This is a genomic window from Vibrio lamellibrachiae (assembly GCF_050337265.1).
Taxonomy (GTDB): Bacteria; Pseudomonadota; Gammaproteobacteria; order Enterobacterales; family Vibrionaceae; genus Vibrio; species Vibrio kyushuensis.
This window is the reverse complement of record NZ_JAKJSU010000005.1, coordinates 1-115,343: the sequence shown is the minus strand read 5'-3', so window position 1 is coordinate 115,343 and position 115,343 is coordinate 1. Positions and strand designations below refer to the sequence as shown.

At 41.7% G+C, this 115,343-nt stretch carries 94 protein-coding genes, 7 tRNA genes and 3 pseudogenes (1 of these 104 running past the window's edge); 58 read left to right on the top strand and 46 right to left on the bottom strand.

From position 1 onward, the window contains the following. The 7 genes and pseudogenes from L4C54_RS06130 to L4C54_RS06100 form a co-directional block, all read left to right on the top strand. Positions 1 to 1,052: the 3' portion of a CoA-acylating methylmalonate-semialdehyde dehydrogenase gene (locus L4C54_RS06130; RefSeq protein WP_428807477.1), read on the top strand. 442 nt of this gene lie to the left of the window's left edge; the window shows 1,052 of its 1,494 coding nt (coding positions 443-1,494); its start codon lies beyond the left edge, outside the window; it ends in the stop codon at positions 1,050 to 1,052. A 71-nt stretch (positions 1,053 to 1,123) separates the two neighbouring features. Further along, positions 1,124 to 2,278 carry an acyl-CoA dehydrogenase family protein gene (locus L4C54_RS06125; RefSeq protein WP_428807476.1) on the top strand — a complete coding sequence of 385 codons (1,155 nt, stop codon included), beginning with the start codon at positions 1,124 to 1,126 and terminating at the stop codon, positions 2,276 to 2,278. Between the two features lie 60 nt (positions 2,279 to 2,338). Beyond that, positions 2,339 to 3,148 (top strand): enoyl-CoA hydratase, encoded by an 810-nt coding sequence (locus L4C54_RS06120; RefSeq protein ID WP_428807475.1) that lies wholly within the window; start codon positions 2,339 to 2,341, stop codon positions 3,146 to 3,148. Positions 3,149 to 3,215: 67 nt separating this feature from the next. After that, complete coding sequence (locus tag L4C54_RS06115) at positions 3,216 to 4,403, top strand: enoyl-CoA hydratase/isomerase family protein (RefSeq protein WP_428807474.1); 1,188 nt, start codon at positions 3,216 to 3,218, stop codon at positions 4,401 to 4,403. Positions 4,404 to 4,473: 70 nt separating this feature from the next. Then, on the top strand, positions 4,474 to 5,379 hold the full coding sequence (mmsB, locus tag L4C54_RS06110; protein WP_428807473.1) for a 3-hydroxyisobutyrate dehydrogenase: 906 nt from the start codon (positions 4,474 to 4,476) through the stop codon (positions 5,377 to 5,379). A gap of 23 nt (positions 5,380 to 5,402) precedes the next feature. Continuing rightward, entirely contained in the window at positions 5,403 to 6,161 is a 759-nt protein-coding gene (locus L4C54_RS06105) for an SDR family oxidoreductase (RefSeq protein ID WP_428807472.1), read from the top strand. 90 nt (positions 6,162 to 6,251) lie between these two features. After that, positions 6,252 to 6,849 (top strand): annotated as a pseudogene (locus tag L4C54_RS06100) (cupin domain-containing protein). A gap of 27 nt (positions 6,850 to 6,876) precedes the next feature. Here the strand turns inward: L4C54_RS06100 and L4C54_RS06095 are convergent. From L4C54_RS06095 to L4C54_RS06065, 7 genes are all read right to left on the bottom strand, one after another. Further along, a complete protein-coding gene (locus L4C54_RS06095; RefSeq protein WP_428807471.1) occupies positions 6,877 to 7,218 on the bottom strand; it encodes a Fis family transcriptional regulator in 342 nt (113 codons plus the stop codon). Positions 7,219 to 7,341: 123 nt separating this feature from the next. Further along, the gene (locus L4C54_RS06090; protein ID WP_428807470.1) at positions 7,342 to 7,878 is read right to left on the bottom strand and encodes a nucleotidyltransferase family protein; all 537 of its coding nucleotides are present in this window, start codon (positions 7,876 to 7,878) and stop codon (positions 7,342 to 7,344) included. A 142-nt stretch (positions 7,879 to 8,020) separates the two neighbouring features. Beyond that, positions 8,021 to 8,410, bottom strand: a complete 390-nt coding sequence (locus tag L4C54_RS06085; protein ID WP_428807938.1) for an MAPEG family protein — start codon at positions 8,408 to 8,410, stop codon at positions 8,021 to 8,023. A gap of 57 nt (positions 8,411 to 8,467) precedes the next feature. Next, positions 8,468 to 9,007, bottom strand: a complete 540-nt coding sequence (locus L4C54_RS06080; protein ID WP_428807469.1) for a GNAT family N-acetyltransferase — start codon at positions 9,005 to 9,007, stop codon at positions 8,468 to 8,470. 200 nt (positions 9,008 to 9,207) lie between these two features. Further along, on the bottom strand, positions 9,208 to 9,552 hold the full coding sequence (locus tag L4C54_RS06075; RefSeq protein WP_428807468.1) for a YajD family HNH nuclease: 345 nt from the start codon (positions 9,550 to 9,552) through the stop codon (positions 9,208 to 9,210). 189 nt (positions 9,553 to 9,741) lie between these two features. Next, a complete protein-coding gene (locus tag L4C54_RS06070; RefSeq protein WP_428807467.1) occupies positions 9,742 to 10,554 on the bottom strand; it encodes a family 16 glycosylhydrolase in 813 nt (270 codons plus the stop codon). 250 nt (positions 10,555 to 10,804) lie between these two features. Further along, a complete protein-coding gene (locus L4C54_RS06065; protein WP_428807466.1) occupies positions 10,805 to 12,526 on the bottom strand; it encodes an electron transfer flavoprotein-ubiquinone oxidoreductase in 1,722 nt (573 codons plus the stop codon). 125 nt (positions 12,527 to 12,651) lie between these two features. On the opposite strand from L4C54_RS06065, the gene L4C54_RS06060 reads away from it, so the two are divergent. Together L4C54_RS06060 and L4C54_RS06055 are read left to right on the top strand one after the other, a co-directional pair. Further along, the gene (locus L4C54_RS06060; protein ID WP_428807465.1) at positions 12,652 to 13,431 is read left to right on the top strand and encodes an electron transfer flavoprotein subunit beta/FixA family protein; all 780 of its coding nucleotides are present in this window, start codon (positions 12,652 to 12,654) and stop codon (positions 13,429 to 13,431) included. Positions 13,432 to 13,464: 33 nt separating this feature from the next. Further along, positions 13,465 to 14,454 carry an electron transfer flavoprotein subunit alpha/FixB family protein gene (locus L4C54_RS06055; protein ID WP_428807464.1) on the top strand — a complete coding sequence of 330 codons (990 nt, stop codon included), beginning with the start codon at positions 13,465 to 13,467 and terminating at the stop codon, positions 14,452 to 14,454. Here the strand turns inward: L4C54_RS06055 and L4C54_RS06050 are convergent. The 4 genes from L4C54_RS06050 to pdhA all read right to left on the bottom strand — a co-directional run bounded on the left by L4C54_RS06050 (position 14,437) and on the right by pdhA (position 19,044). Next, positions 14,437 to 15,510 carry a GGDEF domain-containing protein gene (locus L4C54_RS06050; RefSeq protein ID WP_428807463.1) on the bottom strand — a complete coding sequence of 358 codons (1,074 nt, stop codon included), beginning with the start codon at positions 15,508 to 15,510 and terminating at the stop codon, positions 14,437 to 14,439. The two genes, L4C54_RS06055 and L4C54_RS06050, sit on opposite strands and share 18 nt — an antisense overlap. Before the next feature lie 273 nt (positions 15,511 to 15,783). Further along, on the bottom strand, positions 15,784 to 16,941 hold the full coding sequence (locus L4C54_RS06045; RefSeq protein ID WP_428807462.1) for a dihydrolipoamide acetyltransferase family protein: 1,158 nt from the start codon (positions 16,939 to 16,941) through the stop codon (positions 15,784 to 15,786). Then, positions 16,938 to 17,921 carry an alpha-ketoacid dehydrogenase subunit beta gene (locus tag L4C54_RS06040; protein ID WP_428807461.1) on the bottom strand — a complete coding sequence of 328 codons (984 nt, stop codon included), beginning with the start codon at positions 17,919 to 17,921 and terminating at the stop codon, positions 16,938 to 16,940. Before L4C54_RS06040 ends, L4C54_RS06045 begins: the two co-directional genes overlap by 4 nt. Further along, positions 17,914 to 19,044 (bottom strand): pyruvate dehydrogenase (acetyl-transferring) E1 component subunit alpha, encoded by a 1,131-nt coding sequence (gene pdhA / locus L4C54_RS06035; protein ID WP_428807460.1) that lies wholly within the window; start codon positions 19,042 to 19,044, stop codon positions 17,914 to 17,916. The genes L4C54_RS06040 and pdhA overlap by 8 nt, the downstream gene beginning before the upstream one ends. A 485-nt stretch (positions 19,045 to 19,529) precedes the next feature. Here pdhA and L4C54_RS06030 point away from each other — a divergent pair, with 485 nt between their 5' ends. The 5 genes and pseudogenes from L4C54_RS06030 to L4C54_RS06010 all read left to right on the top strand — a co-directional run. Further along, complete coding sequence (locus L4C54_RS06030; protein WP_428807459.1) at positions 19,530 to 21,413, top strand: HD domain-containing phosphohydrolase; 1,884 nt, start codon at positions 19,530 to 19,532, stop codon at positions 21,411 to 21,413. Between the two features lie 180 nt (positions 21,414 to 21,593). After that, positions 21,594 to 22,856: a GGDEF domain-containing protein gene (locus tag L4C54_RS06025; RefSeq protein WP_428807458.1), complete on the top strand. Its 1,263-nt coding sequence runs from the start codon at positions 21,594 to 21,596 to the stop codon at positions 22,854 to 22,856. A 197-nt stretch (positions 22,857 to 23,053) separates the two neighbouring features. Continuing rightward, the gene (locus L4C54_RS06020) at positions 23,054 to 24,352 is read left to right on the top strand and encodes an ADP-ribosylglycohydrolase family protein (RefSeq protein WP_428807457.1); all 1,299 of its coding nucleotides are present in this window, start codon (positions 23,054 to 23,056) and stop codon (positions 24,350 to 24,352) included. Positions 24,353 to 24,459: 107 nt separating this feature from the next. Next, positions 24,460 to 25,080 (top strand): hypothetical protein, encoded by a 621-nt coding sequence (locus tag L4C54_RS06015; protein WP_428807456.1) that lies wholly within the window; start codon positions 24,460 to 24,462, stop codon positions 25,078 to 25,080. Positions 25,081 to 25,219: 139 nt separating this feature from the next. Then, a pseudogene (locus L4C54_RS06010) lies at positions 25,220 to 26,188 on the top strand (glycosyl transferase family protein); the annotation flags it as partial. A gap of 119 nt (positions 26,189 to 26,307) precedes the next feature. Here L4C54_RS06010 and L4C54_RS06005 read toward each other — a convergent pair. Next, entirely contained in the window at positions 26,308 to 27,471 is a 1,164-nt protein-coding gene (locus L4C54_RS06005; protein ID WP_428807455.1) for an acyl-CoA desaturase, read from the bottom strand. Positions 27,472 to 27,639: 168 nt separating this feature from the next. On the opposite strand from L4C54_RS06005, the gene L4C54_RS06000 reads away from it, so the two are divergent. The 4 genes from L4C54_RS06000 to L4C54_RS05985 all read left to right on the top strand — a co-directional run bounded on the left by L4C54_RS06000 (position 27,640) and on the right by L4C54_RS05985 (position 33,773). After that, complete coding sequence (locus L4C54_RS06000; protein ID WP_428800093.1) at positions 27,640 to 28,200, top strand: GNAT family N-acetyltransferase; 561 nt, start codon at positions 27,640 to 27,642, stop codon at positions 28,198 to 28,200. A 101-nt stretch (positions 28,201 to 28,301) separates the two neighbouring features. Next, a complete protein-coding gene (locus L4C54_RS05995) occupies positions 28,302 to 29,441 on the top strand; it encodes an efflux RND transporter periplasmic adaptor subunit (RefSeq protein ID WP_428800094.1) in 1,140 nt (379 codons plus the stop codon). Between the two features lie 11 nt (positions 29,442 to 29,452). Then, entirely contained in the window at positions 29,453 to 32,605 is a 3,153-nt protein-coding gene (locus L4C54_RS05990) for an efflux RND transporter permease subunit (protein WP_428800095.1), read from the top strand. 142 nt (positions 32,606 to 32,747) lie between these two features. Beyond that, positions 32,748 to 33,773: a GGDEF domain-containing protein gene (locus tag L4C54_RS05985; RefSeq protein WP_428807454.1), complete on the top strand. Its 1,026-nt coding sequence runs from the start codon at positions 32,748 to 32,750 to the stop codon at positions 33,771 to 33,773. A 57-nt stretch (positions 33,774 to 33,830) separates the two neighbouring features. On the opposite strand, the gene L4C54_RS05980 is transcribed toward L4C54_RS05985, so the two are convergent. Continuing rightward, positions 33,831 to 34,082 carry a YgjV family protein gene (locus L4C54_RS05980; RefSeq protein WP_428800097.1) on the bottom strand — a complete coding sequence of 84 codons (252 nt, stop codon included), beginning with the start codon at positions 34,080 to 34,082 and terminating at the stop codon, positions 33,831 to 33,833. A gap of 264 nt (positions 34,083 to 34,346) precedes the next feature. Here L4C54_RS05980 and L4C54_RS05975 point away from each other — a divergent pair, with 264 nt between their 5' ends. Beyond that, the gene (locus L4C54_RS05975) at positions 34,347 to 35,039 is read left to right on the top strand and encodes an aspartate/glutamate racemase family protein (protein WP_428807453.1); all 693 of its coding nucleotides are present in this window, start codon (positions 34,347 to 34,349) and stop codon (positions 35,037 to 35,039) included. A 38-nt stretch (positions 35,040 to 35,077) separates the two neighbouring features. Here the strand turns inward: L4C54_RS05975 and L4C54_RS05970 are convergent, their stop codons facing one another. From L4C54_RS05970 to L4C54_RS05960, 3 genes are all read right to left on the bottom strand, one after another. Further along, positions 35,078 to 35,407: a c-type cytochrome gene (locus tag L4C54_RS05970; RefSeq protein WP_428800099.1), complete on the bottom strand. Its 330-nt coding sequence runs from the start codon at positions 35,405 to 35,407 to the stop codon at positions 35,078 to 35,080. Positions 35,408 to 35,484: 77 nt separating this feature from the next. Then, positions 35,485 to 36,489 carry a low-specificity L-threonine aldolase gene (ltaE, locus tag L4C54_RS05965; protein WP_428800100.1) on the bottom strand — a complete coding sequence of 335 codons (1,005 nt, stop codon included), beginning with the start codon at positions 36,487 to 36,489 and terminating at the stop codon, positions 35,485 to 35,487. A 9-nt stretch (positions 36,490 to 36,498) separates the two neighbouring features. Further along, positions 36,499 to 37,014, bottom strand: coding sequence for an NUDIX hydrolase (locus L4C54_RS05960; protein ID WP_428800101.1), 516 nt, complete (start codon positions 37,012 to 37,014; stop codon positions 36,499 to 36,501). A 267-nt stretch (positions 37,015 to 37,281) separates the two neighbouring features. On the opposite strand from L4C54_RS05960, the gene L4C54_RS05955 reads away from it, so the two are divergent. The 7 genes from L4C54_RS05955 (at position 37,282) to L4C54_RS05925 (ending at position 41,379) form a co-directional block, all read left to right on the top strand. After that, on the top strand, positions 37,282 to 38,955 hold the full coding sequence (locus L4C54_RS05955) for an ATPase RavA domain-containing protein (protein WP_428800102.1): 1,674 nt from the start codon (positions 37,282 to 37,284) through the stop codon (positions 38,953 to 38,955). A 9-nt stretch (positions 38,956 to 38,964) separates the two neighbouring features. Then, positions 38,965 to 40,410: an ATPase RavA stimulator ViaA gene (gene viaA / locus L4C54_RS05950; protein WP_428800103.1), complete on the top strand. Its 1,446-nt coding sequence runs from the start codon at positions 38,965 to 38,967 to the stop codon at positions 40,408 to 40,410. Positions 40,411 to 40,603: 193 nt separating this feature from the next. Beyond that, positions 40,604 to 40,677: transfer RNA gene (locus L4C54_RS05945), tRNA-Cys, on the top strand. 121 nt (positions 40,678 to 40,798) lie between these two features. Continuing rightward, a tRNA-Leu gene (locus L4C54_RS05940) sits at positions 40,799 to 40,885 on the top strand. A gap of 52 nt (positions 40,886 to 40,937) precedes the next feature. Continuing rightward, positions 40,938 to 41,011: transfer RNA gene (locus L4C54_RS05935), tRNA-Cys, on the top strand. 167 nt (positions 41,012 to 41,178) lie between these two features. Then, positions 41,179 to 41,265 (top strand) — tRNA-Leu (locus tag L4C54_RS05930). A 38-nt stretch (positions 41,266 to 41,303) separates the two neighbouring features. Further along, a tRNA-Gly gene (locus L4C54_RS05925) sits at positions 41,304 to 41,379 on the top strand. A 56-nt stretch (positions 41,380 to 41,435) separates the two neighbouring features. Here L4C54_RS05925 and L4C54_RS05920 read toward each other — a convergent pair. Continuing rightward, positions 41,436 to 42,434 (bottom strand): GGDEF domain-containing protein, encoded by a 999-nt coding sequence (locus tag L4C54_RS05920; RefSeq protein ID WP_428807452.1) that lies wholly within the window; start codon positions 42,432 to 42,434, stop codon positions 41,436 to 41,438. Positions 42,435 to 42,828: 394 nt separating this feature from the next. Here L4C54_RS05920 and L4C54_RS05915 point away from each other — a divergent pair, with 394 nt between their 5' ends. Then, the gene (locus tag L4C54_RS05915; RefSeq protein WP_428800105.1) at positions 42,829 to 43,302 is read left to right on the top strand and encodes a LabA-like NYN domain-containing protein; all 474 of its coding nucleotides are present in this window, start codon (positions 42,829 to 42,831) and stop codon (positions 43,300 to 43,302) included. Here L4C54_RS05915 and L4C54_RS05910 read toward each other — a convergent pair. After that, positions 43,291 to 43,473 carry a DUF2986 domain-containing protein gene (locus L4C54_RS05910; RefSeq protein WP_428800106.1) on the bottom strand — a complete coding sequence of 61 codons (183 nt, stop codon included), beginning with the start codon at positions 43,471 to 43,473 and terminating at the stop codon, positions 43,291 to 43,293. The genes L4C54_RS05915 and L4C54_RS05910 overlap by 12 nt on opposite strands. An 89-nt stretch (positions 43,474 to 43,562) precedes the next feature. Here L4C54_RS05910 and L4C54_RS05905 point away from each other — a divergent pair, with 89 nt between their 5' ends. Together L4C54_RS05905 and L4C54_RS05900 are read left to right on the top strand one after the other, a co-directional pair. After that, a complete protein-coding gene (locus L4C54_RS05905; protein WP_428807451.1) occupies positions 43,563 to 43,952 on the top strand; it encodes a nitrous oxide-stimulated promoter family protein in 390 nt (129 codons plus the stop codon). Between the two features lie 55 nt (positions 43,953 to 44,007). Then, positions 44,008 to 45,105, top strand: a complete 1,098-nt coding sequence (locus L4C54_RS05900) for a ketoacyl-ACP synthase III (RefSeq protein ID WP_428800108.1) — start codon at positions 44,008 to 44,010, stop codon at positions 45,103 to 45,105. A gap of 44 nt (positions 45,106 to 45,149) precedes the next feature. On the opposite strand, the gene L4C54_RS05895 is transcribed toward L4C54_RS05900, so the two are convergent. The 6 genes from L4C54_RS05895 to arfB (L4C54_RS05870) all read right to left on the bottom strand — a co-directional run bounded on the left by L4C54_RS05895 (position 45,150) and on the right by arfB (L4C54_RS05870) (position 54,198). After that, positions 45,150 to 46,100, bottom strand: a complete 951-nt coding sequence (locus L4C54_RS05895; protein ID WP_428800109.1) for an endonuclease/exonuclease/phosphatase family protein — start codon at positions 46,098 to 46,100, stop codon at positions 45,150 to 45,152. 122 nt (positions 46,101 to 46,222) lie between these two features. Further along, entirely contained in the window at positions 46,223 to 47,995 is a 1,773-nt protein-coding gene (locus L4C54_RS05890; RefSeq protein ID WP_428807450.1) for a methyl-accepting chemotaxis protein, read from the bottom strand. A 199-nt stretch (positions 47,996 to 48,194) separates the two neighbouring features. After that, entirely contained in the window at positions 48,195 to 50,390 is a 2,196-nt protein-coding gene (locus tag L4C54_RS05885; RefSeq protein WP_428807449.1) for a hypothetical protein, read from the bottom strand. Positions 50,391 to 50,472: 82 nt separating this feature from the next. Further along, the gene (locus L4C54_RS05880; protein WP_428807448.1) at positions 50,473 to 51,780 is read right to left on the bottom strand and encodes an HlyD family type I secretion periplasmic adaptor subunit; all 1,308 of its coding nucleotides are present in this window, start codon (positions 51,778 to 51,780) and stop codon (positions 50,473 to 50,475) included. Then, complete coding sequence (locus tag L4C54_RS05875) at positions 51,780 to 53,489, bottom strand: type I secretion system permease/ATPase (protein WP_428807447.1); 1,710 nt, start codon at positions 53,487 to 53,489, stop codon at positions 51,780 to 51,782. Before L4C54_RS05875 ends, L4C54_RS05880 begins: the two co-directional genes overlap by 1 nt. Positions 53,490 to 53,853: 364 nt before the next feature. After that, complete coding sequence (gene arfB / locus L4C54_RS05870; protein WP_428807937.1) at positions 53,854 to 54,198, bottom strand: alternative ribosome rescue aminoacyl-tRNA hydrolase ArfB; 345 nt, start codon at positions 54,196 to 54,198, stop codon at positions 53,854 to 53,856. Between the two features lie 272 nt (positions 54,199 to 54,470). On the opposite strand from arfB (L4C54_RS05870), the gene L4C54_RS05865 reads away from it, so the two are divergent. Continuing rightward, complete coding sequence (locus L4C54_RS05865) at positions 54,471 to 55,082, top strand: outer membrane beta-barrel protein (RefSeq protein ID WP_428807446.1); 612 nt, start codon at positions 54,471 to 54,473, stop codon at positions 55,080 to 55,082. A 165-nt stretch (positions 55,083 to 55,247) separates the two neighbouring features. After that, positions 55,248 to 56,015 (top strand): hypothetical protein, encoded by a 768-nt coding sequence (locus L4C54_RS05860; protein ID WP_428807445.1) that lies wholly within the window; start codon positions 55,248 to 55,250, stop codon positions 56,013 to 56,015. A gap of 225 nt (positions 56,016 to 56,240) precedes the next feature. Here the strand turns inward: L4C54_RS05860 and arfB (L4C54_RS05855) are convergent, their stop codons facing one another. Beyond that, positions 56,241 to 56,654, bottom strand: a complete 414-nt coding sequence (gene arfB / locus L4C54_RS05855; RefSeq protein WP_428807444.1) for an alternative ribosome rescue aminoacyl-tRNA hydrolase ArfB — start codon at positions 56,652 to 56,654, stop codon at positions 56,241 to 56,243. A 54-nt stretch (positions 56,655 to 56,708) separates the two neighbouring features. Between arfB (L4C54_RS05855) and L4C54_RS05850 the strand changes: the two genes are divergently transcribed. Further along, positions 56,709 to 57,311 carry a beta-phosphoglucomutase family hydrolase gene (locus L4C54_RS05850; RefSeq protein ID WP_428807443.1) on the top strand — a complete coding sequence of 201 codons (603 nt, stop codon included), beginning with the start codon at positions 56,709 to 56,711 and terminating at the stop codon, positions 57,309 to 57,311. Positions 57,312 to 57,420: 109 nt separating this feature from the next. On the opposite strand, the gene bamJ is transcribed toward L4C54_RS05850, so the two are convergent. Then, positions 57,421 to 57,894 carry a BamJ family beta-barrel-assembly machinery protein gene (gene bamJ / locus L4C54_RS05845; RefSeq protein ID WP_428800116.1) on the bottom strand — a complete coding sequence of 158 codons (474 nt, stop codon included), beginning with the start codon at positions 57,892 to 57,894 and terminating at the stop codon, positions 57,421 to 57,423. 93 nt (positions 57,895 to 57,987) lie between these two features. Then, positions 57,988 to 58,611 (bottom strand): thioredoxin domain-containing protein, encoded by a 624-nt coding sequence (locus L4C54_RS05840; protein WP_428800117.1) that lies wholly within the window; start codon positions 58,609 to 58,611, stop codon positions 57,988 to 57,990. Between the two features lie 233 nt (positions 58,612 to 58,844). Here L4C54_RS05840 and L4C54_RS05835 point away from each other — a divergent pair, with 233 nt between their 5' ends. From L4C54_RS05835 to L4C54_RS05825, 3 genes are all read left to right on the top strand, one after another. Further along, positions 58,845 to 59,462: an OmpA family protein gene (locus L4C54_RS05835; RefSeq protein ID WP_428800118.1), complete on the top strand. Its 618-nt coding sequence runs from the start codon at positions 58,845 to 58,847 to the stop codon at positions 59,460 to 59,462. A 111-nt stretch (positions 59,463 to 59,573) separates the two neighbouring features. Then, a complete protein-coding gene (locus L4C54_RS05830; protein ID WP_428800119.1) occupies positions 59,574 to 60,221 on the top strand; it encodes a hypothetical protein in 648 nt (215 codons plus the stop codon). Between the two features lie 172 nt (positions 60,222 to 60,393). Next, positions 60,394 to 61,566: an MFS transporter gene (locus L4C54_RS05825; RefSeq protein WP_428807442.1), complete on the top strand. Its 1,173-nt coding sequence runs from the start codon at positions 60,394 to 60,396 to the stop codon at positions 61,564 to 61,566. Positions 61,567 to 61,597: 31 nt separating this feature from the next. On the opposite strand, the gene L4C54_RS05820 is transcribed toward L4C54_RS05825, so the two are convergent. The 3 genes from L4C54_RS05820 to tal form a co-directional block, all read right to left on the bottom strand. Next, positions 61,598 to 63,598 (bottom strand): phosphoethanolamine transferase, encoded by a 2,001-nt coding sequence (locus L4C54_RS05820; RefSeq protein WP_428807441.1) that lies wholly within the window; start codon positions 63,596 to 63,598, stop codon positions 61,598 to 61,600. 705 nt (positions 63,599 to 64,303) lie between these two features. Beyond that, positions 64,304 to 66,301 (bottom strand): transketolase, encoded by a 1,998-nt coding sequence (gene tkt, locus L4C54_RS05815; protein ID WP_428807440.1) that lies wholly within the window; start codon positions 66,299 to 66,301, stop codon positions 64,304 to 64,306. Between the two features lie 81 nt (positions 66,302 to 66,382). Next, a complete protein-coding gene (gene tal, locus L4C54_RS05810) occupies positions 66,383 to 67,333 on the bottom strand; it encodes a transaldolase (protein WP_428800123.1) in 951 nt (316 codons plus the stop codon). 385 nt (positions 67,334 to 67,718) lie between these two features. Here tal and L4C54_RS05805 point away from each other — a divergent pair, with 385 nt between their 5' ends. Beyond that, the gene (locus L4C54_RS05805; protein WP_428800124.1) at positions 67,719 to 68,735 is read left to right on the top strand and encodes a sugar-binding transcriptional regulator; all 1,017 of its coding nucleotides are present in this window, start codon (positions 67,719 to 67,721) and stop codon (positions 68,733 to 68,735) included. 179 nt (positions 68,736 to 68,914) lie between these two features. Further along, positions 68,915 to 70,225, top strand: coding sequence for a glycoside hydrolase family 18 protein (locus L4C54_RS05800; protein WP_428807439.1), 1,311 nt, complete (start codon positions 68,915 to 68,917; stop codon positions 70,223 to 70,225). 136 nt (positions 70,226 to 70,361) lie between these two features. On the opposite strand, the gene L4C54_RS05795 is transcribed toward L4C54_RS05800, so the two are convergent. The 4 genes from L4C54_RS05795 to L4C54_RS05780 form a co-directional block, all read right to left on the bottom strand. Beyond that, a complete protein-coding gene (locus tag L4C54_RS05795) occupies positions 70,362 to 70,544 on the bottom strand; it encodes a hypothetical protein (RefSeq protein WP_428800126.1) in 183 nt (60 codons plus the stop codon). 33 nt (positions 70,545 to 70,577) lie between these two features. Continuing rightward, on the bottom strand, positions 70,578 to 72,950 hold the full coding sequence (locus L4C54_RS05790; RefSeq protein ID WP_428807438.1) for a fatty acid cis/trans isomerase: 2,373 nt from the start codon (positions 72,948 to 72,950) through the stop codon (positions 70,578 to 70,580). A gap of 167 nt (positions 72,951 to 73,117) precedes the next feature. After that, entirely contained in the window at positions 73,118 to 74,806 is a 1,689-nt protein-coding gene (locus tag L4C54_RS05785; RefSeq protein ID WP_428807437.1) for an alkaline phosphatase family protein, read from the bottom strand. Positions 74,807 to 75,118: 312 nt separating this feature from the next. After that, a complete protein-coding gene (locus tag L4C54_RS05780; protein WP_428807436.1) occupies positions 75,119 to 76,357 on the bottom strand; it encodes an L-lactate MFS transporter in 1,239 nt (412 codons plus the stop codon). 417 nt (positions 76,358 to 76,774) lie between these two features. On the opposite strand from L4C54_RS05780, the gene L4C54_RS05775 reads away from it, so the two are divergent. From L4C54_RS05775 to L4C54_RS05740, 8 genes are all read left to right on the top strand, one after another. Continuing rightward, the gene (locus L4C54_RS05775; protein WP_428807435.1) at positions 76,775 to 77,317 is read left to right on the top strand and encodes a DUF3332 domain-containing protein; all 543 of its coding nucleotides are present in this window, start codon (positions 76,775 to 76,777) and stop codon (positions 77,315 to 77,317) included. 224 nt (positions 77,318 to 77,541) lie between these two features. Then, positions 77,542 to 78,318, top strand: coding sequence for an outer membrane lipoprotein-sorting protein (locus L4C54_RS05770; protein ID WP_428807434.1), 777 nt, complete (start codon positions 77,542 to 77,544; stop codon positions 78,316 to 78,318). A 4-nt stretch (positions 78,319 to 78,322) separates the two neighbouring features. Further along, entirely contained in the window at positions 78,323 to 79,552 is a 1,230-nt protein-coding gene (locus L4C54_RS05765) for an ABC transporter permease (protein WP_428807433.1), read from the top strand. Further along, positions 79,542 to 80,759 carry an ABC transporter permease gene (locus tag L4C54_RS05760; protein ID WP_428807432.1) on the top strand — a complete coding sequence of 406 codons (1,218 nt, stop codon included), beginning with the start codon at positions 79,542 to 79,544 and terminating at the stop codon, positions 80,757 to 80,759. The genes L4C54_RS05765 and L4C54_RS05760 overlap by 11 nt, the downstream gene beginning before the upstream one ends. Next, entirely contained in the window at positions 80,759 to 81,493 is a 735-nt protein-coding gene (locus L4C54_RS05755) for an ABC transporter ATP-binding protein (RefSeq protein ID WP_428807431.1), read from the top strand. Before L4C54_RS05760 ends, L4C54_RS05755 begins: the two co-directional genes overlap by 1 nt. Beyond that, a complete protein-coding gene (locus tag L4C54_RS05750) occupies positions 81,486 to 82,688 on the top strand; it encodes a hypothetical protein (RefSeq protein WP_428807430.1) in 1,203 nt (400 codons plus the stop codon). The genes L4C54_RS05755 and L4C54_RS05750 overlap by 8 nt, the downstream gene beginning before the upstream one ends. Continuing rightward, positions 82,688 to 83,803, top strand: coding sequence for a patatin-like phospholipase family protein (locus L4C54_RS05745; RefSeq protein WP_428807429.1), 1,116 nt, complete (start codon positions 82,688 to 82,690; stop codon positions 83,801 to 83,803). Before L4C54_RS05750 ends, L4C54_RS05745 begins: the two co-directional genes overlap by 1 nt. Positions 83,804 to 84,039: 236 nt before the next feature. Then, a complete protein-coding gene (locus L4C54_RS05740) occupies positions 84,040 to 86,040 on the top strand; it encodes a HAMP domain-containing methyl-accepting chemotaxis protein (RefSeq protein WP_428807428.1) in 2,001 nt (666 codons plus the stop codon). A 98-nt stretch (positions 86,041 to 86,138) separates the two neighbouring features. Here the strand turns inward: L4C54_RS05740 and L4C54_RS05735 are convergent, their stop codons facing one another. Then, positions 86,139 to 87,704, bottom strand: coding sequence for a methyl-accepting chemotaxis protein (locus L4C54_RS05735; RefSeq protein WP_428807427.1), 1,566 nt, complete (start codon positions 87,702 to 87,704; stop codon positions 86,139 to 86,141). A 10-nt stretch (positions 87,705 to 87,714) separates the two neighbouring features. After that, positions 87,715 to 88,245, bottom strand: coding sequence for an SCO family protein (locus L4C54_RS05730; RefSeq protein ID WP_428807426.1), 531 nt, complete (start codon positions 88,243 to 88,245; stop codon positions 87,715 to 87,717). 326 nt (positions 88,246 to 88,571) lie between these two features. Here L4C54_RS05730 and L4C54_RS05725 point away from each other — a divergent pair. After that, positions 88,572 to 88,646 (top strand) — tRNA-Gly (locus L4C54_RS05725). 18 nt (positions 88,647 to 88,664) lie between these two features. Next, positions 88,665 to 88,739 (top strand) — tRNA-Gly (locus L4C54_RS05720). A 343-nt stretch (positions 88,740 to 89,082) separates the two neighbouring features. On the opposite strand, the gene L4C54_RS05715 is transcribed toward L4C54_RS05720, so the two are convergent. Together L4C54_RS05715 and L4C54_RS05710 are read right to left on the bottom strand one after the other, a co-directional pair. Then, a complete protein-coding gene (locus L4C54_RS05715) occupies positions 89,083 to 89,334 on the bottom strand; it encodes an HPr family phosphocarrier protein (protein ID WP_428800223.1) in 252 nt (83 codons plus the stop codon). 389 nt (positions 89,335 to 89,723) lie between these two features. Then, the gene (locus L4C54_RS05710) at positions 89,724 to 90,626 is read right to left on the bottom strand and encodes a class I SAM-dependent methyltransferase (protein WP_428807425.1); all 903 of its coding nucleotides are present in this window, start codon (positions 90,624 to 90,626) and stop codon (positions 89,724 to 89,726) included. Between the two features lie 491 nt (positions 90,627 to 91,117). On the opposite strand from L4C54_RS05710, the gene L4C54_RS05705 reads away from it, so the two are divergent. Continuing rightward, entirely contained in the window at positions 91,118 to 91,813 is a 696-nt protein-coding gene (locus L4C54_RS05705) for a tetratricopeptide repeat protein (protein ID WP_428807424.1), read from the top strand. Between the two features lie 73 nt (positions 91,814 to 91,886). Here the strand turns inward: L4C54_RS05705 and L4C54_RS05700 are convergent, their stop codons facing one another. Together L4C54_RS05700 and L4C54_RS05695 are read right to left on the bottom strand one after the other, a co-directional pair. Then, on the bottom strand, positions 91,887 to 92,363 hold the full coding sequence (locus L4C54_RS05700; protein WP_428807423.1) for a hypothetical protein: 477 nt from the start codon (positions 92,361 to 92,363) through the stop codon (positions 91,887 to 91,889). An 89-nt stretch (positions 92,364 to 92,452) separates the two neighbouring features. Then, positions 92,453 to 93,427 (bottom strand): helix-turn-helix domain-containing protein, encoded by a 975-nt coding sequence (locus L4C54_RS05695; protein WP_428807936.1) that lies wholly within the window; start codon positions 93,425 to 93,427, stop codon positions 92,453 to 92,455. 292 nt (positions 93,428 to 93,719) lie between these two features. Between L4C54_RS05695 and L4C54_RS05690 the strand changes: the two genes are divergently transcribed. Genes L4C54_RS05690 through L4C54_RS05670 form a run of 5 tightly spaced genes read left to right on the top strand, consistent with a single transcriptional unit; the run spans position 93,720 to position 99,384 of the window. Then, the gene (locus L4C54_RS05690) at positions 93,720 to 94,847 is read left to right on the top strand and encodes an HlyD family secretion protein (RefSeq protein ID WP_428807422.1); all 1,128 of its coding nucleotides are present in this window, start codon (positions 93,720 to 93,722) and stop codon (positions 94,845 to 94,847) included. After that, positions 94,837 to 95,856, top strand: coding sequence for a DUF2955 domain-containing protein (locus tag L4C54_RS05685; protein WP_428807421.1), 1,020 nt, complete (start codon positions 94,837 to 94,839; stop codon positions 95,854 to 95,856). Before L4C54_RS05690 ends, L4C54_RS05685 begins: the two co-directional genes overlap by 11 nt. 26 nt (positions 95,857 to 95,882) lie before the next feature. Further along, complete coding sequence (locus L4C54_RS05680; protein WP_428807420.1) at positions 95,883 to 96,944, top strand: AI-2E family transporter; 1,062 nt, start codon at positions 95,883 to 95,885, stop codon at positions 96,942 to 96,944. Between the two features lie 2 nt (positions 96,945 to 96,946). Further along, the gene (locus tag L4C54_RS05675) at positions 96,947 to 97,606 is read left to right on the top strand and encodes a potassium channel family protein (protein WP_428800230.1); all 660 of its coding nucleotides are present in this window, start codon (positions 96,947 to 96,949) and stop codon (positions 97,604 to 97,606) included. A gap of 20 nt (positions 97,607 to 97,626) precedes the next feature. Further along, the gene (locus L4C54_RS05670) at positions 97,627 to 99,384 is read left to right on the top strand and encodes a phospholipase D-like domain-containing protein (RefSeq protein ID WP_428807419.1); all 1,758 of its coding nucleotides are present in this window, start codon (positions 97,627 to 97,629) and stop codon (positions 99,382 to 99,384) included. 84 nt (positions 99,385 to 99,468) lie between these two features. On the opposite strand, the gene L4C54_RS05665 is transcribed toward L4C54_RS05670, so the two are convergent. From L4C54_RS05665 to L4C54_RS05640, 6 genes are all read right to left on the bottom strand, one after another. Next, entirely contained in the window at positions 99,469 to 100,008 is a 540-nt protein-coding gene (locus L4C54_RS05665; protein WP_428807418.1) for a DUF3332 family protein, read from the bottom strand. A 225-nt stretch (positions 100,009 to 100,233) separates the two neighbouring features. Beyond that, positions 100,234 to 101,088 (bottom strand): transporter, encoded by an 855-nt coding sequence (locus L4C54_RS05660; protein ID WP_428807417.1) that lies wholly within the window; start codon positions 101,086 to 101,088, stop codon positions 100,234 to 100,236. Between the two features lie 395 nt (positions 101,089 to 101,483). Further along, entirely contained in the window at positions 101,484 to 102,749 is a 1,266-nt protein-coding gene (locus L4C54_RS05655; protein ID WP_428807416.1) for a carbohydrate porin, read from the bottom strand. 25 nt (positions 102,750 to 102,774) lie between these two features. Further along, positions 102,775 to 103,404: a DUF3299 domain-containing protein gene (locus L4C54_RS05650; protein WP_428807415.1), complete on the bottom strand. Its 630-nt coding sequence runs from the start codon at positions 103,402 to 103,404 to the stop codon at positions 102,775 to 102,777. 64 nt (positions 103,405 to 103,468) lie between these two features. Continuing rightward, complete coding sequence (locus L4C54_RS05645; protein WP_428807414.1) at positions 103,469 to 104,848, bottom strand: metal-dependent hydrolase family protein; 1,380 nt, start codon at positions 104,846 to 104,848, stop codon at positions 103,469 to 103,471. A gap of 214 nt (positions 104,849 to 105,062) precedes the next feature. After that, positions 105,063 to 106,091, bottom strand: coding sequence for a helix-turn-helix domain-containing protein (locus L4C54_RS05640; protein ID WP_428807413.1), 1,029 nt, complete (start codon positions 106,089 to 106,091; stop codon positions 105,063 to 105,065). Between the two features lie 165 nt (positions 106,092 to 106,256). Between L4C54_RS05640 and L4C54_RS05635 the strand changes: the two genes are divergently transcribed. The 5 genes and pseudogenes from L4C54_RS05635 to L4C54_RS05615 all read left to right on the top strand — a co-directional run. Then, a complete protein-coding gene (locus L4C54_RS05635) occupies positions 106,257 to 107,279 on the top strand; it encodes an HD domain-containing phosphohydrolase (protein ID WP_428807412.1) in 1,023 nt (340 codons plus the stop codon). A 3-nt stretch (positions 107,280 to 107,282) separates the two neighbouring features. Then, the gene (locus tag L4C54_RS05630) at positions 107,283 to 112,217 is read left to right on the top strand and encodes an ATP-binding protein (protein WP_428807411.1); all 4,935 of its coding nucleotides are present in this window, start codon (positions 107,283 to 107,285) and stop codon (positions 112,215 to 112,217) included. 316 nt (positions 112,218 to 112,533) lie between these two features. Then, a complete protein-coding gene (locus L4C54_RS05625) occupies positions 112,534 to 113,634 on the top strand; it encodes an HlyD family secretion protein (protein ID WP_428807410.1) in 1,101 nt (366 codons plus the stop codon). Beyond that, complete coding sequence (locus L4C54_RS05620; protein ID WP_428807409.1) at positions 113,624 to 114,628, top strand: DUF2955 domain-containing protein; 1,005 nt, start codon at positions 113,624 to 113,626, stop codon at positions 114,626 to 114,628. The genes L4C54_RS05625 and L4C54_RS05620 overlap by 11 nt, the downstream gene beginning before the upstream one ends. A 45-nt stretch (positions 114,629 to 114,673) precedes the next feature. Further along, positions 114,674 to 115,343: pseudogene (locus tag L4C54_RS05615) on the top strand (FUSC family protein); the annotation flags it as partial.

The window sequence follows — 115,343 nt, the reverse complement described above, 5'->3', positions numbered from 1 at the left end:
CGCCTTTTAATTTCCCTGCAATGATCCCACTTTGGATGTTTCCCATCGCGATTGCTTGCGGTAACTCTTTTATATTGAAGCCTTCCGAACAAGTCCCGCTGACTTCAATTCGTCTTGCTGAGCTCTTTGAAGAGGCTGGCGCACCTGCAGGGATTTTACAGATCGTTCATGGAACCAAACATCAAGTTGATTTTCTTCTTTCTCATCCTGATATTCGTACCATCTCTTTTGTCGGTTCAGTGCCAGTAGCGCAGTATATCTATCAACAAGGTACCCAGAACTTCAAGCGAGTTCAGGCCTTTGCTGGGGCTAAGAACCACATGGTTATTATGCCTGATGCTAATAAAGCCCAAGTTGTTAGCAATTTAGTTGGAGCCTCTGTTGGAGCGGCAGGTCAACGGTGTATGGCTATTTCGGTAGCGGTATTTGTCGGGAGTGCAAAAGAGTGGATAGCGGACTTGAAGCAGGAATTGTCAAAGATTCAACCAGGCATGTGGGATGATCCCGATGCGGGTTACGGGCCACTGATTAGCGCTCAAGCGAAGCAACGAGTTATAGGGTTGATTGAAGAGGGAAAAGCTCAAGGCGCGACGTGTGAATTAGATGGAAGTCAGTGTGTTGTGGAAAGTAGCCCGAATGGAAACTGGTTAGGTCCAACGTTGTTTAGTGGTGTTAGCACCGACATGTCGGTTTATCAGCAGGAGATCTTTGGCCCTGTGTTGTTGTGCGTCGAAGTCGATACGTTACAAGAGGCGATAGCGCTTGTGAATAATAACCCGTATGGCAACGGCACCTCTATATTTACTGCCAATGGCGGCGCTGCTCGACAATATCAACATGAAGTTGAAGTCGGTCAGGTGGGGATCAATGTTCCTATCCCCGTGCCATTGCCTTTCTTTTCTTTTACAGGTTGGAAAGGAAGCTTCTATGGTGATTTACACGCCTACGGAAAACAAGCGGTTCGATTTTATACTGAGACAAAAACCGTTACAGCTCGTTGGTTCGATGATGATATCCCAACAGGCCCCAACTTCACTATTCAACTGAAATGATATGTGTGTCTTGCAGGTTCAAAGGTCGACACCAAAGATAGACATCAAGGAGAGGTTTCAAGGAGTTGGTTATGGATTTTGAGTTAAATGAAGATCAGAGAATGTTTGCCGATACCGCTCGTCAATTTGCAAATGAAAAGTTGGCACCCATGGCTTCTGAATGGGATGAGAAGTGTTTCTTTCCAAAAGAGATATTGAGGGAGGCGGGTGAATTGGGTTTTTTGAGCCTTTATACACCGGAACAACAAGGTGGCTTAGCGCTTAGCCGATTAGATTCATCGATAATATTTGAACAGCTCTCTATGGGGTGTACGTCAACCACTGCTTTTATGACTATACACAATATGGTGACTTGGATGATCGCCAGCTTCGCGACGAAGCAGGCGAAAGACGAATTTTGTCCAAAACTGGTCACCGGAGAATGGCTGGGATCTTATTGTTTGACAGAGCCAAACGCGGGCTCAGACGCAGCTTCTCTTTCAACTAGCGCAAAAAGAGTCGGCGATAAATACCTATTGAACGGTGGCAAAGCGTTTATATCAGGAGCCGGTGAAACGGATGTGCTTGTCGTGATGGCAAGAACGGGGGACAGTGGTGCAAAAGGCGTTTCGGCCTTTGTTATTCCTGCCAATGCGACAGGGGTGAGTTATGGACGAAAAGAGCCAAAGATGGGGTGGAACAGCCAACCAACACGTTCTGTTTCCTTTGATAACGTAGAACTACCTTTGTCGTCATTACTAGGTGAAGAAGGGCAAGGTTTTCACTTTGCTATGAAAGGCCTTGATGGTGGGCGGATTAACATTGCTACTTGTTCAATTGGCACGGCTCAACAAGCGCTCAATCAAGCCACACAATATATGCAAGAGCGTAAGCAGTTTGGGAAGAGCCTTTCACAGTTTCAAGGGCTTCAATTTAAATTGGCCGATATGGCAACAGAGCTTGTTGCTGCACGTCAGTTGGTTCGTTATGCCGCCAGTAAGCTTGATAGTCAAGACCCTGAAGCAACCGCTTATTGTGCTATGGCAAAACGCTTTGCAACCGATGTTGGATTTAAAGTCTGCGATCAGGCGCTTCAATTGTATGGTGGCTATGGCTACATCAAAGAATACCCATTAGAGCGTTACTTCCGTGATGTTCGAGTACACCAAATCTTAGAAGGGACCAACGAGATCATGCGGTTGATTATCGCCAGACGGTTGTTAGCTGAAGGGGCGGAGATACTGTAATGAAAAATCTCGATGAGTTGATGAACGTTCGTAACTTTAAGGAATTAAAGGGTGTTAGTTATGTCTGATAAATTGAATGGTATTCCTTTGTCGTCACAGAGCCTTCTTGTCTCTGATGTTGAAAATAACGTTGTTGTTATCACCATGAACAACCCGCCCGCCAATACGTGGACAGCCGAAAGTTTGCGTCAGTTGAAACGACTAATCGAACGACTTAATCACAATAAAGAGGTTTATGCCCTGGTTATTACAGGCCAAGGTGAAAAATTTTTTTCTGCTGGTGCCGATTTAAAACTGTTCGCTGATGGCGACAAAAAGGTTGCTCTAGAAATGGCGGTTGTCTTTGGCGAAGCTTTTGAAGCGTTATCTGGATTCAGGGGAGTATCAATAGCGGCAATTAATGGTTATGCAATGGGTGGTGGTCTTGAAGTCGCGTTAGCCTGTGATATCCGTATTGCTGAAGTTCAAGCGGTAATGGCGCTGCCAGAAGCCCGAGTCGGTCTGCTTCCCTGTGCTGGAGGTACCCAAAATTTAACCGCTTTGGTTGGAGAAGGCTGGGCAAAACGCATGATTCTTTGTGGAGAACAGGTAAGTGCAGAACGTGGTTTAGGTATACGTTTGGTTGAAGAAGTTGTCGAGAAAGGAGTCGCATTAGAGAGTGCGATATCGTTGGCACAATCGGTTGGAAATCAATCTCCGTGTTCTGTAAATGCGTGTAAACAGCTGATTCAAAATGGTCGCACATCACCACTGTCGCATGGCTTGATCAAAGAACGTGAGCTGTTCTTAAAGTTGTTTGATACCGAAGACCAAACTGAAGGTGTACAGGCGTTTTTAGAGAAACGTCAACCTGATTGGAAGAATCAATGATTCAGTAATAAATGAGTAAAACTGTTTAACTTTAATGATTTAATTTAAGGCGCATTGAGGGTGTTGTATGTCAGATAATGTGAAGTTTGAGCAACGAATGTGCGCAGATGGTAATCATCAGATTGGGATAGTGACGCTCGATAATCCGTCATCACTAAATGCTCTAACCTTTGATATGTTGTCCCAGCTTTATGATCTCCTACTGCTTTGGCGCGATGATCCCAGTATCGCTTGCGTACTATTAGAGGGCGAAGGAAGTAAAGCATTCTGTGCCGGTGGCGATGTTAGGGCGATGCATGATGTGATGAGTAATAAGACAAAAGCACTAGCCCAGGAATTTTGCACCTCCTATTTCACTTTAGAGTATCAATGTGACTTTCTCATTCACACCTACCCAAAGCCAGTAATTGGTTGGGGAGAAGGGATTGTAATGGGCGGTGGTATGGGCTTATTCATGGGGGCTAGTCATAAAGTTGTTACACCTAATTCGCGCCTCGCAATGCCAGAGGTCACTATAGGGCTTTATCCTGATGTGGGCGGCACTTGGTTTCTTAATCGGTTGGATGAGGGGATTGGGCTGTTTCTAGGGCTGACGGGCGTCATGGTTAATGCAAGTGACGCTGTGGACATTCGCTTAGCTGACTGCATGTTATTAGCTGAGAGTAGAACTCGGTTGATTGAAACGCTACAAATTCAATATTGGCCGAAACAACACTTGTCTGACGGAGTGGATGAAACCCTTGAAGAGTCGCATAACATTGTCTGTGACGTTCTAAGTTTGTTGTCTGAGCATGCAGCAGCCGATATAGAAGAACAAAGCCCTACAAAACAGCTGATGCCTTTCTACGCAAAAATCAAAGCGGCTTGCCAAGTTGGTGATATTACGAATATCTGTGAAAAGATTAGCCAAATCGACATTGAAGGTCACACCGAACAAGAAGCTAAATGGATGGCAAGGGCGCAGCAATCTCTTCGCTCGGGCAGCCCGATCACAGCTCATTTATGCTATCGACAAATTATGCAGTATCACTCGTTATCACTGGCTGACTGTTTCCGCCTTGAACTTGGCCTGTCGGTTAGCTGTGCATTACTGGGTGAATTTCAAGAGGGTGTACGCGCTAGATTAATCGATAAAGACGGAGAACCTCGCTGGTTATATACCACTATTGAAGAGGTTGATACGGGTGTTATCGATGATCTTTTCATGTCGCTATGGGAGCCAGAATCTCACCCGCTCGCTTTGTTAGGTAAGTAACCCGTTTACGTTAGTGAGTTTCAACGTCGCCAATGGGGCGTCAATTATCAAGTGAAGAAGGAGTTTTATCATGACAACAATTGCTTTTATTGGGCTTGGTAATATGGGCGGTCCAATGGCGGAGAATTTACTCGCAGCAGGGTTATCTGTTCAAGTCTTTGATTTGAACCAAGCGGCTGGCCAACGGTTATCAGGGTTTGGCGCAAAGGTCGCAAGCTCTGTTGAGCAGGTAATTCAAGGTGCTGACACTGTGATTACGATGCTGCCTGCCGGAGAGCATGTACGAGCAGTCTATTTAGGTGATCATGACGGTGGAAAAGGGCTATTAAACTTGGTGGCCGATGGCACGTTCTTAATCGATTCATCAACCATCGATCCTGAATCAGCACGACTGGTGGGTAATGAAGCCCATAAAAAAGGGTTAGAGTTCGTCGATGCACCGGTTTCAGGCGGCGTTGCGGGTGCGAAAGCCGCAACGTTAACCTTTATCGTTGGTGGTTCGGATGTTGGATTTTCAAAAGCGCAAACGGTCTTGAAGCATGTGGGAAAAAATATTTTTCATGCGGGTCAGGCTGGCGATGGGCAGATGGCCAAAATCTGTAACAACCTGATGTTGGGGATTCTAATGTCGGGGACGTGTGAAGCTCTCAATCTTGGTATTGATAATGGACTCGACCCCAAAGTGCTATCTGACATTATGCTACAAAGCTCTGGGCGGAATTGGGCACTGGAGCTATATAATCCATGTCCTGGCGTTATGGAAAATGCCCCTGCAAGTAACGAGTTTCAGCCTGGGTTTATGAGTAAGCTGATGCTAAAGGATTTAGGGTTAGGGGCGGAAGCTGCACTGAAGAGTCAGTCATCCATACCAATGGGATCACTCGCTAGAAGTTTGTACGCATTTCATAATGCAAATGGGAATGAAGCACTTGATTTTTCGAGTCTCTTTGAGTTTTATCAGCGAGAGAAGAAGTAGAGCACGGATGACGGAGTAAATGTATGGATCTAAAACAGAGTGTTGTAGCTATTACGGGGGCAGGGCAAGGTCTAGGGCAGATGATGGCTATAACGTTAGCTCAAGCAGGGGCTCAGTTAGCGCTTATTGACATGAATGAAGACGGCCTTAAATCGACTCAAGATCAGTGCCATATGTTAGGTGTGAAAGCGATGACCTATCGTGTGAATGTGACCAATGAAGCAGAGGTTGAACAGGTATTTTCAGATGTTGTTGAGGATTTTGGGCAGCTTGATGGCTTGATTAACAATGCGGGTATATTACGAGATGGTCTGCTGGTTAAGGTAAAAGATGGAGAGATGACTAAGATGTCACTTGAGCAGTTCAATTCAGTGATGGATGTTAATGTCACTGGTACTTTTTTATGTGCTCGTGAAGCGGCGGCTAAAATGATTGAAACGGAGAGAAAGGGCGTAATCATTAATATCTCAAGTGTCGCTAGAGCTGGGAATATGGGGCAAACGAATTATGCAGCCTCCAAAGCGGCAGTGGCGACAATGGCGACAACGTGGGCCAAAGAGTTAGCGCGTTATGGAATACGGGCAGCGGCTATTGCACCGGGTATTGTGAAAACCGCGATGGCTGAGCAGCTTAAACCAGAAGCGATTGAACGGCTCAACAGCATGGTACCTGTCGGGCGCATGGGACAGCCAAGTGAAATAGCGCAAGCGGCTAAGTATATTTTGGAAAATGACTATTTTTCCGGTCGAGTATTAGAAGTCGATGGTGGTATGAGAATGTAGACAAGTGGTTGGCCTATCGATATTAGGACTCTCACTTATTCATTGTTATCATTCCGTTGATTACCATCACTCACTGTTTCATGAGGCTCTATGTCTACTCATATAAACGCAGACTTTACACAGCGTATCGTTATTCGGCCTGAAGATTATCAGTGGGTCGATTCTCCAATGCCCGGAGTGGAGCGAATGATGCTTGATAGAATCGGGGATGAAGTAGCACGAGCCACAACCATTGTTCGGTTTGCACCGTATAGCCAGTTTTCTCCACATCTGCATTCTGGCGGCGAAGAGTTTGTCGTACTAGAAGGTACCTTTTCAGATGAGCATCAAGACTATTTTTGTAAAATTGCATCAGTTTGATCCTAATGACACAGAACAGAAAGCTATCGATACTCAGATTGAGCCTTGGCACCAAGGTCTAGTGGAAGGGCTCAAGGTCATGCCATTGCACGAATTTGAAGGTGAGCACGTCGCGCTAGTCAAATGGGCACCCAATACGGAATTCAGTAGTCACCAACATTGGGGGGGAGAGGAGATCTTGGTATTAGAAGGCACGTTTTATGATGAACATGGTGCTTACCCAGCCGGTTCTTGGCTACGCAGCCCTCACTTGAGTCAACATAACCCCTTTACGAAAGAAGACGGTGCCTTAATCTATGTAAAAACAGGGCACTTGGCGAGCCTGTAGAGAACTCTTGATAATGCCTATTGAATCCTAACCTAACCGTTTAGCCCAATTGCCATTATGATCACTTGTGCAGTTTTCTTCTGTATCGTACGAGATATGTTCAGCGGTATTTTTAAATGAAACCCCAATGCTAGCCAACTTCTGGTGGATTAAAGCGGTAAGTACTTTTTCGTCTCCTTTAATGGTAAAGGTCGACAGCTGTTCATTGGTGTCGAAAATACAAATAATCTTTAGACTTTTTGGAAAGCTTGCATAATTTACGGTGTGGGTAAGCCACTGAAGCCCTGGATGTTCTTCTATAGCGGTGTCACACACATCAGTTAATATTACCCTAAGCTGATTATCGATTTTCTTATCTGTCTTTCGCATATACTTGGTGGCTCTAGTCGTTTGCTATCAATTTTGGACGTTGGGCTAGTCTCTTGATTTACTCCGGTGATGTCAAGATTTGGGTGCTCGTGCTCATGGCAATAACAGTAGCCCTACGAAGTGCTATTTAACCACATTCAAATTTGGCCACTGTACTAACCAGTTTTTAGATTTTATACGATGTTCAAAGATATCGAGTTTACGCTTGGGGTTATGCGTGATTTTCAGATCAAATAAAGAATCGAACCCGAATGCCGAAATGCACTCGTATTGTGAGCTTGTGAGTAGACGTATACCAACGGCGGTTTCTTTTTCCGGCCAATAGCTCATTGCGTCAATGGAACTAAGATAAGGTTCGTCGTTATTGCGTTTATGCATGAATGCTTGATTTCGAACTTGCCAATTTACGTGAGGCATCATCATTTTAAGTCTTTGCTCATACAGAATGTGAGTATTTGTGTCTAATTCTCTAGGGTTAAAATAGATAACATCTATGTCATTTAAGGGAGTCGCTAGTGGCGTTTGGTGTAAATGATCCCAAACCAAGTTTCGAACGAACCCTGCAGCAATGTAACATTCGGGCAGATTAAGTTGGAATACACACTTTAGCGCTTCAATTCTCAACTTATCTTGTTTGACTAGCTCTACGACCGTTTCCATTTACGTTCCATGTCATTGTTTTCATTCACCTCTCATTATAAATGATGGTTGCTAGCTATTTAGCAAATAAAATGAGTTTCAAGAGACCTTCTAGTTGGCAACCATATCTAAATATAGTACCTAGTCAGAGGGGAAATAGAGGCTATGCGTTCTGCAAAAGCAATTCAATCCATAACCCAATGACACAGAGGAAGGACAACCAAAATGAGATCATTCGATGGACGATTTTATTGTAAGTTAAATGAACATAGGAATGGATGTATCTAAGAAGAACGAATAGCCAAGCAAGAAAGAGAGCTAACATACTTTCGAAGCCTAAGCTTATGTATAGGGTACCAGCGACGTAAAATAGTATGGGTATCTCAAATTGATTATTAAAGTTACGAGTCGATTTTGTAATTGAAGCGGGAACCTCGTAGCCTTCCATCAACCTAAAGTACCGAGCATTAACAACCCCATTTTTGACATTACCAAACCTTGTTTTTAGAGCTGTTAAACCAACAATGAAGGTAAGTAAAACCATTAAAGCCATTGGATAAAGCAAGGTTGCCTCCTTATAGAAGAATGAGATTGATAAAAATCTCTATTTTTATGTCGTGATACTGTTAAACGTAGCATAGTTAATCCAATACCTAGCCAACGGGACATTAAATACTTTACCTTTAACGATGTTCTCGAACTCTCCCCCATTGGCTTCGATTACTTTTCTAGAGGCAATATTATCTTCGTCTGCGGTAATCAGTATTTTAGGAATACCTAGGGCTGTAGCTTTGGAAATAGCGAGTTTAAGCATCGTCTTTCCGTAACCTTTCCCTCTAAAAGATGGTGCTATATCGTACCCAATATGACCTGCTTCGATAGTAAGAAATTCATTTTCAATGTTATGACGAACCCGAATCGCTCCAAGGATTGTATCTTCTCCATTCACCAACCAGAAATGGCTACAAGGGACGTAGTCTTCTCGCAAATTGATGCCGTTAGATTCATCTGCCAGTCGTTTAACATAACGGATAAAGTCTGTTTTTCCTTCTGCGTAATATTCTGAATTTTCGACATCATTTGACGAAAAATCTTCAACAAAAGTTTTGAATGACGATTCAAGTGAAAGAGTGGGTGCAACTAACTCCATGTTGTTGGCCTTATTTTAAATCTATTCCATTGTGAATAGAGATACATTACACGCGCTGAGAAACATTGGTCAAATAATGCGTAATTTATTGAGTTAACTTAGTTATATAGGTAGTTAAGGGGGAGGGGATAAACTAAAAAGCCTGTCAGTACCGAGGTAAAAACAGGCTTTAACAAACTAGCGATAGGTAATGAACAACCCTATTTTTTCATTAACTTAGCTAGATCAGCGAATGGGTTGTGCGTTGCACTTTCATGATCATCTAGCTTTGCTTGTGCATCAACACCGTAGCGGTCGTGGTCAGTGTATTTAGAGTGTTCGTGATCATGGCAATAAAGGCATAACAATTCCCAGTTACTACCATCTTCAGGGTTGTTGGTATGGTCATGATCTTTATGGTGAACGGTTAGTTCGCGAAGGTTAGAGTAAACGAATTCACGTGCGCAGTTACCACATACCCAAGGGTAAAGTTTTAATGCTTTATCGCGGTAGCCACTTTCTTTGCTTTTATAGGCGGCGCTAGCGCCAGTGTAATCTGAAGACATTTCTCATCCTGCCGTATTTATCTTAACTTAATGTATAATCTTGCTTAGTGTTTTAGCGATATCTTGTCTCTGATATCTTTCACTAAAGTGTACCATAACAGTTGAAAAACGATCGGTTCCTAATTCGGATTGTTATCAAAAGCAATAAATCCGTTTGCTTGGGGGCTAATGGTTGGTTAAATAGTGCGATTACTCGTTGTTATTGAGCTTTATCCCTGTGACTTCAGAGGTTAACGCCAATATTAGCTTACCGTCGATGACATCCGCATTATCATGAGAGAACGTCACAAGGTTGCTTTCAAAGCCCCAATCACCTTTTCCCCATCTTGAGTAATCGAAATCATCAAAATCATCACGCCAAGCAAGAGTGAAGTCACCCTTGTCGTAGCTATAGTATTCAATCCAATCGACTACTTGATAAAGAGGTAACGATTCTACTTCGAACTTTCCAACCCAACCGATGGCCTCTGAGATCCAAACGTTCATTCGATAACTTTGTGGACTGTCACGCATATCGATGACTTGTTGGGAGTGAGAGCCAAGCTCTTTATGAATGGTATCGCTATTTACTTGCCACTCAATCTTGTCTGGAGTCCAAATCAAGGTGTATTGATTGAAATCGTTAAGGTTGGCGACAGAGTGTGTATTTTCAGAGTGAAGCCGATTTGATGCTAATCCTGTGATCAAATTCGTTTGTAGTTGGTTAGGGTGCTTACCGATTGCTTCAATATCGATTTCACGCCATGGGATCCCACCTTGCCATGATTCATTATCGTAAGTGAAAAATGACGATACAACGCCGGGGCTAGACACCATTTTCATACGAACAACAAATTTACCAAATTGAACTTTTTCGTGGCTATAAACCTCTGCGCCATATAAGGAAACGTCGGATTTATTGAGTTGCCCACTGTTTGCATGGCTGTCTTGGTTTGGGCTTTGGTGTTCGGTGGAACAGCCTGTAATAGCGAGAGCAGCGGAAAGGAAAATAAGCTTTTTCATATTACTTCTCTAGTGTGATTAAAAAGAATCGATTTCCATCTATGATTAAATCGGCTACTAGTTGACGTTGAAGTAATTTGGAATAGTGTTCAATCTACATTAAGCACTATATTTGGTTAATGTGCTTAGCGTAGAACTGAGTGGCTAGGACGTGAAACATTTGACATGTATTTGTGCTGCCCGAACTCAGACAATGTGATACTAACCAATTGAAACTCCGTAAAGGAATTGTACTCAGATCAGCTAAATATCACATATTTTTATAATTAGGGCCTCCACCCCCTTCAGGTGATTGCCATGTGATGTTTTGACAAGGATCTTTTATGTCGCAAGTTTTACAGTGAACGCAATTAGCAGCGTTGATCTGGAGTTTTTTCTGACCTTCTATTTCGATAACTTCATATACTCCAGCAGGGCAATACCTTTGAGCTGGTTCATCGTAATCCGGTAAGTTTTTAGCAATAGGTAGTTCAGGGTTTGCAAGAATCAGATGGCAAGGCTGGTTTTCTTCATGTTGGGTTCCGGACAGATAGACGGATGACGGTTTATCAAAGCTGAGCTTACCATCCGGTTTTGGGTAGTGGATAGGCTGAGAGTTAGTACTCATTTTTAGTCGGCTATGATCGTTCTCAAAATCTTTTATGTTCCAAGGGATTTTGTGTGTAAGAACTCGAGCACAAACATTGTGTTCGAATGACGCTAGAGCGCCTCCTAAAATATCACCGTATTTATGTATGCCCGCTGAAAAATTTCGTGCTTGGTTTAGCTCTCTATACAACCATGACGACTCAAATAAAACCTGATAGTCAGGCTCAATGTTGGCGCTGTCATTTGCGAGTTCGTAAGCGATGGCTTGTGCTGCCAACATTCCCGATTTCATAGCACTATGACAGCCTTTAATTTTAGAAGCGTTCAACGTACCAGCATCACAACCGATTAAGACACCACCGGGAAACTGCTGTTTTGGCAGCGAGTGAAGGCCGCCTTTAGCAATGGCTCTCGCTCCATAGGAAATTCGCTCAGCTCCCTTTAAATAGCGGCTAAAACTAGGGTGGTGCTTTAATCTCTGAAATTCATCAAAAGGACTTAGGTAGGGATTGTCATAGTTAAGGTCAACGATTAAACCAACCGCAATTTGATTGTCTGCTAAATGATAAAGAAAACCGCCGCCGGAACTTTTCGATTCGGATAGAGGCCAGCCTGTACTGTGTACCACGTTACCTGCGCAATATTCATCCGCGTCGCTTGGCAACTGCCAGATTTCTTTTAGCCCCAATGCGTAATGCTGGGGTTGTTTATTGACGTCCAGATTAAAGCGCTCAATCAGCTGTTTTCCTAAATGGCCTCTCGCACCTTCTGCGAACAGAGTATATTTTCCTTTAAGTTCAATTCCGGCTTCAAAGTTGTTTTTATGTTCCCCGTTTCTATCTAGCCCCATATCAGATGTGTTGATCCCGGTAACTGAGCCGTTATCGTCATAGTTAATACTCGCAGCTGCAAAACCGGGGAATATTTCCACACCAAGTTCTTCGGCTTGTACTGCAAGCCATTGGCAAAGCTTAGATAAACTGATGACATAGTTTAAGGGTTCGTCCCTATTGTCACTTCCACCATGGTCACTTCTACTATTGTCGCTTCCACCATTGTGCATTGGCCTTGGTGTTAAAGCATGGGGGATGGTGACATGATTGTATTGAGTAGTTAGGTAGACTAAGTCTTCACTCTTTACTGGCGTTGAAATTGGAGTGTCCATTTCTCGCCAATTTGGAAAGAGCTCATTGAGCGCGGTTGTTTCAAACAGAGCACCTGAAAGAATATGGGCACCAACCTCTGCCCCTTTTTCAACGACGCAAATTGTACGTTCTTGTCCAGCGTTTGATTGGTTTAACTTAGCGAGCTGACAGGCTGCGGAAAGGCCTGCAGGGCCAGCACCTACTATAACAACGTCGAACTCCATGCATTCTCTGTCCATGATGTAAACCTGCCTCTACACATAGGTATTACCGTTAAATATAGTCCAGTTGACGTAAACGTAAACTCAACTAAGCTCAAAATTAAGGCTTGCACGAACCGCATTCATTGAAAAAGGAACGCATTGTGAAGGTATTAGTAGCGATAAAGCGCGTTGTTGACCCTTACGTAAAGGTTAGGGTGAAGCAAGATGGTTCCGGTGTTGAAACGAACAATGTAAAGATGACAATGAACCCGTTTTGCGAAATTGCCGTAGAAGAGGCTGTTAGGCTAAAAGAGTCGGATGCCGCGGACGAAGTTATTGTTGTGTCCATAGGGGATAATACCTGCCAAGAACAGCTACGTACTGCTCTTGCGTTAGGTGCTGATAGAGCGATACATGTTGATACTACGGATGTGTATACGCCTGGTATTGATAACCAAAAACCAATTGAGCCATTGACGGTTGCAAAAGTACTTCATGCCATAGTGACCAAGAATTTGTGTGAGCTTGTTCTATTAGGTAAGCAATCCATCGATAGCGATAATAATCAAGTCGCGCAAATGCTGGCGGCGCTAATGGACAGCCCTCAAGCAACCTTCGCATCTAAGCTGGAAATAGAATCCGATAATGCCGTGGTTACCAGAGAGATTGATGGTGGGTTAGAAATACTGAAAGTGAAGCTCCCTGCTGTAATAAGTACTGATTTACGCCTTAACGAACCCAGATATGCGTCTCTTCCTAATATTATGAAAGCCAAACGTAAGCCACTCGATATCTTAACACTCAACGATCTTTGTATTGAGGCGGTATCGCATCAAGAAATCTTAGAGGTATTTAAGCCTACTGTTCGTGAAGCCGGTGTCATGGTTGAAAGTGTTTCTGAGTTGGTGGATAAACTTAAAAATGTGGCAAAGGTTATCTAGTTTTAGGGTACTTTTAGTTAAAGGAGCGGTTCAATGATTGACGATAATATAAACGCACTTGTTATTGCTGAACATGATAATCAAACCATTTCGATTGATACGTTAAAAACGATCAGCGCGGCAAAGACTCTAGTTAAACTCAACGCATCGACACCCACATCAATATCGGTTTTAGTTATTGGTAACGACTGCCAATCTGTAGCGGGTTCGGCTTCCGGAATAGAGGGTGTGACTAATGTTATCGTTGCAGATGCTCAATGTTATCAGATTTCGTTAACGGAAAACCTGTCGAAGCTAATAGTGAAATACATTCAAAGTGGTGTTGAGGATGAAGCTCCTGTCACGCATGTATTTACTTCAGCGACGACGTTTGGCAAGGATTTAATGCCTCGTGTTGCTGCGTTACTCGGTGTTGGTCAGTTATCTGATGTTATAGCGATTGAAGCGCCGGATGTGGTTGTTCGACCAATATATGCTGGTAATGCGTTAGCTAGAGTTAAATCAAACGATCCGATTAAAGTCATGACGATTCGCAGCTCTGCCTATGATGCGGCTGAAATGAATTCTGATAACCAATGTAAAATAACGGAATTCAATGAAGAAATTTCTGCGTCTGATACGGAATTTGTGTCTCAGCAAAAAGTGAAAACGTTACGTCCTGAATTACCGGCTGCAAGAGTCGTCATTGCAGGAGGAAGAGGGCTTGGAAGCAAAGAGAACTTTGCGTTGGTTGAGCAATTAGCCGATAAATTGGATGGAGCGATTGGAGCATCTCGTGCTGCCGTTGATGCGGGGTTTGTTGCCAATGATTTGCAAGTTGGGCAAACCGGTAAAATAGTTGCGCCTGAGTTGTACATCGCCATTGGTATTTCCGGCGCTATTCAGCACTTAGCAGGGATGAAAGATTCTAAAGTGATTGTTGCTATTAACAGCGACCCAGAAGCTCCAATATTTGAAATAGCGGATTACGGGCTAGTGGGTGATCTATTTGAGCTGATGCCTGAGCTAATCGATTCCGTTTAAATTACTTTTACTGTCCACTTCCTTTTTATTTTTCTTGTTTTGATACATCAGTTCATCGGCGGCTAGTAGCAGTAATTTTGAATCTAATGGATGAGTTGATGTTGAAACCGCGACACCGGTACTGCACGTTTGATCTGGACCACACATGGAGTATTCATATTCAATTCTTCGTGCCATTTTAATTGCATCGGGGTGATTACAATCTGGAAGAATAATGCAAAATTCATCGCCACCGCATCGACATGGAATATCAGTCTCGCGTATTAAACTTCTAATCAATGAGCCAAAGTTTCTTAACGCTTCATCCCCTTTAGCATGCCCTTGTTCGTCATTGATGCGTTTTAAATTATCAATATCAATGTAAATGACTGCTAAATCATACTGACGTCTTAAGGCGAGTTTCAGTTCTTTCCTTAACGACTCATCCATCATACGGCGGTTGTATAGGCAGGTCAGTTCATCCACTCTCACCTGAAGTTCTAAATATTGGGTTCTTTTTGCTACTTCTTCGTTTAGGTCGTTTGTGTAGTGGCTTTTAAGATCGTTAATAAGGCTATTAATATAAGTGTCCAAGACCAGTGTAGTATCGAAATAGAAGAGTTTATCTAGGGTGGTGAGAATTGCGTCAACTTCTATATTGCTGCCATTGTCGTCTTTTATCGTCGAAAAAATGATGCCTTTTAACTGCCTCATAGCAGTAAGGTATAGCTTGGGTTCAACCCCAATTCTTTTATGTACCGCTCCAATAATTAGTCGTCCATTGGCATACTCTTCGTCATACACACCATTAAATAGTTCAATGATGTATTGAGACTGGGCATCTTTTACGTGTTGTAGTACATCTGGGTCTTGTAGCAGTGCGACGACTTCTGCATTTTGAAGCTGTTTGTCGTAAAACTGTTCAACAATAGATTCAATGTTTTTATGAATTAGAGGCTGGTACTTTAAAAGTTTGGTTAATTCCGCAAGGTCTAAACCTAACATATCAAAGCGACAGTCTATCTCTTGTTGTGAAATGGTAAGTTGAGATTGTTTACACTGCTCATTAATTGTCATGTGTTTAACTCCAAAGCCTGAAATTTAAAGAGTTAGATACCGTTGTGTGGTGAAATTTTGAGATGATTTCTGAAAGGATAACTATGCTGTTGATCGATAAAAATAGGTCACGGAAGTGGACGAGAGAAAGTACGGGCAGGGAAGAAAATAAATCAAGCCAACGCATAAGCACTCCCTAAATGATGGTGTGCTTTAAATTATAGGCGTTATATGTTTATTTGCGCAGTTAAGTCATATAACGCCTCATGTTTTTTGATATGAAGCAGTTTACTTCTATGCTGTTGGCTTTTGAATATGCTCAACGAGTGCTTTTATGAATCTAGCAGCTTCGCCCCCAGTACAGGCTCTATGGTCAAAGGTCATTGAGATAGGTAAGGCTTTGACGCCCACAGGCTTGTCATTTTTCATTATGACTTTTTCAATAATTCGACCCGCGCCAACAATAGCGACTTGCGGAGGAGAAACGACTGGTGTTGCATAGATACCCGCAATGGCTCCAAAATTCGATAGAGTGATGGTAGCGTGCTGTAGCTGCTCTCTTCCAATTTTACGCTCTCGAATTCCTTGTACGGTCGTATCAAGCCATTGACGAATCCCTTTGGGGTTGTAGTCATCAGCATGCAGAAGCACGGGCACATACAGTCCATGTACGCTATCAACGGCTATACCGACATTAACTGTACTATGAACGCAGCGCGTCATTGTTTCCGCGTCGAACCAAGCGTTAAGAGCGGGCTCTTGTTGACAGGCATGGATCACGGCTTGAATTAAACGAATGGATATATCTTCTTTAGGAAGCCAGTTACCTAGCAAAGCTTCTTCGGTAATTGTCACATCAGCCACATTATGGTGTGACTCGGTCATAGTGTTGACCATGGTGCGCCTAGCACCTTTTAACACTTCTGTACCCGGAAGCTGTTTATCACATTCGTTGTAAATATCTGCATCGACAATCATGCCGTTGCCACCACTGCCGTGAACGCGAGTAAGGTCAACCCCAAGGCGTTGAGCAAGTAACCGTGCAGATGGCATTGCGGTAATTGCTTTTTCTGAAGGCGTGTTATGGTCACCACCAATCCAAAAGTCGTCGACATCAACTTGGTGGTTTTGGTGGGAGACATTACCCACAACGGTTGCGGCATCCTGCTTGGATTTAGAGGCTTCTTTTTTGGATTTAGCATTACTCGTAGTAGCCCCAACTTCTTCAATTTCGACTAAAAGGCTGCCGATATTGATCACATCACCTTCGTTCCCGTGACGACTGGTAATTTTTCCACTATAAGGCGCGGGTACTTCAACCACAGCTTTGGCGGTTTCTACGGTTAGGATAACTTGGTCTAACTCTACGGTATCTCCAACGTTTACGTGCCATTCAATGATTTCTGATTCGGCTAACCCTTCACCAAGGTCTGGTAGTGTAAATGACTTCATTTCCAACCCTCCACTAACTCTTTACTTGCAAGTACGATGTCTTCTTCTTTGATAAGGAAATAATCTTCATTTCGATAATAGGGCATGATGGTGTCTAGCCCTGTGACTCTTTTGGGTGGTGCTTTAAGCAAACACATGGCGTGCTCTGCTGTTCTCGCAATGATCTCAGCACCGACACCACACGTTTTACTCGCTTCGTGAACAACGAGTAATCGCCCTGTTTTTTCCAATGAACGAAAGATAGTCGCCATATCGATCGGTTTAATACTGGCAAGGTCGATAACCTCTACTTCAATACCCTGAAGAGATAATGTTTTGGCCGCTTGAAGTGTTTCAACCACACATGCGCCCCATGTCACTACTGTAAGGTCGCGCCCTTTGCGTAGCGTGAAACAAGTATCAAGCGGTAGAGCCTTTCCGTCATCTTTAACATCGGAGCGAACGGTACGATAAATACGTTTAGGTTCGAAAAACATAACGGGATCATTGCTACGGATAGAGGCAAGAAGCAATCCATAAGCTCGTTGTGGCGAAGATGGGATGACGACCCTAAAGCCAGGTATATGTGCAAATAGTGCCTCAACACTTTCTGAATGGTGCTCTGGTGCGTGTATGCCTCCACCAAATGGGGCTCTAAATACAGCGGGGCAGGTTAGCCTTCCTCTGGTTCGATTTCTCATGCGCGCTGCATGGCACATTAAGTGCTCCATGGCGGGAAATACAAAACCTTGAAACTGAAATTCCGCAACAGGCCTTAGCCCTTGCGATGCCATGCCAACGGTGACACCCGCTATAAGTGCTTCTGCTAAAGGAGAATCGATGACGCGTTTAAGGCCAAATTTCTCTTTTAAGCCAACTGTGGCGCGAAATACACCCCCATTATCACCGACATCTTCACCAAGAACGACGACATGATCATCTTGAGCCATTTCATGGTGAAGAGCGAGGTTGACCGCTTCAAGTAAGGTCATATCAGCCATGATTACCTCCTTGCATTCGCAATGCTTTATTAATTAATTCATCTCGCTGTTGATGGAGGTCGGGGGTTACTGACTCATAGAGATAATCAAATGCGCTTTCTGGCGCTTGTGTGGAGAGATTTAGATAGTTCTTGACCACTTGCTCTATAGTTTCTTTGCAATTACGTAGTAGTTTCTCTTCTTCTACGTCGCTCCATAGACCTTGATTTATTAGATGTTTATTTAGCCGAATAATGGGCTCAAACTCCCATGCTTGATGGAGTTCATCTTCACTTCTATAGCGGCTAGCATCATCTGCGGTTGTATGGTCACTTAAACGATAACTAATCGCTTCGATTAGCGTTGGTCCTTTGCCTTTTCGTGCGGAATCTAAAGCATGAGTGATGGCGTCAAAGACAGCGATGATGTCATTTCCATCCACAGTTATCCCTGCAATACCAGCACCTTTTGCTTTTTCAGAAAGAAACTCTGCAGCACATTGAAGGCGTCGAGGAACTGAGATGGCCCACTGATTATTGTTAACGACGAAAACCAAAGGGAGATTCCACGCTCCTGCACAATTAATGGACTCTAAAAAGTCGCCTTTCGAAGTGGCCCCATCACCACATGTCACTAGTGCGGCATTATGATTACCTTCAATTTTGAGTGCTGATGCAACGCCGACTGCATGTGTGCATTGGGTGGCAATAGGAACGCAAAAAGGTAAATCTCGGCATTGTGGTGAGGATGACGTTGATTCTAGCTCAGAAGGTGTAGATGATTCTTTGATTGGATAAAAGTCGCTCCCCCGTTCATCCCCACCCCAATATTGAAGATTTTTTTCCATTGGGATTCCACGGGCCCACATGGCGGGTAAGTCACGATAGTAAGGAATAAACACATCATCAGGTTTCAGTGCTCGACCAATGGCAATGCCGATAGCCTCAGCGCCAAGGTGAGAGGGATATGTGCCCAGCTTTCCCGTTCTTTGTAGTGCAACAGCTTTATTATCATAGGTACGGGTCAGTACCATGTCGCAGTAGAACTTTTTAAGCAGGTCTTGTTCTGCCCAGTCTGGAAGGGTGGTTACGAGTTGACCATGGTGGTCGATGAATCGATGCATGGGTAACGATTGAACGTTCATCTCAAGCTCCTTATGAGTGCACAGCGAGACTTTTTTTCCCTAAAACCTTCTACAGTACGTGTGGCAAAATGCTGTCCTGAATAACGCCTTTAGACTGCTCCATTTCGCTGAAAACATTAGTGGTTATAGTGATAAATCTCGATATGACCAGATAGCTTAAGTGTAACCAAGTTGTTAAATCTTGCATGTGTTTATCAGCTAGTCGAGAGTAAACTTAGGCTTACACATTGAGAAATGCAGATGAAAATAGGGGGTTTTCATGATCAAATTGTTAACAAATGAAAAGATCCTCTAAGAAATGAGGAAAATTCGCATGATTATTACACAGTAGGAAAGCTAGGGATCGGTCTATTACGATTTGATCTAGGTCAGGCGAGGGTGATAAACCACAAATTTGAAATATATTTGTAGGGGAATACTCCATCGCACGCATATACTAAAGGTGGCATATTAAATTATAAATAAGTAGTTGCTAGGAAGGCTTTATGGGAAAAACTGCAAGTGAATTAAATGCTATCGATAAACGTGCAATGCGTAAAAGGTTTTTAACGCTGGTATCTGTTTTGTTTTTGGTAAACCTCGCTATTTTGATTGCGATAAACACACTGTTTTTTAAACTGGACCGAGAAAAAAATCAATCAGATATAGATACAGCAATTAAGTTAGCAAGTCGTTTTATTCAACATGACTTTGAAGCTAACTTAGCAAATATAAATTTCCTTTCGGACAGTCAACCGATACGTAATTACATGGTTTATGGTATTGAACCCACTCGTAACGAAATTGAAAACCTATTTATTAATCTAGCTATCCACTCCACTCAGTATGCTCAAATACGCCTACTTGATAATAATGGTCAGGAGCTTGTTAGGGTTGATTATCGAGATGGCCACGCATTCTCAACGCCACATTTTGAACTGCAAGACAAAGCAAGTCGTTATTACGTGAAAGAGAGTTTGGCTCTAGACAAAGGGCGCATTTATATTTCTCAACTTGACCTGAATATGGAGCAAGATCGCATAGAGGAACCCTACATGCCAATGATGCGATATGGCACCGCTTTGTATGATTCTCATGGTCGACTTCAAGGCACAATAATTCTTAATTATTTTGGTGATCTTGTTTTGAACACCTTTAAGGAGCAGATGAAATCGATTTCAAGTGATGCGATGTTGATAAATCAACAAGGTTACTGGCTGTCAAATAACGATAAGTCACTTGAGTGGGGTTTTATGTTGGGGAATAACCACTCCTTGAAGAACCAAAATCCGCCCTTATGGGATGAGATGTCGGAACTGAAAGAAGGATCATTTATTGATATTGGCAAGCGTTATAGTTGGATAGAAGTTCCTAACAAAGAAACTGAACAAATCAGTATGGAAGACTCCTGGAAAATAGTCGTTGTTGAAAGTACTGAAATGTTTACCTTGGCAAAAATGTTCTCGCACCTTAACTTTTTATACCCTGCACTTTGTATATATATCATTGGGTTGCTACTGGTTTGGCTGATGGTTAAAAATGAGGTATTAAAGAAAAAAGCCCAACGTGATTTGATTGAACTTAATCATTCTTTACAGCAGAAAGTCGCAGATCGTACTAAAGAGCTAATGGTGACTAAAGATGTCACTATTATGAGTATGGCAACGCTTGCTGAAACTCGTGATAACGAAACTGGTCAGCATTTAAGGCGAACTCAAAATTATGTACGAGCCTTGGGTAATGCCTTGAAAGTTCATCCAAATTATAAAGATCAACTTAATGATGATTTAATAACGTTGATGTATAAATCGGCTCCGCTGCACGATATTGGCAAGATCGCAATTCCCGATAGAATTTTATTGAAACCGGGTAAGCTAACGCCTCAAGAATTTCACATCATGAAAGAGCATGCGACTTTAGGAGCCAATGCAATTTCGTCATCTATACAAGCGTTGCAAGATGAACTACAGCAGGCACAAGCAAATTCATTTTTAAATGTTGCGCGTGATATTGCTCATTACCACCATGAGCGTTGGGATGGTAGTGGGTATCCCCTTGGTCTCAAAGGTGAACATATCCCTCTGCCAGCAAGAATTATGGCAATCGCTGATGTATTCGATGCATTGTCTTGTAAACGTGTCTACAAAGCGTCATTTAGTAAGGAGAAAACGATGTCAATCATGCGTGAAGGGAGAGGGAATCACTTTGACCCTACCATTTACGATGTGTTTATCAGTATTCTCGATGAATTTTGGGATATACGAGATCGTTATCTAGATATGCCTCAACAAAATGATGAATCAGTCATAAATAAAGGAAGTCGTGAATTTAAATTAGATGAAGCCGAAGTTGCTGGAAAAACGGAGAATGAGGTCAGTTATTCGATATAAAGTGGCACGTCAGTTTCATGGCTTTCATAACTCACTCCAGTAATTTTGAACTTAAATCTCTCTGATTTATAACGAAAATGTATAATCTACCGATGTAGTATCTCACTCTTGATCTAGGGCTTACTTCAGCCCATTAAGTGGGGGAATAAGCCAATGTATAATCGGCATTAATGGTAGTAAATGATGAAACAGGCACAAACCCACATATTGGTGTTAATTCTTCTCTCGATAACCCTAATTTTTGTGCAGTTCTCATCCCACCGTACGATTTCAATACTCGATTATTCAGGTATTACATTTAATGATGGCTCACTTCATAGTGGCTTTTCAACATCGAATATTCTCAAGAATGACGAACAGAAGTTGCTTTTTGAGTGCCAGTTAGTGCAAGTATATCAATGGCCATTTTGTGAATACCAATTTAATACCAATGAAGAAGATATTGGGTTGAACCTTACTAATATGGCGACATTGAAGATAAAAATGAGCGTTCTTTTTAACGGTAGGCCAACCGTCGACACGCCCGTTCGTATCTATTTAAAACACTATGAGCCTAATATTGTCGAATTAGCTGGTTTAAAAAGTAACCAAATTGAGTTTGACGTTAGTGAGCATCCAAATGGAATTGAGATTCCTTTAACATCATTACAGGTCGCAGATTGGTGGCGTCGTGAGAATAATATTGGAGTTGAGCATGGTTATGCCGATATTAGTAATATTCACTACATAAGTATCGCAAGCGCATCGGAAGCACCTGTAGGTCATTATCTATTTAACATCGAGTCGATGGAAATAACTGGGAAATGGTTGTCTGATGGTGTGTTCTATCGAGTTCTTTTAGGTATCTGGCTCCTATCCGCGTCTCTTTATGTCATTAGCGGTTTTACTCGCACTCACGTGCATAACCGTGCCCTAATAAATGAGAATGAACAACTTCGAGAGTCCAATAGGGAATATATAGTAAAAGCAAGTTACGACAGCTTAACGGGAGCGTTAAATCGAGGAGGTAGTGAGGTGATGATCGATGATCTTTTGGCATCATGCAACCGCATTGTTATCCTCTATTTTGACCTTGACCACTTTAAGTCAATTAATGATAAATACGGACACCAATGTGGTGATTCGGTATTACAAGACTTTAGCCGCCAAGTTCATCACATTAAAGAGGAAGGTCAGCATTTTATTCGCTGGGGGGGAGAGGAGTTTCTATTGATCTGTGAAAATATCCGAGCAAAAGAAGGACGTCAGATTGCTATAGATATCCAACACAAAATGGCGACACATAAGTGGCCTTATAATGAAAAAATAACATGTTCGATGGGGATAGCCGAACTTGATAAAGCAGAGTCATTCAATCAAGCGATAGAAAGAGCGGATAGAGCACTATATAGCGCAAAAAGACTGGGTAGAAATAGGGTTGAACTGGCTAAAGAAATGAATTGATCAAAGGAATATCGGTAGGTACTTCTGAGCAAATACTACTGTCGATTAAGTCAATATGTCTATGGAATAAAGGATATTCCAACAAAAGTTTTAATTTAATTAGAATGAGTAAACATTAGGTGAGAATGACTATCATCACCAATTCTAATTTGCATTGCGCGAAAGATGAATATTAGCTTTTGTTTGGGGACACCATATTGACAAGTTTTAACTGTAGAAGTGACGCTAAGTACGTTTCGAGTGCAAAAGGCGCCATATTTGGGTTAGCACTCGGAGAAGCACTTAAAACCAAACCAGATCTATCTAAAGTGAATCGACCAATAGAGAAAAACACGGATACATTTTTTAAAGACAGCTCTGGGAGGTACCTTGACTTAGTTTTAGCGGTTAATTTATCAGATAGCCTTCTTGCTCACGGTGAGGTTAATGTTCAAGATCAGATCAATCGATACAGCCAATGGCGACGAGACAAATGCGCAGCATCGACACTGGAGCATTTTAAAATTGGTGAGAATTTAAACCGAGCAATTGAGCGAAACGAGCATTTTGAGCGTAGTAACCAACTCGAATATCACGCTGTTTCTGATTATCAAACCATTCCCGACTATGACGCATGCCTAGCTCGAATCGCGCCCATAAGTGTTTTTTTTGCTCCTGCGAAAGGAATGTCATTAGAAGCCGTACTTAATAAAATAAAGGCATCGTGTGAAGTGACTCATGACACACAAAGTGCTGCCATCGCCAGTCAAATTCTAGGAGGACTCATACATGAATGTCTAGGCTCCTCAACGTTGACTAAACAAGAGCTTATGAATACGTTACAGAAAGTAGAATTCGAACAGGTATGTATGCGTGGTTGTGAAGAAGTGCGAAGTATTATTACTGGAAGCTTTATATCGAAAGATAGACATGAGCTCACCAATGCGACTGTTGTTGGATCGCTAGAGTCTGCGCTTTGGTGTTTTTATCATAGTTCTAGTTTTGAGCAGGGAGCGTTGTGGTCAGCCAATGTTGGCAGTAATTATTGCAGTACGTCTACGGTTTATGGTCAGTTGGCTGGGAGTTTTTATGGTTTTGATAACCTACCTAAAGAGTGGTTAGAAATGCTTGCTTGGCAAGATAGTATTGACCGAATTTCTTACCTACTACTTGAGACACCGGTAGCGTCAAGGTTAACGCGCTTTGCAGCTAAATGTGATGCGCTGATATCAAATAATTGCACAGAATTGGTCGCCGAGTTGTATCACGATTTTCATCAGGAAAACCTTGTATTAAAACATGAGAACTTAAGTGACATTGACTACATGCTTGAAGGGGATAGCGCAAAGCAAGTTTCTGGGATATCGAACTTCAATTATACGCAGTTGGTACAGTACTTAACGGTCACCGTACGAAATGATCAGTGTTGTAATGGCCTTTTAAATAGTGTGAATGGCTCGGGTATTATTAAGGAATGGTGCCAGCATCTTATGAAGTTTGTGACGCCTTTAAGATAAGTATGGATGTTCATGTATTTGCGTGGTCAATAATTGTTAGCTAGATCTAATTGACTGCTTTATCGATATGCTATCTTTAAGGAAAATAAACACATAGGGATGGTGTAATGGATTTTGATTGGGTGGAGTGGTTTGGTTATTTAGCCTCACTAGTGGTGCTGGTGTCTCTGACGATGACATCGATTGTTAAACTTAGAGTAATTAATTTCATCGGTTGTCTGTTGTTTGCTGCCTTTGCGTATTTTATCGACTCGTACCCCACAATGTTAATGAACCTTGGGATAGCGTGCATTAACGTTTATTACCTCTATCAATTGGCTGGTTCAAAAGATAAGTTCAAGCTGGTTTCTGCAACGATTGATTCTGAGTATTTTGACCATTTTGTTGCTACTAATATCAAAGATATTGAGCGTCAAACTACGGCTAGTCATCTTCGAACTGAAAACTCTGCATTTTATATGCTAAGAAATAATGCCATCGCTGGGCTTTTAGTTGGAACAAAGCATGAGGATGGCAGCTTTGTGGTTTCTCTCGACTACGTAACCCCGGAGTATAGAGACTTAAAGTTAGCTCAATATTTTTATCAAATGAATCCTGAATTAATAAAAAGCCGTGGGATTAACCTATTAAAAGCGAAGGCTACGACGCCTGAACATCGAGAATATTTAGTTCAAGTTGGGTTTGAAAAATCAAACGAGAGTGAAGACGACTATCAAAAGACGTTATAACTAACGAACTGAATATTAGTTGAGGTACCACCGGCTATACGGGCAATATTTGGGCACTTAAATCTTTAAAAGACAGTGTGATTGAAAATATGATATTAAAACGTCACACTGTGCTGATATCGGTATTCATTAAGCATTTAAAGAAAGGGATTCAATGAGCAGTATACTGGAATGTATTCGCACAGTAGGACGAGGAGAGCGGGGGAGGAAACCTCTTACGTTAGAACAAGCTTATCAGGTGATGGACGAGTATCTAGATGAAAAGATAGATGATGACCAAATGGCTATGCTGCTGATGTTGATCCGTGTTCAAAATGAAACAAAGCAAGAGATCGCTGGCTTTGTTAAAGCCTTCAAATCACGGGTTCCAAATCTTGGTGCGGATATTGATTGGCCGTGCTACGCAGGTAAGCGAAAAACAGCTGGTAAACCTTGGCATATTCTTGCAGCAAAAATTCTAGCGGATAACGGCTATAAAGTACTGGTACACGGTTACACAGATAAAGTGACCGATAGAGAGCACGCCCAAGATTACATTGAGCCTTTAGGCATATCACGAGCAACTGATGCAGATCATGCACAGGCTTTGCTTCAATCAGACTCTATTTGCTATTTACCTCTGCAAAACTTCGCCCCCAAAGTTGAGGAAATGCTCGACTGGCGTAAACGTTATGGATTGAGAACGCCAATTAACACCGTGGTTCGAGCGTTGAATCCTGGCGGTGGTAAAATTGGAATTCGAGGAAGTTTTCACCCAGGTTTTCCGCAGTTACACGCAGACATTGAACATGAGGTTGATGAGCCCAATCATTGTGTTATCTCATTTAAAGGGCAATCCGGTGAATCTGAATACAACCCTAAAGTGAGTCAGGATGTTTGGCTAAGTACGCCAGAAGGTGTTCAATCGCATTACTGGGAGGCTGATTTATTAGATACTCTTACTCAGCCTAAAGTTTGTATCTTCGATACACCAGAGCAATACAAAGAGATGATGGCGAACACAGTTGTGACAACGATTTCTGCTGTATTGTTTGCGGAACACCCTGATCGTACTCAGGCACTACAAAAAGCCATTCAATACTGGCAGGCGTATTGTGAAGTCAATTAACGATATTTCGTAATCGAAAATTAATTTAATCGTGAATGTAAAATAGCCCAGTTACTTTTAAGAGTAACCGGGCTATTATAATTTTGTGTGTATGTAACTGTTATATTAAGTATGGCGATTTAAAGTGTACTGGCCTTTTTAGTGACGCTCAAAATCATCCCATTCCAAGCTTCAGTCTGTTGCGCTAGGTTCTTCTTGATGTCTTTATAACGAAGCGTTAATACCGAATATTCGTACTTCTTCACCATGTCATCTTTCTTAGTTTCTAGCAGCTGCTTTTTCAATTCATAGTAGTCGTTCATACTGGCGGTAAGCTGTTCGAACTCATGTTGAAGCTTGCTGTTAATAGCTTGTCTGTTTGGCCATGTCTCGATTGCTTTTTGCGCGTTGAGTAAAGACATCGCTGCTTTAGCTTTTTCTATCTTTAACTGTGGTGCTTTACGCAATTTCCCTGCGAGCCCAACCAAAGAGCATGCTTTTATTAGCCATTTCGTTGGGTCGTAGTGCCACCACTCAATACCATTTCGATAGTCATTTTCAAAGATATGATGGTAGTTATGATACCCCTCGCCGAACGTGAAGAATGCTAATGTCGCGCTATCTCTCGCTGTATTTTTGTCGGTGTAGGGTTGCGTACCCCAAATATGGGCCAACGAATTAATAAAGAACGTTGTGTGGTGATTGAGTACAAGTCGAACTGCACCAACCATTAAAAACATACCAACGACATCACCATAAATAACCCCCAATAATATAGGGAAGCCAACGTTCATTAATAGCGCAAGCGCGCCGTAGTATTTGTGCTGCCACATGACAATTTTGTCTTTTTGTAAGTCGCGGCAATTATTGTAATCGTAGTATTTATCACCGTGGTAATCTCTGATCATCCAGCCGATATGAGAAAACCAAAACCCTCTTTTGGCTGAGTAGGGATCTTTATCGTTATTATCAACATGCTTATGGTGAACTCGATGATCAGAACTCCAGTGTAGGATACTGTTTTGCAGAGCAAACGCACCACCGATAGCGAAGATAAATCGAAGCGACCAATGCGCTTGATAGGCTTTGTGCGACCATAAGCGATGATAGCCGGCTGTGACAGACAGGCTACAAAAGCTAAAGCAGATCAACAGCCAGACAAAATGTTCGGTGCCTAATCCATAATTATACGCGTACCAAGGTGTTGCGACCACGGCTAAGAGAAGGCTTGATACAAAGATAAAAATATTCAGCCAAATCAGTGGTGGCCTTTCTTTGCTTGGACTCGCGGAGGGCAGAGACATAGTGATAAATTCCTTTGGGCTAACAACTGTACGCTAGAATATCAGCGCACACCTGTAAGTCAAACCAATCATTGTAAAAATTGTGAACAGAATGTTTGGCTTTTTAATGGGGAAATGAATAGTATGAACAAAGCTAATATCCTTACAGGAAGTAATAAGGAACTAAAAATGGATTTAAAAATAGCGGAATATAGCGACTACGAGCGCATCGCAACACTACACGCCCAAAGCTGGCGTCGTTTCTACCACGGAATTCTAGGTGAAGATTACCTTCAGCATGATGTTCTCGATGAACGTTTAGCCATTTGGCAAGCTCGTTTGATTAACCCTCCGTTCAACCAACATGTTCTATTATTGGAAGAAGGTGGTTTACTGTGTGGTTTTGTCTGTGCTTTCGGAAATCATGACTTCGAAAAAGGGACAATGATTGACTCTCTTCATGTTGATGAAAACTATCGTCATCGTGGGTTAGGGCTAAAATTGTTAAATGAAGTTTCTAAGTGGTGCGAACAACACTTTGGTGAAAGTGCTATTTATCTTGAGGTAATGAGAGATAATCAACAGGCGATCGATTTTTATGAATCATTAGAAGGATTGAAAATTGACGAACGCCTTTGGAATGCCCCGTGCGGTCACAAAGTTCCAGAGCAAGTGTACAGTTGGTCATCTGCAAAACAGCTGAAACAATGCACAAGTAAATTATCTAAGGGAAGCGTTGTTACAGAATGACATATTTGAGTCGCTTCTCCTGACATTACTCGGACATAGTCGTCATTCCTGATGGTTATGTTCGTCATAACTAAATTTCATTGGTAATGGCGAATAAAATTATGAACAAAAAGCTCGTGTTAACCACGCTGTTAACATCCTCTATTCTTGCCGGGTGTAATAAAGACACATCCAACAATTCACAAGCGCCTCTTCCTTTAGTTATTACGCAAACGACTGAAACGATTGAACACAGAGGAAGTATCACTTTCATCGGGCGAGCTGAAGCTGTTGATGATACGAATATTACCGCCCAGGTGACGGGTTATTTGCAATCAAGACACTTTGAAGAAGGGCAAATGGTAGAAGAAGGTGACCTTCTATTCACTATTGAACCCTCTCAATTTGAAGCTAAGCTAGCAACCTCGAAAGCAGAATTTGCACGTGCTAATTCATCCCTAAAGAAAGCCGTGTTAGATCATGAGCGCGGTAAACGTTTATTACCAAAAGGCAGTATTTCAAAAGCTGACTTTGATGCACTGACAGCAAATTTACACGGCGCTGAAGCCATGGTAGAAGCAGCTAAAGCCCAAATAAGGCTTGCTGAAGTTAATCTTTCCTATACACAAATTAGTGCTCCTTTCTCAGGAAGAATTAGCGATAGTAAAGTAAGCCGAGGGGACCTGATTTCCCCATCGTCGGGCGTGCTAACAACCTTGGTGAGTCTAGACCCAATTCATGCATCGTTTAATGTGAGTGAAAGAGATCGTCTTGGTATCGCACTTGAGACGGCAAAAGGTAATGTTAGCGCTAATGATAAACAAATTGATGTATCAGTTACTTTAGAAAATGGCGTTCGTTATGAACATACGGGAGGACTCGATTTCCTTGGTAACCGTATTAATGTAAACACAGGCACAATAGATATGCGTGCCATCGTTCCCAACCCTGAACATAAATTGCTTCCCGGTCAGCATCTACGTGTAGAGCTTTATGCAGAAAACACCGTTCCAGTCATAGCGATTCCTAGAAAGGCTGTTCAGTCTGATTTGGAAGGGGATTTTGTGATGTTAGTGACGGAAGGAAATATTATAGAACGTCGAAACATTGAACTAGGTAGCCAAACGCCTGAAGGCGTTATTGTCCCATTTGGTCTTAGTGCGAATGAAAAGATTGTCGTGCAGGGCTTACAGCGTGTTCGTAATGGTATGCCTGTACAAGTTCAAGACCAACAAACAGATTCAATGACTCCCGCTGAATAGGAAACCTTATTATGTTAAGTCGGTTTTTCATCCAGCGTCCTAAGTTTGCGTTGGTTATCTCCATTATATTGTCACTCGCAGGTGCGATGGCGTTAATGGTACTACCCGTTGCGGAATATCCAAAAATTAGTCCTCCTTCAGTGAGTGTCACTGCGTATTATACCGGTGCAAGTGCTGAAGTTGTTGAGCAAGCCATTGCCGATCCAATAGAGACCTCAGTCAATGGCGTAGAAAACATGTTGTACATGTCTTCTAAGAGCGCGAATGATGGTTCTTACAGCTTAAACGTGACGTTTGAAGTAGGCACAGACCCTGACATGGCGCAAGTCAATGTCCAAAACCGTGTGTCACAAATTGAAGCGAAACTGCCTCAACAAGTTCGTATGACTGGCGTAACAGTTAAGAAGCGTTCACCAGATATTCTAATGGTTCTTAACTTCTACTCTCCAGACGGTCGATACGATGATCAGTTTTTGATTAACTACATTAATTTAAATGTAAAAGATCAACTAACTCGTGTTACCGGAATCAGTGATGTTGGCGTTATTGGTGGTGGTGAATATGCCATGCGTGTTTGGGTTGACCCAGAGAAGCTGGCTAACCTAAATTTGACCACGCCAGATATTCAGTCTGCACTTGCAGAGCAGAACGTTCAGGTTGCTGCTGGGCGAGTAGGGGCTGCACCATACAGCCAATCTCAAGAAGTTCAATTCAACCTTGTTACGAAGGGCCGTCTTGAAACTGTTGAGGAGTTTGAAAACGTTGTTCTTCGAGCAAATAATGATGGCTCAACTGTTTACCTCAAAGACGTTGCGCGTGTTGAACTAGGTAAAAAGTTCTACGACGGTACTGGTAAGTTCCGCGGACAAGATGCGTCTATCGTAACCCTGTCGCTGCAATCAGACGCTAACGCGTTAGAAAGTGGCCAAGCGGTCATGGATCTTCTTGAGAACCTAAGTGTTAACTTCCCTGAAGGATTGGAGTACGAAACCAGCTACGACACAACGTTGTTCGTTTCAGAGTCAATTAAAGGCGTGGTTAAAACGTTAGTAGAAGCGATACTGTTGGTTATTGCGGTGACTTACCTGTTCCTAGGAAGTGCGCGAGCAACACTTATTCCAGTTGTAGCTATTCCTGTATCTTTGATTGGTACATTTGCTGTTATGCAAATGACCGGCTTTACCATTAATACCGTGACTCTATTCGGTTTGATTCTAGCAATTGGTATCGTGGTTGATGATGCTATTTTGGTTATCGAAAACGTTGATACGACAATGGCGAAAGATCCTAGCGTGACGCCTCGACAAGCAACACTGATTGCTATGAAGGAAGTAACGGGGCCAATACTTACATCGACATTAGTACTTCTTGCCGTGTTTATTCCGGTAGCAATGCTGCCTGGTATAACCGGAATTATGTATCGTCAGTTTGCGCTTACGATCTGTATTTCTGTTGTTATCTCTTCTATCAATGCATTGACGCTATCTCCTGCTCTTTGTTCACTGGTACTAAAGCAAGGTGGTGGTAACACATCAAGTTGGTTTAAGGCATTTAACCGTGGGCTAGACAAGGTTACCGAAGGATACGGTAAAGTTGCAGGGTTCTTAGTAAAACGTGCGTTAATTGTTGTGGCAATTTTCTTAGTTGCGATTACGTCGTTAACTTATTTGTCTAAAACGACCTCAACGGCTTTTGTTCCCCAAGAAGATAAAGGTATTTTGTTGGTCAACGTTCAGTTACCAGACTCAGCGTCTCTTTCGAGAACAGAGGAAGTAACAGATAGTTTGATTAAAATTGTTGAAAGTGAGCCTGGGATTGATGGCGTGACCGTCGCCAATGGTTATGCCTTTATGACAGGGGCTGCGGCATCTAACGGCGCCTCTATGTTTATTAAGCTGCATGACTGGGATACGCGTAATAATTTAGATGGTGACCACTCAGCAACGGCTATCTCAAATCGAATCAATGGTGCCGCTGCAATGCAGCTACCTCATGCTTCTGTTTTTGCTATGGGCCCTCCTGCGGTTCCTGGTATGGGCGCGGCGTCAGGCTTTGAATTTGTACTCGAAGATGCATTAGGTCGAAGCCGTACTGATCTTGCAACCCTAATGGGAGAAGTGATTCAAGAAGCGAATAAGCAGCCAGAAATTGCATTTACGTTTAGCACCTTTAGAGCAAATGTACCTCACTACAGTATTGAAGTTGACAGAGAAAAGGTTCAACAACTTGGTATTCCATTAAGTTCGGTATTCCAAACGTTGCAAGGAAATCTTGGCTCAATTTACGTAAATGACTTTACGATGTTTGGTAAGAACTACCAAGTGACGATGCAAGCTGATGGTGAATACAGAAAGGGGATTGATGATCTTAGTCGTTTCCATGTTCGCTCTGCGCAAGGAGACATGATCCCACTAAGTACGTTAGTCACCGCGACCCAAGTATTTGAGCCAGATGTTGCTTGGCGTTATAACATGTACCGAAGTGCTGTAATTCAAGGTCAGCCTGCTCCTGGTTATTCTAGTGGTGATGCTATCGCTGCAATGGAACGTGTTGCGGCAGAGATGCTCCCTCAAGGCTATCAGTATGAGTGGACAGGTATGGCGTACCAAGAGAAGCTAGCGGGAAATCAAGCCATCTATGCGTTTGCTCTAGCATTGATCTTCATCTATCTGTTTATGGTGGCACAGTATGAGAGTTGGAGTATTCCTCTTGCTATCATTCTTGTAGTTCCTGTCGCTACGCTTGGATCATTTATCGCTTTAACCATTACCGGAATTCCGCTCAATCTATACGCACAAATTGGGTTGGTGTTGTTAATAGCACTTGCCGCTAAGAATGCGATATTAATTGTGGAGTTTGCAAAACAAGAAAGGGAAGATAAAGAGCTATCAATCGATGATGCATCAGTCAAAGGTGGTAAGTTACGTTTCCGAGCGGTAAATATGACGTCTTGGTCGTTTATACTGGGGATCTTCCCACTGATCTTTGCTTCAGGAGCCGGTAACGTAAGTCAAAACTCGTTGGGCGTTTCGCTCATTGGTGGCCTGTTATGTGTGTTATTGGCAGGCACATTATTAATTCCAGCATTTTACTCAATGGTCCAAAGAAAACGTGAAAAATATCATGGTGGAAGTACTAAACTAATTCCACTTGATGATGATTAATTGATTAACCTGTTACTAATGATTAGAAAGAAGCTGAATTGACGGCTTCTTTTTTTTTGTTCCTTTACTTAATTGAAATTAGGGAATGCTGTTCTATTGTTAAGGTACTTGTTTCATACGTTGCGATTTAAAGGTATCCAGAATGAACCGGTCGAAATTAAAAACAGAGATAGATGCATTCCTAAAGAGTGACGCCCATTTTTTAGAGTATTTTCAACATTATTGTTTAGATGGTATGTGGTATTGGAATCTAGAAGAACGCAATCAAGAATGGGTAAATGCTGGTTTCTGGAAGGCCCTAGGTTACGAAATAAATGAAATTTCGGAACGTGCTTTAAGGTGGCAAGATCATATCGTTCTAGAGGACAAAGAAAGATCACTGAAAGATATAAATCAGCATTGTTTAGATAGTAATCAACCATATAGCCGGATTGTTCGCTATAGACATAAAGATGGACATATTATTTGGATGAAATCTCGTGGCTTTGCTATTAGGAATGATAAAGGTCGGGCGATTAGAATGATTGGTACATGCATTAATATTACAGAGCAGAAAAAAAACGAAGAAGAGTTGTTGAATCAAAATCAGGCTCTTTCAGATATTTCGAAGAAAGATTACTTAACTGGTATCTATAATCGTTATGGCTTTGATGAGATAAAGGCAAAACAATTAGCGCTAGCTATAAGGGAGAAACGCCCAGTTTCATTAATTATGTTTGATATTGACCGATTTAAGCTTATAAATGACAGCTTAGGGCATCTTCGTGGTGATAAGGTCATTAAGGACATAGCTAGGATGTTAAGGATTCATCTTCGTGATAGTGATGTAGTAGCGCGATTTGGGGGAGAAGAGTTTATTGCTCTGTTATATGGTGCGGATAGTGAGTTAGGTTTAGAAGTTGCTCAGCGAGTGTGCAACGCTGTAAAAAAATCATACTACGGAGACTTAGAATTAACATTGAGCGCAGGAGTTAGTACATATCTACCTAACGAAATGCTGGAAAAGCCGATTTTACATGATTCGTTGTCACATGAGCTACTCACGGAAGCAGATAAAGTCCTATATTGCGCAAAAAATAATGGTCGAAATATGGTGTGCAGTTGTTACAACTGTGACAAGTCAAACTTAGATCTTACCTGCTCAAGAGTTGATACTGTGGACGGTTAGTGAAGCCAGAATAACTTGATTTATCCTGGCATTCTTTGGCTTTGTTACTGGTAGCTACTATGCAGGAGTATTTAGAGGTTGAGCTTTTTTCTCTTGCTGCATTTTGAAAAGGAAATAAACGTTCACACAAGCGATAAAGCCATTGGTAACAACCACAGGCATCGAGTCGATCATCATTCCATAAGCTGTAAATAGTCCACAGCCAACAAAGTTAAGCACGCGTAGACGAACGATATCCTTCATCGTAAGTGAAATAGCGACCATGATTGAAGCCGCATACCCTAAAATTTCTACCATATTCATTTCCATTATTTATCCTCTCAATGTTGCCGATGTTACTCGGTACCAATTCTTCTCTTCATGAGATATATGAGGAAGCTCCCTGCCTCGAATGGTGCTATGTAATTGGGCGCAAATATAGCAAAGGAAAAAGTGTGATGAAAGACTCAAAATGAAGCAACTTGAAGGTTAGCGATTACGCAAACGGTTAATTGGTTAATATCGGAATCAAAATAGTGGTGTAAAGACGTGCTATATTGAAATGTCTTAGTTGCTTGAATTAACGGAGTTAAAATGAAAACGATAGGAATGATCGGCGGAATGAGCTGGGAATCTACAGTTACTTACTATCAAGCAATGAATCAAGGTGTAAACAGCGCCCTTGGTGGTCTTCATTCGGCACAAGTAGTTCTAGTGAGTGTCGATTTTGCAGTGATAGAGAAGTTCCAAGCAAATGGCGAGTGGGATAAAGCCGCTGAACTCCTTTCCCAAGCGGCTCAATCGTTAGAAAAGGCTGGCGCTGATTTTTTCATTATTTGCACAAATACCATGCATAAAGTGGCGGAAACTGTTCAGTCACAAGTTAATATCCCTTTACTTCATATTGCCGATGCAACGGGCCAACAATTAAAGCGTAATGGAATAACTCGAGTAGGATTGCTAGGCACTGCCTTCACGATGGAACAGGACTTTTACAAAGGTTTCCTAGAGCGTAAATATGGCATTGAAGTGATTGTTCCAAACGGTGTCCAGCGACGCTTGGTCCACGACGTTATCTATCAAGAGCTATGCTTAGGGAAACTGAATAATCGTTCGAAGACAGATTTCTTAACCGTTATTGGTGACCTCTATGAATCAGGGGCTGAAGCGGTAATCTTAGGTTGTACAGAAATTGGATTATTGGTAAAACCGAATGATACTCGAGTATTGCTCTTTGATACGACCAAAATTCATGTCGAGAGTGCAGTCGCTCGAGCATTAGAGTGAGTCAGAAATCGAGCAGACCTGACCTATGAATAACGGGCTTATTCAGCTTGTGAAAAATAGCTCGCTACGTCTTTTAAATCTTGATCATTAAGTCTTTGTAATTGAGCCTGCATCATCTCAGCTAGCGGGCCAGTTCGTTCGCCATTTTGATAAGCTTTCATTGCGTTAAACAAATATAGAGAATCTTGTCCTTGAATATTAGGGTAGCTAGGGTTCGTGGAAGCTCCATTACTACCGTGGCAAAATATGCAGCTGGGCGATTTCCTTTTTCCTAACTCAGGATCACCGAAAGTATTTGCGCTGATATTTACTGAGTAACTAAACAAGATCACAGTGAGTGTTACGTAGGCTTTAATTCTAAATTTCATTCAGTTGTCTGTCAGTACATGAAGAGATAAGAATAAAGCTTCCCCTTAGGGGAAGCTCAATGTTAAAGAGGAGATATTTAGAGCAGTGAGCTGATTTTTGTTACAAGCGTCTCAATATCCTGTTCAGTCACGTCTCTGTGAGTAACAAATCGAACCGGGTTGCCCGGTGATATTAGAATACCGTCATCTGCTAACTGTTTTACGATAGCTGAAATATTGATCTCTTTGTGGAGTTTGGCAAATACAATATTTGTTTCAACGCGATCTACATTAACTTCAAAACCGTTAATTTGGTTTAAACGCTCTGCTAAAAGTTTTGCATTGGCGTGATCAGTTGCAAGCTGCTCTACCTGTTCAGTCAAGGCGAGTTTTCCAGCGGCTGCAAGAATGCCAGCTTGACGCATACCGCCACCGACCATCTTTCTCAAACGTCTTGCTTTGGCAATGTAATCTTTAGAACCAAGAAGAAGTGATCCAATTGGCGCCCCAAGCCCTTTAGACAAACAGATGGTCATAGAATCAAAATGTTGAGCGATTTCAATTACATCAATATTTAACGCAGTTGATGCGTTGTAGACGCGAGCACCATCAAGGTGAAGAGATAATCCGTGTAGGTTTACAAAATCACGCGCTTCAGCCAAATAGCTAAGAGGTAAAACCTTCCCGTTGATGGTGTTCTCTAAGCTCAATAGCTTGGTTCGAGCAAAATGACTATCATCTGGCTTAATCGCCGCTGTAAGCTTTGCGAAGTCTAGTGTGCCATCTGGGTTATTTTCAATAGGTTGAGGTTGGATAGAGCCAAGAACGGCAGCGCCACCGGCCTCATATTTGTAATTGTGTGCTTGCTGACCACAAAGATATTCATCGCCACGCTCACAATGGGCCATAAGACCAAGTAAATTTGCTTGTGTACCCGATGATGTGAATAATGCCGCTTCAAAACCGTGTCTTTTTGCAGCCCAAGTCTCAAGGTCATTCACTGTCGGGTCATCGCCGTATACATCATCGCCGACAATAGCATTGGCCATAATTTCGCGCATTTTCGCGGTTGGTCTAGTAACGGTATCTGATCTGAAATCCATAAAAATATCCTATAAATAGCCGCAAAGCGAAGCTTTACTCAAGCAAGCAATTGTTTTGGCATCGGTGATTGTATCGTTAGTAATTAGCTCTTTGACCTTTTCGACAGGCATGATGACGACCTCAATAAACTCATCTTCATCACAATCATAACGCTGTGTCTTACTCAGGTTCTTCGCAACATAAAGGTGCTGTATCTCATCACAAAATCCAGCCAGAGGTGTCACTTGACCAAGGGGGATCCACTCTTCTGCACTGTAACCTGTCTCTTCTTCCAATTCACGTAATGCGCACTGTAAAGGCTGTTCATTTGGTTCAATGGTTCCTGCTGGAAGTTCAAGCAACCATTTCTTCAATGAAGGACGAAACTGGTTGATTAAAATCAGGTCTCCCTCTGCCGTAACTGGAAGAATTACTGCTGCGCCAGGATGAGCAATAGTGGTATGTGAAATTGTATTTCCGTTAGGTAGGCGAATATCCTCTTCAATAAGAGAGATTTGCTTCCATGTATGAATGAGCTTACGCATGCAAATCAGTGACTTCTACAATCAAATAAAGGATGGATAACCATAGCGATATTCTTGTTTCAAAGATAGCTGAAATAATGATTAATTGACGGATTAATAATCATCTTCGTGAATCACATTTGTGCAAACATAGATTGCAATGATAAACAGGAAATGTATTCTGCTATAACTAAGCGATCTTAATGTAAATAGACTTGTAACAAAGTAATAACAAATGTATAAACATATACATACACAGGAATATAATCCCTTTCTAGGAGCCGAGAAATGATTAGCCCAACCCCCGCATCTCACTCACAAAAAGCACTGCTCTCAGAGAGAATTAATAAGCTTGCGCATGCTCTTTCTGACGGGGTTTACGAAAGAGAAGACACAATCAAATTGTGTTTATTAGCGGCACTTTCTGGAGAAAGTGTTTTTCTACTAGGCCCCCCTGGCATTGCAAAAAGTTTAATTGCGAAACGACTGATTCAAGCATTCGATAACTCTAGCTATTTTGAGTATCTGATGACTCGCTTCTCAACACCGGAAGAGGTGTTTGGTCCTTTAAGTATAAAAGAGCTGAAAGACAACGGACGATATGTTCGTTTAACTGAAGGCTACCTTCCTACATCTCAAGTTGTCTTTTTAGATGAAATCTGGAAAGCAGGCCCAGCGATTTTAAATACGCTACTTACAGTCGTGAATGAAAAAACATTTAAAAATGGTAGTGATATTGAACGCGTTCCAATGCGTCTTCTTATTTCAGCATCAAATGAACTTCCTGATGAAGATAGCGGCTTGGAAGCGCTCTACGACAGAATGCTTGTACGTGTGTTCATAAACCGCATTCAAAATAAACAAAACTTCAAATCTATGCTGACGGTGGGTACGCTGCAAGAAGCTAAGATCCCAGAAGGGTTGGCGATTACCGATGAGGAATACCATCAGTGGCAACTAGAGCTTGATAAGCTTGAACTCTCTGATTCTGTATTTGAAAAGCTATTCCAACTTAAGTCAATGCTAGAAGGCAAAGATGAGTTTGGAGAAGTCAAAGCTGACGCGGCATGCTCAAATTCAGACAGCTATGTGTCTGACCGTCGATGGAAAAAAGCGGTTCGATTGCTTAAAGCGAGCGCATTTTTTAATGGTCGTAGTTCTATTAATCCTTTGGATCTTCTATTACTGCAAGATTGTTTGTGGAATAGCCCAGAATCACGAGACAAAGTTCGTAGTGTCATTCGCGAGTTCGCTTTACAGCACGCTTTTGATCAACAAGATGTAGAACACCAGATATCAATGTGTAAAGAAGAACTTGAGGATATTCAAGCACACCTTGAATCTCAGTATAGTGTCGTTCTTTCTCAGGACACCACGACAGGTTTTGTAAAAAAACAAGTGCAACATTACGATATCTCAGATGCGAAAAGTTACCAAGTTGGTACAACGAAAGGTTTGATAAAGCTTGTTCTGCTGCAATCAAATATGTCCGTATCCGAGTCAGATAAAGGCGATAGCCGCTGGGTTTACCTCACTAAAAATGATTTGGCTAAGGTCATCAAAGAAGGTGGCGGTGAAGTTTATGGGTACGTTAATAAAAATGCGAACATCTGCCGATTGACGTTCGATGTTGACGCAGAAAACCATCTTGTCATTAAAGACATTGCTAATCGTGGCGTGCTAGTCGCAGTAGCGGATAGAGAAGGGCTTGATGACGCCTTGTATCAAGAGTGGAGCGCAAAAGCCGATCAAGCGATGGCTCAACTTCAGTCTGCAGATTATCAGCTACGTAAAGTCCGTTCTGATTTCCATGGTGCGCTACCTCATAGCTTTATTGATAGTGAACTTCCAAGAAAAATGGAAGTTGGACTACAAGAGTTATTAACTAAGCTCGAGACGACAAAAGTTGAATGTGAAAAAACGGTCTTTCGTGTGAAACATCTCAATGAGTTTTTTGCATAGGAGCAATTGATGTTAGGAGCTGATGGATTAAACCTTGTAGTGATGATTGCGGAGTCAGGGATTGTTGACACTGCCGTCAACGATTTGATGGCACGTTCCCAAGTCATGATGATGGCAGAAAATAGGGGTGTTAAAACCTCTGTGAAAGGGCATCTTCATAAATGGGGTACAGGTGTAAAACGTCGAATTACAAAAGTGTGTGAAACAGATCGCTTCAAGCATGAACTTTCCTTGTACCAAGATGTTATCCATTGGGATGAAGAGACCTTTTTTGAAAATCTAAACGACGTTGTGAAGCAATTAGAATGGCATTCTGCTTTTTATCTACAAGCTCGCCGACTAATCGATAAGAACAAAGGGATCAATAACCCGATGTTCCCTCACTACTTCTGTGATCAGTGGTACAAAAGTCTATCTGATACTCTAAAAAAAGCGCAGGTGTCTGAGTTAGAAGCAAGCAAAGAAAAAGCCCTAAAAGATCTTTATCAAAGAATGGAAACGATAAAGAATATGGACAGAGTCACCGAAACGGGTAGTGAGATCAGTGTTGGTAAGCTATGGGATATGGCTTCTGCGAAGTTAAGTAAAACTGATTTAACGGTAATGAAGAAACACGCCGAGTATCTTAAGAAGAATAAAGGGCTGCAAGACATTGCGGCTCAGCTTGGCCGAATGGCAGGACAGGTTGACGACCCTGACTTGAATGTAGCACCCGCCGAACAGTTGCAAATGGTAGAAGAAAAATCGGATGAAGCCACCGATGATATCGTTGGAATTCATGAAAGTGACGATCTTAATAAGTTGCTGCCAAATGAGACCATGTTCTTGGCTTACCCAGAGTTAGAGGTTGTGTTCTACAAACACTTGGTTGATAAACGCCTGCTTAATTATAAAGTCGCGGGGAAATCACGAACACTACGTAAAATCAAAGCACATATCCCCGAAAGTAAAGAGATAGATATAGAGAAAGGGCCTTTTGTCATTTGTGTTGATGCTTCTGGATCTATGAAAGGAACGCCTGAAGCATCGGCTAAGGCTATGGCTTATGCACTGATGCAAATAGCATTAGCTGAAGAGCGAGACTGTTTCGTTATTTTATTCTCGACCGAGCAGATTACCTATGAGCTAACAAGGCAAGATGGTCTTCGTGAAGCAAGCGACTTCTTAGCTTATAGCTTTCATGGTGGTACAGACTTTGAGCCTGCAATCATGACCTCGATTGAGACGATGGAGCAAAGTAAGTATAAAAATGCCGACTTAGTTGTGATATCTGATTTTATTGCTCCTAAACAATCGGATGAATTGCAAGAAAAAGTAGATCTATTGAAAACAAAGAAAAACCGTTTTCATGCTGTAAGCGTCTCTAAATATGGTAATCCAGAGTTGATGGAAATGTTCGATCACTGCTGGGCATACCACCCAAGCTTGATGGGACGCCTGATGAAGCAGTGGTAAAAAACAGCAATCCGAGCGATAGTTCGTCTAATCGCTCTAAAACTGGGCAAACAAACGTTTTTTTTTGTTTTTTGTTTGACTCTCAGGCCTCAATCCGTAAAGTATGCATCAACGCAACGGCACTGACCCTTCTTCTTAATGGAAAGGTAAGGTGTTGAAAGATAAAGCGTTGCTAAGTACGGTTTTGAAAAATGGCGTGTTGGCAGAGTGGCTATGCAGCGGATTGCAAATCCGTGGACCTCGGTTCGACTCCGGGACGCGCCTCCATTACTTAGTAAGATAAATTTTAGAAGATACGGCGCAAAAGCGGTATTTGACGTAACAAAAGATGGTGTCTAACTGACTCGAAAGAGTTCATTAATTAGAAGCATCGCAACGAGTTTTGCGTGCCCTGGTGGTGGAATTGGTAGACACAAGGGATTTAAAATCCCTCGGCGTTCGCGCTGTGCCGGTTCAAGTCCGGCCCGGGGCACCATCTATTAAAGCTAATGTGTTTACACATTAGCTTGATAAGTAAGAGCAGCACTGGCGTGTTGGCAGAGTGGCTATGCAGCGGATTGCAAATCCGTGGACCTCGGTTCGACTCCGGGACGCGCCTCCATCTCTTTACTGAGATAAGAAATATTAAAATATGGCGTAAGAGCCATGTTTTAGATGCTATACATGATGAGATGACTTAATAGTGTCAATCCGTTATAAAATAGCAAGATGGTGTCTAACTGACTCGAAAGAGTTCATTAATTAGAAGCATCGCAACGAGTTTTGCGTGCCCTGGTGGTGGAATTGGTAGACACAAGGGATTTAAAATCCCTCGGCGTTCGCGCTGTGCCGGTTCAAGTCCGGCCCGGGGCACCATCTATTAAAGTCTTTTGTTTTTTAAAAGCATTAGCAAAGCGATACTAGCTCAGTTGGTAGAGCGCAACCTTGCCAAGGTTGAGGTCATCGGTTCGAACCCGATGTATCGCTCCAAATTTTCGTTAAGAAAATCGAAAGCCCTAACAGAAATGTTAGGGCTTTTTTGTTATCTATTCGACAATACTTGCAGCGATCTTCCTATCTAATTCGGCGTTATTAATATCGATGATTGCGACGTTATTTTTTCCGTTTTTCTTTACTTGATACATAGCTAAGTCCGCATGCTCATAGATATCATCAAAACGCTGATTGTTATTGTTAAATAGACATACGCCGATACTGAGCCCAATATCCACTTTCGTTTGCGCGGCCAAGAGGGTTGGAGATGAGAAAGAGAGTAATCTATTACATAGTGCTTCTATCTCAAAGCGGTTAAGGTCATAGCAAAGTATGACAAACTCATCGCCACCAAGCCTGCCAATTTTAGAATCATTAAAAACGCACTGTTTTAGCCAAGAAGAGATATCAATGAGTACGTTGTCCCCGGCTTTGTGCCCAAGCCCATCATTGACTGCTTTAAAATTATCAACATCGATAAAAATAAGTGAAGAGTCGGAGTTTTTATGCACTGATTTTTGGCTGTAGAAGCAGTCTTCTATCGCCTTCCTATTAAGCAAGTTAGTGAGTGGGTCGCTGTTCGCAAGAGAAGCCAGTTGAATCTCGTATCGTTTTTCCTGGGTTATATCAATATGAGTCCCCATCATGCGAAGAGGCGCTCCGCTTTCGTCGAACTCTACAACTCTACCTCTATCGGACACCCAACTGTCACCGCCATCTTTATGAATCATACGATGGACTACTTGATAAAGGTCGGTTTTACCTGCTATGTGGTCTTCATAAGCGTCTACGGCTAAGTGATAATCGTCTGGATGCAGTTTACTTTTCCATATATCTACAGTCGCACTTAATTCATTAGGTTGATAGCCCAGCATCTTTCCCCACTCCATATTAAATATGGTGAGAGCACCCGTTGGGACATGTTGCTCCCAAAGGCAGAGGCCATTACCGTCCAAAGCGACATTCAACTTTTCTTGTAATCGGGTATTTTCTTGTGTGAGTCGCAAGTTTTCTGTTTCTAGCTGCTCGATTTTTCTTAAGTAATCTTCCATGATCAACTCCTAGAGCCTGTTACTTGCTACAAGCTTGATCATTAAAATTTTTGTCATAACGTGTCCATGTCTGCTGAGAGCTTATTTATGTTCCGATTTCGTTACTTTACTGGTAATGACTGCCCCAATTCTGTTTGTCTATACTGCATACTATCCAAGTGCCAATCGGCTGCTCTCTAGACTACTATGCGATTCTATAGAACGGAATGTTAGCGTTAATATAGTGAGTAAAAATAGTACTTGAGTAGTATTTTTTGTTCTGTACGTGAACATAAAGATCTTCAAACTAACGTGCTGTATTCGCTCATCGGATTATCGCTAAACTAATGGTTTTATTTCGTTGTAACAAGGGTATAGAATGAACGCTGCTTCCAATTTGTTAAACGGATCGTTCATGAAAGATATCGCAGTATTTGTAGATGTACAGAATGTGTATTACACCACGCGCGACAAGTATCGCCGTAATTTTGATTACAACCAATTTTGGTATGTGGCGACACAAGGCTTCAATGTGGCTCACGCAAACGCTTATGCGATTTCAAGCACGGATCCAAAACAACGTCAGTTCCACCACATACTGCGTGGTATCGGTTTTACCGTCTGTTTAAAGCCTTTTATTCAGCGCAAGGATGGTAGTGCAAAAGGGGATTGGGATGTTGGTATTGCGCTCGATGCTATTGAGCTTGCACCAACAGTAGATAAGATAATTTTAGTCTCTGGTGATGGGGATTTCTCAATCCTAGTCGATAGAATCAAATCTCGCTTTAATAAGCCTGTTGAAGTCTACGGTGTGCCGGGCTTAACATCTCAAGATTTGATTGAATCAGCGACTAAGTTCATTCCGATTGATGAAGATTTATTGCTCTAGTTCGTTTTGAGTTTCAGTTGAGGTTTCAGCTTCTTTATTCGCTTCCTCAGCTTCCATCTTAGCTCTTTCTGCTTTAGAGATATAACGAGGCTTATTGCTCGAATGTAGCTTGGCATTGTGCTGTTTTTGTTTCTTCTTCAATATTTGATTAATTTTCTTTTTGCGATTCATAGATAATGCCATATGGTGTTATTTGGCAGAGGATAATAGAGTTTTTCCCATGAGACAGCAAGTTTGTATCAGCTTATTAGAGTGCAATCATGGCAACTAAGTACAGTGATCTCTTAAAAGGTTCACTACTCACTGAGTTTAAGACGGTTAGTTCTATGATGGCTATATATTGTCGCGACCATCATGCCGGCTCTGGTTTGTGCCATGAATGTCAGTCGTTATTAGACTATGCTGAAACAAAGCTTGATCGCTGCCCATATGGCCAACACAAACCAACCTGCAATAATTGCCCCATTCATTGCTATAAGCCAGAACAAAAAGAGCAGATGCGAGTGGTTATGCGGTATTCCGGGCCAAGAATGCTATTGCCTCATCCAATACTTGCAATTAGACACTTGATTCATGAAAAAAGAGCGGTACCAGGAAAACCAGCACCAAACAGCTCCAATCGTCACCATCGTCAATTGAATAAAAAATAAGTCGGTAACAAGTAGTGAAACTGTATACGACACAACAAATGAAAAAGGTTAATGAATGAACAACTCTTATGCTGAGATAACTGGGTGGGGAAAATGCCTTCCACCATCTGCGCTTTCTAATGACGATCTTAGTACGTTTATGGAAACTTCAGACGAGTGGATTCGTACTCGTACAGGAATAGAAGAGCGTCGTATTAGCCATGTGAATACGTCTGATATGGCCACGGTAGCAGCAAAACATGCGCTTGCTTGTGCAGGGCTAGAAGCCAACGATATTGACGTCGTTATTGTCGCGACGTGCTCCCCAGATTCACTATTGCCTAATACCGCTTCAAAAATTTCTCAAAACCTTGGAATTAAAGCCGCTGCTGCCTTTGACCTTAACGCTGCGTGTACCGGTTTTGTTTATGGATTAGAAACTGCGACTCGCCTTATTCAAGCCGGTAATTATCAGCACGCACTCGTCATTGGTGCAGAAAGGCTTTCGTTTTTCATCGACTGGACTAAGCGAGACACCGCTGTTCTGTTCGGTGATGGTGCAGGTGCAGTCGTACTTTCAAAAACAGACAAACAAGTGGGTTTACAACAAGCAAGTATTGGCTGTGATGCGAAAGGAAGAGACATTTTAGCAGTGCCTAAGTTTGGGACTTCTATGGATCGTTTTGCCGCAGACAATGGCTACTGGGACTTCAACTTTATTGGTAAAGACATATTTAAACGAGCAGTAAAAGGTATGGGCGCAGCTTCTAATCAAGTGCTGACTCAATCTAATTTATCAACCGATGATATTGACGTGGTTATTCCTCATCAGGCAAACATTCGAATTATCCAGACATTGTGTGATATTGCTGGGATATCTCAAGATAAAGCGTTCATCAATATCAACCGTTATGGCAACACATCTGCTGCTACTGTTCCTATCGCGCTATGCGAAGCGGTAGAACAAGGCAAAGTTAAACCTGATAACAACTTGTTGCTCGCTGCATTTGGTGCAGGACTAACGTGGGGAGCAGCTCATGTTAAGTGGGGAGAGCGAGTAACGCCAGTCTCGACCAGTGATGCTTGCCTTCCAGAAACTGATAAGTCGGCGCTTGAGCTATTAGATGAAGCGATCTCTTTTTGTAAAGAGAAGAGTAAAACCATATCGTTTTAGGCTCATCTAAAATAATACGTTGATGATTTGAGGCCAACTGCATACTAATGTGGTTGGCTTTTTTGTACTCCAATGGTGGTGCGTATCATTAAGTGATCAGAGCCATTTAGTGAGGGCATTGTTTTTCTAGCGCATATTGCCCAACGCTTGGTATCGGACTTCAACCATGCGTGATCGATTGCGATCATAGAAAATGCGGGCGTGGCAAAGTAGGGATTCCAATTAGGCCAGGAAGCGAGCGGTAACGTTTCAAACTCTTGAAATATTGTCGTGAATAAATGGCTTTGTGACGAGAGGTTAAAGTCGCCAACAATTAGTGTCTCTGGGTAAGGGTATTGATCAACAATGGATTCAATCGTTTTGATTAATGCGTCTCGACGATACCATAGCGCTTTATTTCGAGGCGATGGTGGGTGAGCGGTAATAAGGTGAATAGATTGCTCTGGTGTTACTTGCCATTCGCCACTAATGATATTTTGGCTATCAGGTGTATGGAATATTGAGAAACCACTTAAACGTTGTCGGCTTAATATCAACTGACTAGAAGGGTAGCCCACACCTTCTTGACCACCGTATCGATACGGATAAATGTCATCGAGCATGTAAAAGCGCTCACCTTGCTCAGGAGAGACTTCCTGCAACACGACGAGATCGGCAGGATTACGTATTATTTCATTAATAAAGGCATTCACATCGGGATTGCTATAAAACAGGTTAAATTGAACGACATTAATTTTGCTGTCATCGGCACAATAGGGTGTTTGGCTAGAATGTTGTGGTGTTAAGGTATAAAACCAAATGATTAGACCGACACAACTAACAACGCTCAACTTATCGCCCCAAATCATGCCAACTATCGATAGAACAAAGTAATAGAAAACAAACAATGCAGGGTAAGAGAAAATATTTTCCAACCACCAGCGTGGTTGAGAGTGATAAAAAATGGCCCACATTACTATAGGCGTTAAGGTAAATAGCCAAACAAACCACTTCAAATTGGGCTCTCACTTTTTATTGTCGATAGATTAAATATTCGACCATGTGCTTTAATAATCAAATAAAAACGGAGCCAATAGAGAGGCTCCGCTTGTTCGTATTTATTCAGCGATAATTAATCCTACGCTTTTTTCTCAGTTCTAAATTCTGCCACAGCCATGTCCATATCTTGCGCTTGGCTAGAGACCACATCAACTTCTGATAAACACTGTTTTGCCGACTGCATATTGCTGTCTGAAATAGTGTTTAACTCAGTAATGGATTCACTCACTTGATTCATTACAATTCCTTGCTCTTCAATAGCGGATGCAATGCGTTCAGAATTAGATTGAATGTTATCCATATCCGTGAGTATCTGGCTTAGACTCTCGTCGAGCGTTTGAGACGCTGTTAGGGTTTGTTCCCCTTGCTCATTACATTGATCAATATTGACAACAACGGTCGACATCTGTTTTTGAATCGCATCAACCACTTTGGTTATCTCTTCGGTTGATTGGTGTGTACGGCTAGCTAATGCTCGAACCTCATCAGCAACGACAGCAAAGCCTCGCCCTTGTTCCCCTGCACGGGCGGCCTCAATGGCTGCATTGAGCGCGAGCAAGTTAGTCTGCTCTGCAATGCCTTGAATGATATGAACAGCCCCGCCGATTTTTTCAACGTGTTCATTAAGAGAGGATATTGAAGTTTGGCTTTCACCAAGTATGTTGGATAGAGATCCAATGTTATCGACGGTTGAGCTTACAACTTCACGCCCATGTTTCGCGTTGACGGAGGCTTGCTGTACACCTTCAACGGCAACAGCTGTACTTTCTGAAATTTCGTTTATCGTTGCCACCATTTCTTGAACCGCGGTAGCCATTGTTGTTGTGTGGTCGGCTTGTGTGTGGAACTGGGTAATTACATTCTGTAGCTCATTGTGCATGTTATTGGTTGTTTGAGAGAGTTGACCTGCTTTGCTTTGGGTTCCAGATATAAGGGCTTCGAACTTATCAAGCAGACGATTAAAGTAGGTTCCTATAGACACTAATTCGTTATTGCCCGTCATATTTGCACGCATAGAGACATTGTTAGAACGTGAGATCTCTTGAATAACGACAAGAAGTTGAGATACCTGTAGATTAATAGATCGAGCAATTTGATAAATAAAGCCAGCAATGAAAAGTACAACGGCGAATGTAACGCTCTGTTTAACAAAAAATAGTTGGTCTTGGAGTTCGGCTACTTCTGTTTCCAGAGTCGAAGAAAACTGTTTGAACTGTTCTTCAACGGTATGAGAAAGCCCTCGCGTTTCACCGAGTAAACCCTTGTTGTAAGCAATACCAATGACTAGTTCTTGAGCTAATAGTGCTTTAGCATTGGTAAGGAAATTAGAGTCATTAATCGTGCTAAGTAGCGATTCATCCCACTCTCCATGACGAAGCTTTTTATCAAATTCAAAAATCTTAACTAAATCATCGCTACCGAGGTTATGTTCCAACTTCTCTAAACTGTCATTGTAACGGCCAAGAAGTTGTTCTGTTTCTTTTAAACCATACTGGCCAAACGCTTGAACTAAGTTTTGAAAGCCTTTTTGGTATTTCAATATATCGACGCGAAGCTGGTCAGTGGAGGCAAAAGAGTGAGAAACGAGAATGTCGGAAAGCAGGGCTTCTTTTTCGAGAAAGACCTTCATGTTTCCGTCAAACTTGCCCATATATTTCATATCTTTTCGAAGTAGGAAGTCTTTTTCATTCCGACGTAAGTGGAGTAACCGGGTTTCCAACTGAGAAACCAACATGCTCGCGTTACTTAGTTCAAGGGTGGTCGTAGCAAAGTGGGTGGTAATACCCAGCAGAGTGATAACACCGAGGATTGCTACACCGCCGAGAGAGTAGAGTTTTTGTTTTATATTCATCAGGCTGCCTATTAGCTAAATATGCACTTATACCTTGTAAACTTAGTTCTAATTTATTGATTTATCAATTTGGGATTTAGGTGAGTGCGCTCAGCGTTTAGAGGTAGCCATGGAGCTTTAATGGAAATAAAACGCCCTCAACTATTGAAGGCGTAATATTGATCTTATCTATTATATAGTTCCTATAAAGGACATAGCTCTAAGCTATGTACTCAATAGAATTGTCGTTAGGATCAAGTTCATAAGCAAATTTATCGTCAATGAAAATATGCTCAATGCCGGTTAGAACATCAACACTACCATCTGATTTAGTTACTTCAAATTGATGATAAACTTCGCTCAATATACTTACATTGGTAACGACTCCTGCCTCGTAGTAAATGGAATCATTACCTTGGCCACCATTTATTGTGTCATTACCTTTACTACCATAGATAGTGTCATCACCGATACTTACATTAATAACATCAGCATGGTCTGAACCGGTAACCGTATCGTTCCCTTTTAGTGTTTGAACCGTCATACCATGTCCTAAAGCACTAAAATCAATAATGTCGTCTCCACGAGTTGTCTGTAGAATCTCAACGTTTGATACGGTGTCTGTTGATGTTAAGTGGCCATCAAGCATTGAATTGACATTGAAGGTATCACTGTCGACCGCGGTTACTTTGAGTGAGTCTGCATTTTTGTAGGTTTCATTGTATTTTAGGGTATCAATACCTTCGCCACCGTCGATGATGTCACTTTCAGCGTGAATAGCTAAGTGAGCGGGCGCGTAACCATCCGCCCTAATGAAGTCGTCACCAGCACCACCATGCAAGATATCGTTACCGGTGCCGCCATCAAGGTAGTCGTTTCCTCCTTGATAAGTAAAATTACTACCATTGTCGCCGAGCAGTACGTCGTTGCCATTACCACCAGTGAGTGTGTCGTTCCCAGTCATTCCTACCATTAATGTATCGACACCATCTTGGGCTGTCATAGTATCGGTACCATTGTGGCCGCGCATCCAAGTATAGGTACCTTCTTCAAAAGTGAGGTTTTCGAAGTTAGAGATATGGTCTGTGCCATCTCGGTTCGTTATTGAATCGACAACCTTGATAAAACCATAGGTTTGGAAGCTGTAATCGAGAACTGAACCATTGAAGACTATTGTATCAACGCCTTCACCACCATTTATTGTGTCGTTACCAGCGCCACCGACTAATATGTCGTCGCCAGCGCCACCATCTAGGGTGTCATCACCGCCCTTGTAGGTGAACCCAACGCCATTGTCACCAAGTAGTACATCGTTTCCTGTACCACCAATTAAATCATCATGACCATGAGCTCCGATTAGAAGGGTATCAATACCGTCTTCGGCAATTAACTTATCGTAACCATTGTGGCCAACTTTAAGCGTATAAGTGGTACCGTCGAAGGTTGCTTTTTCTATGCTGGTTAATTGATCTTTACCGTCACGACCTGAAACAGTGTCGGTTACTGTTAGACGGTTTTGGAAATGATAGTCCAACACTGAACCAGAGAATACGGCAGTGTCGGTGCCTTCTCCGCCCTCAATGCGATCATTACCTTGACCACCGGTAATCGTGTCATCACCAGCAAGGGCATCGATATTGTCGTCTGAATCGGTGCCTATTAGTGACAGATCGTCGTTACTGCTACCAATAATGGTATCGGGCCTAGTAAGCTTGGCCATGATAGCGATAACGTCAGGACTGCCACCCATTGAAGTAAGTAGTTGGGAAATGCTAGGATCATTTGCTAGGCCATTAAGGGTAATACTTGTACCTAGTTTATCTCCGCCTAAAAAGGTTAGGACTAGATCTTCTTTTTCTTCTCCACTAGTGGAGATAGATACATTTTCAACAGCGCGTTGAACGAAACTATCAGCATCTGTGACATCAGAATAATCACTCCCGGCCTTGTTGACTGCTTTTGAGACTTGGCCATCTAACTTATCTTCAATCTTATTTTCACGAGCAGTCACTTTTTCAGTCAGTTTATCTCCTTCAAATCGGGTTGAAAGTTTGGTTTCAACGAGGTCATGGTCCAAAACAAAGTGCTTTCGGTTAAAGACCAACTCTAATGCATCTTCACCAAGTTTAAAGTCCTTAATCTCATTATCTCCCCCACGCCAAACTCGCATTGCAAACGTATCAGCGCCTTTGCCTCCGGATAAGCTGTCGTTACCGACGCCACCAAATATAATATCATCTCCGTTTCCACCATTGACGTTGTCGTCTCCGGCGTTACCTTCAAGAATATCGTTTCCTGCACCACCATTGACGGTGTCGTTTCCTTTCTTACCCAGAATATGGTCATCACTTGTGCCACCTGTTTTAAAATTGTTTCTGTGGTCAAGAGTGATAGTGTTGTATTGTTGAGTGTCCATGTTCAGCCTTCCATTTTTTCCTAGTTTCAACTGTGTCATTGATACGGCAGAGCTTCATTGCTCAATTCAATCCCTTCATGTTCTAAATCTCTCTCATCCCTTTCTCCATGCTTTGTATAAGCGGAGAGAGTAGATAATCGAGAACAGTACGTTCCTCTAGTACAATTTGTGCTTCTACCGGCATTCCCGGTTTAAGATCTAAGCCAAGATCGAGAAGCTCACTTGCATCGAGTGCTATCTTTCCTTGATAGAAATGACCACCTAGCCGCTCATCAACGATGCTGTCCGCAGAGAGGTGTATAAGCTCACCTGAAACCGCTGGGACTTGTCGAAAACTGTATGAAGTGAGTCTGATATTGGCAGACAACCCCTCATACACCGATTCAATATCTTTGGGTTGAATATTTACGCTCGCAATCACGCGACTGTCTTTAGGGACAATCTCCAAAATGGTACTTGCAGGGGCGATAACGCCGCCTTGCGTATGGATAGACAGATTGATGACATCACCCGATACAGGGGCGCGAACTTCTATTCGATTGTTTAAAGTACTGGACGCTTCAAGCTGCTCGTTTACAGCCTGAGCTTGAGCCATGAGTTCTTGTTTCTGTTCTTGCGCGGTACGTTTGAAAGTGATTTCTAATGCATCTTTTTCAGATTCAAGTTCAGAGATTTTGCTGCTACTGCGCACTATGCGCGTTTTATGTTCCGCAATCTTTGCACCAAGACTTGTGTACTCGCGTTTTAGCTCAAGAAACGCAACTTTAGATACGTATCCTTTTTTTAATAAGGCGGCGTTGGCTTCTAACTCTTCATCAAGCAAAACGAGAGACTGCTCATCACTTATGTGCCACGCTTGGTAACTCTCTTTATCACTCTGGGTTTGAGCAATTCTTTGTTGAAGCGAAGAGAGTCGCTCTTTGTGGAGTCGTCTATTTTGTTCCAGCAGTGTAACTTGGTCGTCTCGAATTTGAGTTTGAATTGGAGTTAGAGGGTGTAAACTTGAAGTCCATTTGATCTGTTTCCCGGACAGTTCGGCCTCCACACGAGACTGGCGTGATTGAACAATGAATAACTTTTGGTTTAGTTGGGACAACTGACTATGAAGTTCAGGATCTGAGAGTAAAAGCAGTAAGTCTCCTTTTTCTACTCGTTGTCCCTCTTTAGCCAGTAGGCGTTCAACGACGCCTCCTTTTTGATGTTTCACTTCTTGATTTTTTAGTTCCGTCACCAGTTTTCCCGGTGCTAAAGACGCAGAACTAAGTTGAGCTGAATAGGCCCATAACCCAACACCAAAACAGCCAAATAGTAAAATCATCCATCCCGCAATAAAGTAGGGCGAGAGTGACAAGTTAAATGAACTTGTGTTGTGAGTATGCTTAATTTTCATTATGCGATCTCCCCTCGAGTACTGTTTCTCTCACTAGACAAATTTAGAATCTCTTGTGTATTGCCAAACTGTTGAATACCGCCATCACCAACCACCATGCAAAGTGTGGAGTGTTGTAATATCGACATTCGATGGGAGATAGTAATAAGAGTCGTATTTGATTTTTTGGCTTTGATTAGAAAATCATTAAGTGCCGCTTGGCCTGCATGATCAAGATTAGAATCAGGTTCATCTAAAATGAGAAGGGCAGGTTTACTATAAAGTGCGCGTGCTAGGGCGATTCGTTGCTGCTGCCCACCTGATAACTGTACGCCAAGGCTACCAACTAATGTTTGGTAACCGTTGGGTAGTGACAGAATCATTTCATGAATGCCGGCAAGTACTGACGCTTCCACAATATCTTTTGGATCTACTTTTTCTTCAAATCGGCAGATATTTTGTGCGATAGTGCCTGAGAGTAACTGACTATTTTGAGATACATACCCAATCTGTCGGCCAAAGTCGCGTTGATGCCACTGATTGGATGTTGCTCCATCAATTCTTATCTCCCCCTTTAACGGGTTGATTAGACCTAAAATTGCTTTACCGATAGATGATTTTCCAACGCCACTTCCACCAACAACGCAAAGTGACTCACCGGCAGGAAGTGTGAAAGAGAGGGCTGACAGTAAAGGCTTCTGTTCCTTATTATAACCAAGAGAAACATCATCAAATTGAACGCTTCCTTTGATTTTTGGTAATGTGATTAACTCTTGTGGTTGATTAATCTTGGCTTGTTGTAATCTACAGTGCGATTTCCAACCGTCATGCCAGTTCAGCCAATTGCTGATGGCTTGTTCAATAGGTGCTAATACTCTTGCCATTATCATGGAGGCAGCAATTAGAACACCCGCGCCAACTTCATTCTCTAGTACTAATAATACTGAAATACATAACACACCAATTTGCAGTAGCATTCGGACGTATTTGGAAAAAACGTGTACACCTCTTGAGATATTGTCGGCATTGCCTTTGTCAACCGTTGGGTTTACCGATTCCAATTGCCATTTACGTGCAAGGCTTTTATTCATTCCTAGCACTTGAATCATTTCAGAGTTCTTAAGCCAGTCGTTAGTAAGTGTATTGAATGTAACGGCATTGGCACTGGCATTATTTTGCAAGTTTCTGGTTATGAACATACTTAATAGTGAAATAACTAGAAGAACAGCGGCACCAATCATCGCGAAATAACCGAGTTGAGGATGCATGAGGTACATAACGAAAATGAAAATAGGTGTAAATGGTGCATCAAAAAGAGCAAAGATACTTGGAGAGGTGATGATCTGTTTAACTCGCTTAAGATCGCCAAGGTGTTGAGTGTTAATTGAACTTCCATTGCGAGATGACATGATGGATAAGTTGAAAACAAATTCAGAAGCTTGCTGCTCCAGTCGATACCCATATCGGAGCATCAGTTGACCACGAACCCAGTCTAAACTGGCTTGTATCGTGATAAGGAATAGAGCGACGATAACCAACATAGCCAGTGTTTCTTTACTCTCAGATGAAAGCACCCGGTCAAACACTTGCATTGAAAATATAGGAATGGCTAAAAAAAGAATGTTGACGATAGCTGAGAGTATGAAAACAAAAGCTATTAAGCCCTTTGTAGAATTTAAGTAGCTACTTGTTGTATTACACTTGGCATCCGTGCCAGTTGCTGTATTCATGTAAGCCTCTATACCTATTATTAATTATTCTTCCTAGCAATTAACCGATTTAGAGCACTATTGACTCTTTTCTCCATTAGCTAATTAAGGCTGAGTCTATATTAAGGGGCTAAACTAAAGTGTGATGTAAAGCATTTCTAAATGTGACACTGCTTCCGGTCTTATTTTTGAGACGACATTGCGTTGTGTTGTATTATTGTTGAGACCACGTTATCAGTGTGTTTCTTGAAAGGGCTTTCATTTTGTTATCTATTTGAATTGTAGAGGATTTATTTATATAGGTGATGAAGGTGTGAAAATCCTTTCATAGTATGAAATGAATCGAAGATTACAGGGGGAGCAGGGCCTGTAGGCCTTTTGATGTCTAATTAACTTTTCCGCGTAACGCTTTAGTATTGCTTTTACGTTTCTTAGCGTCGACTCTTCTTTTTTGGGAGTTTCTTGTCGGCTTAGTAGGCCTTCTTGTTTTTTGCACGATTGTGGCAGAGAGGATCAGATCTTTCAGGCGGTTTAACGCATCTTCTTTATTCATTTCTTGGGTTCTAAAAGATTGCGCTTTAATAATGATGACACCTTCCTTTGTTAATCGACTATCGGATAGGGCCAATAGTCTCTCTTTATAGAAGTCAGGCAGGGTAGAGCTCTTTATATAAAACTGAAGATGTATGACGGAAGAGGTTTTATTATATTTTATACTATACCTACCTATTTATAATCGGATTTAATTGATGGAGAAAAGGGGTGATCACATATTAGATTGACGCTATTAACTAACAATTCATAAAGGAGAAACATTACAATTGTGATGCTTATTTAATATCTGAAATTTACCTATTTCCCGCTCATTTCTGAGCTCAGTGAACCTCATTATTGATTATCCAGTTGGCATATATTCCTCTCATCGAATGAACGAAATTAAATCGAATGATATTGAAGTGCAGGAAAATCGCTTCAATTCCTATAATTAGAAAGGTAACAACTATGAAAAAGTTAACATTGATAGCCCTTAGCATAGGTCTTACATCTGGTGCAGTTATAGCTGATGATGACTACTCAGGTCATCGTGTGGCAATTGGTGCTGTAAGTGGGGACTCGTACGATAATGTTTATATATATGGTCCTTCAGGAAATGAATACATTGGTGATATATCGTCGGATGATGATGGCATTACTTTACAGTATGGCTATGACTTTAACCGAATATTTGCTCTCAATGTTGGATATTCGAGTGTAGAGGGTGAGGGTTCAAACGGTGATTCAGTAACGGCAACAAGAAAAAATGAATCAACGTCATTCTCTTTAGAAGGTGAAGCGGGTTATGCATTTATATTTGAAGGAGGAAATAGTATTAAGCCCTACATTTCATTAGGTTATTCCAGTGCTAATACCAATTCAGATTACTCCTTATACGTTGGTGAGGTCCTAACGGACACTATGTCTGAGTCATCTGATTCGAGTGATGTATATGCTGCAACAGGTCTGAGATACATTACGGGGTTCAATATGACTCTAGATGCGCGCTTATCTAGCCAAAAAGTCTCAGCTATGCAGGACGGTGAATCTTTTACATTCTCAGTTGGTTACAAGTTTTAACACCTTATGTATAACCTAACTATACCATTTGTGTTTGTTTTCGATAATTGGGTGTATTCCTAGTTAATGTTTCAACGTTATATATGTAATTAATGTAAGTCAGTTTTGTAAATTAATTTAATAGGACTTGATGCATGGAAGCTATTTACTAATTTGGATGTAAATATGAAAAACTTAATATTGCTGGTAATTCTATTGCCTACAATTGTTTTAACTGGTTGCCAGTCAACACAAGAAAAAATGACTGAAAAGCACTCTACAAATGAAGTAGATGTTAGTGATAAAGTTGTTCAAATGAAACGTGGTGTCGTTCTCATGAAGGAAGAAGGTATTAAGATGTCATCTTCTGAGATGGAAGATGCTAATAAGAAAACGGGCAATGGCCTGATTGTCATTGGTGGCTTAACTGCTGCAACTGGTAATGGCGAGGCTGGTGCAGCTATTGCTGCTGTGGGATTGCTTGCTAAAATTGCTAAGAATGCAGGTGATGATGAGATCGAGGTTACTCGATACACGGTTCAAATCCCAGAATCAGGTAAGACGGGAGAGGTTTTACAGATTGATAAGGGAAATATCGGTGTGAATTCTCCAGTATTTGTCAAACTATACGACTCTGGCAAGCTTCAGGTTGCGCTGGATGAGACACAAGGTGTCCAATACAATAACGTTGACGAGACTCAATTCAACGATACTGCAGTCCAAATTGTAGAAAAGGCAGAGCAAGCTGAAGCTGATGCAGCGCAGGCTAAACTAGATGCTGAAGCTGCGACTAACCAAGCTGAAGATGAAGAATGGTCTGAGGATCAGTATAAGCGTCGAGTAGAAGCGGAAACTAAAGCTATAGAAGAGGCTGCAGGTAAAACAGGTGAGATTATTGATGCTAACAATGAAGCGGCTAAAAACGCTGAGACTACAAACATCAATGTAAACTAATTTCACTTTTATATGGCTTTAGTGGGTGCGTATTTAAGGTACAAACACCAACAAGCTTAAATTACAGGTTCTTTGTTCTTTGATTCAACATAAAGCCCCAAGGTAACCGCCTTATGGGGCTTTCTTTGGCTCGAAAATGCGGGATGATAGATAATGTTCGATAAAAGTATTTCAGATAAAGGATAAGTATACGGTAAGCAATACGTTGGCTACTGGTTTTCTTATTTAATCGGAGACCTTACCTCTAAGCGCCTTAGTATTACTTTTTCGTTTCTTTGCATCGACTCTTCTTTTTTGGGAGTTTCTTGTCGGCTTAGTAGGCCTTCTTGTTTTTTGCACGATTGTGGCAGAGAGGATCAGATCTTTCAGGCGGTTTAACGCATCTTCTTTATTCATTTCTTGGGTTCTAAAAGATTGCGCTTTAATAATGATGACACCTTCCTTTGTTAATCGACTATCGGATAGGGCCAATAGTCTCTCTTTATAGAAGTCAGGCAGGGTAGAGCGCTTAATATCAAACTGAAGATGTATGGCGGAAGAAACTTTGTTCACGTTTTGCCCGCCTGCTCCTTGGGCGCGAATAGCCGTTAACTGAATTTCCCAAGATTGTAGAGTGACACTATTTGATATTTTGAGCATACTTATTTACTAACGATTTATCGTCGTCTAATGACGAAAAGTGGAATACCGAGAATGTACATTGATTTAAAGAAGTATCAAGGTCTAATTTTTGATATGGATGGAACCTTGATTGATACAATGCCTGCACATTTAGATGCATGGGAAAAAACATCGTTACATTTTGACTTTCCGTTTACCAGAGAGTGGCTAAATAGCTTAGGCGGAATGCCGAGTTATAAAATTGTCGCAGAGATTAATCGTGAGTTTGATTTAAAGCTAAATGCGGATGAGATTGCGGCGTTTAAAATGCAGGCGTTTGCCGCTATCACAGAGCAAGGCGAACCGATTTCATGCACAGTCGAGGTGCTTGAGCAGCATTACGGAAAAAAGAAGCTTGCTGTCGGTACGGGAAGCCAACGTACCAGTGCTTTACGTCTTTTAGATAAAGCGGGCTTACTATCAAAACTAGACACAGTTGTCTCAGCAACGGATGTTTCCAACCACAAACCAGAGCCTGATACATTTTTGCTGGCTGCCGAACAAATAGGTATAGCCCCGAATCAATGTGTTGTGTTTGAAGATACGAACTTAGGTAAGAAAGCGGCGCATGCTGCTGGAATGGACTGCATAATGGTCGAAGGCTCTGAACTGGTATTTTATCCACTAAACAACTAACGCATGATATAGATTTTTTACGCGGGTACGAACGTTAGGTACAAAAAACAGGTATAAAAAAGAGTCGATAGTTCGACTCTTTTTCATTTCAGTTGCTAAAGAATAACCGCTATTGGATTTCTAGTAACTCGACATCAAAGATGAGAACCGATGCTGGTGGAATCGGTCCTGTTCCACCTTTACCGTAACCTAGGTTACTTGGTACAAACAGACGATATTTATCACCTTCAACCATCAACTGGACGCCTTCGGTCCAGCCTTTAATGACTTGATTTAGACCAAATGCAATTGGTTCATTTCGCTCAACAGAACTATCAAAGACGGTGCCATCAATGAGCGTCCCGTGATAGTGCACTTTTACGCGGCTAGTTGATGTTGGGTGAGCTTCCCCTGTTCCTTTTTGTAAAACTTGATACTGTAAGCCACTGTCTGTGGTGATAACGCCTTCTTTCGACGCATTCTCTGCTAAAAATGCTTCACCTTGGACTTGATTCACTTCTGCAAGCTTGCCGTTATTCCATGCACGGTAGATGAAGAAGATCGCCAATACGACGATAGCGACTGGAATGATAAATTTACTCATAATATTCCTGTTTGAGATTAAGTGGTTGTTTTTATTAAGTAACCATTTTTAAATAGCGATTGCTCTTAAAAAGATAAGAGCTCAACGGTAAGGCTAGTTTTCGATTAAGTAATTAATGGTTTTTGCAATACTTTCTACATCGCTGTGACCTTGAGTCAAAATAAGGTACTTACCACTGACAATAAAGGTAGGGACCGAGTTGATCTGACCTTTAACCGACACTTCTTGTGCTAATTCGAGAGTATCAAACAGCTTTTGTTGCATCTCTTTGTCTAGATCGTATGGGCTTACTAGTCCGCGAGACTCAAATGCGTTATCAATAGCAAGTTTACGATCTGTTAACGTTGAGCCTTCACCAAGTTGAACTGCTGCAAATAGCTCATCCATCATTACGTGATCAGGCGTTGCATTAAGCTGCAGCTGTGCGCTGTAATAAATCATGGCGGCAATATGAGCACTCTCGTTAAATGTCACGTGAACTTTAGCGATGCTTTGATTAGTCGATTTTTCAAGCTCTGGAATAACTTTTTCCATCTGACGGCAGTGGCCGCAAGTTAGTGAGAATACTTCAGTAACAGGCGCAAGACCGTAGCTTGACAGATCAACAGGTAAGTACTCAAACTGTTTGCCTTCCACTGGTGTGGCATTTTCAGAACAACCCACTAATGCGGTAATGGATAAAAGAACGATAACAAACAGAGATGATATTTTTTTCATAGCGTAGAGCCTAATCTATTTAAGTATCAAGATTCTAACTGTATCTAACGCCGACGAAAACGAATTTCTTCTACTATTTCTGAGATATTTCAACAACACGAGCCTCTTTAAGGCCGAGTTTTTATCGTGTTGAGGAAATGAAAATATTTTGGTTGAAAACTAAAGTTTTTCGGTAACGGCCGATATACTTTAACAAGCAGGATGATATTAAATAAAGATGAGATGGTACCGTTATGAAGTATTTCGCTTTACCAATTTTACTTGTATTAACAGGGTGTGGGACTTTGTCGTCCGATATGATGTTGATGGGTGATGACATGCTAGATGTTGCGCCTAAAGGTGATGTCGATTTACGTTATCCCGAATGGCGGAAAGCACCTCAGATATCAACCGCGGGTGTAGAAGGGCCAATGGGGCAGCAACGAACGTCTAGTTACGATTCATTGCAGAGCTTTTTATTAAAACATGGCGTTGATTATGAAGTATTACCAGGCAATCATGTCATGGTAAAACTCAAAGACACCATTAAGTTTGAAACAGGCTCTTCGAAGGTATCACCAGATTCATCTTACTGGTTAGGTATGATGGGCGATTATCTGGCAAACGATCCTGGCATCGATATTGTCATCGACGGCCACGCTGACAGCACAGGTACCCCTAACTTCAATGATGGACTATCGTTAAGACGAGCGAAACAAGTTAAAAAAACGCTTATTAAAAATAACGTAGCAATGGATTCCATTTTCACACGAGGTTATGGCGAATACGTACCAGCATGCACGAATAAAACTACTGCGGGTAAAGCGTGTAATCGAAGAGTTGAAGTGCTATTTGTCGTGTCGAATAATTAGCTTAGTAAGCCTTAACGTTACTTGGAAACATCGGGGAATAATGGTTATTCCTCGATATTGATTCGGTAAGTGATATAGTAGCGCCCAATATTATGTTCTGAGCTTATTAAAATGAAAACCACTACCGTACTTGCGTTCTGTCTAATCGTTCCTTTTAGCCAAGTCGCACTTGCCAATAAAACACAATCGAGCATTGCCGGTGGATTTCAGTTCACCGAAGTCGGAAGCAACGGATTTCAAGACTACTTTGGTGACAAATATAATAACGAAAATATATCTAAATCGTTATTTGGTTTGTACGTGAACGGCGTATATTCACTTGATAACCCATTGTTTATCGCTGCTAACTACGAAGCTCTCACAAGAGGCTCAACTGATCTCGAAAGTGTTGATTTACAATTAGGCTTTGCCTTACCGTTGGCAGACAATATTGAAGGTTACCTCAGCGGTGGTGTCGATTGGATTCGTCCTACTCGAAGAACATCGAATGTGGATAACTCCGGTCAAGCTGGTTACTATAAAACATATGATCATGCAGCAGTTGCCGAAGCTGGTGTATCGATTAAAGTAAATAGCGTATGGTCAGTTAATCCTGCTTATAGCTATAGTGATACATTTGATCACGGTATACACAAAGCGAAATTACACAATACCTTTAATGTCAGAGGCGGTTTCGGAATCCAAGCAAGCTACGAATATGTCTTCAGTAAGAACCTAGGGCAAAGTAACTTCAAAGGTGGCGTGATCTACGCGTTTTAAGCAATAACAAATCGAAAGTATTAAAAAGAAAATGGCCAAACACTATGTTTGGCCATTTTTGTTTCTTGAACGGCTATTAGGCTCATTTTCTATATTCCTTACAGTATTGTTTAGTTGCCACTTTGTTGGTTTTTTGTTTTAGTTAGAGGCCAGAACATATTAAGGACGATAAATGAATAGGAACGTTTGGTTACTGTCGCTCTGTCAGGCGCTGTTAATGACGGGAAATATCCTGTTGATATCGGTTATAGGCTTGATAGGAAAACAGATCGCCCCTAGTGCCAGTATGATTACATTGCCAGTAGCTCTTCAGTTTCTAGGGCTAATGTCAGCAACAATTCCAGCGTCTTTAATCTCTGGGAAGCTAGGTCGTAAAAGAGGTTTTAGTATTGGTAATGTGGTTGGAATTACAGGTGCCAGCCTAGCCACTTATTCATTAACACAGCAGAACTTCTATCTATTTTGTTTTGCGACATTTCTACTAGGAATTGGTATTGGCTTTGGCACCCTTTATCGGTTTGCTGCGATCGAAGTTTGTAACGTCAACGCTCGTCACCGTGCGATTTCTATTTCAATGGCGGGTGGTGTCCTAGCTGCTGTGTTGGGGCCCAATTTGGCTATCCAGTCACAACAATGGTCACCAGATGGACTATATATTGGTGCGTTTGGTTCATTAATTGTCCTGAATATTATCGCGTTAATCATCTTACAAACGATACAATTTCCTAAAGTATCCTTAAGTTCAAAATCATTAAAAGCAGAGAAACTTGGCGTTATCATTAAAGAGCCCAACTTTATGGCAGCAGTATTTGCAGCTATGGTGGCTTATGCAGTCATGAATATTTTAATGACTGCAACGCCATTGGCGATGATCGGATGCGGTTTTGATTTCACAAGAGCTGCAGGCGTCATTGAATGGCATGTATTAGGTATGTTTTTACCGGCATTTTTTACTGGTCGATTGATAGAACAGTTTGGTGCACGAATAATGATTCTGGTGGGCGGCTTGTTGTTCGTCGCGTGTATCGCAATCAATATCCACGGACAATCAATTTGGCACTTTAGAGCAGCGTTAGTGCTTTTGGGTGTTGGCTGGAACTTCATGTTCATCGCAGCGACTGGCATGTTCAGTCAAGCGTATAAAGAGCGTAATAAAGCAAAGGCTCAGGCTTTCAATGAGTGTGTCGTATTTAGTTGTGTGACTGTGACAGCGCTTCTTTCCGGCTGGCTAGAGTCGACCGCAGGGTGGCAAAATCTGAATATATACGTCCTCCCATTCGTATTGATGGTGATTGGTTTGTTTGCATGGGATGTGAAGAAGAGTCAGGTGGTTAATCCTACGTAATAGCGAGGGAGGAAGGTGCTAAGCCTTAAGCTTAAAGCCTGAATTGAGAGTTATAGATAACAATGATGTTATTTATTTTTGGGTGATGGAGACCTGCATTGTCTAGCTTTGTCTTTAAGTTATTGTCATCGACATGTATCTGAGTCCAAGTATTAAGTTCAAGTTGAAGGGGGTTAATAATCTTCTGTGTGAAATGTTCGTCTACAAATAAGAGGAGTGATGAATCAAAACTCATCGAAGCTATACTTTGTTCATTTAGTTGAAAAAATAGTTGAGTGGTATAGCTCTCAATCTCTTGATTACTTGCCGTCGTCATCATGTCTGTGAGTTTTTTAGTTGGAAGGTAATAACTGATTTTCCAACCTAGTTCTGACAGTTGACGAAGATCATCCGAACGTGAAGAGGTTTCCAGTAACGTTCGAGACTTAAGGTTGTATGTTTGGTCTAAGCTTTCAAGTTGATCGCGCACGCTAGGTAAGTTTAGTGATGTTAGGTTTTTTACATCAAACCAAAGTTCCTCAAATTGTTCGTTTTCAAACTCTAAAAAGCTGCCTAACGATTGCTCAGATAAAGTATTTAAGTCGTGGCCAACTTTGATCTGTTGTGTGGTTTCATCAACCCAAAGATCGACTTCAATACGTTTAAATCCAGCGTTATATACATCATCTAGCATTCCAATAGTGTTCACTCTGTGTGCCATCAGAGATGGGTTTATCGTCAGATTAGAACGAGTTTTCTGAGTCGCTAATGATTGTATGGCAACTTTTCCATGCATTGTGGTGGCTTGTGTAAGGGACAAATTATAATTTGGTGAGCTAATATCAAAACCTGCTTGTTTAACACTGGTATCAACGTCCAAGATTCCCAATACTGAGTCAAAAAGCAGGTCGTTGGTAAATACCTTGTTTTTGTTATCTTCTAATATTGTGCGTTGTTTTTGATTGAATGTGCTTCCTGTCCATATTAAGAAAGGGACCTCAACCATTGGTTCCGTAAAGCGCTTAGCGTCGTGACCTCTGTTGGCAAATACATCTTCTCCGTGATCGGGTATAAATATGAGTGTCGAAAAGGAGGGAGATTTCGAAATCAGGTTATGAACCTTTTCTAACATGGTGTCAGCTAGGGCTACACTCTGGTCATAACAGAGATTACTCGTTCCTAGATAGGTGTAGTGGGACAAAGGCTCAAGAGCGATATCCTTTCCCTTGGTTCGGTCGCAATAGCTGATGTGGCTACCCATCATGTGTAATACGATGAAGTGATTATTCGATTCATCGATTGTATTCAAGTAATGCTCTAGCTCTTTAACTAATGCGTCGTCTAACTTGCGTGTATTATCCGATTTCCCAACATTGGTATTAATAAAGCGTACATAATCACTCTCATGGGCGAGAGCAGAAACCAAGTTGTCCCAAATTCCTGCAGATACCTGATTACTGATCCATGCTGTGTGGAAGTTTGCTTGGTTTAGTACGTCAATGAGCGAAGCACTTTCGTAGTAGCTTAACTGGTTATATTGATTACTTTGCGTAAGAGCGAGAGAAAGCGTTTCCATCGTATGGGTGTGGCTAGAGTAGGCTTGTTCGAATTGAATCGGCTTGGACGATGTGATCCACGGTGTTGTCTCCCTTCGGTAGCCGTAGCTCGAAAGGTGATGTTTGGAAAGCGACTCGCCGATAACGAGAACATGTAGATTCCCGGTTGAATCTGTTGTTGCGCTAATACCAGAATGGCTTTCTTTCCTTTTGGTGATAATAGTCTGTAATTTCGAAAGTTCTTGGCGGTAGATTTCGGCGTATCCAAAAACGTTTTGAATACCCTTGAATAGATCTTGCGATAATGTGGCATTTAATAAAAACAGACACGTCATCAAAGCAAACAAAGGCGTTGTGGTGATAGGTAAATGGCTTTTTGAGTTAGTACGAAGATAAATAGTGATGATAAAAATGAAGCTAACGAGAAATATAGAAAACTGCGCAGTGACGACAGTATCAATTAAATATTCGTACATTTCACTTGTATTGCTCTGCATAAGAGCGAACACGAACTCTTGGTCAATCGACCCGTAGGTTTTATAACTGACCAATATAATAAAAGTGATAAACCATGTAATGACGAAAAACGTAGTCGAAATATAATGAATCAAATATAACTTTCTATCAGAAGAATAGAGAAGAACTATCAATGTTAATAAGTAAAGACTCCCAATAAAAAATGCTGAACTGACCTCTAGACCGGATACAAAAAATTTGCTGTAGGTGTAGATAGCGACAATAGCCAGTAGAAGGGTGGTAGAGATCAGAAACCGAGTATGTTGGTTTTTGTTTATGAAGAAAATGGATACCCACATTAAGAAAAGGCAAAACATGACTGCTGAATCTAAAAGTTCTGCATGAGGTGCGTGCCTAAACCATTGCACTATTCCAAGTCCAATCAATGCGAATAACATCAAAGTATTGAGAAGGTTTATCACTCGGGGTCTTAATCGATACATTTAACTCCTTTTTACGGGGAAGTTGATGCTTATAAAAATACTTATCTTATTAATAAACCTAGGAAAGATTCTTAGGAGTGTCCACCGTTATTAGTAAATTCCATCCATTCCTATGTTTAAGGTTTTGCCAAAAAACAAAAAGCCCCTGCACACTATTAAAAGGTAAGCAGGGGCTTTTAGATTTCTCGAGTGTGTAACGTTAGCTAGGCACTGTTGATTGTCGTTCTAATATCAGCGTCGGTTTTAAGCTAAAATTTCTTTTGCTGTATTTACTACGTTTTCAGTAGTGAAACCGAACATCTTGAACAGTTCACCTGCAGGTGCAGATTCGCCAAACGTTGTCATACCGATGATCTTGCCACCGAAGCCAACATACTTGTACCAGAAGTCAGCAATACCTGCTTCGATAGCGATACGAGCTGTAACATCAGAAGGCAGAACAGATTCACGGTATTCAGCGTCTTGCTTGTCGAAAGCATCAGTTGCTGGCATAGATACGACACGTACCTTTTTACCTTCAGCTGTTAGCTCAGCAGCAGCCGAAACTGCAAGCTCAACCTCTGAACCTGTCGCGATAAGAATTAGCTCAGGCTTACCTGCACAATCTTTCAGGATGTAGCCACCCTTAGCGATGTCAGCAACTTGTGCCTCTGTACGCTCTTGCTGTGCTAGGTTTTGACGAGAGAAAATAAGCGCCGTTGGGCCATCTTTGCGTTCGATAGCAAGCTTCCAAGCAACCGCTGATTCTACTTGGTCACATGGACGCCATGTGCTCATGTTTGGCGTTAGACGAAGCGATGCAACTTGTTCAACAGGTTGGTGTGTTGGACCATCTTCACCAAGGCCGATTGAATCATGTGTATAAACTTGGATGTTTTGAATCTTCATCAGAGCCGCCATACGCATTGCGTTACGAGCGTATTCCATGAACATTAGGAAAGTAGCGCCGTATGGTACGAAACCACCGTGCAGAGCCATACCGTTCATGATTGCCGTCATGCCAAACTCACGCACACCGTAGTGAATGTAGTTGCCTGATGCATCGTCAGCAGAGACTGATTTAGAACCAGACCACATTGTTAAGTTTGATGGTGCAAGGTCAGCAGAGCCACCCATAAATTCAGGAAGCATTTGGCCAAACGCTTCTAGAGCATTTTGTGATGCTTTACGTGAAGCAATGTTTGCAGGGTTTGCTTGAAGGTCAGCAATGATCTTGCTAGTTTTTTCTTCCCACTCAGCAGGAAGGTCGCCATTTACGCGGCGTTTAAATTCTGCGGCAAGCTCTGGGTATGCTGCTTCATAAGCTGCAAGTTTCTCGTTCCACGCAGCTTCCTTAGCTGTGCCTGCTTCTTTCGCATTCCATTCTGCGTAAATTTCCGACGGAATTTCAAAAGGACCGTGCTCCCAACCTAATTGTTTACGTGTTGCTGCGATTTCATCAGCGCCTAGTGGTGCACCGTGACAGTCGTGCGTTCCTGCTTTGTTTGGAGAACCAAAACCGATGACAGTTTTAGTACAAATCAGAGTAGGGCGTGGGTCTGCTTTCGCCGCCTCAATTGCTGCATTGATTGCTTCAGGATCGTGGCCATCTACTGCAGGAATTACGTGCCAGCCGTACGCTTCAAAGCGTTTAGGCGTATCGTCAGAGAACCAACCTTCAACTTCACCATCAATAGAGATGCCGTTGTCATCCCAGAAAGCAACCAGCTTACCAAGACCCAGTGTACCGGCTAGTGAACAGGCTTCGTGAGAAATACCTTCCATTAGACAGCCATCACCCATGAATGCATACGTGTAGTGATCAACGATGTCGTGACCTTCTTTATTGAATTGCGCTGCTAGTGATTTCTCAGCCAACGCCATACCAACAGCATTCGTGATGCCTTGGCCTAGTGGGCCAGTTGTCGTTTCGATACCCGGAGCGTAACCGTACTCTGGGTGACCTGGAGTCTTAGAGTGCAGTTGACGGAAGTTTTTAAGATCGTCGATTGAAAGCTCGTAGCCTGCAAGATGAAGCAGAGAGTAGATCAACATTGAACCGTGGCCGTTAGACAGTACGAAACGGTCACGGTCAGCCCATTCAGGGTTTGCAGGGTTATGGTTTAAGTGAGAGCGCCAAAGTACTTCAGCGATATCAGCCATGCCCATAGGTGCGCCTGGGTGACCGGAGTTTGCTTGCTGTACACCGTCCATGCTTAGAGCACGAATAGCGTTAGCCAATTGCTTTCTTGGTTGCGTCATAATAGCTTCCGAATAAAGTGTAAATTTATAATTAGAAATAGAAGAGGAACGATATTCGTTCCTCTTTAAATTTGATAGTGATTACAGCTTAGCTGCGATCATGTCTTCAAGCTTACCTTGGTCAACAGCGAAGTTGCGGATGCCTTCAGCTAGCTTTTCTACTGCCATTGGGTCTTGGTTATGATCCCATAGAAATTCAGAGTGAGTCATTGCAGCAGGGCGCTCTTTCGTGCCGTTAGAGTCGATTAGTCGTTCGACGACTTCGCCTTCAGCAGCTTCTAGCTCAGCGAGAAGTTGAGGCGCAATAGTTAGACGGTCACAGCCAGCAAGTTCAAGGATTTCACCGATGTTACGGAAGCTTGCGCCCATAACGACAGTTTTGTAACCGTGCTCTTTATAGTAGTTGTAGATGTTTGCTACAGAGATAACACCTGGGTCTTCTTGAGCTTCAAAGTCACGACCTTCTTTCGCTTTATACCAGTCCATGATGCGACCAACGAAAGGAGAGATAAGGAATACACCTGCTTCTGCACAAGCACGAGCTTGAGCGAATGAGAATAGAAGCGTTAGGTTACAGTTGATGCCTTCTTTCTCTAGGATTTCAGCGGCGCGAATGCCTTCCCAAGTAGAAGCCAGTTTGATAAGGATACGGTCGTTAGTGATGCCAGCGTCGTTGTACATTTTGATAAGTTGACGCGCTTTAGTCACACTGCCTTCCATGTCGTAAGAAAGACGAGCATCAACTTCTGTTGAGATACGACCAGGAACAACTTTAAGGATTTCTTTACCGATGTTTACATTAAGCATGTCACAAGTGTCTTGTACTTGTTGTGCTTTATCATCGCTTTGTGCTTTAGCGTACTCAATAGACGCATCAATTAGAGGTGCGTACTCTGCAATTTGAGCTGCTTTAAGAATGAGAGAAGGGTTAGTAGTTGCATCTTCAGGTGTGTACTTAGCAATGGCTTCGATATCACCAGTATCCGCTACGACAGTTGTTAGTTTACGAAGTTGCGCTAACTTATTGCTCATAATAATTCGTCCTATTTTGGGGCTTAGTACGCCAAGTGGCGATTCAAAGATTTCTGCAAGCAAATCGATACAAAAGAGCTATTTTCTTAGTATTCGATCTATATTCCGTTGTAGTGAACAAATGCCCTTGAGCGTATGCTCATTACTTGAGTAATTGATGTATCCATATTTATAGCAATCAGAAAAATTGTCAATTGTATGGGCTGTAAATAAGTGAACTTTGTCATGATATTTATTCTTAACCGATAGTCTTTATGTTGTGTAAACGTTTTCGCGTCCATTGCTGGGAAAAAACAATCACAAAAATGTGATGAGCAATTGTAATTGCAGTGAGCGAATGCTTTGTGGTTTTAGCGTGGTTAACATAGAATGGAACAAACGACTTATGCGCATAGGTACAATTTTGCCAAACACTCAAGACATCTCACTCGAAGCTACCAACCTACTCACTGAAATCTCTGTCGCTTACTATCAAGACGGCGCAACACAGGAGGAGATTTCACGCAAATTTGCAATCTCACGTGCCAAAGTTGGTCGTATGTTAAAGCAGGCGCGCGAAGAGGGGATTGTTGATATCACAGTCAAATATCACCCTGTATTCAGCGCTAAGATCGAACAGCGTCTTATCGAGCGTTTTGGAATAAGTAGGGCGCTAATCGCACTGGATCAACCGAGTGAAGATTCGCAACGTACTCAGGTTGCAGGACTCGTTTCGAATTATCTTACTAGTTCTTTAAAGAATGGGATGGTTGTCGCTGTAGGGCAGGGGCGAAATGTTTCTTCTGTTGCTCACCATATAGGTGTTATTACTCCGAGAGACTGTAAGTTCGTTTGCGGTATTGGTGGAATCCACCCGCGTGGAGGAATGTTTAACGCAGACCATATTTGTCGCCAACTAGCGAAAAAGTATGGCGGTACATCAGAATCTTTGTACGCACCAGCCTATGCGGAAAACCCAGAGCAAAAACGAGCATTCATGCAAAATGCGACGGTTAAACAGACATTGGATCTAGCACGTAAAGCTGATGTAGCTTTAGTGGGCATCGGTGACATGAGTGAAAACAGCTATATGGTCGATTTGGGCTGGTTTAGTACTGATGAAGTGGTTCAATCTCGATTAACGCAAGGTGTCGTAGGAGATTTCGCAGGTTATGATTTCTTTGACGTACATGGCAAGGTTTCAGATACCGTTATGAGCGACCGTGTTATCGGTCTTGGGATTGAAGAGTTTCGCCCCATTGCCGAGGTTATCGCTATTGCCGCTGAAAACTCAAAACCGTTGGCACTTCTGGGCGCGTTAAGAACTGGCGTTGTTGATGTTGTTGCGACGAGCGTAAGTAACGCCTTAACGGTATTAAACCTTGATGAACAGATGGAAGGTCTCAGCAAGTTAGCGAAATAACTTTCGTAAGGAAGTCTCGTTTATACGCAGAACACTTAAAAAGAACAAAGGATTGTCTCAAAAAATGAAATGTATGTAATAGGGCTGATATTAATGAGTTTTCACTCGCAGCCCTATTTAGTTAGGAAGTAAAATAAATAAACACTCACTAATTTGTAACCTAATAACAGGAGGTTACAATGAATAAAACACTAACAACGCTTGCGATACTGTCTGCTTTTTCTTTAACGGCCAATGCTGAAGATTCGATTGACTCGAAACCGGTAGTAGCGGGTTACTTTGCCGATTGGCAATATGAAAATGAAGACAACGCCTATACCGTTAAAGATATTCCAGCCGATAAACTGACCCACATCATCTATGCATTTCTTAGTATGTGTGGGCCACATACTGGCGCATCGAAAGCCGTGCAAATTCAAGTCGCAGAAGCTTGTGAAGGCAAAGCACCTTATACAGCCATCATTGTTGACAGAAAAGCGGCCCTTGAGCATGACTTTGGAAATGTTGAAGTGGATGTTAACTATAAAGGCCACTTTGCTCAGCTTGCACAACTTAAAAAAGACAACCCTTCAATTAAGATTTTGCCATCGTTCGGCGGCTGGACAATGTCGGAACCTTTTCATGCCATGGCGAAAGACCCACAAGCAATAGAGCAGTTTTCAAAAACAGCCGTTGCGCTAATTAACGAATACGCGTTTTTTGATGGAATCGATTTAGATTGGGAATACCCAGGTGGAGGTGGCATGACAACTTCTCCTTGGAACCCTAATACAAAGTTAACTGATGAGCAGAAAGCTGAAGAGCGCGAAGCGTTTACCTATTTGGTGAAAACCCTACGCCAAGATCTAGATGCATTAGCTAAAAAGACAACACGCGAATACGAATTGTCGACCGCAGTTGGTGTAGGGCCAAAAGCGGCGCAAATTGACTGGGACAGTGCACAGCCTTATTTGACCAACATGTTTGCTATGACGTATGACTTCCTTGGTGGATGGGGTCAGCAAACCGGTCACGTGACTAACTTACATGCGACCGAAAGAAGCTGGTGGGGGATGGGCGCAGACGTGTTCATAAACCAAATGATTGAACTTGGTATTCCGAGTGAAAAACTTGTACTGGGTGCTGCTTTCTATGGCAGAGGCTGGCAGGGAACAAAGGACTACCAAGGTGGACTTCCATCTGGTGAGCTTGTTTCAGAAAAAGGCGCGGAATTTGGCACTGGAGAGAACGGTTACTTCATGTTCTGGGATCTCATGCAGAATTACAGCGATAAACAAGGTTACAGCTATTTGTACGATGAGCAGGCTCAAGCCCCTTACCTGTGGAACGAAGAGAGCAAAGTATTTATTTCATTCGAAGATCAACGCTCTATTCGAGCAAAAGCGAATTGGGCGAAGTCTGCCAAGCTAGGTGGGATGTTTACGTGGGAGTTATCGGGCGATCCATCCGGTAAGCTTGTCGAAGCAATGTATGATCAGATAAACAAGTAATCGACAGAATGTGCTAACCATTAAAATAACAACACCCTGCTAGCAGGGTGTTGTAGTTTCAGCCTTTGAAAAGGTGTCTTTAACATTAAATACCAAACCTTTGTTTATTCAAAGCCCTATTTATTCAATAGCATAGCTATTTTTGATTAGGCGTTTGAATATCATTTACCACAATGGAGTTATCCTCTAAAGGATGCTCAGCTCGGTCTCGTAACACCTCTAGCTGATGCTCAAGCATATTAACGGTATCGTAATCAGCCTCAGAGCAAGCAATGTAAATCTGTTGCTCTAGAGCTTCGATACTATCTTTTAGTGCCATGATCCACCTCCTAGATATGCGTTGAGAACGAATTTACCTGTTCTCAAATCTATTGTAGTCAAGCAATCCAAATTCGATAGGTTGATCTTTCTTGTACCATGCATGTAATCGGTCGCTGAAAGGCCAGAATCTTGGATCACTCCGTCGAATACCAAATTGATCCAATAGCTTAATGTAGTCAACCTCATCCGTAATAGTTGACAATATTTTTACAAGTTTTGGCACATCTTTCTCACTCACGAGAAGAAAAGCCTCTGGATAGCTACCCAATACACCTTTAACTAAGGTTAAATCATCATTTTCTGGATCACGGTTACTTGCTTCGTCAAACAGACTCGAAATATTGGTATGGGCGCTATTGTGAAGAAGGGTAAAGACTTCATCGTTGCCCGAATTCGTTTCAATGATCATCATTATGGTCTCAGGCAAGTAAACAACCCCACCACCTTTAATTGCATCGAGCGTTCTTAATAGTTGCTCGTTCTCATTGGTAAGTCCTGTCTGTTCTATTTGGTAACGTGTGGGCAAAGCCGGACTCATTTGTTTCAATAGAATGTCATAGAGCTCTTGTTTATAGTTGTCTGTTTTAAATGGAACCTGACTTTCCTGAGCGAAAGGTCTGACATTACGCTGCATATAGTCACTCATTTGGCTGCTTTGATTTTGATACCAACTTGAATGCTCTATATGACGCATGTCGTGAGGCAATAGAGAAATAAAATTGGTTTCGCCTTCAAGTCGCAAAAAATCCATGAACATACGAGTCATTAACTGATGCCCAAAGTTGCCGTAAATATCAAACCCGGCAACAAGCAAATAGTGAATTCGTTCAAGTAGCGCGTAATCTAATATCCACGCCGTTTTAGGAGGCGCCCCGACTAACCCTTGTACAACAGTTGCGCTATCAAAGTGCCTAAATATTGTAAGCGCAGCATTACTATTCGTCCCGTCGCCATCCCAGATGATGTTCGTATCTAGGTACTTTCCTCGGCCAAAAAATTCATTAAGCACATCCGATTTCGCCTCTAAGTAGCGGGCTTGTTGGTGAGAATATTTTACCCAATTCACGATTGGCGTTGTGTTACTTTCAAGCTCCGAAGGCAACTTAAGGTTAATCTCTTGAGATTGATAAAAATCGTTAATTTCTGGTATGTCTGCTTTTTCAGGATCGGTGAAAAACACCCAAAAACGGTCATTAATGACATTTAATGCAAGCTGCCCACGACATACAGGGCCTTTGATGAATGCGCCGATTGTATTTTGAGAGTTATCAATCATAAATCGAAAGCGAGAGTGTACGGGTAAGTCAGTAAATGCGGTTAGGGGGTTGGCAGCCACACTAATTTTGTAGCTTGGTAACTGTTCTACTTGATAATCAGCATTGATGAACCACTCTTGCCAGTTGTTGATGCGTTCACGATTCAATGCAAAAGGAAGATGAGTTTTACTGACGGTCGTCCCTTGCTCTGAAATCAATCGATAATAGACACGTTCTACTTTTGGATCGTCGTAAGGTCGTCGAGTGACTATGCGTTCAACTGACTGCCCAGGTGGCGTCGCTGATCTGACCAATTTAAAATAACGTGGGCCTTTAGTGTTATCACCTGACAACTCAAGCTCAGAAAAATAAAGGTTAGATAGAAATAAGTGCTCGTAGATATAGCGTGATGATAATTGGCTCTTGATTGAGCTGTTATTTAGAAATGTTTCATATTCATCGACAAGAACTTGCTGATCAACAGTAAGAGGGATTGGAGAGTTCATATTGGCTCCATTTTGAAGCCAAGTCATTAACGTTGAGTACTCTTTACTATCTAAGTTAGGCAGTCCGTAAGGCATTCCCCAAGTTGGGTAGTCTTGTTCGTATTGGTCAAACTCCTCAATTGAATGACATTCCTGTTCTCTTTCTGTCGAAAAATCAAAGCCTTCTAATTGCTGAACATTAAGTAGTGGGTGGTTTTCCTTTTGAATGAGCGATCTGGCGATAAGGCCTGCTTGAATGTTAGCGGTTGGCGTTTGTATACGTTCATTAAGTACTGGGTGAAAGCCCTTATCACGCCATTCTTGAGTAGATTGCGCATCTTCAAACAGGCGGGTTTGTTTGGCTGCTGTTAAACGGGTTCCTTGGTAAACGAGTGATTCACTTGCTCCTCGGTCAATGCCTTCAACCGAAGACAGCTTGAGCTGACATGGGGCGTCATAGCAAGCGTGGCATACCACACATCGATTATCGATGATTGGTTTGACCTCGTTAAGGAAGAATTCGGAATGGGGTGATGTAACATCAACTGTGCGCTGTTGAACTTCAGGCTTACCGAACAATTGATCGTAGTTTAGGCCTGCGTATGTAGCACACCCTGAAAAAATGATGATTAAACTAAAGGAAATTAACTTGCGATAATTCATGATGTTACCAAGAAAACATAAAACTTTTCTTAGTATACAACAAAATCCAACATCGTCGAATCTATGGTCTGAAGGGTATAAATAGTTTTTGGTGATGATTTTTGACTGGAAATAATGAAACAGAAAAGGGAGCCAAAGCTCCCTTTTAATACAGTGATTATTACCGTCTAACGATCAACAACTTCGTTAAGAACTGAGCCTGTTGAACCACTTGGGAAAGTGATGCCCAGTTTATTTGAAAGTGTTGGTGCAACATCGTACGGTGTCACATCACGACTAATGCGCTGAGGTTTTATATCCATTCCGGCAAAAATGATAGGAACGTGAGTATCGTATCGCCATGGTGAACCATGAGTAGAAGCAACTGAGAGACCATCAAAATCGTTGATGTAAGAACGTGGTGCGAATACGACATAAACATCACCAGAACGAGCGGGGTGGTAATTGTTTTTGATCATTTCCATTAGTGGAGTATTCGGTACTTGGTTCTTTGCGATGTCATTGGTTGTGACGGCATGAACAACCCCGTTTATTTTCATTAATTCGTCGGCAACGACTTGCTGAACGTCGGCTAGATCCAGTTTTTTCTCAGCGATGATCTCACGGTTTAAGTAAACGTATGGGTGTGAATAGATTCGTATTGCTTCTTTTCCTAGGCCGAAGTTTTTCATCAACGCCGTTTCAACACTTTCATTTAGAAGCTTATCTTGCTTAAAATATTGAGCTTGATTTAAACCCAAACCATTCGCTGTTGGTGAAACTTCAGGAACACCGTGATCTGAAGATAGAACAATTAAAGTATTCTCTAAGCCTACTTGTTCATCGACTGATTTTAGTAACTTCGCTAGCGTTCGGTCCAGTCTAATAAGATTGTCTTCTGTTTCTAAGCTTTCTGGGCCATATAAGTGAATAACGTAGTCGTTTGAAGAAAAACTAACGGCTAAGTAATCCGTAAAGCTATTCTTACCAAGGTTTTCTTGCTTTAGTAGAGTACTGGCAAAATCTTCAGTAATCTCATCACCGGCAGGGCTTAATGTCAGCATTGTACTGTAGTATTGAAAGCTAGATGGCCCGTAAGGGTGAGGGAACGTCCTCTTAAAGCCTGCTAAATCGACTTTATTATCCGTACCCGTTTCAACAAGAGTGTAGTTCTCTTTCGGAAGAGATAAAGACCACTTACTCCCCGAGTACTGAGAAGGCATGGCTTTTTCGTTCCATTGGTTTACCCATGTAGGGTAGCTGTCGTAATAATAATTACTGGTGACAAACTCAGATTGTGCTTTAGAGAACCAAAAAGCTTTTCCTGTGTGGCCACCTAAAGAGATTGCACCGCGATCTTTAATAGAAACAGAGAACACTTTAGACTTACCTGCACTTGATACAGTAAGTTCGTCGGCAAACGTCGTAGAAAGAATTGGCTCCGGAGAGCGGCCATCACCTTGAGCAGTACGTTGAGTCGGATCGATCTCTGTTGCTTTATCTACCCCAGCCCCACTTGTCAGCATTGAATAATTGCTATCTTCAACATTATAAACGATACGGTCTTGCTGGCGATCGAACCAGACGTTACCTACCATCCCATGGACACTTGGTGGCGCACCTGTGGCCAATGAAACGTGACCCACTATGGTTTCAGTATTGCCATGTTGATAGTGCGCGTTAGTATAATGAATCCCCTCATCCATTAAATAGCGAAACCCGTCTTCGCCAAAGTTGTGTTTATACCGATCCAATAGATCGCCACGAAGACCATCAACGGTAATCTGTAATACCAAATCTGGTTTGTTGATTTCAGCAAAAGCAGAGTGAGAACAAAGTAAAGCTATCGCTAATGTAGAGAGGGATTTTGAGTTCATAAAGCCTCTGTTTAAAGACATTTTGTGAGAAAAGACATCGACTAACAACGAAGAATACTGCCTTTTTATTGGCGGTAAACAGGTCAGTCAAAGTTCAGATGAACACTGTATCATAACGATTCATGCCAAGTAGTAATAAGCACTATTCACAGTATTGTGTTGTTTTTGTTTTGGATATGTGGTTTGAAATCATGATTAACAGCGTCAGGAGATAACGATATATAAGAGCAGAGGTGTGAGTAGAAATAGGTAATAAAAAGGCCCAACATTGAGTTGAGCCTTAGAGAATTTTTGCTTTTTAAAGACTTAAGGTTATGCGTTAGCAGCTTGTAGCTGATCTGCGCTTACTTCTTTAACTGGCTTAGTGATAATTGCAAGAACCACACACACTGCCATCATAGCTGCTGAGATAGTGTAAGCTAAACCGTAGCCACCATTTTGAGCCATTGAATAGCCAACAACTGCAACACCAAGTGCACCACCAATACCCCATGCAGTGTAAAGAACACCGTAGTTAGTACCGTAGTTTTTAAGCCCATAGTATTCAGCTGTTAACGATGGGAATACAGCTAATAGCGTACCGTAACCAACTGCAGCAATTGCAGTACCGATGATGAGAGTAAACTCTGAATCGAAGGTTGCGAACAGAACCATGTTCACGCCTTGCAGGATAAATGCAAGAAGTAGAGTACGCACACCACCTATTTTGTCAGACAGGATACCTGCACCAACACGACCAGCAGAGTTAAATACCGCAAGAATAGACGCTAAGTAAACTGCATTTGGTAGATTCGCTTGAACGCTAGCGATGTTAGTGATGTTACCAATGACCATCAGACCAACAGACGCCGCAAATGCGTACATTACCCAAAGAGAGTAGAACTGAGGCGTTTTAAGCATTGCTTTCCAGCTAACGTCCGCTGATTTTTTAACAGCAACAGGTGCTTGACCTTCTTTAACTTTAGGTTCTGCTGGAACGTAATCTTCTGGTGGGTTATTGATTGTGCACGCTAGTGGTACAGCAATAACCAATACACCAACACCAAGAATCATAAATGCCGTGTTAATACCTAGATCGGTAATCAGCATTGAAGTTAGTGGAGCTAGGTAAATAGCAGCTAGACCGAAACCAGCAGCAATCAAACCATTAACCATACCTTTCTTCGATGGGTGGAACCATTTCATCGCAGAAGGAGAAAGACAAGCGTAACCGAAACCGATACCAGCACCTGTGATTACACCGAACGTAATGTTCAGCATTAATACAGAGTGAACAAATCCAGAAGCAATCATGCCTAGGCCCGTAAGCAACGTACCTAAGATAAGGATCTTACGTGGGCCCATACGGTCTTGAAGAATGCCTGCAACTAAAAGGCAGATAGAGAAAGTAATAGTTGCTGTCGCGTACGGAGAAGAAGCATCAGCTGCGCTCCAGCCAAAGTCGGTAACAAGCGCTTTGTTAAATACACTCCAAGCATACAGGATGCCAAGACAAAGGTTGATACAGAATCCTGCTAAAAGGATGCGCATGGCTTTATCGATCTTGCTCATTTTTAGTCCCAGTGTTGCTTCTCGAAAGAAGGCATGGTTAATCATATTTATTCAAAATAAGTTTGCGTTTATCAACAGATATCGCAACGAGCGCGGATTATAACCAATATAAATGTGATTGGAATCTCTTTTTGACATAAACAATCATTTAATTTCAGCGTGTTAAATCATGCGTGTGATTGTTAAAAGTATGTATTCCTAAAGTGGCGTTCTTAATTTTGAGAACTGGATGCCTTGACGCTCTAAGTACACGTAACTAAAGGGTTTGCATGTTGAATTGATGGATATTTAAAAGAGTATAAGTAAATTTGATACAAACTTAACAAAGTCAGGTTTTGGTAATGAAGTGTGTGGAAGTGTTTCAAAGTGTGATCGGGATCGTTAGGATGCGCTTCTTCAAAAAAAGTGGTGGTCAATATGAAAATGAAATCTTTAAAAATTGCAATTGTCGTTGCGCTAGGTGCTTCTTCTTTAACAGGTTGTATGGGTCAAATGGCAACAACGGGAATGGTCTCTAAATTCAACCTAGAAGTTGTCGATAACCGTTACGGACGTGAAGGGATGTTTTTACTTCTTTCTCCTGTTTATGGTATCGCGAGTATGGCCGATCTATTTATCTTTAATGCTGTAGAATTCTGGACAGGTAAAAACCCGATTACTGGTAAGTCACCAGCAGTTGTTGATACCCCAATGAACTCAATGATTAAAGTAAACGGTAGCCTAGACAAATCGCTAACGGAAGTTCCATTGCAAACAAATAATGTCGACGTTGAAAAAGCAACGATGAGACAGATTGATGAAAACACTATGCAAATGGACATTTCCTACATTGATGGAACACAAAAAGTACTTCGTGGCGAAAGAGGTGAAGATAGTGTCGCTTTTTACCTAAATGATGAATATGTCACGACTGTTTCAAACAATGAACTCGGTTTCTACATCTCTACAGTTACGATCTAATTTACTCTGTTACAAAGAATTAATAACCGAATCTCAGGAAGAGAGACGAGTTTGTTAAAGAAAGCCTTTGCTCTTGCGAAGGCTTCTTTGTTTCCAAACTTAGACAAATAAATGAATAATTCTATTTATCTGCGCTTAGAGTCCAGTTTTGTGTGATTATTCAATATAAAGTATGCATGGATTGCTATATTGGAGGCCCAGTTCTTCTTAGCTAAAAGGTCTCTATGTATCGTATATTCTCGCTGATCATTGCAGTCTCGCTCACTTTCTACTCCTCCCTTATTGTTGCCGATCAAACCTCAGTTGATCAATTAAACCCGAGCCAAATAGTAGAAGAGTCAGACAAAGCGATGCGGGGCGACTCTAGCTACACAGAATCGACAATGGAGATCATTCGTCCAGACTGGCGTCGTTCAATGAGTATGAAGAACTGGACTAAAGGCACTGATCTCTCGATGGTGCTAGTAACAGCCCCAGCGAAAGACAAAGGCAGTGCTTCGCTAAAACGGCATCGAGAAATGTGGAACTGGGTGCCAGCCATTGAGCGTGTCATCAAAATCGCACCGTCAATGTTGAGTCAATCGTGGATGGGGTCCGACTTTACTAATGATGATCTGATTAACCAGTCTTCTATCGTCGTTGATTATGAGCATGAATACGTTAAAGAAGAGGTTTTTGACAAAGATCCAGTGTGGGTCATTGACGCAATAGCAAAACCTGACGCGCCCGTTGTTTGGAGTAAAGTTCGATTGTGGATATCGAAAGAGACCAATTTACAGCGTAAAGTTGAGTTTTATGATGAGTTCGAAGAGCTCGTTAATGTGATGCAGACCTTCGATATTAAAGAAATGGGTGGGCGTGTATTGCCAGCGGTCATGGAGATGATTCCAGTTGATAAAGATGGACATAAAACTGTTATGACAACTCATCAGGCGCAGTTTGACTTTGAGATAGGCGATGACTTTTTCTCATTAAGTCAGATGAAATCTTTAAGGGAGTAACCATATGCTGATTAAGCTTGCGTGGAGAAACCTATGGAGGCAAAAAAGAAGAACAATTTTGACAGCGTCGGCGCTCGCATTAGCGTTGTTTCTCTCGTTAATGACGAGAAGTTTTCAAGAGGGGAGCTATAGTACGAATATTGAAAACGCTGCTCGTTTTTATACTGGTCTAATTCAGATTCAGCACCCGGAATATGCTACCACCAACAGCATTGATGATGTTATTCCACAGACCTCTAATTATATATCGATGGTTCAAAATTACCCAAATGTTGAAAGAGTACTGCCAAGGGTTGAATCCGTGGCTCTAGCCTCAGCAGGTGAGCGTTCAAAAGGGGTCATGGTTTTAGGCGTCGACCCAAACCGTGAAGATGAATATTCAAATATTAGTGGAAAATTGGTGTCGGGAAGGTTTATTCACGCAGACGATAAATCTGTGCTTGTTGGTGAGAGTCTGGCTAAATACTTAGGCCTTATCGTTGGAGATGAACTGGTATTATACGGGCAAGGCTATCGCGGCCAAACGGCGGCAGGTTTGTATAATGTAGCGGGTATATTACGTTTCCCATTACAACAATTGGATAATCAGCTTGTCTATATGCCGATAAAAGCGGCGCAAACGCTGTATTCAGTGGATGGCCTTGTAACAAATTGGGTAATTGACGTTGTTGACCTTCACCTTTTACCAGAAACACTAAAAGAGCTGCAAAAGGAGTATCAACCCGAAAGTGTTGTTAAAGGTTGGCAGCAGTTATCCCCAGAAATGGCTCAGCAGATACAAATGGATAGGGCCGGTGGGATTTTCTTGATTTATGTTTTATATGGCATTGTCGGGTTTGGGCTTTTTGCTACTATTTTGATGATGACACTTGAGCGCCAACGAGAATTTGGAGTCATGCTAGCAACAGGGCTCGTTCGAAGTAAACTTGCCACCTTAATTCTTATCGAGTCGACCTTTATTTCTGTTATCGGTGTTGTTATTGGGCTTTTGGTAAGTGCCCCTTTTTTACTTTACTTTCATTTTTACCCCATAGAAATAACCGGTGAAGCAGGTCAGCTGATGCTTAAGTCGGGATATGAACCGATCATCCCTGTTGCTATCGAATCTTACCTCATCATTAATCAAGTGATTACTGTTATTAGCATGATGGCGCTGTGCCTGATTTACCCACTCATTCGTATTGCCAAATTAAATGTGGCCTCGGCCCTAAAAGGAGGCTCTCATGCTCATTAAACTGGCTTGGCGAAACCTTTGGCGCAATAAACTACGCACCTCAATTATCCTGGGAGCCATGGTGTTTGGCCTCATGGGTGTTACTGCAATGATGGGTTTTATGTCTGGTTTTGTTGATAGCATGGTAAGCAACGCGATTCGTTGGCAGACAAGCCATATCCAGGTTCATAACTCATCCTATGTGACTAACCCTGATATATCAGAGCTTATTGTTGATGGGTCCGAGCTTGTTGGGAACATTCATGCGATTAATGGTGTATCACATATATCGACACGTTTTATTGCTCAAGGAATGGTAGCCTCAGCGCGAAGTAATAGAGGTGTGCAGATCATTGGCATTGATGCAGATACTGAAACTAAAATAACACCACTTTCTTCTCATATTAAGCAAGGGGAGTGGTTTGATGGCAAAGGTCGAAACCCTGTGCTGGTTTCGGTAAAACTGTCAGAGCGGCTTCAGCTTAGAGTTGGTTCGAAAGTTGTCTTAACCTTCACTGACGCTCAGGGCCAAGTGGCAGGTGCTGCATATCGAGTTAAGGGGATATTTCAAACACCGAACAGCGCCTTAGATGATGGCAGTATTTTTGTTCGTAAAGCCGATCTACAAAAGACAGCGAACATGAAGGGCGTACACGAGATCGCTATTATAGTTAATGACATTGACCAAATCGACAGGGTTAAAAAGCACGTTATTGACTTTGCGACAACAGATACACGGGTGCGAGACTGGAAAGAGATACAACCGATGTTGTCAACAATGATGACAACTATGGATGTCAGTAACCAAGTTATTCTAATCATTTTTGTTATCGCCATGATGTTTGGGATCATCAATATCATGTTGATGTCAGTGTTTGAAAGAACCCAAGAGTTTGGTGTTTTGATGGCCGTTGGAATGCAAAAGCACAAAGTATTTGGTTTGATTATGCTGGAAACCACCTTACTTGGTATGACAGGGTCTCTATTAGGGATCGCCTTTAGTGTGTTAATGATCAAACTGATGAACATTAATGGCATCTCACTGGGTGGTTTGGCCGATGGGTTAGGCGCGTATGGTATTGACACTGTACTGTTTCCACGCGTCTCCGTTCAAGAGTATCAGATGATATTTACTACTGTCCTTATAGCGAGTGTGTTTGCTGCTATCTACCCTGCAAGACAGATCCTTAAAAGACGCCCAGTCGATGCGATGGCGGAGAGAAACTAATGACCATAAAACTACAGCAGTTATGCAAAACCTACAATCAAGAGACTGACTATCCAGTACATGCAGTGCAAAGTGTTGACTTGATTATCGAACAGGGGGAGTTTGTCGCGGTTATGGGACCATCTGGGTCGGGTAAAACGACACTGCTTAACTTAGTAGGTGGGATCGATTCACCAACTTCAGGTTCGGTCTTCATTGATGGTTGTGATATCTGTACGTTGCCTGAAAAAGAGTTGATTGGCTTTCGTCGAGATCACATAGGCTTTATTTTTCAAGATTACAGTTTGCTACCTGTGCTAACTGCACTTGAAAATGTTGAGTTTGTAATGCAGTTACAAGGTCACAAAGAGCAAGAGTGTAAGCGGCGTTCGCTACTGTTACTTGAACAAGTCGGGCTAACAGAGCAAAAAGATAAAATACCAAGCAAAATGTCAGGCGGACAGCAGCAGAGAGTCGCTGTAGCGCGCGCATTAGCACCAAGCCCGCGCTTTGTGATGGCCGATGAACCGACGGCGAATCTTGATGCAAAAAGTACTTCTGAACTATTAGATATCATGCAGCAATTAAACGAGCAAGAAGGGACCACCTTTATATTTTCCACTCATGATCCAAGGGTGATTAAACGTGCAAAGCGAGTGATCGTATTTGAGGATGGAAAGCTAAAAGAAGATAAACGGGTAATACCTGAAAATAGAGTGGAAACCAGCGTAGAGACTGAGACCGTCGATGCATAATCAATGGCTGAACAAGAGGCTTTTGAAAACCTCTATAGCAATTGTAATCATATTGATGACTAGCGTTAGCTGTTTCGCTCAAATTCCAGGTCTTGCTCCTCAAAAGGCATGGGACTTAAACGGCTATGTTAAATACATGGCGACTTACAACGTGCCTGATGAGTTTGATAACAGTGCTGATCATTTAATCCACCAACGATTCAATTTCGAGTATCGCTTTGGAAGTGGATTTCGTTTTAACGCCGGCATGCGGAACCGAGCGCTCATGGGAGATAGTCTTGATATCCCAAACTATTCGGACTTCGTTGCTCTAGATAATGGTTATATGGATTTAAATAAGAATTTAAAAACAAGTAATGATGTGATCATTAATAGCCAGTTTGATAGGCTCTTTTTTGACTGGAAGGGAGAAGAGTGGAATGCAAGGGTGGGGCGCTTCCTTATTAACTGGGCTATGAATACGGTTTGGAACCCAAATGACCTGTTCAATGCTTACTCTATCTATGACTTTGACTACGAAGAAAGAGCGGGATCAGACGCCATTTTGGTAGGCAAGAAACTGGGTTTCGCCGATGGATTCGAGCTGATTGCTAGTCCAAATCAGGATGGCAGCCTAAATAGCTATTCAGGTCGCTACTTTTCAAATATATCTGGCTGGGATTACCAATTAATAGCCGGTAAATCATTGTTAGATACAGTTTTCGGTGCGGGTTTTGCAACTGATTGGAAAGGTGCTGGAGTTCGAGGGGAACTGACTTGGTTTGACCCTAGAGAAGAAGAGTATAAAGGCGTTAAGCAAGAGCAGACGGTAGTCGCCAGTATAGAAGGCGATTACAGCCTTGGTGGTAGAAGAAACTGGATGGGCCGAGTCGCATGGCTTTATATCAGTAACCCTTTGGATATCGATAATGCTCAATTATATTTAAGCCTACCATTAAGCGCCAAAACACTAAGCTTTACCAAGAATACAGCTTATGTAGACGTTAGCTTTGATATTACACCACTCAACCGTACAACATTATCCGCCAGCTACTATCAAGATGACTCCTATTTCATTGGGCTCACAAATAGTTACTCTCTTGCTAACAATTGGCAGCTTCTTGGCGTTATTCAAAGATTCGATGGCAATCAAGATAGCCTATTTTCTCAAACAGCAGCGACACTCTTCTTCGCTAATATCAAATGGAGCTTTTAATGACAGACCCAATACTAAGTGCTTTGGTTGTTCAAGGCGGCGGTCAAAAAGGCGCGTTTTCGGCTGGCGTTCTTGACCAATTCAAAACACAAAATTACGACCCGTTTTCAATCTATCTAGGGACATCAGCAGGGGCGCTTAACATTGCCGCTTTTATTGCAGGTCAAACTGGGTTGGCACTCGATTTCATAATTAACTACACCACGAATCAACGCTTCTTTGACTTTAATAAATTCGTTAAAAATGAACAGCCAATGGATCTTGATTGGGCGTTTCAATTTGTCGAGCGAGGCGAGTTTCCACTCGATATTAGCAAAGGTAAAGAGAAACTTGCTCAACCGTATCTAGGACGAAAAAGGGAGGCACTCGCATGCGTTACCCATGTAGAGGAGCTTAAAGATTATTATTATCCGATCTTTGAAGATAATTGGTTTGATGTGCTTAGAGCAACCAGTGCAATTCCGGTTCTCTATTTTGACGATATAGAGTTCGATGGGGCGACGTGGGTAGACGGCGGCGTTTCTGCGACGATTCCGGTTCAAGAAGCATACAGGCGCGGTGCTAGAGAGTTAGTGGTTATTACAACCGATCCCATTTTGCATCAATCAGAACTAGAGCCTAAGGAGAGTGCGTTTTCTCAGATATCTCTTGAGGTTGAAACGGGTTTGGAATTGTTGGTTCAAAAATATGGATTAGTTGGACACAGAGAACGACTTTACGAATTTCAGAATCAATTTACCCACGCAATAGACCAGCTTAAGGTTAATTACCCCTCACTAGCCTCAAGTAACAGTAATAGAAATTGGGTCCCAGAGGCTGAGAAGCTCGCTTATTTAATTAAAGAGCAATCTATCAAGCATAATTTTTCGGGTGAGAAATCTAAAAAAATGGAAATGCTGGTTTCGCATTATCTGAATCATGAATCGGTTAAAGAATTCATGAACAGCCCTCCAGAAGAGACGGTGATCCACGAAATTGCCCCTGTGACCCCACTTTCCAGCAAAGGGTTATTGAGCGGTAAAGACGACATATTGAGCGATTACCAACAGGGCCGATTAGCTGGAAAGGAATTTTTAAGTAATAAAAGTTTATCAAATAATGAGTCAGTCATTTAGGTTATGCGTCTAATAGTGAGTTTATCAATACATCGACAACCGACAAAGAGTGATAAGCAATAGAGAGTGGTGGCCTCTTTATCATTCGTTAACTCAATGAATTATAGATATTATTGCCATGATATGACCGTACATTACTACTTAGTACTTTATAATTAGAAAAACGATACACATCTATTTAACATTCCTCTCAATAGCGTTATATTGTCTCACCAGCTATTTATAGGAGTTAATGGATGAAACTCTCGATATCAGGGAAGTTGCAGCTGAGTTTTCTGCTACTTGCAGTACTTTTTATCGCATCCGCATTTTTTGCATACCGAAGCGTAACGACTGTTGAAACATATACTCAGTCACTTTTAGAATCAGATCTTCCGACAGTGGATACGAGCCGCTCTCTACAACAATCCGTTCAGACCAGTATTTCAACTGTGCGCGCGTATATGTTATTGGGTAGTGACGAATCTGTTGGATCTAGACAATTGGAGGCGATAAACAACATTATTGCCTCAACGGATGAGCGACTTCCAACTCTCGAGGCGCTAATCTCTCCGTCTGAATATGAGATGGTCAATGGTCAGTGGCTTAAACTAAAAAATCTAGTCACAGAGATCACCGAACTCAGTCACAGTGATGAAAACCTACCAGCACATAGCCTATTTATTAATGAAGCGGCCCCAATCGCTGAAGTTGCACTTGATCAGATTCAAGGGCTAATCAATGAAGAGTCCTCAAATAGAGAGGGCGAAAATCGCAAACGCCTCTTTAAGCTGTATGCAGATAGTTATACGTCGTTATCAAATGCTTTAGCGTCTATGCGTGATTTTCTACTTTATGGAAAACAAGATTATTTAGACAAATACGCTGATTTTATAAAGATCCACGAAAAATCGGTTGCTGAAATTGAATCGATGAAATCCCTGATATCAAGTAACGATGTTGTGTTATGGGATCTATTCAATGAGATGCAACAACTCTATTTCCCGTTGGTTAAGCAAGTAGTAGAGCTAAGACAGTCAGCAGGTTGGAACTTAGCGAACCAAAAAATGGCTGATGAGTTGATTCCTACCGCCGCTTCACTCGAACAGTCGTTGGAAAATCTAGTGCTTACCCAGCAAAAACAAGCAGATAATACAGGGCAAGAGATCTTCAGCGCCATTTCGAAAGTGATCACGTTGCTGATTTCGGCTGGTCTAATTTCGCTTGTTGCAGCGTTCACGATTTCTAACTATATGGGCAGAAATATCGGCCGTCGTATTAGTCGGATCTCTAAAAGAGCACAGCTAATAGCAAGTGGTGATGTTTCGCAAAAGCCTTTGAATGTTGAAGGCAGCGATGAACTTTCAAGTTTGACTGATTCGATTAATCGTATGAACCAGTCACTTGCCGATATAATCCAAGGAGTAACGGATAAAGCGCAACAAGTCGATCAAAGTATTACAGGCTTACTGAATGCGAACCAGAAAACGCTTAATAAAATATCTGGGCAAAAAAATGATATTCAACAGATCGGTCAACAGTTAAATGATGTGGCTGAATCGGCTCAAACAACGGCTCATCATGCGAATCAATCAGTGAAAACATTGGCTCAATCAAGTGAGCTTATTGATCAAGGTTCGGCGGCATTAGGTGAAAACAAGCAAACGGTCGAACAACTCTATTCGACTATTGAACAAGCGAGTAATGAAGTTACAACATTAAGTCGTGAAAGCGAGGCAATTGGTCGTGTTACCGAAGTCATTGAAGGATTGGCCGCACAAACGAACTTACTGGCATTAAATGCCGCGATTGAAGCGGCCAGAGCCGGAGAGCAAGGGCGAGGATTTGCAGTCGTTGCCGATGAAGTCCGTTTATTGGCAACTCGCACAACGGAATCCACCACTGAGATCAACCAAATTGTGGATGCTATCCAGTCGTCGACGTCTTCGGTTGTTGATGAAATTGAAGCGAGTAAACAACTTGCTCAGCAAGGTTCACAGCACACAGAGCTGGCCGTAGAAAAGCTTGTTTCCACGGTAGAACAAATAGAAATGTTAAGCAGCGAGATGACTGTGCTTGCCAATGCTGCGGAATTACAATCAGATTCCACTCAAGCTATTAACACAATAATGGGGGGCGTATCTGAGTCTATTAACGATGTTTCTAAAATTGCGGAAAGCACTCATGCAACATCGGTTACCGTAAAAGAACAGGTCGTAGAGCTCAATACAGAAATGAACCAGTTTAAACGGGTTTAAATATTTAATACGTCGACCACTCTTATAAAGAAAACCCATGGTTGTTTTAAACTTCCATGGGTTTTTATTTCACAATGTCTTATTTATTAAGTGACTTTTTAGCGGAGTGTAAATCCTTTCAATAATGTGCTCATCTCTTGCGCCTGATTTTCTAGTTCTTGGGCGCGTTGAGCATTACCTTCTGAATCAGCAAAAGACTCCGAAGAGAGGAGATTAATCTTTTCGGTATTTTGATTTATCTCTCCTGTAACGGATGTTTGTTGCTCGGCAGCCGTCGCGATTTGCTGGGCCATATCAGATATGGATTTGATTTGAGCTGCTATCTGTTCAAAGCTTTGGCTTGCATCGGTTGCTGCTGTAACACTAGAGTTGGCGAGGTCATGACAAGTTCCCATTGCAGAAACCGCCGTGTTGGTAGTTGATTGGAAGGTTGCAATAACTGCTGATATTTCTTCAGTCGAGTCATGAGTTCGTTGAGAGAGAACCCTTACTTCATCAGCAACTACAGCAAATCCTCTGCCTTGTTCCCCAGCACGCGCGGCTTCTATCGCAGCGTTTAATGCTAATAAATTGGTTTGCTCTGAAATACTTTTAATCGTCGCAACAATGCCGTGTATTTGTGAACTGTTTTGCTCTAGGTTCGAAATAATCTCAGTTGCAGATTGAACTTGTTCTGCAAGCTGGGTAATTGATGTCTTACAAGTAACGGCAAGTTTTTCACCTTCTTCACTGATTTTTTCTGTTTTAACGGTGACGTCTGCGGCATGCTCAGCATTATTGGCAATATCTTGAGTCGATGCCGTCATTTCTGTAACGGCTGTTGCGACCATATTCACTTCTTGCTGTTGCTGGTTTGAACGTGATGTTTGTTGCGCCGCTTTACTGCTCGTTTCGCTCACATGAGCAGACAAACTCTCATTAATTGATTCTATTTTTAGTAGCATCTCTCTTATTTGAGTGAAGAATGCATTTACCTTGGCAATTAATGTCGACTCGACTTCGCTCTGAATTGACACGGTGAGATCGCCTGTTGATGCTTTCTCAATTACGCCTATCACGGAATTAGATTCTACAAATTGTTTATTACCTTCAAAGATGTAGTAGGTCGAAATTATTAAGGCCATGACGGCGAATACAACATGATAGATCAACGGAGCTAATAGCCCCCACGAGGTTTGAGTACCCCATGAAAATACCAATAATGGCGCACCAAAGATTTCAACTCCAATACTTTGGCAGTAGGTTGTCGTAAGGTGATGTGCGACCGTAAGTACAACAAAAGTCGCGACTGGGATGATGTCTCTATAGCGTATTAAAATGGTGAAGCCGAGGAAAAATAGAAAGTGACCTTCTCCTAGTCCATTGGATTGTTGCACCGTAATAGCCATAAGTACGACGAGTGCAGTTGCCATAATCATTCGGCAGAGCATACTTCCTGCCATCATATTATAGGCTGCAACACATATTAAACTAACAAATATACCCCCTCCAATTCCGAGGGCGAAATAGCCGTGCTGCCAAGGGGTAATAGTGGCGACGATAAACGATAGGACAATAACGACAAACATTACAACGCGGTCGGCTTGCATGAAGTCTTGTTGAAATTTATCTTTAAGAATCCCATTGAGTTTGTTGCTATAGCAAACCAATAGTGTATTTAACATTAGATAGCCCTCACTTGTTTAGCTCTCGTCTTATGTCATCGATTGAGAAGCTTTTAGGGTTGTAAACCTTGCTGACTAGCCATTCTTGGTTCTTTTTAGTTAATAGGTAAGTTTTACCTTGATGCGTTATCTGTGTGCCGGTTTGGTTATGTTTTAAGCCGAACAGGTTGTCGATATCACTCTGCGTTTCATTATCCAGATGATAAGCAATGAAACTGTGATGGAAAGTCTTAGCAAAGGCTTCAGCCCGCTGTTGATTGCTGTTCGCATCTATATCAACAAAAATAAGTTGGGGATCGGTTGAGCCTTGCAAGTTTTTAAGGTGAGACAGTTCTGCTAGGGCGGTCGGACAGGCATCACTGCAACCTTGGAAACCAAAAAAAACGAGCGCGTGTTGAGTTTCGATAGATTCAAGAAATGAAGGTTTGATTATCTTAATTGTCGACTGTGGGATAAAAGGCAAAGCAAAGACAAAAGAGACAAGAGCTAAAAATAGCCCCCCCCCAACAATGATTTGTTTTTTTCCTCTGAGCGCTGTCATACCAAACTAATAAACCAGTATTGTTAAATTACTTAATAGTGTAGTAGAGGATGCTTAGGCTAGCTATGGCAGACTGTTTAAGCATGGAGCTAAGTTGTTGCGAGTTACGGCAAAGCGAGGTTTGACGTGAGAGGACAGGTTATAGTTTACTTATCGTGCTAGTAGAACAACAAGTATAGAGTAAGAACAACCTTGTCCATTTCGTGCACTTTTTGAGTGTTATGGACGCTTATTGGTGAAGCTTTGCACACTTAGATGCTAAAGGTAAAAAAAAGGTTTTCTTTTCAGGTATATGTGGCATTATCTACCTCGTTCCAACGCGATGTGCGTACATCGTATAATGGCTATTACCTCAGCCTTCCAAGCTGATGATGTGGGTTCGATTCCCACTGTACGCTCCAATATTACATCGTCTCTATGCGTGCATCGTATAATGGCTATTACCTCAGCCTTCCAAGCTGATGATGTGGGTTCGATTCCCACTGCACGCTCCAATTGCTATTTTTGTTTTACAATCCCAACCATTTGAAAATAAAACGCTTTATTGCGTGATTTTGTGTACCTGCCGTTTAGAGAATTTCTCGTTAATGAGCGCTAAACTTGAGTGTGACAATTTTGAGACCACAGTATGAACAACATGGTTTAATATATTTGAATTAGGTTCATTCGAAGGGTTAGCGCCAAATTTATAAAGCGATAGTCGTGGCGTTAGAGCTACTTGATAAGTTTGAGGGAACAGTAAACAACGGCTAAGTTGCTAGCTGTTTCTACCAACTTGATTACAGCCCTAAAAAACAAAGTGCTACTTGAGCACTTTGCCTAGGTCTCAGAGTAGGTTTACCCCGTCACGTTTGCTAGGTATTGAGCAAGGTCGCTAACAGCTTGAGAGTTTGTTGATTGAACTGTGACTTCAGTACCTTGAACAAGCTGTAGTGTTTGCAGTTTAAACAAGCTTTTTGCAGTGGCAGTTTTGCCATTTGAGACTATTTCAACTTCGTCCGCGTACTTCTTCGCTTCTTTAACAAACTGCGCTGCAGGACGAGTATGTAGGCCACTTGGTGCTGTGATAACGACGCTCTTTCTATGCATTATGAACTTCTCCGAAATGAATGTTACAAGTAATAGTTGCTACTAGTAATACCGTAAGGGAATATATAGAACTATGTTTTATAAGTAATTTTTAGAGGTTGAAAGAATTTGCTATTCGCAATTGTGACTAATGTCATTTATTTATTTACTTTGTAAAATAAATGGTGAGCTGTGTCTTTGTTTTGTATTAGCACAATGATGCCCAAGAAAGCTGAGTCGGGTAATAAATGTGAATCCTTGGTTTCTGAACTCTAGATTTTTGAGATAAGAGGCATTAGAGCTAGTCAACATACCTTACCGTTTGGTGGTGAATAATAATCGATCAAGCACTCTTAATCGCCACCTTTTTTGACCGATGGCTACTACAAATTTGTTAGCCGTCTGGTTAGTTATGTTTTGGCTATAACAAAATGTTCAAGTTTAAATATTTGTTCTTCAGGCAAACTCCTATCAACAGGTGAGAAATATTTGGTATTAAGATCTGCCAAAGATTTGTTTTCTATTAATGTAAAACCATTGCTAGAGAGGATGTTATTGATTTCTTGAGAGGTATAGAATGATATCCATGGTTCGCCAGACTTCGCAGACAAGTTTTTTATCATTTCAGCTTTCTTCAACGGATTTGGATAGCCTCGACCAAAACAAGCTTTAGGATCTTTTTCGAGTCGCTGATCGACGTACGACAGAACAAAAGTGGCTGTCGTATTCAACGTCAGTTGCGCCAATTCTTGAACAGTTGAATTTAAGGCATCTTTCGTGATGTACTGCGAAACACCTTCAAGAGTGAATACTGTAGACTTGTTTTGGTCGAAACCCGCAGCTAATAATTGTTCAGTTAAAGATTGATGATTGAAATCAACACATACATAGGTAACATTTTTTGAATTAGCTAATTCTATAGGGAGTTTCGATCGCTTCTTAGCTTGAACTTCCACCTGATCAATTTCAAAAATGTTGACTGTTGATGGAAGGTTTAACCTATGTGCGCGCATATCGTAGCCCGCGCCTAAAACTACGTATTGCTCAGTTCCATTAGTCGTCTCTTTCTCTACTAAATCATCGATAAAACGAGTACGAGAAATAAGATGTTCATGAAACCCAGGGGCGAATTTTCTCGTTAACCAAACGCTTGCTTTGTGCCCAATAAGCTTAAGTACGCCTGCACCTAGAACAAACCTTTCGGCATAAGGATCATTTATCACACGTTTATCAGGTGAGGCTAGTGTTTCAATCAAACGTTGTTTTGCTACACCTTGGGCAGTGCCATCTTTAAGGAAAATTGATTTATTCATAGAGACCTTACTTTTTAAATCATTAGATGTATCCAATTAAATCAATGTACTACAAATGAATCAATAGCTGAGTAAGTAATTCAGATCACCCCCATTTTTGTAGTTCAGCCTAAGTTACTTAGCAAACTACTTTTAGTGTGGACTAGAGATTAATACTGGTGGGGTTAGATTTTGATCCTCGGTAGATGACCATAACACACAGCGACAAGTGAACATCTCGAGTCAAGTGCAGATTTGGCTGGTCAAATGCTGAAGTATCCAATTTACACCGTTGGTCTAATAACGCGGCAATCGTAGTTGATTTCGATACACAGGGTGTCGCTAACAGAAACACATTGGATTAACGAGCACGATGATAATTATAAGTAGTTTAATAATATGCCAGCCATCGTGAAAGTAATTTAGGACGAAGAATGGCGGTGGCGCGTTATGGTAAGTAACTCACTAGTTTTACTTTTAAGCTGAGAAGTATAATTAGCGGAGAAAATCAAATGCTCAAATATCGGTTTGTTGCTCTTTTTATAGCGACGTCTATTTCAATTCCTACTTTTGCTACGTCCAGTAACGATATCAAAAATATGTCTGAACAGGCTGGCACAGAAGCAACGCTAGTGGCCCCTCACAGTGAACTTGAAATGACTCGAACAGCAGCAGAAGCTGGGTTGGTTCATGCGCAGGTTAAGCTAGCGTTAATGTATGAACAGGGAGAGTTTACAGAGGTCGATTTGTCGGAATCTGTGTTCTGGTATCGTATAGCGGCTAATCAAGAGCATCCAGAAGCGCAGTATAATCTTGCATTAATGTACTTGTCTGGCTTTGGTGTCAATGAAGACAGCAGCGCTGCGTTATATTGGATAGAGCGGGCCGCTACTTTAGGTTATATGCCAGCAATCATTCATTTATCTATTTACTCTGAATTTGGCGAACTTCCTAATAACACTTGGGTTCAAAAAGCGGCACAAAGTGGGGATGTGAGCGCGAGAATGTTACTTGCTGACTATCACTTATCCGCGGGTAGCTCTGAAGAAAGTTTTGCAATCGCTGAATATTGGCTATGGAGCGTTGCGAAGCAAGGGGTCAAAGAGGCTCAATTAAAGCTGACAAATTTCTATTCAGATCCGAAATATGGAAGAGAGAATGAAGAGAAGGCGGCTTATTGGCGTGCGCAAGTAGGAGCATTGGACTGATACATAAACATTAAAACGGCCAAATGAAATGAATTCCACTGGCCGTTTCCGACAATTAAAAAGCAGACTGTTACTAGCTGTTATCGGAAGTAATCACTTTCTTACTATCGCTAAGCGCAAAGTAAATTTTAGACACTGTGATTTCAGAAATTAAAATGACAAACACCACGGCGAAGAAGGCGACGACACCATTGAATGGTCCACTGAAAGAGACCTTATCTCCAAACATGATGTTTATGGCTTCAAGCATCACGAACTTACTGCCGACTAAAATGACGTAGGTGCTAATCGCTCGATAAACCTTAGGGGCAGTACCCGGCTTGGACTTAAAGTGATCGGCCAGCTTATGCTCTGCTTTTATAGAAAGTTTAAGGAGCAGTTGCAACAACAGCGCAGCGGCAAACGATATGGTGAATGACTCGATATTAACGTAGATCCAGTATTCATCGAAGAAGTTTAGAACCGTTAAATCGACTAATACAGCCAGTGTATATCCTACGAATAGGCGCTGTGGCGTGTTAAACCCGTACTCTTTTTCTGTTGAACTCATAGCTATCCTTACTTTTTATCAACTGATTTTAAGCTAAGTGGAAATGAATAAATTCAGTGAACACTTAGCGGTTGTAGATTTTCTTGTTGCTAACTGAACCCTAAGATTGATTTCCTATATGACTTGGGGGTTAAGCCTGTTATTCGTTTGAATGCACGAGAAAAATGGGAAATATTGTTGTATCCAAGTTGGCTTGATATATGGGTGAGTGAGTGTCCTTCTTCCATTAACTCACAGGATACAGAGAGCATCAGGCTCTCTTTTACTTTTCTAAAGCTAGTGCGTTCCTCCTTTAAGCGACGCTGAAACGTTCTTGGTGTGAGTTTCAATAGTTTCGCAGCCTGTTCAACACTGAGTGAGTGCTCTTTGACATAAGGTAATAACGCGGTAAAGACACTGTCACTAAAGCTAGTATGCCATTCGACTAACGGGGTCTTAAGCTGTAGCGCTGAGTCTTTAATCTGAACCTTAGTATTGAGTGTTGCTTCGTCAATATACACCGCTGTGTTTTCATGGCCGACGAACAGTTGAACTGATTTACCCAGAGCGGATTGAACAACATCAGAATCCGTATGTTGAATTTTTACTTTAGTTATCTGCCATTTGGATTGAGTGAGTGCTTGAAGTAGCTCTTCGATATAAAGAATGGCAAATAGCTCTCCCCAAATGAAACTGGGCACATTTTCATATTGAGCAGCTCGACACAACCAATGTACGCCGTGCTCATTAACCAGAGTTACTTTGCTTCCGGGGGTATCATGAGAAAATACAGAATAGGCGATGGAAAGCGCATCTCTAACGGTTTCGGTTTGGTCAAAGAGCCCCAGCACTTGAGGAATAATTCTTTGGCGAAATGCGAGACGTAACATTTCGCTGAAGCTATTTACACCGACTTGAGATGAAAGGAGATAAACCAATCGCCTAACGGGCTCGACAGGTAGAAAATCTTTGTTGGTATCGAACAAATCTGGGGGGAGGCCTGACTCTCTTAACATTTCATGAATGTTGATATTGTGCTTGGAAAATACCTCTAAAAGTATTTTTGTGTACCCCGTTCGAATCATAGGCAATGGAGTGGAATGTGTATTCTGCAAATTTGATCCCTCGTGCTTATCTCGAAACGAAACAACCCAGTTTTACTCGTTATATCTTTAAGTCAAATATCGATAAGGATTCTGTTTTGATTGAAAATCGAACCGCATCTGTTTGTCTATGATGTGATACCTAAGTAATTATGACAAATATTTGTAATAAAGCACTAAAAATTAAGATGTTTTATCATTATCTTATTTAAAATTTAGATAATACAGGCTATAAATAATAGTTAGAATGGATTCTAAAAGCAGTAGGAAAATTATGTCTGAAAGTACCGAGATAGAAAGTAAAACTTCGCAAGAAAGTAATGAAGCGAAAACCGATGGCAAAGCCAATCGCGTAAGGAAAATCACTAATTATTTATTACTCGGTGTCGCAACCGTTCTTCTTTTCAGCATTATTTCAGATCGCATTATTCCGTCTACCGATAACGCTCGCGTTAAAGGGTATGTGGTTCCTATCAAACCACAAGTCTCAGGGCAAGTTCTCGATATCTTAGTTCAATCGAACCAACCTGTTCAAGAAGGCGATGTTCTCGTTAGGCTTAACCCCGTCGATTATGAAATCGCCGTAAAACAAGCTGAGCAAAACTTAGAAATTGCTGGGCAAAATGTTGGCGCTCAAACCGCTACGATAGCGGCTTCTCAAGCTCGCTTAACGGGTGCGAATGTAGATTTAGAAAACGTACAACTTCAGAGCAATAGAATTTTAGCGATGGCAGAGCGTGGGGTTGTCTCGAAATCAGAGGCAGACCAAGCACGTGCTAATCTGGCGAGCGCTCGTTCAAATGTGGTCAATGCGCAAGCCGATCTCGATAAGTCCAAACAGCAGCTGGGTGCTGATGGTGAAGACAATAGCCAAATAAAAGCAGCGTTACTAGCGCTAGAGCAAGCTCAAATCAATTTAGAACGTACCGTTATTAAAGCGCCAACGGTTGGTGGTGTATCAAACTTTAGCTTGTCTGAAGGATTTTATGCTTCTGCGGGTCAGCCATTGATGACGTTCGTGTCAACAGAGAGCATTTGGATCGAGGCGTATTTTAGAGAAAACAGTCTAGGTAACATTGAAGCAGGGGATGAAGTCGAGGTCGCTCTAGATTTTGCACCTGGCAAAGTTATTAAGGGAAAAGTAACCAGTGTCGATTGGGGCGTTGATTGGGGGCAGAATGATCAAGCCGGAAAATTAGCTCAAGCAAACAATCAAACAGGCTGGTTACGTCAAACTCAAATGCTACCCATTTCAATTGAGTTTAATCATGAGGATGCAAAGGGCTTACTTCGTGTTGGTGGTCAAGCCGATGTGATCGTTTATAGCGATGATAACTTTGTATTCAACTCGATAGGTAAGCTTTGGATTCGCTTTATAAGCTTGATGTCTTATGTCCGATAACTTAATCGATCAACCTCAAGTTCAAACTAAAATTCTGCGCTATACCATAGGCGTTGGAATAGCGGTGTTTCTTGCTGCATTGATCGATTGGCCGTTAGCGTTCGTCGCGCCAGTATTTGTAGCAAAGTTTTTAATTGATAAAGCTGAGCTTAATAGAGAAACCATCTATGAGTTATTGATAGCGATGATCGCCACAATGGCGCTAGGGTTGTTCTTGTCTAACGGGATAACCCAATACCCACTTCCATTATTGGTTTTAGTTGGGTTGATGATGCTATGGGGGTATTACTTATTCACGGATCCTAAATGGAATTTGTTTGCGACAATATTGATCATCGCTGTATTGATGTTGCCATTTATGGCGATTTCCAACCCAGGTATTTCGGTCTTTCTAGCTACGGGGTTAGCGACGTCCGGCGTTGTTGCCGTAATGCTCTTTGCTTTGGTTCATATTTATCTTCCTGTTGAGAAGAGAGAATTTAAAGGGTATCAAGCATCTCCATTAACTAAGAAGCAGCGTTGGCATGCAGCATTTAGAGCAATGTTAATATCGTTCCCAGTCGTTTGTTTCTTCTTTATTTTTCAAATATCTGAAGCACTATTGACGATGATGTTTATCGCATTGTTTTCTTTGATGATCACCTCTGAAAAATCAGTCAAGCTCAGTGCGTTTTTAATCATCACGAACACCATTGGTGGGCTAATGGCGATTGCCGTGTTTAGTGTGTTGTCGTTGGTGCCAAATATCTTTTTCTATACGCTTTTCATTTCATTAGTCGCAATGTTAATCGCGACACAGATTTACACGAAACCAGAAAAAGCCCCAATTTATGCCACGGCCTTTAGTACGGTTCTCGTGCTTTTAGGTAGCACCTTAATGAGTTCGGGCGACATCGATAGCAATATGATCGTGCGTTTGGTGCAGCTGTTCGTCATCGGCATTTATATGATTACCGTCTCGTTCTTTTTAGAGACTCGAAATTGGAAATTTTTAACAATGCAGCCTTAGTCTGCGTGTCATAACAAGGAATGTTTATGAAACTTGAAGGTAACTATTCAAATCAGGCGATAGATGCATTTATAAAGATTTCAGCGATAGCTGTATTGGTCTTTTGGTGTTTTTCCATTTTGCGACCGTTTATTTTACTTGTGGTCTGGGGAGGCATAATTGCAACGGCTCTGTATCCTGTCGTTACATGGGCCCATGGTAAGTTTGGCATAGGTAAAGGAAAAGCGAGTGGAGGCTTAGCCTTCATAGGTGTTCTTTTTCTTTTTATTCCACTTATCGCGATCTCGACAGGGCTTTATACCAGTGGCTCTGAACTGGTTTCGGGCTACCAAGACGGTTCAATTGCTATTCCAAAACCAGAAGCGAGCATCAAAGATTGGCCTGTTATTGGTGATAAAGCGTATGCGTTTATTTATCAAGCTTCATCCAATCTTGAGAGTGTGTTTGTAAAATATGGAGAGGAGGTTAAGTCGGTTGTCTCTAATCTTGCTTCATTTGCGGGCTCTCTTGGCGGCGGTTTTATTCAGTTTATTATCTCAACGATTATTGCCGGAGCCTTTATGGCGAATGCAGATAAATGTGAACGAGCATTTATCTTAATTGCTAAACGATTGACCGGTGACCAAGGTGAAAGCTTAACGACGTTGTCTAAAAATACAGTTAGAAGCGTTGTTCAAGGTGTAATAGGAGTTGCATTTATTCAGTCGATTATGGCAGGTATAGGCATGTTCTTCGTTGATATTCCCGCTATTGGCTTTTGGATGTTGTTAGTGATGCTTGTGGCTATCATTCAACTTCCACCTATCTTAGCGCTGCTCCCTCTTATTATTTATGTGTTTACTGTCGATACCACAACGTCGGCGGTGTTATTTCTTATCTGGTGTATCCTCGTCAGTGGCAGCGATGCTGTACTAAAACCGATGCTGTTAAGTCGTGGCAGTGATATTCCGATGTTAGTCATTCTAATGGGGGCATTGGGCGGTATGGCGATGTCGGGCATTGTCGGTCTATTTGTCGGCGCCGTTGTTCTAAGTGTGACTTATCAACTGTTTATAGCGTGGTTAGATAGCGAAGCAGAAGGCGCGTAGATATGAAAAAGATGTCGAGCGATGACAATTTCTTTTTCTTATTGTTCTCGTTACTAGGGCTACTATTCGTCAGTGCGTTTATGCAGCAGCTCTTTGTTGAAGGTCAAAAAATGATTTTGGCCCTCATCATTATATGTTTAGCCGTATCGATTGTTGGGGTACAGAGAGAAAAAGCATTCTATCGTAGTTGGTATGGTGTACTACTCAGTGTGGCTGCAATATCTGGGGCTTTCTCTTTTCTTGAAGAGTATGACCTATCTTTAGTCACTCTTTTCGCACTGCTGTTTTTTCTTTTATCCCATACTTTTAACGCATTGAAACAGGTCATGTTGAATGACTATGTTAGTAAAAATCAATTGGTTGGCTCTATCTGTGTGTATTTACTGATAGGTGTCAGTTGGTCATTCATTTACCTTATCCAAATTGAATTATTTCCAAGCGCCTTTAATGGGGTAGAGGCAAAACCTTGGATCGATAATATGTTTGAAGTTATTTACTTTAGCTTTATTACGCTGACAACCGTTGGCTATGGCGATATCTCTCCCGCTTTACCTATTCCAAGATTCTTCGTGTTTATTGAATCAATCTTAGGCAGTTTTTATCTAGCGATCATGGTTGCTAGTTTGGTCAGCAGTCGTTTAAACCAAACGAGTCAATCTTAATCACCTTCCAAGGAGTGATTGTGAAAAAGTATTCACTTATTTTATCTCTGATTGTTTTGCAGGCTTGTAGCTCAACAAGTTCGTTAATCCCTACACACACCGATAGCTGGACGACACAACACATGGAAAATAGGCGCTGGAGAGACGCCGAAGAGCAAGAGGTTGATTACATTAAATTGGTTTCCGAAAATGCGCTTCCTATTCAGCCTGCCAATGTCAAAGTAATTGGTACAAGTACGGAAAATGGTATTAATAGCCTAGCTGCAAAGATCTTCCTTATTGAAAATGCAAAGCACACGATTGACCTAACTTATTATATTTATGCTGATGATTTAGCGGGTAAAGCGATAGAGGGCGCTTTGTGTGGCGCAGTTCAAAGAGGCGTAGATATTCGTATCATGGTCGATAGTTTAGGGTCGTTCAGCTTTAATAACTCAAACTTAAAAGGGTTAATGCAGTGTGCGGAATCTGCTGGTTTTGTGAGTGATAGAAACGGCGTTAAAACCAATCAACAATCGAGAATTCAAGCAACAATATTTAATGCGGTTACGGATGGTGACTCTAACTTAAATAACCGTTCTCACGACAAACTTCTTATTGTTGACGGTGCTTACCCTAAAGATGCATGGGTAATAACAGGTGGGCGTAACGTATCTCTTCACTACTATGGGCTGGATGAAAAAGGCGAATATGATCGAAGTGCGTTCAAGGACATTGAAATAGTCGTGAAGCCTATTGAAGGTGCAACGGATAAGACGTCACCCAGCCAACTCGTAGAATATTACTATTCCATTCTTTTTTCGAAACCGGGCAACAAAAAGCTGAACACCATACTTTCATACAACAGAGACAAGTCTGAACTTGAAGCCGCGTTGGGTGAACTAAAATCTTCAAAGGTGTTTAATGCTGCATATCAAGATATTGAAACGTATCTGAAGATTGGTTTTTCTGAAGCTGAAACCAAGTTTGCTCATGAACTTGATAACTTAAACGCGTCAGACGTGGTGGAAAAATACAGTGTTAATAAAAAGGCGAACGCCAACTCAATTAGTGGCTTATTGGCTCGCGTTGCGTATTCAAATAAGAGCATAAAAACAATTAGAGTCGTATCACCGTACCTGTTTCTTCAATCTGAGCTGTTTAAAGACGAAGGTATACTAGAAAAGGATCTAAACACGACAAAAGCGTGGCTTGATCAGGATCCTGAGCGTTCAATTGAAATCATCACTAACTCTGTATTAACCAGCGATAATTTTTTCACCCAAGCCGTTATTGACATGCATACCGTGCCGACCATGTTAATGAGCGAAGAAATAAAAAAGGTTTGGCTAGATGATGATATTGAGAATAATGAACTAAATGAATCATTTGTTAATTCAGAAGCATGGCGGAGCATTGTCACCCACCCAAGAATTCATTTTTATCAACTCGGTAAGAAAGACTCTGTCTCTTTAGGCGGAAGTAAGCATTACGGTAAGTTACACGCTAAGTTTTTAATCTTTGATGACAACGCCTTTGTCGGTACAACGAACTTAGATTTTCGGTCGCTGCTATACAATAATGAGGTCGGTTTTTTTCTTCGTGGTGACACTCTAATCCGTGAGCTTAATGAAGAATTTGAATTATTGAAATCGTATTCTACTCGCTGGGGAAGTGATGATTGGCTGCAGATGCGACAGTTGTTGAGAGAAGAAGGGGGGATGAAAGGTTTTACTTCCGATAATCAACGAGAAATATATGACTTGTTAGAATCGACAGGGCTTAAGTATCAGTTTTAGTTTCTCTAAATGACAAAAAATTAGGCCCCTATACTATTTCTAGATGAAAAGATAAGGGGCCTAATTTAGTAATAAATCGAGGAGTTACGCTTTTTCAGCTTGTAATGCCTCTAGCTGGCTCATTGTTGTTTGAGATACAAGGTCACCATCAATGTAGTAAGCAACATTTTCGCCGTCACGTACACCTGTTAAAACACCGGTATCGCCATTGTTATAGGTAATGTCCATTTGGATGGTATTTTCATCAACGCTTTTTAACACACCAGACTCAATCGCACGGTTATTTGAAATAGGTGCAATTGGGGCATCCTTTAACGAAGGGTCTAACTCATCGTTGATTTTAAATTGTGTATCAACCTTAGTGTCGAATAAGTGTGGCTTACCGTTTAGTGGGTTTTTACCCGTCCAGAACTCTAATGAGTTAAATACCACGTAATCCACGGCTGTTGTAACACCATAAACAGGAGCTAGTAGTAAGTTGACGCCAGCTCGAGCATAACGGTTATCAACGACTTCTACGTTAAAAGTAACGACCTTTTCTGTAACAGCGTTACTACCAACACAGCCTGTTAGTGCAGTTGCAAGAAGTGTAAGACCAATTGTTTTAGTTAGGATATTTTTCATAATAAGTTCCAGAGTTTGTTGAGTACGTATGTTTGTTTTGATGAAGCTATTATGTATTTTGGTTAACTTTCATACTTACCATTTTACGCCACTTCAATAATAACCAATTCACGTGGTGTATGTATCGTGTGAAATCGCAACATTTTTCAGGGCGGGAAGCCATGTGCAAAAAAGCCTTCAGAGGGCTGAAGGCTTTTTGGTTACATGTTGGAAGGATTTGGATATTTAAAAAAGATCAGCTAGTGCATTGTTGACCACTGGCGATATGTTAAAGCCAATCATGAAGTCAGGTCGGGTTTTCTCATCTTTTTCGATATAGTAGTTGGCTTCGAGGCCAAACTTCCAAGGCTTCCCACCCATAATAACGGTTTTACTAACGTTAACATTAATAGGGATCTCTGCCTGATCGTTATTCCAGTCGTATGACATCATAGGTGAAGAGCCTAGTGTCCAACCACCGTTGAGGATTTTTACGTAAAACAGCTGTAGTGATGTTTTGTTGATATCTTCGCTACCCTCAATACCATTAGTTACACCCCATAGGTGACTAGGGAATGCCCCGAAGACATGCTCTTGAGTCGCTTTACCAAGCATTATCTCAGGACCTATTGCAAATTGATCGGCACTAAACTCTTCACTTCCGGTTGGAAGTTGAGCGAACACGCCGAACGCCGCGATATTTCCCCCCTCAAGTTTTGGCGCATAAGCTAAGTCAAAGGCAATGTCACCAACACCAAAGCTTGTAGCATTACCTGAGTTTCCTTCCAAATTACTTGAAATGAGTGGTATTGCGGGGCGGAATATAACTTTATCTCCGTTATCCAGTGGAAAGGGAAGCGCTGGCTGAAATAGAGTCGTAAAGCTGTCACCACCTTGTTCGTAACCGGAATTATACTGAAACTTAAAATTCAATGCGGCAAGAGCGGTGTTCGGGTTTGCAAGCTCCTTGGCAGCTTCCGCAGCGACATCTCTGTTACTTTTACTTTCCATCTTTTGTGCCATAGACGTGCTAGGGAGGGCAATCATTCCAGTAGCAAGGGTGATGCAAGCGAGTTTTAAAGAGAGTGTTTTCATAGTCATAGTTCGAGTGCTCAAGGAGTTAATTCTAAAAGGGGAATAATGAAGTTGAATAAATGCTATTTAGAAATGTACTGATAGGTTTTTACGACGACCCAAGCTATAGACTTCACGATTACCTTGGACACGTTAAAAGTGAGTTTTCCAATAGATAGTGAAAGTTCGCCCGCTACAGTAAGGCACTGATAAATATCTGAGTGTTTAAATTCGTTCATGGTCATAGTTGTTTCCACCGTCTTGGTTATTAATTCGTAATAGTTAGTGAGGCGTATTTTAGAATAATCACCAAGAGATAATTGCCATGTTGCGCCAACCCAATAAGTACCGCCAAATATATTGCTACCAAAAATAAAGCCCTGAACGAATGTCAGGGCTATAAATGATGCTCAAGACATTAGTTAAATGAAGACTCGTGCTCTTATCCCAAATACCCAAGCACTGCTTTCTGTTGAGAAGGCAGGGTCTTTTATATATTGAATATCAGGTGTGATTTGTAGGTAATCAGTTAGCTGCATGTTGTAATACAACTCAGCCGCGACTTGGTCTTCACCAGCGTTCATCAAGAACTGTAAGGTATCACTATTGGTTTCGGCCCAGTTTACGGCAAAACCAAGATTATTTTTTGGAGAACCTAGACCAAAGTACCCGAAACCAGCACTGATAGACTTATCGTATAACGCCACGTCGCCTTCAGATACACCACCGCGAACAAACGGCATAATTTGAGGGGTTACAAACTTACTCCAAGAGAAGTTAACGCCTTGACCTGACTCCCCCCCTATAACAGTCCCATCACCTAATACAGTAGAGGATAGACTGTGTCGCGAACCTTCATCCATGTGCCAAAACGTAACATGGAAATTGTCGGTGTAGATCTGTTCTTGAGAGGCTGTCCAACCAAGTTCCAATGTCGTAAACAGAGTTGTGTCATTGAACAGAGTGTCGAAACCATCAAAGATATCATCTGACTTGCCTTTGGCATCAGCGATACCGCCAACGACATAGAAATTTTCACCAATCATATGACCAGCAGACAGTGCTAATATCCCGTCGTCAGGTAACCCCATGACGCCAGCACCAGTACTAAATGCAAGGTTGGTAAATCCAGCCCAAGGGCTTGCAAGTGCATAAGTGTCAACGTAGTTAGTCACATCTTGCCAACCAACGGTGATAGTCCCTCGACCATCACTGAATTTCTGTTTCCAGTTTAAATCAGTAACACGGAAACCTTGATCGCTATAGGCAGGTGCAATCATGCCGACATATCCAATTTGGTCTGCGCCTAGCCAAGCAAACTCTTTGGGAGCAGTATCGCTGTAAGAGTGTCTATGTTCGATTTTCCACACTAAACTACCTGAGTTTTTAGTGTCTTTTCCCACTAAGTTCCATGATCCATAAATTCGAGCAACACCAGATGATGCATCTACGTTGTCTCCATGTTTCCCATTTGGCGATGTAATACCCAACGCAAAATAGTCAGCGCCAAAGGTAAATCCATCATCAGTTAGGGACTCACGCCATGTTTGTTTTTGGCGCGTATTTTCAGCGATGGTATTTTCTACCGAGTCAGGGGCAGAGAAATCAGTATCAGCAAGCACGGAAAAACTAGTGAGAGACACGGCGATGATCGATACTGGTAGAGCTGATTTTAATTGGATTTTCATATATTTACCTGTAAATATTGTAGATTTACTGTTCGTAGTAACGCTCAATTTTTGAGCCTTGCATTGAATAACCCATTGTTAGTTGAGTCTTCCCATCTACTAAGTAAACTTCATCGGTTTGTTTGTCTGCTTCGATAACCCCTTCAACCCAAACTGGATATTGAATGTTTTCAATCTCAAACCCTTCAGGATAAGACAACCTGACAATTTGGTTTGCGGGTGGAGGTGGTAAGTGAATGCATGCACCGGCATAAGGCACTAATAAAAACTCGACAGCCTTAATACCCTTAAATTCGATTGGAACAATAAACCCAGGCATTCTTACATTGCTGCCCGTAATTTCCATATTTAGAGATTCCGCTTTTTCCTTTTCGAGCGCCATGTACGCTTCACGAGCTTTAAGTGTTTTTGTTACGTCTAGCCCTTGGCTTTCAAGTGCAAGTACTGCTTTTTCTAGCTCTTTTTTAGACACTTTGTCATCTTGTAACTGCAGGTGTAAAACAGACGCTAATAATTGTCTTTGATCCTCCGTGATCTCGGGTAATTGAATGACTTCTTCTGAAACAGTGGGTTTAAGTGTTTGCCAAGTAACTTGCTGTAATTGAGCTGAGACAGAAAATGAGAATATAGATAGGAGAACTAACAATTTTTTCATGATGATTCCTAATTAAGGTAGCCTCGAAAGGCCACCTTATTTAACGTCGGAGAGGTATGAGATCTTACAGTGTGTTTTTGTAAATCTTTCCGTCTTTCATAATAACTTTCATTGTATCGATACCATCACGTTTAGGGGCATCGAACCATTTTTCGTTAGCACCAATAACTGACAAATCTTCTAGTGGGTTACCTTCGACTAAAAGAATATCCGCATAAGCACCAGTTTCAATCACACCTAGTTTACCCTCGAAATATGGGTCTAAAGTTTCGCCGGCCAGTTTAACAATTTCGCCGTTTACTGACGTCATTGATAGTAGTGTATAGAAATTACCGAAAAACTTAGCACTTAGAAATATTGAGTGATCGGCTTGTTGCTCACAAGCGGCAACACCACCAACACAGTCAACATGGAACCCTAGTTTAGGTCTGTGCTTGTCTACATTTTTAATATAGTCGCCAAAGGCAGCTTGAGCTGTTTTTGCTTTGCGAGCGGAAGCAGGGTTTGAGTTAATTGCTTCAATTTCACCTAAGTAAGGAGAAAATGCTGTCATGTTGGTTGTCATGTAGGTGCCGTTTTTCTTCATGGCTTTCGCTACTTCGCCATCGAACATAAATGCATGTTCGAGAGTTTTAACACCCGCTTCTACATTTCGCATTAACGACACTTTGCTGTATGCATGAGACATAGCATAAGAACCATACGCATCGGCAACTTCAACAGCGGCTTTTAACTCTTCTAGTGAATAAGCGTTTAATTGCCACGGGTCAAATGAAGAAGCAACACCGCCACTTGACATAAGCTTGATTTGGGTGGCACCTTGCATGTAGTTTTGACGCGCACACGCTTTGATGTCGCCAATACTATCCGCAGTACAGCTCATACCCAAACGACCACCGGCAGATTGAGGACCATTGAAGGTTTCATTGGGCGTTGTAAAGTTCCGGAAGTCTGCATGAGAGCCAGTAGGCCCAATAAATGCGCCAGAAGGGTAAATTCTAGGGCCTTTTAGCTCACCGCTATCAATCGTTTTCTTTAGACCTGCACCCATACCACCAGCATCACGCCACGTTGTAAAGCCAGACATTAGAGCTGATTCTGCACGAGCAACTGAGCGGGCTGCGAGCTCTTCCCAGTTACGGTTGTTTTCAATATCAGGTAGCGATGAGCCATTCATTTGTAAGTGGCCGTGGCCTTCAATTAATCCCGGCATTAACGTCATGCCCTGGCCATCAATAACCATCGCATCACCCGCATCGATGTTTTCTTTTGAGATCTTTGCAATTTTGTTATCGACAATGAGAACGTGGTGATCTTCGTAAAGTTTATCTTCTGTTCCGTTAAAGATATCGACGTTGGTAAATAGGGTAGAGGCTGCGTTTACAGAGAACGCTAGAGTACAAGACACAGCAACTGCTGAGAGCTTAAGAGTTTTATGTTTCATTGAAGCACCTTTAGGGTTATCCATGCGTGTAGCTAAACTACATCGCGTAACATTCCAGACGAAATTTTTGTTACGAAGTTAATAGCGTGAAGCTGTCAAACCAAACAAGACAGCAACCAAAAGTTAACATTCAATAACTTAGTAGTAATATTCGCACTTTTCAATGACGGATAATTGCCATTAGGTGACATTATGAAGAGATGTTTATTGGAGGTTAATGATTCTTATTTTTAAGCATATTCTTATATTCCCTTGGAGTCATATGCATCAATCGCTTAAAAGCACGAGTGAAATGCGCAGAGTCAGAATAGCCCATTTTAGTTGCAATCTCGGTTATTTGAAGTACGTCACTTTTCAATAGCTGTATAATTTGACTAAATACCATACTTTCAATGACTTCACTGTAGGTTACGCCACTGTCTTTGAGTCTTCTCTGTATTGTTCTGACGTTAATGTTTAAAATTTCAGAGGCAATTTTAATCGGCAGTTTCCCCATCGAAATATAAGGTGCCATAGCGAGCTTAAAAGAGTCTAAGAATGTATCGCAAACTATAGGGGAGGAAAGAGGGGCGGCTGGTTGTGAGTGAGGTGCAGAAATGGGGTTCTGAATAATATCCTCTGGAATGTACAGTGCGGTTGTCGGACGGGAGCAATAGAATTGAGTCTTTGATAATTCAGGCAAACGAATAAATTCGTGATCATATTCAGTTTGAACACCTATCTCGATAGGGATCCATTTGCCATTAGTTAGGGATTTGAGTAGCTCACAAAGAAATATGACGGCGAACATTTCTCCATATTTGAACCAAATTTCATCAGCTTCTGTTTTATCTCTGACTAGCCACCACTTACCTCCGGCTTTCTTGGGGTAGACTCGGGCATCAGAAGAAGCGCTGCGCAATATGAACGAGAACTCTTCAAGTGCTTCTTTTAATGATTCACGTTTCGTGAGTAGAGAAGTAAACCTAGGGGTATAAATCTCTCTACAGGCGCGTGAAATTAACAAGCCAAAATCTTCAACGGATAGGCGACTACCGAGAACTTCTATAAGGTTCTTCAATGTAGTTTCTGGTAAGAAGTCATAAGGGATGTTTGGATTAAGGATGTCATTTGGAATCTGAGCATGCCTTATTAACGGGTAAAAATCGTCATCAAACTCGCTAAAAAGAGAGATAAAGAACTTAACATCCTCTCGTTTAACCAGTGCAATCGTTTGATTTATTGATGGAAATCTATCTGCCATGTGTCGCTACCTGACGTTAACATTTTCTGTATGAGTTAAATCTATGACACGGTTAACATGTTTGTAAAGAGGTAGTGATGCCATTCGCACATTATTTGTTTCACACCTACACTTTTTAAGAAATATTCAGAATTTCATTATCTTAAGTAAATGTGAGGGTTATTGATGAGTGAGAGAGCAACGTTATTGATTGTTGACGATACTGCGGAGAACTTAGACGTTCTCACCGGGCTTTTTAAAAACACTTATCAAGTTAAAGCGGCTAAAAGTGGAAAGATCGCTATTAAGCTTGCGCAAATGTCACCACAGCCAGATCTCATTCTACTTGATATTATGATGCCTGATCTTGATGGCTATGAGGTTTGCCGAGTGCTTAAGTCTCAGCCAAATACGGCTCATATCCCGATTATTTTTGTCACGGCGAAGATCTCACCTGAAGATGAAATAAAAGGCTTATCACTGGGTGCTGTTGATTACATAACAAAACCCATTACTCCAGCCGTCGCTATACAGCGAGTACAAACACAGCTCTCATTATACAACCAAAAGTTAGCGCTCTATTTGAAAGTGAAAGAGCAAACGAGTGAAATTAACCACAGCAAAATTGAGATGGTTAAAAGGTTAGGGCGCGCGGCGGAATACAAAGACAATGAAACGGGCATGCACGTATTAAGAATGAGTCACTACTGCCATGTATTGGCGCTGGCGTGTGGGATGTCATTGGAGGATGCTGATGTATTACGCGAAGCTGCACCAATGCACGATATTGGAAAAATAGGAATCCCTGATCATGTGCTATTAAAGCCGGGAAAGCTTGACGCTGAAGAGTGGCAAGTGATGAAAACACACGTTGATATAGGTGTTGATATATTGGGTGATACCGCGGGCTCTCGATTATTGGAGATGGCTGTTGATGTCGCCCAGTCGCATCACGAAAAATGGGATGGGTCGGGTTACCCAATAGGTTTATCTGGCGATAATATCCCATTGGTTGCAAGAATCGCAGCCGTTGCTGATGTATTTGATGCGTTAACATCTGAGCGGCCATATAAACAGGCATGGAGCGTAGAGAGAACATTAACCTTGTTGAGAGAGGAAAAAGGTCAGCATTTCGATCCATCATTAGTCGATTTATTTTTAGATAATCTTGATGAGATCATAGAGATCAAGAACCGATTCAAGGATTAGTTGATGGGTGGTTACGTTATGAAATGGGTTCGTTCTTTGTTGCTCATAGTACTTGCATCTACTCATTTAATACTATCAATGCCAGTGCATGCAGATTCGTTACTTGAGGCACCTAACGACACTGAATTCACAACTCAAGAAATGAATTGGCTAGCAAAAAAGCAGATTCTACGCGTAGCGATATTAGAAGATAACTACCCCTACATGTTTAGAAACAGTAGCGGAGATGCAGACGGCATCGTCCCTGATTTTATTCAAGAACTGGCCGACCTAAGCCATATGAGATTAGAGTACCGTTTGACACCCAACTGGAAAGAAGCGAACAAGCTTTTAGAGCAAGGTAAGGCGGATATCTTTCCGGTGAGTTTTAATAAAGCGTTGAATCAAGGCAGGTATCGTTACACTAACAGTTACCTTCCATATCAAAAACAGCTCATTACTCATTCTTCTGCACCTTTAATACGTAATTCGGGTCAGCTAAAAGGGTTAAAGCTTGCTGTGATTGAAGGGGATAATTTAACGAACTGGGTAAAGAATAATTATCCGAATATCGTACTAAAAAGCTATAAAACGCGATCGGAAGCGTTGACCGCTATTCAAAACGGAGAGGCATTCGGTGTCATCGGTGAGCTAGTTTCTACGATGGCGTTAGCGGACAAGTTGGGGATTTTAGACCTAAAACCCAATGGCATGCTACAAAATTGGAGCGAATCTTTTGCGCAAATAACCCTGCCTAAAGATGAGGCAATACTTGAAAGCATACTCAATAAAGCACTCACTCAACTCAGCTATGAAGCACAAAATTACATCCTTAATAAATGGTTAAAAAACAATCCACACCGTATTAAGGTGAACGCTGCATTTGATTTTGGTAACCCTCCTTATATGTACGCAGATTCAGCCACTGTTGGGCTTGAATACGCTTTTCTCCAAAAAATCTTCAATAACATGGGGCTTCAAATTGGCGAGTCTCACCGCGCTTCATTTTCTACAAGAAAAGACATACTAAGGGTCGATCCAGACGTCGATTTTAATTCGGGAATCACAAAAATAAAGGAGGGTGATCACTACTACTCAGATCCTGTACTGAAAATAGAGTACATCGCAATCTCACTAAAAGCGCGTGAGGTGACGCTAACGGAATCCAATATTGAAGATAAGCTTAACATAGGCTCTGTGTTGCAAGATGGCGACTCACCGAGTAGAAAAGCGTTTGATATTTTTTCAGATCGAGTAAAACCTAAATCGAAAGTAGATCTCCCTTCCCTAAAGGCTGGGTTTACTGCGTTGAACGATCATTCCGTCGATATAGTCATTGTTGAAAAGCGAGTTTTAGATTGGTATCTGGAACATGAAAGCCGCCTCAATCGAAAGGCAATTAAAATACACGATGATTTTTTAGAGACTTACCCTATCTACCTTGAATTCCGAGATTCCGCGTTAAGAGATCGCTTCAACGCGTCATTAAGTAGCATTATCGAAAATAAACCAGCAATGCGTGAGTTGGTTAAAAGTCATATTGAAACGGACTTTCGACCGCAATTACAACGCGCTGATATTATCGCTCAAGTAATGGCGATGTATCTATACCATGATGACACTGAAGGGTTGGAATCGGTTATTAAGATATTCGATTTATCTCAAGATATTGCTGCTGTAGAAGTCTTTGGTAACAAAGATGGGCAAAAATTGTATAGCGTGATTAGTACCCCTGATGGATTACAACCTGTACAAAGCTTTGACACGTCGAATTACATTAGCGTGAGTAAAGATAGTGTCTATTTGACTGAAACGGGTAATGTTAAAGTTGGGACCGTTACCTTCTACTTTGATATTAAAAATACCGAGAATAGCTACGCATATTTACCGTCGTTGGAGTTTTTTAAACACCTTAGTGAAGTTGAACGCCAATACATTGAAAAAATATATGCAGAGAATCAATTAACCGGCCAGATTCTTAATTTAACCCCAATTGAACTGCGGTGGATCAAGTCAAACCCAGTCCAACGCGTAGCGGTTGATCCGAATGCATTACCCTATGAAGGCTTTAATGACACTGGTAAATATGTCGGAATGGTGGCTGATTTTATCGATATTATTAAATCAAAAACAGGGTTGATCATTCAGCCGGTTAATGTGAACTCTTGGGCAGAAGCAAAGCAGTTGGTCGACAGTGGGGAAGTCTCTGTTATCTCAGCTGCCGTTGAAAATAAAGCATTTGTTCGAGATTATCGAAGCAGCTTAGCGTTGATTTCAAGTCCTCTTGCGATTGCGTCTAAAGTGAATGCGAGTGGAATGTTACTGACGGATTTGTCTGGTTGGAAAGTCGGTATTTTACAAGGTGCTTCAAACACAAATAAGCTTACTAACCGTTACCCAGGTATTGAATGGGTGATGATCGACAGCACTGTAGAAGGTTTGCAAAGTGTTGAAGAGAATGAGCTAGATGCAATGCTCGATACCGTCCATGTCCTGAACTATTTGATTAACACTCATGGGTATCATGAAATGAGGATTTTAGGTCGTTCGGACTATATGGTTTCGCCGACTTTCCATATATCACGTGATAAGCCAATTTTGTATTCAATCATTGATAAAGCGATCCGATCTATCGATCAACGAGAGCGCAATGAAATCGTATCAAAATGGTCGGCACCTAAATATATAGATAGAACGAATTACGAGCTGATTTATATTGTGTCCGCTTTTTCTGTGCTGTTTATTGTAATCAGTTTGGCTTGGAATCGCCGTTTAAAAACACAAATTCAGCACACTAAAAAAGCACAGGCTGAAGCTGTTCTATTACAAGGGCAACTGTTTGATGTTCTTAATGCCTCCCCAATAGCTGCTGCAATTGTTCAAAACGATAAAGTCGTTTATACCAATGATCGGGCGCTTGAGATGTTCGGAATCGCGACGACAGAGGTAGGAGAGATTGATGTCGAGTCTATTTATCCAAGTACACAAACCCGAAGTGAAGTTTATGAAGAATTAGTAGAGAAACGGACAATTATAAACAAAGAGCTGATATTGAAAAATATGAAAGGAGAACAATTTACAGCGTTAACGAGTTATTACTTGATAAAAAATGAAGGTGAAGTGGCGACGCTGTTTTGGGCTTATGATATTTCTGAGTTAAAAGAGCTTAATGTTCAGCTGAGTCAAGCAATGAGCGAAGCCGATGCCGCCAATCAGGCCAAATCAGATTTCTTGGCCAATATGAGCCATGAAATAAGAACACCAATGAACGCTATATTGGGAATGTCATACCTAGCGCTACAAGAGCAGCAGAGCGATCAAGCTCAAAACTATGTGAGAAAGGTTCACCGTTCGGCTGAATTTCTATTGAGCATTATTAACGACATCTTAGATTTTTCAAAAATTGAAGCTGGAAAATTAGAGATTGAATCCGCTCCTTTTAAGCTAAATGCTCTCGTAGAGGGGTTGAATGATATCACCTCAGTTTCAGCACAAGATAAACCAATTAAAATTCTCTTATCTGCTAGCCCGCTAATCCCTAATGACTTAATAGGGGATTCAGTTCGTCTGTTTCAGATCTTGCTTAATTTAATTGGTAATGCGATTAAATTTACCCCTTCTGGTGAAGTGTCTTTAATGGTTAGTCTTGTATCGAGTGATGAGCAACATACGAGAATACGTTTTGAAGTAAAAGACACAGGTATTGGAATTGGAGAGAAGCAACAGGAAGAACTGTTTTCGGCTTTCTCTCAGGCTGATGCCTCGACAACAAGAAAGTATGGAGGAACGGGGCTTGGCCTCAATATAAGTCAAAATTTGGTTAATGCTATGGGCGGTGAAATTCAGGTAACTAGCGAACTAGGAAAAGGGAGCTGTTTCTATTTTGAACTTGAGTTTTTAACTAATCAGAATACGAGCGAAAGTAGCCACATTGGCGGAGCATTACAGGGTATCGAAGACATTCAAGATATGCGTGTGTTGCTAGTTGAAGATAATGAGACTAATCAAGATCTAGCGTTAGCGTTCTTAAACAAGCTAAAAGTAGGCTCTGAGGTTGCAAACAATGGACTTGAAGCGGTTAACCTCGCTAAGTCCAATCAATACGATGCCATTTTAATGGATATTCAAATGCCTATTATGGACGGCTTAACCGCAACGACCGAAATTCGCCGCTTTGACAGTGTCACGCCCATTATAGCGATGTCAGCCAACCGAACTGAAGAGGTAAGAGAGAAAGCTCGTATATGTGGAATGAGTGATTTTGTTGAGAAGCCCATGATTATTGAAGAGCTAGCTAAAGTGCTTGGCGTTTGGACTACGAAAGGGGAGGCAAGCGAAGTCACTATTGTTGAGGCAAATGACAACGAAGATAACAGAGTGTTTAGTGAGGCGTTAGCGCTTCAATATTGCAATCAAGACAAAGAGCTTCTTCATAAGTTGGTGGACAGATACAACCAACAAATGAGCTCCATCCTTCCGGATATCATTCAGCTGATAACCAGCGACGAAACAGTCGAGCTAGAGCGTTACGCACACACATTAAAAAGCACGTCTTCAGCTATTGGTGCTAGGCAGGCTAGCGAGTTATTTTCACAGTTAGAGAGTCTGTCTATTAAAGAAATCGACCAGATTAAAGTTGATGAGTTTCTAACTCAGCTAGAACCTGCTTTAACTCTATTAGAGCCTAGACTAATTGATTACTTAGCATCAAGCCGTGTACAGCTACTAGATTTGGATGATGAGGTGAGCATGCCAATCTCAGCAAACGAGTTAACTCTACTTATCTCATTGATTAAATCGCATGATGTAGAGGCGAAGGCGTTAACACAACGATTATTGTCTCAGAATTTGGCGAGCACGCAAGAGTTGAGATTAATTGCCGATAAGCTAGAGGAATATGACTTTGAGCTTGCGTTGGAGGAAGCTAACAAGCTCAACAACAACATAAGGACAGATTAGCCGTTCTCACCTTTCAAAGAAGCAGTGGTTAGTATTCGATACCACTGCCTCTAAATAATCGAACAATAGTAAACTACCCAGTAAACGTTCTAGCCAAAATAGCCTTATCAATTTAATCAATAATTCCATTTACTTCTTCGCCATTATTAATCTATTCGACTGCTAATAGAAATGGATTAATACGTCTGTTTTTATTTTTCTATTATTGTTTATCCCAAAAAAATGTGTGTCGTCAAATGGCATTTATTGATGATGGCTAGAGGTTATGGTTTCTAGTAACGCAACTTGTATAACTCGGTATAGAGTGAGAACGAACATGGCAGATAAATCTGAAGTAGATCAAGTAAATAAAAAGAAAAACAATAAAGTTAGAACAACGACAAACACGGTACTTTTACTGGTGTTATTGTCTATCGGCCTGTGTGTGGTTGGCGATAGAATCATTCCAACAACAGATAATGTACGTGTCGAAGGAAGCACTGTGTCTTTGATACCACAAGTTTCCGGAAGTGTATTAAATGTTCAAGTTGAGCCTAATACACAGGTTAAACAAGGCGACGTGCTAGCCCAAATCAATCCAATAGACTATCAAATAGCCGTTAATCAAGCGGAAACAAAGCTAAAACTCGCAGGACAGCAGGTAGAGGCGCAAATGGCAGATATTGTCTCTGCGCAAGCCAAACTGACGACTGCTATCATTTCTCAAGATAATGCCAAACGTCAGGGACAGCGAGTGTTGGCGATGGCAAGAAAAGGATTAGTATCTCAAGCTGATGCAGATAAAACTCAAGCTGAGTTGGATAAAGCAGAAGCAAATGTTTTAAATGCTAACGCGAATCTTGATCGCATCAAAACTCAGCTTGGAGCCGCGGGTGAAGACAACGCACAAATTCAAGCTGCACTGCTAGCATTACAGAAAGCACAACTCGATCTCGAACGTACAACACTCAGAGCACCATCTGACGGCGCAGTCACCAACTTTGACTTGTCAGAAGGCGCTTATGCTTCGGCAGGAAGCCCTTTAATGACGTTTATTGAAGAAGACAACCTTTGGGTTGAGGCCTTTTTCCGTGAAAACAGTATGGGTAACTTAAAGGCGGGGGATAAGGTTGAGGTGGCACTGGACTATTCGCCAGGAGAAACTTATGAAGGAACGGTTAAGTCAGTGGATCTCGGTGTTGAGTGGGGAGCGAACAGACAAGCAGGATCACTCGCAAACGTGAAGAAACAAAACGGTTGGATGCGAGATTCGCAGCGTATGCCCGTTACGATTCAATTAGACAGTCAAGATGCAGGGCAAGTGATGCGTATTGGTGGACAAGCGGATGTCGTTGTCTATACCGGCGACAATACTCTGTTTAACGCACTTGGCTATGCTTGGATCCGCCTAGTAAGCTGGTTCTCTTATGTTCGATAATATTGATAGTTCGCAGGAGAGAAAAATCCTACGCTATATTGCTGCCGTAGGTTTGGCGACTATCTTAGCAGTATGGCTTAACTGGCCCTTGGCTTTTTGTGCTCCGTTACTCACAGCAAAATTTGTTGTAGACAAACCACAGTTCCATATTTTACACGTCAAACAGCTTGGTTTTGCACTTATTTCAACCTCGATAATTGGCTTTATTGTATCGACGGGTTTACCTGAATATAAGTTTGCCTTTCTAGCGCTATTTTCATTAGCCATGCTTTGGGGCTACTACTTATTTACCGACCCTAAATGGGTCATGTTCGCGACGTTTTTGATCATCTCATTAATACTGATTCCGTCAGTGACCATTATTGATCAGCAAGCTGCGTTAGATGTAGGCGTAGGCTTCGCATTCTCAGGTATTGTGTCGGTAGCGATCTATGCACTGGCACATGTCTACTTTCCAGAAGATGATGGTGAAGAGTTTCAAGGCTTTCCTCCGTCACCACTGCCTAGTGATGTCAGGTGGGCCGTCGCTGTTCGTGCTTGGACAATTTCGTTTCCACTGGTGAGTTTCTTCTTCTATTTTCAGTTATCACAAGTATTGCTGACCGTTGCATTTGTAATGTTGCTCTCTCTTATGACAAACACGGAGAAAGCGGGAAAAATGACGGCATTTTTTATTATGAGTAATGTGCTCGGTGGCATAGTGGCATTTTTTGCCTTCAGCATCATCGCATTAGCGCCAAATATGTACATTTACATACTAGTAATGTTGCTGTTCATTATCTGGTTTGGAACCAAAATATATACCGACCCAACAAAAGCTCCATTATTTTGTACCGCGTTTACTGGCTTTACCGTGCTCATGGGGACATCAATGAGCGGTGGTGATCTGGATGACAAGTTCTATATGAGGATTTTTCAGATGTTACTTGTCACTGTCTATTTGGTATTCATGGCTTACTTCTTTGAAGGTAGAGAAGCCAAACGCGCTAGTTAGAAATATTCATACTTTTCTGTTGTTCAATATCCGGAATAAATTCAAATGTCAAAATCACTTGTTCAAAAATCGATGCCACCAAAACCGTACCTTGTTTTGGGTAACAGAATGTTCATTCTATCCATCGTAGTCTTACTGTTATCAGCCTATATTTATGACGTGGGTGAAGCATTTGTTGCGGTTGAAGTGGCCATTATTCATTTCTTGTTTAACCTAAAATTTGGTAGTGCTAGGTCGACTATTCTTGGTGCTATCTATCCTCTTATAATGACGCTTATAGCCGTACAATTATCGTTGGGAGCCTGGCCGTATACGCCATATTTATGCACAGCGTTTGTCTTTATTCTGGTTCTATTTGAACGAGACACACATCATCGCGGCGTTCCAAAATATATTTTGCCTTTAAGCTTTCTATTTCTTTCAATGATGATGCCTGTTGATATTCCGGCATCTGAATTAATACTACAGCGCTCTGCTTCTGTTGTTATCGGTATTGCAGCTGCGATATTTGCTAGTGTATTCGTTTGGCCTAATGAATCTTTTAAAAGCTCGGAGCCTGAGTTGGGGAGTCAATCAGCTTCAAGTGGCAAAATACCTCAAACCCCGACACATCAATTGGGCGCTGTAGACTTTAAGTATTCGGCGCGTAAAGCTCTGGGTGTTGGTTTGATACTTTCGCTTGGTTTTATTGATAGAACAGGGGCTGCTCTTGGTG

Excerpts from the sequence above, each read along its gene's own strand:
- L4C54_RS06125 (WP_428807476.1), top strand. The coding sequence starts at position 1,124 with ATGGATTTTGAGTTAAATGAAGATCAGAGAATGTTTGCCGATACCGCT.
- L4C54_RS06120 (WP_428807475.1), top strand. The coding sequence starts at position 2,339 with ATGTCTGATAAATTGAATGGTATTCCTTTGTCGTCACAGAGCCTTCTT.
- L4C54_RS06115 (WP_428807474.1), top strand. The coding sequence starts at position 3,216 with ATGTCAGATAATGTGAAGTTTGAGCAACGAATGTGCGCAGATGGTAAT.
- mmsB (WP_428807473.1), top strand. The coding sequence starts at position 4,474 with ATGACAACAATTGCTTTTATTGGGCTTGGTAATATGGGCGGTCCAATG.
- L4C54_RS06105 (WP_428807472.1), top strand. The coding sequence starts at position 5,403 with ATGGATCTAAAACAGAGTGTTGTAGCTATTACGGGGGCAGGGCAAGGT.
- L4C54_RS06095 (WP_428807471.1), bottom strand. The coding sequence starts at position 7,218 with ATGCGAAAGACAGATAAGAAAATCGATAATCAGCTTAGGGTAATATTA.
- L4C54_RS06090 (WP_428807470.1), bottom strand. The coding sequence starts at position 7,878 with ATGGAAACGGTCGTAGAGCTAGTCAAACAAGATAAGTTGAGAATTGAA.
- L4C54_RS06085 (WP_428807938.1), bottom strand. The coding sequence starts at position 8,410 with ATGGCTTTAATGGTTTTACTTACCTTCATTGTTGGTTTAACAGCTCTA.
- L4C54_RS06080 (WP_428807469.1), bottom strand. The coding sequence starts at position 9,007 with ATGGAGTTAGTTGCACCCACTCTTTCACTTGAATCGTCATTCAAAACT.
- L4C54_RS06075 (WP_428807468.1), bottom strand. The coding sequence starts at position 9,552 with ATGTCTTCAGATTACACTGGCGCTAGCGCCGCCTATAAAAGCAAAGAA.
- L4C54_RS06070 (WP_428807467.1), bottom strand. The coding sequence starts at position 10,554 with ATGAAAAAGCTTATTTTCCTTTCCGCTGCTCTCGCTATTACAGGCTGT.
- L4C54_RS06065 (WP_428807466.1), bottom strand. The coding sequence starts at position 12,526 with ATGGACAGAGAATGCATGGAGTTCGACGTTGTTATAGTAGGTGCTGGC.
- L4C54_RS06055 (WP_428807464.1), top strand. The coding sequence starts at position 13,465 with ATGATTGACGATAATATAAACGCACTTGTTATTGCTGAACATGATAAT.
- L4C54_RS06050 (WP_428807463.1), bottom strand. The coding sequence starts at position 15,510 with ATGACAATTAATGAGCAGTGTAAACAATCTCAACTTACCATTTCACAA.
- L4C54_RS06045 (WP_428807462.1), bottom strand. The coding sequence starts at position 16,941 with ATGAAGTCATTTACACTACCAGACCTTGGTGAAGGGTTAGCCGAATCA.
- L4C54_RS06040 (WP_428807461.1), bottom strand. The coding sequence starts at position 17,921 with ATGGCTGATATGACCTTACTTGAAGCGGTCAACCTCGCTCTTCACCAT.
- pdhA (WP_428807460.1), bottom strand. The coding sequence starts at position 19,044 with ATGAACGTTCAATCGTTACCCATGCATCGATTCATCGACCACCATGGT.
- L4C54_RS06030 (WP_428807459.1), top strand. The coding sequence starts at position 19,530 with ATGGGAAAAACTGCAAGTGAATTAAATGCTATCGATAAACGTGCAATG.
- L4C54_RS06025 (WP_428807458.1), top strand. The coding sequence starts at position 21,594 with ATGATGAAACAGGCACAAACCCACATATTGGTGTTAATTCTTCTCTCG.
- L4C54_RS06015 (WP_428807456.1), top strand. The coding sequence starts at position 24,460 with ATGGATTTTGATTGGGTGGAGTGGTTTGGTTATTTAGCCTCACTAGTG.
- L4C54_RS06005 (WP_428807455.1), bottom strand. The coding sequence starts at position 27,471 with ATGTCTCTGCCCTCCGCGAGTCCAAGCAAAGAAAGGCCACCACTGATT.
- L4C54_RS06000 (WP_428800093.1), top strand. The coding sequence starts at position 27,640 with ATGGATTTAAAAATAGCGGAATATAGCGACTACGAGCGCATCGCAACA.
- L4C54_RS05995 (WP_428800094.1), top strand. The coding sequence starts at position 28,302 with ATGAACAAAAAGCTCGTGTTAACCACGCTGTTAACATCCTCTATTCTT.
- L4C54_RS05990 (WP_428800095.1), top strand. The coding sequence starts at position 29,453 with ATGTTAAGTCGGTTTTTCATCCAGCGTCCTAAGTTTGCGTTGGTTATC.
- L4C54_RS05985 (WP_428807454.1), top strand. The coding sequence starts at position 32,748 with ATGAACCGGTCGAAATTAAAAACAGAGATAGATGCATTCCTAAAGAGT.
- L4C54_RS05980 (WP_428800097.1), bottom strand. The coding sequence starts at position 34,082 with ATGGAAATGAATATGGTAGAAATTTTAGGGTATGCGGCTTCAATCATG.
- L4C54_RS05975 (WP_428807453.1), top strand. The coding sequence starts at position 34,347 with ATGAAAACGATAGGAATGATCGGCGGAATGAGCTGGGAATCTACAGTT.
- L4C54_RS05970 (WP_428800099.1), bottom strand. The coding sequence starts at position 35,407 with ATGAAATTTAGAATTAAAGCCTACGTAACACTCACTGTGATCTTGTTT.
- ltaE (WP_428800100.1), bottom strand. The coding sequence starts at position 36,489 with ATGGATTTCAGATCAGATACCGTTACTAGACCAACCGCGAAAATGCGC.
- L4C54_RS05960 (WP_428800101.1), bottom strand. The coding sequence starts at position 37,014 with ATGCGTAAGCTCATTCATACATGGAAGCAAATCTCTCTTATTGAAGAG.
- L4C54_RS05955 (WP_428800102.1), top strand. The coding sequence starts at position 37,282 with ATGATTAGCCCAACCCCCGCATCTCACTCACAAAAAGCACTGCTCTCA.
- viaA (WP_428800103.1), top strand. The coding sequence starts at position 38,965 with ATGTTAGGAGCTGATGGATTAAACCTTGTAGTGATGATTGCGGAGTCA.
- L4C54_RS05920 (WP_428807452.1), bottom strand. The coding sequence starts at position 42,434 with ATGGAAGATTACTTAAGAAAAATCGAGCAGCTAGAAACAGAAAACTTG.
- L4C54_RS05915 (WP_428800105.1), top strand. The coding sequence starts at position 42,829 with ATGAAAGATATCGCAGTATTTGTAGATGTACAGAATGTGTATTACACC.
- L4C54_RS05910 (WP_428800106.1), bottom strand. The coding sequence starts at position 43,473 with ATGAATCGCAAAAAGAAAATTAATCAAATATTGAAGAAGAAACAAAAA.
- L4C54_RS05905 (WP_428807451.1), top strand. The coding sequence starts at position 43,563 with ATGGCAACTAAGTACAGTGATCTCTTAAAAGGTTCACTACTCACTGAG.
- L4C54_RS05900 (WP_428800108.1), top strand. The coding sequence starts at position 44,008 with ATGAACAACTCTTATGCTGAGATAACTGGGTGGGGAAAATGCCTTCCA.
- L4C54_RS05890 (WP_428807450.1), bottom strand. The coding sequence starts at position 47,995 with ATGAATATAAAACAAAAACTCTACTCTCTCGGCGGTGTAGCAATCCTC.
- L4C54_RS05885 (WP_428807449.1), bottom strand. The coding sequence starts at position 50,390 with ATGGACACTCAACAATACAACACTATCACTCTTGACCACAGAAACAAT.
- L4C54_RS05880 (WP_428807448.1), bottom strand. The coding sequence starts at position 51,780 with ATGAAAATTAAGCATACTCACAACACAAGTTCATTTAACTTGTCACTC.
- L4C54_RS05875 (WP_428807447.1), bottom strand. The coding sequence starts at position 53,489 with ATGAATACAGCAACTGGCACGGATGCCAAGTGTAATACAACAAGTAGC.
- L4C54_RS05865 (WP_428807446.1), top strand. The coding sequence starts at position 54,471 with ATGAAAAAGTTAACATTGATAGCCCTTAGCATAGGTCTTACATCTGGT.
- L4C54_RS05860 (WP_428807445.1), top strand. The coding sequence starts at position 55,248 with ATGAAAAACTTAATATTGCTGGTAATTCTATTGCCTACAATTGTTTTA.
- arfB (WP_428807444.1), bottom strand. The coding sequence starts at position 56,654 with ATGCTCAAAATATCAAATAGTGTCACTCTACAATCTTGGGAAATTCAG.
- L4C54_RS05850 (WP_428807443.1), top strand. The coding sequence starts at position 56,709 with ATGTACATTGATTTAAAGAAGTATCAAGGTCTAATTTTTGATATGGAT.
- bamJ (WP_428800116.1), bottom strand. The coding sequence starts at position 57,894 with ATGAGTAAATTTATCATTCCAGTCGCTATCGTCGTATTGGCGATCTTC.
- L4C54_RS05840 (WP_428800117.1), bottom strand. The coding sequence starts at position 58,611 with ATGAAAAAAATATCATCTCTGTTTGTTATCGTTCTTTTATCCATTACC.
- L4C54_RS05835 (WP_428800118.1), top strand. The coding sequence starts at position 58,845 with ATGAAGTATTTCGCTTTACCAATTTTACTTGTATTAACAGGGTGTGGG.
- L4C54_RS05830 (WP_428800119.1), top strand. The coding sequence starts at position 59,574 with ATGAAAACCACTACCGTACTTGCGTTCTGTCTAATCGTTCCTTTTAGC.
- L4C54_RS05825 (WP_428807442.1), top strand. The coding sequence starts at position 60,394 with ATGAATAGGAACGTTTGGTTACTGTCGCTCTGTCAGGCGCTGTTAATG.
- L4C54_RS05820 (WP_428807441.1), bottom strand. The coding sequence starts at position 63,598 with ATGCAGAGCAATACAAGTGAAATGTACGAATATTTAATTGATACTGTC.
- tkt (WP_428807440.1), bottom strand. The coding sequence starts at position 66,301 with ATGACGCAACCAAGAAAGCAATTGGCTAACGCTATTCGTGCTCTAAGC.
- tal (WP_428800123.1), bottom strand. The coding sequence starts at position 67,333 with ATGAGCAATAAGTTAGCGCAACTTCGTAAACTAACAACTGTCGTAGCG.
- L4C54_RS05805 (WP_428800124.1), top strand. The coding sequence starts at position 67,719 with ATGCGCATAGGTACAATTTTGCCAAACACTCAAGACATCTCACTCGAA.
- L4C54_RS05800 (WP_428807439.1), top strand. The coding sequence starts at position 68,915 with ATGAATAAAACACTAACAACGCTTGCGATACTGTCTGCTTTTTCTTTA.
- L4C54_RS05795 (WP_428800126.1), bottom strand. The coding sequence starts at position 70,544 with ATGGCACTAAAAGATAGTATCGAAGCTCTAGAGCAACAGATTTACATT.
- L4C54_RS05790 (WP_428807438.1), bottom strand. The coding sequence starts at position 72,950 with ATGAATTATCGCAAGTTAATTTCCTTTAGTTTAATCATCATTTTTTCA.
- L4C54_RS05785 (WP_428807437.1), bottom strand. The coding sequence starts at position 74,806 with ATGAACTCAAAATCCCTCTCTACATTAGCGATAGCTTTACTTTGTTCT.
- L4C54_RS05780 (WP_428807436.1), bottom strand. The coding sequence starts at position 76,357 with ATGAGCAAGATCGATAAAGCCATGCGCATCCTTTTAGCAGGATTCTGT.
- L4C54_RS05775 (WP_428807435.1), top strand. The coding sequence starts at position 76,775 with ATGAAAATGAAATCTTTAAAAATTGCAATTGTCGTTGCGCTAGGTGCT.
- L4C54_RS05770 (WP_428807434.1), top strand. The coding sequence starts at position 77,542 with ATGTATCGTATATTCTCGCTGATCATTGCAGTCTCGCTCACTTTCTAC.
- L4C54_RS05765 (WP_428807433.1), top strand. The coding sequence starts at position 78,323 with ATGCTGATTAAGCTTGCGTGGAGAAACCTATGGAGGCAAAAAAGAAGA.
- L4C54_RS05760 (WP_428807432.1), top strand. The coding sequence starts at position 79,542 with ATGCTCATTAAACTGGCTTGGCGAAACCTTTGGCGCAATAAACTACGC.
- L4C54_RS05755 (WP_428807431.1), top strand. The coding sequence starts at position 80,759 with ATGACCATAAAACTACAGCAGTTATGCAAAACCTACAATCAAGAGACT.
- L4C54_RS05750 (WP_428807430.1), top strand. The coding sequence starts at position 81,486 with ATGCATAATCAATGGCTGAACAAGAGGCTTTTGAAAACCTCTATAGCA.
- L4C54_RS05745 (WP_428807429.1), top strand. The coding sequence starts at position 82,688 with ATGACAGACCCAATACTAAGTGCTTTGGTTGTTCAAGGCGGCGGTCAA.
- L4C54_RS05740 (WP_428807428.1), top strand. The coding sequence starts at position 84,040 with ATGAAACTCTCGATATCAGGGAAGTTGCAGCTGAGTTTTCTGCTACTT.
- L4C54_RS05735 (WP_428807427.1), bottom strand. The coding sequence starts at position 87,704 with ATGTTAAATACACTATTGGTTTGCTATAGCAACAAACTCAATGGGATT.
- L4C54_RS05730 (WP_428807426.1), bottom strand. The coding sequence starts at position 88,245 with ATGACAGCGCTCAGAGGAAAAAAACAAATCATTGTTGGGGGGGGGCTA.
- L4C54_RS05715 (WP_428800223.1), bottom strand. The coding sequence starts at position 89,334 with ATGCATAGAAAGAGCGTCGTTATCACAGCACCAAGTGGCCTACATACT.
- L4C54_RS05710 (WP_428807425.1), bottom strand. The coding sequence starts at position 90,626 with ATGAATAAATCAATTTTCCTTAAAGATGGCACTGCCCAAGGTGTAGCA.
- L4C54_RS05705 (WP_428807424.1), top strand. The coding sequence starts at position 91,118 with ATGCTCAAATATCGGTTTGTTGCTCTTTTTATAGCGACGTCTATTTCA.
- L4C54_RS05700 (WP_428807423.1), bottom strand. The coding sequence starts at position 92,363 with ATGAGTTCAACAGAAAAAGAGTACGGGTTTAACACGCCACAGCGCCTA.
- L4C54_RS05695 (WP_428807936.1), bottom strand. The coding sequence starts at position 93,427 with ATGATTCGAACGGGGTACACAAAAATACTTTTAGAGGTATTTTCCAAG.
- L4C54_RS05690 (WP_428807422.1), top strand. The coding sequence starts at position 93,720 with ATGTCTGAAAGTACCGAGATAGAAAGTAAAACTTCGCAAGAAAGTAAT.
- L4C54_RS05685 (WP_428807421.1), top strand. The coding sequence starts at position 94,837 with ATGTCCGATAACTTAATCGATCAACCTCAAGTTCAAACTAAAATTCTG.
- L4C54_RS05680 (WP_428807420.1), top strand. The coding sequence starts at position 95,883 with ATGAAACTTGAAGGTAACTATTCAAATCAGGCGATAGATGCATTTATA.
- L4C54_RS05675 (WP_428800230.1), top strand. The coding sequence starts at position 96,947 with ATGAAAAAGATGTCGAGCGATGACAATTTCTTTTTCTTATTGTTCTCG.
- L4C54_RS05665 (WP_428807418.1), bottom strand. The coding sequence starts at position 100,008 with ATGAAAAATATCCTAACTAAAACAATTGGTCTTACACTTCTTGCAACT.
- L4C54_RS05660 (WP_428807417.1), bottom strand. The coding sequence starts at position 101,088 with ATGACTATGAAAACACTCTCTTTAAAACTCGCTTGCATCACCCTTGCT.
- L4C54_RS05655 (WP_428807416.1), bottom strand. The coding sequence starts at position 102,749 with ATGAAAATCCAATTAAAATCAGCTCTACCAGTATCGATCATCGCCGTG.
- L4C54_RS05650 (WP_428807415.1), bottom strand. The coding sequence starts at position 103,404 with ATGAAAAAATTGTTAGTTCTCCTATCTATATTCTCATTTTCTGTCTCA.
- L4C54_RS05645 (WP_428807414.1), bottom strand. The coding sequence starts at position 104,848 with ATGAAACATAAAACTCTTAAGCTCTCAGCAGTTGCTGTGTCTTGTACT.
- L4C54_RS05640 (WP_428807413.1), bottom strand. The coding sequence starts at position 106,091 with ATGGCAGATAGATTTCCATCAATAAATCAAACGATTGCACTGGTTAAA.
- L4C54_RS05635 (WP_428807412.1), top strand. The coding sequence starts at position 106,257 with ATGAGTGAGAGAGCAACGTTATTGATTGTTGACGATACTGCGGAGAAC.
- L4C54_RS05630 (WP_428807411.1), top strand. The coding sequence starts at position 107,283 with ATGGGTGGTTACGTTATGAAATGGGTTCGTTCTTTGTTGCTCATAGTA.
- L4C54_RS05625 (WP_428807410.1), top strand. The coding sequence starts at position 112,534 with ATGGCAGATAAATCTGAAGTAGATCAAGTAAATAAAAAGAAAAACAAT.
- L4C54_RS05620 (WP_428807409.1), top strand. The coding sequence starts at position 113,624 with ATGTTCGATAATATTGATAGTTCGCAGGAGAGAAAAATCCTACGCTAT.